This is a genomic window from Streptomyces sp. NPDC002602 (assembly GCF_042889445.1).
Lineage (GTDB): Bacteria > Actinomycetota > Actinomycetes > Streptomycetales > Streptomycetaceae > Streptomyces.
This window is the reverse complement of record NZ_JBIAQX010000001.1, coordinates 1,078,743-1,189,789: the sequence shown is the minus strand read 5'-3', so window position 1 is coordinate 1,189,789 and position 111,047 is coordinate 1,078,743. Positions and strand designations below refer to the sequence as shown.

Here is a 111,047-nt window from a genome sequence, read left to right as displayed (position 1 = left end):
TGCATCCGCGGCGTACGCACTGGTGGCACCGCTTCACCCGGCGGCACCCCGGGAGCGAGGCCGAGGTCGAGGTCGTGAAGCCGCGGCCGGCGCGCTGGTGGCACCGCTTCACCCGGCGGCACCCCGAGAGTGAGGGGGGTGCGGCCGGGTGAGGCGGCCCTGGCCGCGCGACGCGGACCGGGCCGGGGGTTCGGGCGTGCCGGAGCGAAGGTCAGGCGGCGTGCGCGGCCGAACCCTCGGAGTGGTCCGCGTCGGCCAGCATGGACTCGCGCAGGTGGGCCAGGAGTCGGGTCAGCAGACGCGAGACCTGCATCTGGGAGATGCCGAGCGCGGCACCGATCTGGGCCTGGGTCAGCTCCTCGCCGAAGCGCATCTGGAGCATCCGGCGCTCGCGGTCCGTGAGCTGTTCGAGGAGCGGGGCCAGGGACTGGATGTCCTCGACGAGTTCCATGGCCGGCTCGTCCTCGCCCATGACGTCGGCGAGGGTGTGGCCCTCGGTCGGGCCGTCGCTGTGCTCGGTGTGCGGGGCGTCGAGCGAGCCGGAGGTGTGACCGTTGGCGGCCACCAGGCCCTCGACGACCTCGTCGGCGCTGAGGTCGAGGTGCTCGGCGAGATCGGCGACGGTCGGGGAGCGGTCCAGGCGGACGGTCAGCTCCTCCTTGGCCTTCGCGATGTCGATGCGCAGCTCCTGGAGCCGGCGCGGCACGTGGACGGCCCAGCTGGTGTCACGGAAGTGCCGCTTGATCTCGCCGGTGATGTACGGCATGGCGAGGGTGGAGAACTCGTTCTCGCGGCTCGGGTCGAACCGGTCGATGGCCTTGATCAGGCCGATCGTGCCGACCTGGACGATGTCCTCCATGTCGCCGCCCTCGCCGCGGGTGCGGAAGCGGCGGACGGCGTACTGGACGAGTGAGGCGTTCATCTCGATCAGCGTGTTGCGGACGTACTGGTACTCCGGGGTGCCCTCGGTGAGCTCGCGGAGCCGCTTGAAGAAGACCCGCGACAGTTCGCGGGCGTCCGCGGGGGCCATCTCCCGGGGGTCGTCGATCCGCGGCAGACCTGCGGCGGTGCTCCGGCGGGGCCGGGGGACGGCGGCGGTGGCGGTGTCGTCGATCAGGGAGGACGGGGCAGGGACCGGCATGGGGGGTTCGCTCCTTGGGCTGGTCGGCTTGCGGCGCGTGACCTTGACTGCCGTAGATGCTGGACCTCTTCGGCTCATACGTCAAGAATTACAGGAAATCGCTTTCACGTATTGCATCACCTGAATCAAGTGACGCATCATGAGCATATGGGGACCGCGTCTCAGCGACACAATTGGACTTTCCTCACGAATCACGCACGCGTGCTCGTGACCATCGCGCGGGACCCCGCCGTGCGCCTGCGCGACGTGGCCGCCACCTGCGGACTCACCGAGCGCACCGTGCAGACGATCGTCACCGACCTGGAGGCCGACGGATACCTCCAGCGCGTGCGTGACGGACGTCGCAATCGGTACGAGATCTCCGCGGGCGCCGTCTTCCGGCACCCGGCGGAGGCGGGCGTGCAGGTGGCCGGGCTCCTCGCGCTCCTCACCGGCGCCCCCGCCGCCCCGGACCGGCGCGCGACCGGGCACGAGAGCGCTCGCGCGACCGCGGACGGCGACGCCCCGCCGCCCGGCCGGACGATGCCGGAGCGGCCGCCCTCGGAGCACTCTCGCCCCGAATGACGACGAACCGCTCCGGCCGAGGTGGGATGTGTCACAGGCCCCCGCCCCTCGGCGGCGCCGCCGTCAACTGACGCGGAACCCGCCCGCGGCCCGGTCCCGGTGGAAGGTCAGCCGGTCCCAGGTCGGGAAGGACAGGTCGGTGACGGCGAGCAGTCGGCCGGAACCGTCGTGGAGGGTGCGGCGGACGCTGAGCCCGCAGGCGGCGGAGGAGGTCGGCGGGTGGGTGGTGCGGGTCATGGTGATGGTCTCGGCGACCCGGCCGGTCGCCGTCGCGCGGTCGAGCCAGCGGTGCAGCGGCCCGAGATCCTCGTCGCGGACCGCGGTGAGGTGACACAGCGCGGACAGTTCGGGGGTGGCTGCCACCACGACGGGGCTGAGGTAGGTGACCGCGTGCTGGAGGGTCTCCCCCGCCGAGTGCCGTTCGCGGCGGTGGTGCACGAGGGTGCGCTCACCGCCCTTCATCCCGAGCAGCGCGGCGTGGGTCGGAGCGAGGCTGACGAACGCGACCCAACACCGGGCCGGCGCGGAGCCGGCGGGCGGGGCGGCGGCGGAGACGGGCGGGGCAGCGGCGGAGACGGGCAGGGCGGCGGCGGAGACGGGCGCCGCGACGGGTCGGGTGCCGCGCCGGCCGGTGACGATCAGCCCGTCCGCCCGCAGGCGTTGCAGGGCGGCTCGAATGGTCTGCCGGTTGACCTGGTAGCGGGCGGCGAGGCTGCGTTCGGAGGGCAGTCTGGCGCCGGGGGTCTGCGCGGTGCGGTCGATCTCGTGCCGCAGCGCTGCGGCGATCCGCTGGTACTTGGGCATGGCGGCCGGGGCGCCGCCCCGCGAAGGGGAGGGCATGGCTACTCCTCTGACGGGTGGTCAAGGACTGCGCGGTCTGCCCGACCAACGTAGCATTGGTCTATACCTTTCCACACCGGGGGAAGGGGCGCCCGGCACCACCTTGGCCGGAATGCCACGCCCGGTCCGCTACCCCCTCAGCGGGTTCGGCAGCGGCAGGTAGCGCGCGTCCGCGCCGTCCGCCCGGGTCCACCTCAGCAGCAGGTTCGTCTTGGCCGGCAGCGACGGGGCGTTCAACAGTTCGCCGATCTCCGCGAGCCCGGTCGCGGCCTCGCCGCGCCGGAACTCCTCCCGGACGGCGGGCCACACCTGGCCGACCACGGCCGGATGCGCCTCGGCCAGCGCCCCGCCCACCTCCGCCAGGTGGTTGACCACCAGGCAGTACAGGAGCCGCTGCCAGCCGGCCTCCCTCGGCAGGTCCCCCGGGAGTTTCACGCCCTCCGCGTCGCGGAAGAGGGCCTGCACCGGCATGCCCCGGCCGTCGACCGCCACCAGGCAGTTCTGGAGATGGGCCTCCAGCACGATCCCCCGCCGGGCGAACAGCTCCAGCACGGGGGGCACGACGTGGCGCAGATACGCCCGCCACCACCCCGCCGGGTCGGGCGTGGCCGCCAACGGGCTGCCCGGGAAGCCCTCCGCGAGCGCCGCGGCCAGCAGCGGATCGGCCCCCGGCAGCCCCTGTCGACGCAGTCCGTCGCGGACCAGGACGGCCAGCTCCTCGAACGCGAACCCCGCGGTGCGGTATCCCCGGTCGGCCAGCCAGACGGCCTGCGAGCCCTCGCGGCGCAGTTCGGCGAAGCCCGCCTCGACGGCGGAGTCCGTGCGCCTGAGCCTCAGCAGGTCGTGCCTCCACAGTCGGCGGACGTCGTTGGTCACGCGCACGTCGAGGCTGAACTTGACGAACACGTCGGCGCTCGGGTCGGGCGCGTACAGGGTCCGGATCGAGGCGGTCGGCCAGACCGGGCGCCGGGTCGGTCCGAGGCGCAGCAGCCGCCCGTCGGCGAAGGCCTCGCGCACCGCGGGGAGGCCTCCGACCAGGTCCAGCTGCCAGGGGTGCGCCGGCAGCAGCCGGTACCCGGCGGGCGGGCGCGGGCCGTCGAGGAGTTCCGCGAGGGAGTCGATCGCCTCGGAGGCGGCCTGCGAGCCGTCCTCGACCACCTGGTCCTCCCGCAGGCCGAGCAGGACCAGCGGGAACCGGGCGTGCGCCTCGGGCGCGTACGGCAGCCAGCTCGCGGCGGGCGCGCCGCCCCGCGACTTGGGGGCCGGGTGGTGCGGATGGCCCATCACCAGCGCCTGTTCGGAGCGGACGTAGGGGTCCTGCGGGGCCGGGGCCACGGCCCGGGCGGCCAGCAGCGCGGCGACGGCGTCCCGGCTGTCGGTGATCTCCGTCGGCAGGTCGTCGTTGGAGACGCCCGTGTACAGGCGCAGCTCGTCCGAGGCGAGCTTGACCAGTTCCGCGAGGCCGAGCGGATGCCGGCCGTTCCCGAGGAGCAGTTCCGGCCGCTCGGGCCTGCGTCCGCCCGCCACGCGCAGCAGCCGCCCGCTGCCGCGCAGCCGGTGGACACCCTCCTCACCTGTGGGATCCGCGGCCTCCCGCAGCAGGCAGTTCAGCAGCGGGGCGGCTGCGAGGGCGTCGGCTGCGGCGTTGAGGTCCACTGGTTCCATTCGATCCATTCGGTGATCATCACCGATCATCAGGTGAACCAATTATGAGAGAGGACCAGGACCCTGGACCGCAGCACGCACGTCCCCGTCCCTCCGGCCGAGGAGACCGTCGCCGCCGAGCTGGCCGACGTACGGCCCGATCTCGTGGCCGCGTACGCCGCCGAGCTGGAAGGCGCGCGGGCGGCCGTGCTGACCCGGCTCTGGCGGGCGCTGGCCTTCGAACCGCTGCCCTGGGTGGTGCGGCGGGAGTCCGGGCCGGATTCGCTGGTGCTCGTCACCGCCTCGGGTGGGCGGCTGGAGGGGCCGCTGCCCGATCCCTACGCCACCGGGTCCCACGTCACCGAGGTCCGGCTCGACGGCCGGGCGTACCGACACGCCGCACGTCTGGTGTCGGCGCTCGACGTGCCGCACGGGGCCGCGTTCGCCGCCGAGCTGGACGACAGCACGGCCTCGCTGGCGCTGTCCCGGGCGGGGCAGCCCGACCCCGCGACGGACCCCGCCCCGCGAGCGGGCTGGGAGTGGGAACAGCGCGTGGTCGACGGCCATCCCTACCACCCCAACTGTCGCTCCCGTCCCGGCTTCTCGGTGGCGGAGCAGTTGGCGTACGCACCCGAGCACCGGCCGCTGGTACCGCTCGGGACGGTCTCCGTCCGGGCCGAGGAGTGCCTGGTCACCGGGGACTGGCCGGCCGAGCTGCGGGACGGGGGGCACGTGCTGCTCCCGGTGCACCCGTGGCAGGTGGAGCACGTCCTGAAGCAGGGCGGCGCGCGGAGCGGGGGCGGGCCCTTCCCGACCGCGCATCCGCTGATGTCGCTGCGGACCCTCGCCCCGGTCGGGGGCGGACCCCATGTGAAGACCTCGCTGAGCACCCGGCTCACCTCATCGGTGCGGGACATCTCCGGCTATTCGATCGAGACGGCGGCCGCCGTGTCCGCCTTCGCGCACTCCCTGTCGCAGCGGCTCGGCGGCCGTCTCCACGTCACCCGCACCCTGGCCGCCGCGACCGCGCACAGCCCGGACCTGGCGACGGTCTTCCGCGAGCCCCCGGAGGCGTACGCGGGCCCGGGCGAGCGGGTCGTTCCGGTGGCGGCCCTCGCGGGCACCCCGCTCGCCGCCTCGCCGGCCTGGCGGGCGGACTTCGCCGGCCTGGCCCTGTCGGTGTGCCTGGAGGTGCTGGACCTCGGGGTGGCCCTGGAGGCCCACGGCCAGAACCTGCTGGTCGTCCTCTCCCCCACCGGGTCGCCGCTGCGGCTGGTCTACCGCGACCTCGCCGACATCCGGATCAGCCCGGCCCGGTTGGCCCGGCACGGGCTGGCGGCGCCGCCGGTGTCGGGACGGCTGGTCACCGACGACGAGACGGTGCTGCGGCGCAAGCTGTTCGGCTCGCTGGCGGCCGGGGCCCTCGCCGCCACGGCAGGTTCGGCCCCGGCCCTCGGCGAGGCCCTGGGGCGGCTGGCGGACCTCCCCGCCACGGCGGACACCGAGGCCCTGCGGTCCGGGCCGCTGCCCGTCAAGGCGCTCACGCTGATGCGGCTCAGCCCCGGCACGCCGGGCGACCGGTGGGCGGACCTCCCCAATCCGCTGTCCGGGGGGTGAGTCCGACCTCCGCGCGGGCTACTGTCCAGGGGCATGAACGCCACCTCGAACCTGCATTCGGTGCGGGTGTCCTATGACGCCGTCGCCGAGGACTACGCCCGGCTCCTGGAGTCGGAGTTGGCCCGCAGACCGCTGGACCGCGCGATGCTGGCCGCCTTCGCCGAATGCGTGCGCGACGAGGACGGAGGTCCCGGTCGCGCCGTCGCGGACCTCGGTTGCGGTCCGGGCCGGGTGACGGCGCACCTGACCGGTCTCGGCGTACGGGCCTTCGGCGTGGACCTGTCGCCCGCGATGGTGGCGGTGGCCCGTCGGACCCATCCGGGACTGCGGTTCGAGGTGGGTTCCATGGCGGCGCTGGACGTGGCCGACGGGGTCCTGGGCGGGGTGCTGCTCTGGTACTCCACCGTGCACACCCCGCCGCGGGACCTGCCGCCGACGTTCGCCGAGTGCGCGCGGGTGCTCGCACCGGGTGGCCACCTGCTGATCGCGTTCAAGGCCGGGGAGTACCGGACCCGGCTGGAGCGGGCGTACGGGCACCCCGTCGACCTCGACGTGTACGGGGTCCCGCCGGAGCGCGTGGCCGCGCTGCTGACCGGCGCCGGACTGACCGAGGTGGCGCGCCTGGTCCGCGAACCCGGCGACGGGGAACGCTCCCCCCAGGGTTTCCTGCTGGCCCGCAAACCCGATCCGGACGCCCCCGGATCCCCCTGATCCGGGGACTTCCGGCCGGGCGGGGGAACGGGAAGGAGCGGGTTCCTGGGCCGTTCGGGGGGCAACTCGGCCTTTGTGGTCCCGCCTTCGCCCCGAACCGGCCCGCCGATGGCAGGAAGGGGGCATGAGCCCGCACCGCCGTCTGGTCCTCACAAGCGCGGCCGCCGCAGTCCTGGCCACCGTCGGGGCGACCGCGCGGGGTCCCTCGGACCCCGTACGCCGTCCGTCCCGACGCCCTGGACGCGGCCCCGACTTCGCCGCGCTCGCCCGCACGTTGGACGGGCGGATCGTTGTGCCGGGCGACCGGGACTACCCCGAGGCGCGCCGGCTCTTCCAACCCCGTTACGACACCCTCGCGCCGGCCGCGGTGGCGTATCCCGCGCACGCCTCGGACGTGACCGCCTGCCTGGACTTCGCCCGTCGCTCCGCCGTGCCGGTGGTGCCGCGCGGTGGCGGCCACGGCTACGCGGGATGGTCCGGCGGCGACGGCGGGCTCGTGGTCGACGTCGGGGCGATGGCCGAGGTGGCGGTCGAGGGGGACGGGGCGCGGATCGGAGCCGGCGCCCGCCTCGGCGAGGTCAACGCCATGCTCGCCGCGCGCGGTCGGGGCATCCCGACCGGACTGTGTCCCTCGGTCGGGATCGCCGGGCTCACGCTGGGCGGGGGCATGGGACTCGCCTCGCGGGTGCACGGCACCACCTCGGACGCGTTGACCGGTGCCCGGGTGGTCACTCCCGACGGCGTGGTCCGCGAGGTCGACGCGGGACACGATCCCGATCTCTTCTGGGCGCTGCGCGGCGGTGGGGGCGGCAACTTCGGCGTGGTGACGGAGTTCCGGTTCCGCACCCACCCGGTCGGGGACGCGGCCTTCGCCGAACTGCACTGGGCGGGCGCGGAGTCCGCGGCGGTGCTGAGCGGCTGGCAGCGCTGGTCGGGCGGGCTGCCGGACCCCTTCTGGAGCCACGTGGAGTTCGTGATCGAGTCCGGTCCGGAGCCCGTTCCGTCCGTCAAGGTGCTGTGCTTCGACGGGCGGGACGAGCTGGAACGGCAGTTGACCCGGCTGTCCGACCTGGTCGGCCGGGAACCCCGGGATCGCCACCTCGTCGTACGGGGGTACGGGGACACCCTGCGGGCCATGGCCGGCTGCGAGGAGCGGGCCGCCGCCCGGTGTCGCCTGCCGGGCACCCTGCCCGGCCACGACCCGCGCGGGGTGATCGGCCGGACCTCGTACGCGGCGCGCTCGGACTTCTGGACCGGCGCCGGGCTGCCGGAGGCCGCCGTCCGGGCGGTGTTGGCCGCTGTGCGCGGCTACGCGCGGGCGGCGCCGGCCGGCGGGCTGGGAGTGGTCCAATTCCTCGGGGAGTGCGGCGGGGCCATGAACCGGCCGGGCCCCTCCGACACCGCCTTCGTCCACCGCGACAGCGCGTTCCTGTCCCAGTACCTCGCCTACTGGCCCGAGTCCGCGTCCGCCGACGAGGTGGCCCGGCACCAGGGCTGGCTCGACGGGCTCTGGCAGGACCTGCGCCCCTGGGCGAGTGGTCGCGCGTACCAGAACTACGTCGATCCGAAGCTCGTCGACTGGCGCGCGGCCTACTACGGGGCGAACCTCGCCCGCCTCCAGGAGGTCCGACGCGCCCATGACCCGAACCGGTTGTTCCGCTTCCCCCAAGCGATCTAGGGAGCCCCGCATGCGACGCACCTTGACCATGGCGGCGGCGGCGACCGCGCTGGCGCTGCTCGGCGGCCCGCTGCCGGTCGCCGAGGCCGGCACCGCACGCGTCGTCGGCCGATGGTCGGTCCGGGAGGCGCAGTCCTTCTGGACCGCCGAACGGATGGCCTCCGCGACCCCGGCGCCCCTCGCACCGGCCACCGCCCCGGCCTCGGCCCCGGCCTCCGGCGACACGGCCGTACCGTCCGGCGCCCCGAGCCCGGGCCGCGTCCCGGCCCCCGACCCGTCCGCCGCCGCCGTCACCCCGGTGACCGCACCCGCCGTCTCGGCCGGCCCCGTACCCGAACCGTCCGCCGAGTCCGACCGGGCCGGGGACACCATCGGCGCCGCTCTCGCGGGCCCGGGCACCGGCACGAACTTCGACGGCATCCCGGTCGTCGGCAGGATGTTCGTCATGAAGGGCGCCGGCGCGTACTTCTGCACGGCGAGCGTGGTCGCCTCGCCCGGCCGCGACCTGGTGCTCAGCGCGGCACACTGCCTGCTCGGCTCCGACACCCGGAAGGTGGCCTTCGTACCGCGCTACACGGCCCGCAACCCCCGGCCCTACGGCATGTTCCCCGTGCTGCGCGACGCCAAGGGCCGCTCGAAGGTGTGGATCCACCCGCGCTACCGCAGCCAGGGCGCCAACCGGGCGGCCACCCTCGACGTGGCCTTCGCGCAGGTCGGACCGGGCCCCAAGGGGCGCCGGGTGCAGGACGTGGTCGGCGGGAACCGGCTGCTCACCGGGGGCCCCTACGCACACCCCCGGGTCACGCTGATCGGCCATCCGTCGTCGGCCGCCCGCCCCCGGGTGTGCGTCAACCGGACCACGAAGTTCACCAGCGAGGACGCGCGCATCCCCGGGTCCTTCCTGCGCATCGCCTGCACCGGCTACCCCGGTGGGACCAGCGGCGGCCCGTTCCTGGCGCGTTACGACGCCAAGACCAGGACCGGGGACGTGATCGGGGTGATCGGCGGCTGGAAGACCGGCGGGGACACATCCGACGTCTCGTACAGCTCCTACTTCGGCAAGGAGGTCAGGGCCCTGTTCGACACCGCCGTCGCCGGCGCCCGCGTCGGGTGAGGCACCCGGGCCCAGCGGGTCCGGCGCGGGTTGCCGACCGTACGCGGCGTGGCCGGAACCCCCTCGGCGGTCAACGGGTCGGCGGGCGACAGATCCAGCCGGCGGCGCAGTTCCGCGAGGGCCGTGTGCACCGGTGCCAGGACGACGTCGGCGCCCGGACGGATGAACGCGAGGGCGTGCGCGGTGGTCTCGATGGCTTCGGCGGCGTCCTCGGCGGCTGTCCGGCTCCACCCGCCCGGTTCGCCGGCGCCCCGGGGCGCGACGGCGTCGTAGAGGTGGCAGGCGGCATCGGCCGCGGCGTCGGCGCGTTCAGCGACGCCCGGCGCCGCGGTGGTCGGCAGGGGCTCCATGCGGGGTGAACGATCGGCACCCGCCCGGGGGAACGAGCGCGGGACGCCGGATCAGCCGGGCCGCGGCGTGCGCGGCGGCGGTGGCCGCGGCGGCCAGACCGAGGCCGAGCACGGCGTCGCGGGCCCGGGTCGGCCGCAGCACACCGGCGCGGCGCAGCCGGCCGCGGGCCCAGAGGGTGAAGGGGACCACGATCAGCGGGGAGGTGACGACCCCGGGGGTGTAGCCGCGGGTGGCGGCGGAGTTGGCGAGGTGGACCAGCCCGTGCAGGCCGAACCCGTCCAGGGAGGCCTGGTAGAAGGCGGAGCGCCCGCCGGTGCGCAGACCGTCCGCGGCGGCCGCCGCGACGATCAGGCCCATGAATCCGACGGCCGTGGCGAACTCGCGTCCGTCCACGTCCGTGACGCTCCGCCAGAACCGTTCGGGCACCCGGGGGTGGCGCTCGCGCAGGGCGGGCACCCGGGTGCGGGACCAGCGGGCCATGGTGACGACCTCTTCCAGGTCGTGCGCGATCCAGGCGGCCAACAGTCCGAGGGTGGCCGCCTTCAGCGCGGGATCCGGCGGGTTCGCGGTGTTCGCACGTTGTTCGATCATGGGGCGACAGTCTGCAACCACAGGGGCAGCAGCAGGAGTGAAACCACCGAACTCTTGATCACGAGCGAGGCGGAGAGGTCGACGCCCACGTCGTAGCGCTGCGCGAAGATGAACAGGTTCTGCGGGGTCGGCATCGCCGCGATGAGGACGAGGTACGCCAACCAGTCGCCCCGTACACCGAACAGCCACGCGCACACCGCCCAGGCCAACAGCGGGAACGCCAGGCACTTGAAGCCGATCAGCAGCAGTTCCTCGCGCGTGGTGCCGCGGACGTCCAGGCCGGCTCCCCCGAGGTGCAGGCCCAACGCGAACAGGGCGACCGGGGAGGCGCTGTCGCCGACGAACGCGGCCCCCTCCAACACCACTCCCGGCACCCGCACCGACAGCAGGTTCAAGACGATTCCGGCGTTGCAGGCCAGCACCAGCGGAGTGGCGAGCGAGGCCGCGACGGCGCGCGCGAGCTTCGTCCCGGGACCGCCGGACCCCGGTCCGGAGCGGCCGAGTTCCATGATGGCGATGACGACGAGGGACAGCACGCAGACCTGGAAGAGCAGTACGGGGAAGATCGGCGCCGCGGTCCCGAACACGGTGATGAAGACGGGTACCGCGAAGTACGCCGTGTTCACCTGGACGCCGGCCATCACGCGCAGCGCCACGGCGCGCGGCTCCCGCGTCCCGCGGGCGACGGCGACGAGGGCCACGATCGCGACGGCGAGGGCGGCGGCGGTCGCGTAACCGCCGATGGCACGCCAGTCGAACAGGGCGCCGAGGTCGCTCGCGTAGATGTTGCCGAAGAGGTAGCAGGGCACCGCGAAGAGGAAGGCGTAGTCCGCGAAGGCCTTGGATGCCTCCGCGGGGACGGTCTTGCGCCGTGCGAGGAGCACCCCACCGCCGAAGGCGAGGAGCACCGGCAGCAGTTTCTCCAGCGCGGCCGCCGTCCCCATGCGTACCGACTCCCCCGTGCCGATGATCATCTGATCGGCGTCAGTCTATGCCTCCCCCGCGCGGCGCCCGAGGGGCCGGAACCGGCCGGTGTCCCCGGGGTCGGGCGTGGGCATCATGGCGCTACACGCGACAGGGGGTGGGGCATGAACGTACCCGCGGGGGGACGACCGTACGAGATCCACGAGGACGGCCCCGGGAGCATGATCCTCGCCTCGCTCCTCGCCGGGGCGTTGGGGGTGGGGACGTTCTGGGCCTGGACGCCGTGGGAACAGGAGTCCCTGTTCGCCACCGTCTTCTTCTGGGGCTGGGCGATCCTGTGTCTGCTGTTCGGTTCGGTGGGGCTGGTGTTCAGCGTGCGCGCCCTGTTCGTTCCGGCCTTCCGCGCGGACGGCGAGGGGGTTCGCTTCGGCCGGTTCCGGGCGTCCTGGCCGGAGATCCGCGAAATCGTGGTGGGGACCGTGACCATCCACGTGACGAACTGGGAGGACATGCGCAAGTCCGGGGACAAACAGCGGCGTGTGGTGTGGGTGGTACTGAACACGGACCTCCAGTACGAGTTCCAGCACCCGATGACCGACGAACAGCCCGCCCTGGACGACATGCGCCGCGCACTGGCCGCGCACGCCGGCGACACGCCCGTCTCCCGATCGGACACGGTGGTGCGGCGCACGACCTGGCAGCGCTGAGGGCGCGCTCCCGCCGAGCGCGCGCCTCCCCGGCCGCGGAGCTCGACCGCCTCACCCGCCCGCGCGACCGACTCACCCGCCCGCGCGAACGTCTCGCCCGCCCGCGCGAACGTCTCGCCCGTCGCGCCGGCGTCCGGGACGCGGATGCCACGGACCCGGGATCTTGGAGGCGGGTGCGTTGACCCGTGGGCCCGTAGGGTGGGGCGATCATGAGCGAGACGACGCCCGGGGCGACGGCCCCCGAACCGGTTCCCGAACCGTCCGGCCGTGCGGTGCCCCGATTCGCGGTGGTGCTGCGGACGCCCGCCCACGCGGGCGAACCGCTGTTCGCGCGGGCCCCCAGGGCCTGGCAGCGGATACTGCCCTTCGCCGTCGTGGCCGTCTTCGTGCTGACGTTGATGCCGGTGACGATCGCCGTGTCGACCAACGTCTACGGGGCCGGCGGCGGCTGGGCCGGCGCCCTCGGCGTCGCGCAGACCGTGCCGCTGTTGCTCGCCGTGACCCGGCCGTTGCCCGCCTGGGGCATCGTGTTGACCGCCGACGTCGTGGGTGCGGTGGTGCTGGCCCATGCCGACGGGGTGGCCGGGCACAGTTGGCCGTGGCCGCCGATGGTGATCGTCGGCTACCTCGTGTGCATGGTCTGTCTGGGGCTGCGCGAGCCCGTCCGCAACCTGGTCGCGGTGTGGCTGGTGACGGGCGCGGCCGGAGGGGCGCTCGAACTCCTGCGGCCCGACGGGGTGACGACCACCACCGCGCTCCTGTTCATCCTCGCCGGTGCCTTCCTCGCGCTGACGGGTGCGCTGCGCGGTCTCGGCGACGCGCAGCAGCGCATCGTCGAGCAGCAGGGCATCAGCGAGGCCGAACGTGCGCGCCGCACCCTGCTGGAGGAACGCGCGCGGATCGCCCGGGAGTTGCACGACGTGGTGGCCCACCACATGTCGGTGATCACCGTGCAGGCCGACTCCGCCCCGTACCGGCTGCCCGGCATGGCCGACCCGGTGCGCGAGGAGTTCGAGGCGATCGCGGCGAGCGCGCGCGAGTCGCTGGGCGAGATGCGCCGGCTGCTGACGGTGCTGCGTGGGAACGGTGACGGACCGGGCGGGGAGCGGGCCCCGCAGCCCGGCATCGACCGGCTCCAGCAGTTGGTGGAGGCGACCGTGCGGGCCGGGCAGCCGGTGCGGTTGTCCCTGGCCGCCGGGGCCGCCGCGGCGGCGCCCGCGGCGGTGGACCTGTCGGCGTACCGGATCGTGCAGGAGGCCTTGGCGAATGTGGTGCGGCATGCTCCGGGCGCGCGGACGCACGTCTCGGTGACCCTCCACGCCGACGAGTTGCTCGTCCTGGTGGTCAATGGGCCGGCACCCGACGCCGCACCGTTCCTGGAGACCTCGGGCACGGGGCACGGCCTGGTGGGCATGCGGGAGCGCGTACGGTTGACGGGCGGCACGCTGGACACCGGCCCGCTCCCGGACGGTGGCTTCCGGGTCGCCGCCCGTCTGCCCCTGAACGAAACAGTCGAGGAACCGAGTTGACCATCCGCGTGATCATCGTCGACGACCAGGCCATGGTGCGGGCGGGGTTCGCCGCGCTGCTCTCCGCGCAGGCCGACATCGACGTGGTGGGCGAGGCTCCCGACGGCCGGGAGGGGGTGCGCGTCTCCCGCACGGTGCACCCCGACGTGGTGCTGATGGACGTGCGGATGCCGGAAATGGACGGGCTGACGGCCGCCCGCGAACTCCTCGATCCCCCGCGGGGCGTGGTGCACCGCCCGAAGGTGCTGATGTTGACCACCTTCGACATCGACGACTACGTGTACGAGGCGCTGCGCGCCGGCGCGTCCGGGTTCCTGTTGAAGGACGCCCCGCCGGCCGACCTGATCGCGGCGGTCCGGGTGGTCGCCTCGGGCGAGGCGCTGCTCGCACCGTCGGTGACGCGGCGGCTGATCGCCGACTTCGTCCGGCAGCGGCCGGCGCCGCGCAAGGACCCGGCGCTGCGGCTGAAGGGGTTGACCCCGCGTGAGACCGAGGTGTTGGAGCTCATCGCGCGCGGCCTGTCGAACCAGGAGATCGCCGCGCATCTGGTGCTGGCCGAGCAGACGGTGAAGACGCACATCGGCAAGGTGCTGGCCAAACTGGACCTGCGGGACCGGGCCCAGGCGGTGATCTTCGCCTATGAGGCGGGTCTGGTGCGTCCCGGCGACGGCGCCTGATCGCGGGGTACCGCTCTCCTCCACCCCCTACCGGGGTATGACATCGAGGTTGGCTCCCCGGTCGGACGTGCCTGCCGGTACCCCCTTCCTACCTTCCTCCTCGTCACGAGGAGAGGAGAAGGGGCATGCGCCGCTTCGGAAGGACACTGGTCGCCGCCGCCGTCGCGGTGGCCGTGGTCGCGGGGACCGCGGGATGGGCCACGGCCGACAGCCGGCGGGCGATCACCGGGCCGCCGCCGGGCGCCGACGCCTGGCGGGCCGACAGCGTGTCCGGCCGCAGGCTGCCGGATCCGGCGAGCGCCACGCCCCGGGAGGTCGCGGCGTTCTTCGCCGGGCTGGAGGAGAGCGGGCGGCGCCGGCTCCTGGTCCGGCACCCCCTCGTGGTGGGCAATCTGGACGGGGCTCCGCTCCCTCTGAGGTACGAGGCCAACCGGCTGGCGGTCCTCGCGACGGGCGACGCCCGGTTCGAGTCCCTCGCGGCCCCCGGTCGCCGGATCCTGGCCTTCGATCCGCGCGACCGGGGTCAGGTCGCGGAGGTGTTCGGGGACCTGGAGCACGCGGCGCACGTGTCGGTGATCGTGCCCGGCTCCGACAACGACGCGACCGCGTACGACGCGCGCCGCACGCCGCACACCGGTCCCGGCGGGATGGCGCGGGCGCTGCGGTCGGCGGCGTCCGGGGACACGGCCGTCGTGGCGTGGACCGGGTACACGACCCCGGTGGGGGTGGGGTTGGACGCGGCCGACGGACGGCTGGCGCGGGCCGGTGCGGTCCGGCTGGCCCGGTTCACCGCCGGGTTGGACGCGGTGGGGGCGCCGGACCCGGTGTTGTTCTGTCACAGCTACGGCTCGGTGGTCTGCGGACTCGCGGCCCGGCACACGGACGCGAGCGACGTCGTCGTGTTCGGTTCCCCGGGGATGCGGGCGAGGACCGCCGCCGGGCTGGGCACGGCGGCCCGGGTGTGGGCGGCGCGCGGTCCCTCCGACTGGATCGCGGACGTACCGAACGTCGAGGTCGCCGGCATCGGGCACGGCGCCGATCCCACGTCCGCGGCGTTCGGTGCCCGCCGGATCCCCGCCGGCGACGTACAGGGCCACACCGGCTACTTCGCCCCGGGGACCCGGTCGTTGGCGGCCTTCGCGTCGATCGCGGACGGGGTGGCCCGATGAGCCTCACGACCTCGCTGCGGACGACGGCCGATCGGATCGAGGCGCGGACCCCCGCCCACCGCGATCGGGCGATCGACGGGCTGCGCGCCCTGGCACTGCTCGCGGTGCCGATCGGGCACTGGATGTTGGGCGGTCTCACCCTCGACGACGAGGGCGCGCTGCACAACGCGAGTCCGCTGGCGTCGTTCGGCGGCCTGGCCCCGGCCAGTTGGGTGCTGCAGATGCTCGGCGTGTTCTTCCTGGTGGGCGGGTACGCGTCGGTGCTGTCGTTCCGCCGACGCGGGGGCTCGACGGCGGCGTGGCTGAGGGGGCGGATCGCCCGGCTGGGGCGGCCGGTGCTCGGCGTCACCGCGGTGTGGGCGCTGGCCGCGCCGGTGGCGTACGCGGTCGGCGTGCCGGAGACGACCCTGCGGACCGGGGCCACGCTGGTGATCCAGCCGCTGTGGTTCGTGGGCGTGTACGTGGTGGTCACGGCGCTGACCCCGTACTGCGTGTGGGCGGCGCGCCGGCTCGGAGGCTGGGCGGCGGCCCCGTTGCTCGGGTCGGTGGCGGTGGTGGACTTCCTGCGCTACGGGCCCTTCGCGGACTCGGTGCCGTCCTGGTTGGCCCTGGTGAACGTCCTGCCGGGCTGGTTGTTCGCGTACCAGTTGGGTGTGTCCTGGGGCGAGCGGCGCGTCGACCGGCGCGGGGCGTGGCTGCTGCTCGTCGGCGGTTGCGTGTTGTTCGCGGCGCTGTTGGCGGTGTTCCACTACCCGGCGTCGATGGTGGGCGTACCGGGCGAGGCGCGGACCAACTCGCACCCGCCGTCGCTGCTCGTGCTCGCCTTGGCGGCGGCGCAGTCGGGGGCGGCGATCCTGTTGCGGGACCGGCTGGCGCGGCTCCTCGCGCGGCCGGCGCTGTGGGCCCCGGTGGTCGTCGTCAACCTGTGCGCGATGACGGTGCTGTGCTGGCACCAGACGGCGATGCTGGCGGCGGCCGTGCCCGGATCGCTCCTCGGCGGGGCCGCCGGTCTGACGACCGCTCCGGACAGCGTGGGGTGGCTCCTGGCCCGGGCGGCGTGGCTGCCGGTGTTCGCCGCGCTGTTGGTGGGGATCGCCCGGTACGCCCGGCGGTTCGAGGAGCCGCGGACCAGGGCGACGGCGGTGCGGCGGGCCGCGGCGGGGCTGCTGGCGGCGGGCTTCGCGGTGTTCGCGTTGGGCCTGGCCTGAGGGCCCTCCGGGACCGGGAGGACCGGCTCGGCCCTCCCGGTCCCGGAGGGAGGGAACCGGTGCCGTTCCCGGCACGTCCCTGTCGTGCCCGTCGTTCCGACCGGCATCGTGACGCGAGGGGGACCCCTGTGATGCGCCGAAGAGACACCGCCCGGCTCGTCCGCATCGGCGTGGCGGCGGTGAGCGCCGTCGCGCTGCTCACCGGGTGCGGCGCCACCGAACCCGCGCCGCCGAAGGCGCTGCCCGCCACCGGTGGCGGGGCGAAGGCCTGTCCGGCGGCGGGCCGGGACGAACCTCAGGCCCCGCCGACGTCGATCGGGGGCACTCCGGCCAACACCCCCGAGGGTCTGCGTCTCTCGCAGGCGGTGGGCGACCAGGGTCGGGGCGCGTTCGCGGACGTCTACGCGACGCAGGTCACCGATCGGCCCCCGGGGCGGGTGGCGCTGTGCGTCACGGACCTGGCCCGGGGCCGCCTGTTGGTGGAGGCGGCGCACCGGGCGGATCCCGGCTTCGATCCGGGCCGGGTCGATCTGTACCTGAGTCCGTACAGTGGGCGGGCGCTCGGCGCGGTGAGCGGGAAGCTCTGCCGGATCGAGGACGCGTTCCCGATCTACGCGTGCGCCGCCGCGCCGGGGGCGACCGGGGTGGAGGTGGACTCGGACGCCGCGGGCGCCGCCTCCGCCGCGTTCAGGGAGCGGCTTTCGAAGGCCGCGGGCGGCGTCCCGGTGACGGTCCGGGAGGGCCGGCAGGTGCTTCCGGCCGTCGGATAGCCGGGCGGCCCGACCCCGTGGGGGCCGGGCCGTGCGTGTGCTTGCGCTTGTGCGTCAGGCGATCGAGGCGGCGACGATCGCGGCCACCGCGAGGTTGCAGGAGGCCGTGACCCAGACGGCCGGGTGCGGCTCCGGGTCGACGACGATGGCGCCGAGCTTGCCCGGGGTCACCAGGTCCAGCACCAGGAAGGCCACGGCCATCAGGATCAGCCCGAGGAGGCCGAACGCGGCGGTGGACAGCAGGCCCTTGCCGAAGTCGTCGTACGTCGTCCAGATCGAGGTGAAGACGATTCCGCCGATGCCGAGGAGCGCGGAGCTGAGCAGGAGCGCGGCGTTGCGGTTGCGCTCCTCCCAGATCTGCTTGGGGAGCTTCCCGGGCGTCAGCACGTCCACCAGGACGATGCCGAGGATCAGCAGGACCAGGCCGAGGGCGCCGAACGCGCTGGTGCGACCAAGTCCATTGATGATGTCGCTCATTGAGAAGCCTGTCTCCGGGTGGGTAGGAAGGGAGGGCGTGTCCGCCGTGTGGGTGGCCGAATCTATCGCACGGCCTTGCGGCGGACCATGGGGAGGTCAGGAAATGGCAAAGCTCAGGGCCGCGCGGGCCGACGAGGCCGGGGAGCTGTCCGCGCTGGTGCTGCGGTCCAAGGCGCACTGGGGGTACGACGAGCGGTTCCTGGCCGGCTGCGTCGAGGAACTGCGGGTGCGGGCGGACGAGGTCGCGGACCGGCGGATCGTCGTCGCCGAGGACGCGGACGGGACGGTGCGGGGCCTCGCCTCGCTGGAGGGGGAACCCGCCGGATCCACGTCGAGGCTCGGCCTGCTCTTCGTGGACCCGGCGGCCATCGGCCGGGGACTGGGGCGGCTGTTGTACCGGGACGTGTTGCGCCGGGCCGCCGGGCTGGGTACGCGTCGGCTGCTGATCGACGCCGATCCGCACGCGGTGGGCTTCTACCTGGCGATGGGCGCGGTGGCCGGGCCGGGCGCCCCGGAGGGGCTGGTCCGCTTCGAGGTGGCGCCCGTCCCGCTCGCGCGGTGGGCGCGGGTGTGGACCGGTGGCGGGCCTTCGGTGCATGTGGGCAATGTCGCCGAGTTCAACGCGCAGTTCGCCGACCCCTCGCTGGACCGGGAGCAGCGGGCCGCGCACCACTACGCCTGCCTGGCCGCCTTCTACGGTCCGCAGCCGGCCGCGCTGGTGCTGCCGCTCGCGGTGTCGCCGGGCTGGACGCGCCTGGTCGCACGGCAGCTGGAGTGGGGTGAGGTGGAGGTGTACGACGGGCTCGCGGTGGGGCGGCCCGGCCTGTCGGACGCCGTACGGTCCCGGCCGGCGCTGGCCGCGCGGCTGACGGAGGGCGCGCCGACCCTCGTGCCGTGGGGGCTGACGGAACCCTTCGCGCGGCTGTCGGGACGGCCGTGGCGAGCGCGCGACCTGCGGTACGAGTCGAAGTCCGCGGCGCACGCCCTGTTCGGCCGGATCCTCGCGGCCGGGGGCCATCCGGGGATCAGGTTGCCCGGGCAGTGGCGGCCCGCGGGCCGCCGGCAGGCGGTGCGGCTGCTGTCGGCCCGGGTGGCGCGCGGCGAGAGCACCGTGCTCAAGTCGGAGCACGGGGTCGGTGGTTCGGGCACCACGCACGCGTCACCGGAGCGGGTCCGGGCCGCCGGCGGGGCCCGCGCGCTGGTCCGCGGACTGCCCCGCGGCCCAATGCTGGTGGAGGAGTACGTGTCCGGCCCGGCGGGAGCGGACGGCCCGGGTGATCTGACGTACGACGGGTTCGTGGACGGCTCGGGGCGGGTCCACACGGTCGGCGGGGCGGTGATGGACGTCGAGGGCGGGGGCTACCGGGGCGCGACGGTCGGCCCCGGGGTGGTGCCCGCCGCGGTTGAGGGGCCCCTGTCGCGTTTCGGGGCCGCGGTGGGGCGGGAGTTGGCCGCGGCCGGGTACCGGGGTTGGTTCGACGTGGACTTCGTCGTCGACGGGGCGGGGCTCCTGGCGCCGACCGAGACGAACCTGCGGCTGACCGGGCCGTCGATCGCCTTCATGGTGGCGGCCCGGCTCGACGCGCTGCGCGGCGCGGGTCACCTGGTGCGGATCGTGGACCGGGTGGAGTTGGGGGCGAGGCTGCCGCCGGCCCGGGCGGACGAGTGGTGCGCGGACCTGGCGCGGGGCTGCGCGGGCCTCGGGGCGGTGTTCGTTCCGGCGATCACGACCGGGGCCGACGATCCGGCGCCGTGGGTGGGCGTGTTGGTGGCGGCGCGCGGCCGGGAGGTGCTGGACGCGGCGGAGGCCCTGGTGCGGGCCGAGGCCCTGGGGGTCGGGAAGGCGATGGGGTTCGACGACCCCGACGAGCCGCCGTCCGGGCCGGGACCGGCGGCCGACGCGGACGCGGATCCGTCCGGGCCGGCCGTGCGGCCCCTGTCGGCGGGCCGGTGGATCAGTCGTCGAAGTCGAAGGCCGAGGCCGGTTTCCGGGTGACGTAGGCGGCCACGACGGCGCCGGCGATCATCAGGGGGATGTTGAAGGCGTAGACCAGGGCGGCCTGGCGCGGCCAGTCGTGTTTGGCCGCCAGACGGTACAGGTTGTCCTGGGGCCACCAGGCGACGAGCAGGTAGACCACGGCCAGGTGCGCGGCCGCGGTGAGTCCCGCACCGCGCCCCTGTTCCCGCATCCTCGGGCGGCCGGTGAACAGGAACATCAGGCCCGTGCCGAAGGCCAGGCACTCACAGAGGTAGAGGACGAAGAACAAGGGCGCCCAGGGGGCCGGTACGCCCGTGAGCTCGGTCGAGCCGGGCCAGAGCACGTCGGTGAAGACGAACGCCATGAAGCCGAAGACGATCGATCCGCAGCCGGTGGCGCAGCCGGTCGGGAACTCGGTGGCGCCTGCCGAGGCCGTGTACTTGCCGCCCGCCCTGCGGACCGGTGTCGCCGGGTCGGTCAGCCGGGGCGGTCGTGGCAGGGCGGCCCGGTCCTCCTGACCGGCCGCGTTGCGCGGCAGGGCCCGCAACGTGACCACCGTGCGCGGGATCCGCTCCTCGGGCACCTTCCCCCGCAGGTGGTCGCGGAGCCGGTCGGAGCCCGGCAGGTCGCCGCCCGGGGGCCAGGTGCCCCCGCCGGGCGGCGGGCAGATGTACGCGACGAGTCGCCGCGCCCCCCGGCCGACCTCGACCTCGGCGACGAGGGCGGCGCCGATGTGTGCGTGGGAGCGGATCAGGGCTTCGAGGGGGTGGGGGTCGAAGGGCCGGCCGTCGAGGGGGATGCGGTCCCGGATCCGGCCGCCGAACTCCCACGAACCGTCGGGGCGCGCGTGGGCGAGGTCGCCGGTGGGGATCGCGTCGCCGCCGTCGGGCGGGCCGAGGTGGAGCTGTCCGTCCCGGAGTTCCGCCCGGCATCCGGGGAACGGGGTGCCGATCAGGGAGAGTTCCTCGGGGGCGTCGAGCGGTCCGGGCAGTTGGGACAGTTCGAACCAGGTGCCGACGCCGGCGGTCTCGGTGGATCCGTAGACGTTGAGCACCCGGGCGCCGGTGCGCAACCGGGCCTGCAGGGCGGCCTGTTGGTCGAGGTGGAGTCGGTCGCCGGTGATGTGGAGCAGGCGCACCGACCGCACCGCGTCGTCGCCCTGGTGCGGTACCGGCGCTCCGGGACGGGCGTCGAGGGGGGTCTCGCGTTCGGGCAGGAGCAGGCGGGCCGCGCCCGCCGGGTCGGTGTGCACCACGGTGACCCGTTCGGTCGCGACGGCCGCGCGGACGGTTTCGGGCGTCCACGGGCCCCGGTCGGGGAGGACGAGGGTGCCGCCCGAGCACAGGGCCCGGGTCCAGCCGGTGGTGAAGGCGGTGATGTCGGACCCGAAGGTGATCAGGTGCCGGTCCTCGGGGGTCGGCCGGGCGACCGCCTCCCAGGCCTCCAGGGCGGCGAGCAGCAGGGCGTGGGTGACGGTCACGGCACGGGGCTCCGCCGCCCCGGTGAACTGGAGCAGCGCGTCCCGGGCGCCGGCGCGGGCGGGCGGCTCCCCGGGCCGCTCGCCGATCGCTCCGGCTTCCGCTCCGAGGCGGATGAACCGCAGGCCGCGGCCGTCGTCGAGACGGGCCTGGTGGGCGGCGTGGGTGAGGACGGCGAAGGGTTCCAGGGTCGCGAGCCGGCGCGGTCCGGTGCCCGAGGCCTCGACGTCGAGGACGACGTACGCACCGCCGGCCTTCAGGGTGGCGAGCACCGCGACGACGATCTCGGTCTGCCGGGCCGTGCCGATGGCCACGAGCCCGCCGTGAGGCAGGCCCGCGGCCAGGAGGTGGTGGGCCAACCGGTTGGCCCGGACGTCGAGTTCCCCGTAGGTGAGGCCGCCGGGGACGGCGGTGACGGCGCGGGCCTTCGGGGTGTCCCGGGCCCATCGTTCGAAGCGGTCGAGGACGCTGTCTGCTGCCGGACGGGAGGAGCGGGCGGACGGAACGGACTCTGATCCCTGCGTCATCCCCCGATGATGCCACCGGCCTCCGACAACGCACGAGGGTCTCCAATGTCCCTCGTGCGAGCGGGGGTTGGCCGCCATCCAGGGCACACGAAGGCCGATGCCTTGACCTCAAGTTTGGTTGAGGTCCTACTGTCCGGGTCATGGACATGGAAGTCACCGCCTGGACCTCGCTCCACAGCGCGATCAACGCACAGCAGGATCGTCGCCCGCTCTCCCGGGCGAGCCTGCACCGGGTCGCCGCCTTCGCCCGCCCGCACCGCCGCGGACTGACCCTCTTCCTGCTGCTCAGCGTCGTCACGGCGCTGCTCGCGGTCGCCACTCCCCTGCTCGCCAGCCGGGTCGTGGACACGATCGTCGGCGGTGGGGACAGTACCCGCGTCACCCGGCTCGCCCTGCTGATCGCGGTGATCGCGGTCGTCGAGGCGGGGCTCGGGCTGTTGACCCGCAAACTGTCCTCCACCCTCGGCGAGGGATTGATCCTGGACCTGCGGACGGCGGTCTTCGACCACGTGCAGCGCATGCCGGTCGCCTTCTTCACCCGCACGCGGACCGGGGCCCTGGTCAGCCGCCTCAACAACGACGTCATCGGGGCCCAGCGGGCCTTCAGCAACACCCTCTCCGGGGTGGTCTCCAACACCGTCACCCTGCTGCTGACCCTCGTCGTGATGCTGAGCATCTCCTGGCAGATCACGCTCCTGGCCCTGGTCCTGCTGCCGGTGTTCGTGCTGCCGGCCCGCCGGATGGGCACGCGGATGGCGGCGATGCAGCGGGAGGCATCGACGCTGAACGCCGCGATGGGCACGCAGATGACGGAACGGTTCTCCGCGCCCGGCGCCACCCTCGTCAAGCTGTTCGGCCGGCCCGCCGACGAATCCGCCGAGTTCGCCGCCCGCGCGGCCCGGGTGCGGGACATCGGCGTCCGCACGGCGATGGCGCAGTCCGCGTTCATCACCGCCCTCACGCTGGTCTCCGCCCTGGCCCTCGCGCTGGTGTACGGGCTCGGCGGGTACTACGCGCTGCGCGGGACCCTGGAGGCCGGCTCCGTCGTCGCCCTCGCCCTGCTGCTCACCCGGCTCTACTCCCCGCTGACGTCGCTGGCCGGTGCCCGCGTCGAGGTGATGAGCGCCATGGTCAGCTTCGAGCGGGTCTTCGAGATCCTCGACCTGAAGCCCCTCATCGCCCAGAAGCCCGACGCCGTGGACGTGCCGGAGGGCCCGGTCGCGGTGGAGTTCGACCGGGTGTCCTTCGGGTACCCCTCCGCCGAGCGGGTCTCGCTGGCCTCCCTCGAGGAGGTCGCCACGCTGGATCCCCGGGGTGGCACGGAGGTGCTGCACGAGGTGTCCTTCCGGGCCGAGCCCGGACAGATGGTCGCCCTGGTCGGTTCCTCCGGCGCCGGCAAGTCGACCATCGCGCAGTTGCTGCCGCGGCTGTACGACGCCGACGCGGGCGCCGTGCGGATCGCCGGCATCGACGTACGGGACCTCACGGCCGACTCGATCCGGGCGACGCTCGGCATGGTCACCCAGGACGGCCACCTCTTCCACGAGTCGGTACGGGCCAACCTGCTGCTGGCCCGGCCCGAGGCCGCGGAGGAGGAGATCTGGGAGGCGCTGCGCCGCTCCCGACTGGACGGTCTGGTCGCCTCGCTGCCCGACGGTCTCGACACCGTCGTGGGTGAACGCGGCTACCGGCTCTCGGGCGGCGAACGGCAGCGGCTGACGATCGCCCGGCTGCTGCTGGCCCGTCAGCGGGTGGTGATCCTGGACGAGGCCACCGCCCATCTGGACTCCACCTCGGAGGCGGCGGTCCAGGAGGCCCTGGCCGAGGCGTTGGCCGGGCGGACCGCCGTGGTGATCGCGCACCGGCTGTCGACCGTGCAGGCCGCCGATCAGATCCTGGTGGTGGAGGAGGGCCGGATCGTGGAGCGGGGCACGCACATCGAGCTGCTGGCGGCGGGCGGCCGGTACGAGGAGCTGTACCGGACCCAGTTCGCCTCCGAGGACGCGGGGGACGCCGAGGACACCGGGACCGGCGGGGCCGGCATGGCGGTCGGGGCCGACGTGGCGGTCGTGCCGGGCGGCGGGACGGCCGCCCCGGGCGCATGATGCCGAAAGGCCCGCACTCCGGAGCCGCTGCCGAACGTGGAGGTCGTGATGGACATCAAACTGGAGCTGGTCGCCGTCCCCGTCACCGATGTCGACCGGGCCAAGGCCTTCTACGAGAGGATCGGGTTCCACGCCGACCACGACGTCACGGTCAGCGAGGAGATCCGCTTCGTCCAGTTGACCCCGCCCGGATCGGCCTGCTCGATCGCGCTGGGCAGGGGACTCACCCGAATGACCCCCGGGTCCTTGGACAACATGCAGGTGGTGGTCACCGACATCGAGGCGGCCCACGCCGATCTGCGGGGGCGGGGCGTTGAGGTCACCGAGGTCCAGGACATGCCCTGGGGTTCCTTCGTGTACTTCTCGGACCCGGACGGGAACGGCTGGGCCGTCCAGCAGACGAAGCCCCGCACGGCCGCGTCCTGACCGCGCCGGCGACTCCCCGGTCGCCGGCGCGCCGGACGAGTTGACCTTCAAGTGGGATGAACGTCGATGATCTCGGTCATGGACGACAGCACCTCCGATCTGATGGGCATCGGCGCGTTCGGCCGCCGTGTCGGGCTCGCGCCGAGCGCCCTGCGCTTCTACGACGACTGCCGCGTACTGCTCCCCGCCCACGTCGACCCCGTCACCGGCTACCGCTCCTACTCCCCCGACCAGCAGCCGCGCGCCACGCTGCTGCGCGGGCTGCGGGAGGCGGGGTTGGCGTTGGCCGACGTGGTCGCCGTGCTCGACGGGACGCCCGAGGAGGCGCGGGCGGTGCTCGAACGCCACCACCGAGCCGTGCGGGAGGCCCGGCGCGCCGGCGACGCCGCGCTCGGGGCGGCGCTGGAAGGGCTGCCCCCCGGGCCGGGCGGCAGCGAGTTCACCCTGGGCGGGGCCGAGCTGGCGAGCGCCGCCCGGCAGGTGGCGCCGGCCGCCGGGCGGGACCCGGCCCATCCCGTGCTCGGCCTCGTGCTCGTCGAGTTCGACCGGGACGAGGTCCGCTTCGTGGCCACCGACCGCTACCGTCTCTCGCTGCGCACCCTGCGGTGCCGTGCCGCGGCCGGACCGCCGGGGCGGCTGCTGGTCGACGCCGACACGCTGGTCGAACTCGGGGCGTGGGCCGCCCGAGCCGCCGAGGTGACCCTGGTGGCGCGACCCGGCGGCGCACCCCTGACCGTCCGCCGTCCGGGCGGGACGCGCGAGGTGCCGGTGGCCGGGGGCACCTTCCCCGCCTATCGGGACGTGCTCGCGGGTCTCCCCGCCCCCGCGCACCGGGTGGTCGTGGACCGGGTCCGACTGATCGCCGCGCTCGACGCGTGCGGGGACTCCTCGGCCGTCGCCCTGGAACTCGGCCGCGACCGGCTCCTCGTCACCCTGCCGGACGGGACCCCGGCGCCGATCGAGCCGGCCGCCGTGCGGGAGGAGGCGGAGCCGGTGCGGATCGGTTTCGACCCCGCCGTACTGGGCGCGGCCCTGGAGGCCGGTGTGGGGCCCGACGTACTGCTGGAGTTCTCCGAGACCACCGGTCCGGTACTGGTCCGCTCCGCCGACCAGGGCAGCTTCACCACCCTGGTGATGCCGGTCGCCCTCCCGTCCACCGCCCCGACACCCCCGAGGACGTCCGCGTGAACCCCGAGAACACCGTCGTACGGCTCTGCGCCCAGGGCATGACCGCCGAGGGCGAGGGCCGGGACTCGGACGCCGAGGCCCTGTTCCGGCAGGCGTGGGAGGCGGCCACCGACGACTACGAGGCCTGTGTGGCCGCCCACTACCTGGCCCGCCGGCAGCCGACCCCCGAGGACACCCTGCGCTGGAACCTCACCTGCCTCGCGCGCGCAGACCGGGTGGGCGACGAGCGGGTCCGCGCCTTCTACCCGTCCCTGCACGGCGCGATCGGTCGCGCCCACCTGGAACTCGGCCGGCCGGACGAGGCCCGCCCCCACTTCGAGGCGGCCGCCGCACGGCTGTCCGACCTGCCGCCCGGGGCGTACGCGGACTGGCTCCGCCTGCGGATCGCGCGGGGCCTGCGCGCCACCGCCCCCGAGGTCCCCGACCCCCTGCGGCCCCTGTTGGGGCGTCTGTGTTCCCGCTCCGACCTGGAGTCGCTGGGCGTGCTGCTGCCGCCCTACCTCGCCTCCCTCGGCCGCCCGCAGGACGAGGAGCGCCTGACGCTCGCCCTGCGCATGCTGCACGCCGAACGGCGACTGCCGGCCGCCGATCAGGCGGCCCTGGGCGAGCTGATCGCGCTGCGCGCGGCGGCCTGACCGGAGGCCTGTCCGGGGGCCGAGCGGACCGCGCGGGCTCAGCCGTCGTACGGGTGCGACCGGGTCCGCAGGGCGTGGCCGTGACGGACGCCCTCCAGGAAGGCGGCCTCGTAGGCCTGGTCTCCCAGGGCGCTGCGGGCGGTGCGTTCGCATTCCTCGCGTACGGGGCCCAGTTCGGGGGTGCCGCGTTGCGGATGGCCTACCGCCTGCCAGTACGCGTGGCCCGTGCCGTACGCGTGCGCCGCGCCCGCCTCGTCGCCCGAGGCGGCGCGCGCGGCGGCGAGCAGGTCCAGGCCGAGGGCGGTGCCGAAGCTGTCGCCCAGTTCCCGCTTGCTCTCCAGCATGGCTCGGGCATGGCCGGCGGATTCGTCCGGTCGGCTCTCGAACAGGCAGATCAAGGCGAGTTGGTACTCGGCGTAGGCCCGCGTCCAGTGCTCGTCGCGGGCGACACAGCCGGACAGCAGCCGCTCGGCCTCCGCGCGGGCGTCCGCGAACAGGCCCAGTCCGGTGAGGGCGAACACCCGTACCAGGTGGCAGCGCAGTCGTGGCGCCGAGTCGAAGGGCCTGCCGGGGATGGCCTCCAGGACGTTGTCGGAGACGATGCGCGCGGCCAACGGCCTGCCGGCCAGCAGGTGGCTCAGCCCCAGCAGGTAGGCGGCGTCCAGGGCGGGGCCGGGCGTGTGCTCGAACTCTTCGGCCAATGCCTCGCAGGCGAGCGCGAGTTGATGAGCCTGATCCTTCTCGCCCTGGAGCAACAGGGTGACCCCGAGGGCCCACAGGGAGCGGACCCGCCCCTCCGCGGGCACGTCCTGGGGTCGCGCGGTGGACAGCGCGCGCTCCAGATAGCCGCGGGCCGCGTGCAGGTAGCCGCTGCAGGCCCAGAAGAAGCCGACACGGCCTGCCAGTTCCAGGGCCTGCTCGGGGGTGGTGGCCAGGGTGTGGTCGAGGGCGGCGCACACGTCTCCGTGCGCGGCGGCGATCCGCCGGTAGGCGTCGCGCTGGCCCGGCCCGAGCCAGTCCCGCTCGGCGGCGCGCACCAGGTCCAGGAAGTACCCCGCGTGCCGGGTCCGCAGGGCTTCGCGTTCCCCGACGGCGTCCAGCCACATGGCCCCGTACTCGCGGATCGTGTCGAGCATCCGGTACGTGGCGCCTTCGCCGTCCGGGTCGCCGGCGCCGGCGTCGGTGCGGCGTACGACGGACTTGGCGACCAGCGTCGCCAGCAGCGGCCCGGTGTCGGCCTCGGTGAGCGGGGCGGCGGAGCACACGGCGCGCACGGCCGGTGCGTCGAAGGCGCCGCCGAACACGGACAGCCGCAGCCACAGCAGCCGTTCGCGCGGCTCGCACCACTCGTGGCTCCAACCGATGGCGGTGCGCAGGGCGCGGTGGCGGGCCGGCCGGGCGGATCCATCGCCGGCGAGCGGGCCGATCCGACGGGCGAGCCGCTCGGCGAGCTCCTCGACGGTGTGGTCCGTCAACTGCGCGGCGGCGAGTTCCAACGCGAGGGGGACTCCTTCGAGGCGGGCGCAGATGGCCCGGGCGGCCTCGATCCGTTCCTGTCCCCACGGTGGGGCCTGGGAGGGGTCTGCCTCGCCGGCCCGGGCGGTGAACAGGGCCAGCGCCTCCACGGCGTTCGCGTCGTGCGGCAACGACCCCAGTTCCAGGACGTGTTCCCCGGCCGAGCCCAGTGATTGACGGCTGGTCAGGAGGATCACCAGGTGCGGGGCGGCGTCCAGGAGGTCCTGTACGAGGGAGCGCACGGCGACGATCAGGTGTTCGCAGCAGTCCAACACGAGGAGCAGTCGGCGCTCGCCGATCCACTGCCGGACCGCTTCGCCCAGGGTGCGGGGGGTGTGGTCGGCGAGGTCGAGCGCGTCGGCGACGATGTCCACCAGCAGTCGGTCGTCGGGCAGAGGCGAGAGGTCCGCCCAGTGGACGCCGTCGGGGAAGGAGTCGCCGACCCCCGTCTCCAGCGCCTGGTGGACCAGTCGGCTCTTCCCGACGCCACCCGGCCCGGTGAGGGTGATCAGTCGACCCTCGGCCAAGGCCGCTTCCAGCGCTGCCAGTTCGCCGTCCCGCCCCACGAACGAGGCGGGTTGGCCGTCACTTCTCTCGGTAAGTCCCCACACGCGCCCAGTGTGGCGCACGGTGCGTGCCTCTCGGGCCCGTCGGGGAAAAACGGCCGGACCTCGCGGGTGCGCGGCGGGCGCCCTGCGGTCGGTCAGGGGGCGAGTACGTCGAGCTCCCCCAGGGCGCCCACCGCGATCTGCCGGGTCAGCGCCTCGGCACGGGCCGCGTCGCCCTCCCGTACTGCCTCCGCGACCCGGACGTGCAGGGTGACCGCGGCCGGGTCCGGGTCGTGGAACATCACCGCGTGTTCGGTGCGGCCGGTCAGCACCTCGGCGACGACGTCGCCCAGCCGGGCGAACATCTCGTTGCCCGACGCGTTGAGGACGATCCGGTGGAAGGCGATGTCGTGCCGCAGATACCCCTCCAACTGGTGACCGCGCGAGGTGCGGACCATGCCCAGGGCGGCTTCGGTGAGCCGGGCACACTGTTCCGGGGTGGCCAGCGCCGCGGCCAGTCCGGCGGCGACCGGTTCGACGGCCGAGCGCAGCACGGTGAGGGAGCGCAGTTGGCGGGGTCGGTCGGTGCCGGCGAGTCGCCAGCGGATGACGCGCGGGTCGTAGACGTTCCACTGGTCCGCGGGACGCACGGTGACGCCGACCCTGCGACGTGACTCGACGAGCTGCATGGACTCCAGGACGCGGACGACTTCGCGGACCACGGTGCGGGAGGCGTCGAAGCGTTCGGCGATCTCGTCGGTGCGCAGGACGCTGCCCGGCGGGGACTCGCCGGCGGTGATCGCGAGACCGAGAGCGTCCAGGACACGGGAGTGAAGCCCCTGCACAGGACTGCCTTCAGTGGTCATGGCGTAAGCGTACGGTGACCGCCGATCGAACAATAGATGTGATGTATCCCCTCACCCCCTTGAATAAGTACTACTTAATGGGCTTCAGTGGTGCCGCACGAACCGATGTCGACGAGGACAGCGAGGTAGGACGTGAGCTCCCAGCGCGTCATTGTGGTGATGGGTGTGGCCGGCACGGGCAAGACGACCGTGGGCCGGCTGCTCGCGGAGGCCCTCCGTGTCCCCTATGCAGAGGGGGACGCCTTCCACCCGGAAGCCAACGTCGCCAAGATGTCGGCGGGCACCCCGCTGGACGACGCGGACCGATGGCCGTGGTTGGACGCCATCGGCGAGTGGATCCGTCGCGGCGCGGACCTGAAGGGCGGGATCGTCGCGGCCTCGTCCCTCAAACGCTCCTACCGCGACCGGTTGCGGAGCTTCGCCCCGGGGGTCGTCTTCGTCCACCTCACCGGTGAACGCCCCCTGATCGAGCGGCGGATGGCGGAGCGCAAGGGCCACTTCATGCCCACCACCCTGCTCGACTCGCAGTTCGCCACGCTCGAACGCCTCCAACCGGACGAACCCGGTGTCGCCGTCGACGTACACGGCACTCCCGAGGAGATCACCCACCGGGCACTGGAGTCCCTGCGCCGACTCTGATCCCGTGCGCCGACTCCGATCCCAAGGGCTACCGGAGCCGGCGCACCGCCCGCCCGTCCGCCGGCCCCGCACGCCCTCCCCGAGGCCGCCGCATGCCCGCGAGCCGGCCACGGGACACCCCGGGACACCCCGGGACATCGCCCCCGCGCCCCGGCGTACCCCGGGAACGCCACGACGACGTACCCCGACACCACTCAGCACCACTCAGCACCACTCACCGCCACCGAAGAGCCACGAGTTAAGGAACCGTCACCGTGACCGGTCTCACCGTCGAGACATTGGCAGCGGCCGCCCCCGGACCCATCACCTCGGCCGGGCACGCCCAGTTGGGCGTGGCCGTCCTCGCGGGCATCGCCGTCATCGTCCTGCTCATCACCCGCTTCAAGCTGCACGCCTTCCTGGCCCTCACCGTGGGCTCACTCGCCCTCGGTTCGTTCGCGGGCGCCCCGCCGGCGAAGACCATCGCCAGTTTCACCACCGGCCTCGGCACGACGGTCGCCGGTGTCGGCGTACTCATCGCGCTCGGGGCGATCCTCGGGAAACTGCTCGCCGACTCGGGCGGCGCCGACGAGATCGTGGACACGATCCTGGCGCGCGCCAAGGGGCGGGCGATGCCCTGGGCCATGGTGCTGATCGCCTCCGTGATCGGGCTCCCGCTCTTCTTCGAGGTCGGGATCGTGCTCCTGATCCCCGTGGTGCTGCTGGTCGCCAAACGTGGCAACCACTCCCTGATGCGGATCGGCATCCCGGCCCTCGCCGGACTGTCCGTGATGCACGGGCTGATACCCCCGCACCCGGGCCCGCTCGTCGCCATCGACGCGCTCCACGCGAACCTGGGCGTCACCCTCGCCCTCGGAGTGGTCGTCGCCATCCCGACGGTGATCATCGCCGGGCCGCTGTTCTCCCGGTACGCCGCCCGCTGGGTGGACATCCCCGCGCCGGAACACATGGTCCCGCAGCGCCCGTCGGCCGAGTTGGAACACCGCCCGCGGTTCGGGGCGACCGTGTTCACCGTGCTCCTTCCCGTGGCCCTGATGCTGGTCAAGGCGCTCGTCGACATCGTGGTCAACGACCCCGACAACGGTGTCCAGCGCATCACGGACGTGGCCGGTTCACCGCTGATCGCGCTCCTCGCGGCCGTACTGGTGGGCATGTTCACCCTCGGCAGGGCGGCCGGCTTCACCAGGGAGCGGCTCTCGTCCACGGTGGAGAGGTCCCTGGCCCCGATCGCCGGCATCCTGCTGATCGTGGGCGCGGGAGGCGGCTTCAAGCAGACCCTCATCGACGCCGGGGTCGGCCGGATGATCCTGGAACTCTCCGAGAACTGGGCCGTGCCCACGCTGCTCCTGGCCTGGCTCATCGCGGTGATCATCCGCCTCGCCACCGGCTCGGCGACGGTGGCCACGATCTCCGCGGCCGGTCTGGTGGCCCCGCTCGCCGCGGGCTCGTCGACCACGGAGACCGCCCTGCTGGTGCTGGCGATCGGGGCGGGCTCGCTGTTCTTCAGCCATGTCAACGACGCCGGATTCTGGTTGGTCAAGGAGTACTTCGGGATGACCGTCGGGCAGACCGTCAAGACCTGGTCGGTGATGGAGACCATCATCTCGGTGGTCGGCCTGGGCTTCGTCCTCCTGCTGTCCCTCGTCCTGTGAACCGGGCGGGCGGCGGGCCCGGCCGGTTCAGGCCGGTTCAGGCGTGGGGCCCGCCGTCGAGCTGGGCTGCGGCCAGGGCGAATCCGCCCGCGGCGGTGGCGCAGCGCTCCGCGAGGGCGGCGACCTCGACGCGGAAGGCCTCGGCCCGCGGTCCCTGGTCGCGCAGGTCCTCGGCGGCGGCCCGCAAGCGCTGCGCGTGTGCGCGCAGAACGGCGCAGTGCGAGCGCAGGGTGGTGGTGTCGGTCATCGGGACCACTCCTCGCCGTCGTGGATCCGGACCAGGCGGCTGTCCGTGATCCGGCTCCGGAAACGGGACGGCGAGGCGTACGCGGGGCGTCGTGAGCGCTGTCCGTACGCGCCGGTCAGGCGGAACACCCGGGTTCGGGGGTCCGCGGGGCGTCGTGCGGCGCCCCGGGAGTCCACGGCGAAGACGTGGGTGACCGGGTAGACGGTGGTGAAGTCCCGGCTCCCGGCGAGGTGCAGGGCGGTGCTCCCGCCCAGGCCCCGTCCGAACAGGGCGAGTTCGGTGCCGGAGGGCACGACGGCGCGGACGGCCCGGGCGACCGCGTGCGCGTACGGGATCTCCGGTCCGTCGGCCACCGCGTGGACATCGACACCGGCGGGCGTCGCGCCCGCCCCGGGCGCACCCGGCGGTTCGGCGAGGTGGATGACGTACCGGAGGACGCCGTCCGGCCCGACCGCCTGTTGGACGAGGAGGGTTCCGTCGGTGTCGAGCGAGGCGAGGTTGCGCACGCATCCGGCGACGGTGCCGCTGGTGTCGAGCCGGTCGAGGAGCCCGTGGGGGCGGTCGGGCGCCTCGGCGGGACGGGGGCCCCGGGCGCAGAAGGCGCGGGCGGCTGCGCCGAGACCGAGGAGGGGTTCGGCGGGCATCGCCCGTCCGGTGGCGATCTGCCAACCGGCGTGGTCGTTGAAGGGGTTCTCGTCGGTCAGCGCGTGCCAGGCGAGGATGTCCGCGAAGGACGGGGAGAGCAGCGCGAAGGCGCGTTCGGCGCCCCGGACCCGCATCACCTCGCGGAACAGTCGGACGGCCTCCGCCTGCCGTCCCTCCTCGACCGCCGCGAGGATCCCCGCCGTGTCCGGATCCGTGAGCAGCTCCGGGCGGCCCGCGCCGGCCGCTCGGATCCGGGCCTTGAGACCGCAGACGGCGAGGCTGACGGCGAGGCTCTCCCGGCCGGTGAGGATCCCGGCGAGCCACCCGGCCCGGGCGACGCCCCGGCCGCGCGGCGCCCAGCCGAGGCCCGCCGGATCTGTCAGGGTGCGCAGCAGGGTGCGCCAGCCGAGCCGGCGGGGGCCGCCCCGGCCGAGCGCACTGACCGGCAGGCGCCCGCCGAGGGCCAGTTCGGAGGCGTGGCGGGCGGCTTCGCCGACGGCGTCGGCGGCTTCCGCCAGCTCGCGGCACACGGCGTGGAGCAGCTCGGGATCCGGGTCGGTGGACGCGGTGGTCGCGGCGTCGGACATGGGTTCCTCGTGGGGTCGGTACGGCGGGCGGGCGGGCGACGGGGCGGGGCGGCCGCGGCACGGGTGGGCGTCGGCGGCGCGGGTCGGCGGCGGAGCACGTGCCGGGGGGCACGACCGGATCAGCGGCGGGTGATCGTGAGCCGGATCCGTCTCGGGTCCAGCGCGGCGGGCAGCGGTCCCACCGGATCCAGGGCCGGTCTGCCGTCCCGGACGCGGTGCCCGCGCAGCAGTTCGGCGCAGAACGCGGCCACGACGAGCAGAGCCAGCCGGTCTCCGGGGCAGCGGCCGGCCCCGTGGCCGAAGGGGGCCATCCGGAGGTCCTCGCGGGAGCCCGGGGAGGTCCACCTCCCGGGTACGAAGGCGTGTGCGGCGGGCACGTGGTCGGGGTCGCGCTGGTGGAACAGCGCGGGCAGGAGCACGGGGGTCCCCGCCGGGTGGCGCACGCCCCGCCACTCGGTCTCGGTCCGGGTGACCCGGACCAGGTCGGGGACGACCGGGTAGAGGCGCAGCGTCTCCTGTACGCAGGCCCGCAGCCGGGGCAGTTCTCCCTTGGCCGCGCCGCCGGACCGGGCCTCCGCGCAGGCCGCGTCCTGTTCGGCGGGGTGGGCGGCGAGGAGCAGCAGGGTGCGCAGCAGGGTCGCGGGGACGGCGTCCAGGGCCCGTAGCCAGTGGAGGGCCTGGCCGATGGGGTCGAGGGTGCCGGCGGGGTCGGGGTGTCGGCGGGCCCGTCCGACGAGGGTGTAGGGCTCGGCGGCGGCGGCGTACCGGGCGATGCGTGCGCCCGCCTTCTCGTACAGGGTTTCGGCGGCGCCGTGTTTCCTCGGCGCCCCGCGGTCGCCGCCGGCGTCGAGCCGGTCGAGCCAGCCGGCGAGTTCCTCGTCGCCGGCGGCCGTGTCGCCGAGCACCATGCGGCGGGCGGCCCGGGTCACGGTGTGCCGGGCGGGGGCGAGTCGGAGGGCGTGGGAGGCGCCCAGCCGGCCGGCCTCGTCGGCGATGACCGCGAGGAAGGGGCCGCAGGAGGGATGTACCGGGCTGCCCGAGGCCAGCACGATCTCGTTGACCTCGCGGCGGCGTGCGCGGAGGTCGTCGCGGTCCGGTTCGGGGGCTCGGCCCGGGTCCGCGTCGCGGGTGGGGCCGCCGGCCACGGGCGCGGCGCCGGGGGCCCGGCACTTGTCCGGTGGGCACGTGGCGAGTTCGCTCGGGGGCGCTTCGTGGAAGCGGGGCAGGTCGAGCGGGTCCAGCAGGACCAGCGTGGGGCCGGTCGGGCCGCGCAGCAGGACGGGTGCGCCGCCGTGCCGGGCCCGCAGGGCGCGCAGGGTGGCGGCGGGCCATCGGGGCCGGCCGGGCCCGGGGCGGAGCAGTCGCGCGTGCGGGCCCATCAGGTCGCGTACGAGCACGGGCAGGGTGTGGGTCGCGGCGAAGCGCACGGCCTCGGCCCGGCGGGCCCGTGCGGGGCGGCCGCCCTCGGTCGGGGCCGCCTGGCCCCGGGTCGTGGTCGACTGGGTCATGCCGGGACCACCTTGCCTGGGTTGGACAGGCGCTTCGGGTGGGGAAGCCGCCGAGGGGGCGGGCGGCTCGCCGTACCTCCGCACAGCCGGAAAGCAACGGTCGGTGACATCGGGATCACCGTACGTCGAGCGCGGGGGGTGCGCGCTCCGAGTGCTCTGCGGGAGTGGATCGAGGCCGTCGGGCCGGGCGGCGGCCTAGGGTGCGGCGGCGGAGTGGCGCGGCGGCGGAGTGGCGCGGCGGAGCGCGTCTCGTTCATCCGGGTCGGGGCGTGCGGCGCCGCCTCACTTCGTGGTGGGAGCGGTGGGCGCGGTGAACACGGCGTCCCGGAACGCGGTGCGCAGTGTTCCCGTGCCGTGTGCGGGCAGGAGGGCCGCCCAGCGGTGGTGCCGGGGCGAGACCCAGACGGACGGCCCGTCGCCGTGGGCCCAGACCCCGCCCGCGACGGGGTGCCAGAGCAGGCCCCGGGCGGGGGTGAGTTCCCCGGTGCGGATCCGCAGGGACTCGGCGGTCCAGGAGCGGCTGACGGGGTGGTCGGTGGTGGAGAGCAGATGGCCGAGGAAGCGGCCGAGGTCGCTCAGGGGTGCGTGCAGGGTGCCGCCGGTGAAGCGGGTACGGCTCATGCGCAGGGGTTGCCAGACCCGGGCGGCGGCGCATTCGGCGAGCGGGCCGCCACAGAGGTGTTCGGCGAGCCGGGTCAGTGCGGGCACCCCGTCCGGGTGGGTGAGCAACTGGTGTGCGGTGGTCCTGCCGGAGGCTCCGGCGGCGGCCGGGCCGTAGACGGCGAGCGGGGTGTGCAGCGCGAGTTCCCCGGCCGTGACGAGGCTTCCGATGACGGGCCACAGCGCCAGCACGGCGGCGAGCCGGCCGACGTCGGACTCGGTGTCCCCGTCCCCGCCGACGGCGTGGGTGCCGTCCGGCCCGCCGACCGCCCAGCGGGCCCCGGGGTCGGCGGCCCGTACGAGTTCGTGGATCCGCTGCTCTGCCTGGTCGTCCAGCACGGTCATGGTCGCCCACGCTAACCGCGCCGACTCCCGGTACCCCGTGCCCGCTCCGGCGCGGCCGTCGTCCGCCACCCGGATGCCGGTACGACAATCCGTGCGCGACGCCGCCGTGGGTGCGAAACGGGGGCGGGACACCCGGAGGTGTCCCGCCCCTTCACGCGTCCGGCCGGCGAGGTGCCGGCCGGTCGGGACGGGCCCGGGCCCGGACGTCGGACCCGGGCGCCGGCCCGTCAGGTCCGGTCGGGCCGGTCCGTGACGCGCAGGGTGTTCAGCAGGGGCTTCCCGTAGCCGTTGTGGGTGATGAAGCGGACGTTGAGCACGCCGTCCGTGACCGTCACCGTGTAGGAACGGTTCAGGGCCGTGTAGGTGCCGGCCTCCAGGGAGACGTCCAGGGACGGCAGGACCTGGGTGCCCTCGGCGATGACGTCGAAGACGCGCTTGTTCGGCTTGGTGTTGGAGAGCTCCGCGAAGCCCAGCTCCACCGTGTAGGTCCCGTTCGGGACGTTGTCGAAGCGGTACTCGTACATGCCCTCGCGGGCGTTGCGGTACAGCCGTTGGTCGTCCGTTCCGGCGATGGTGCGGCCGGTGGACTGGACGGTGGCGTTGCCCTGGTAGCCGTACGACCCGGGGGTGTACTTGCGGTCGGGCGACCAGCTGTCACCGATGGCGTCCGTGCCCGCGTAGTCGGATCCCGCGTCCAGGGCGACCTGGTAGCGGGGGACGACGACCTTGACCGGGACGGTCAGGACCGGTGCCCGGCCGCTGGCCGACGTGATCTTGAGGTCCGCGGTGAGGACCGTCCCGGCGGTCAGGCCGGCCGTGTCCACGGTGAGGGTGAGCGGGGCCTTGCCGCCGGTCGGGAGGGTGCCCGAACCGGGGGTCGCGGTCAGCCAGGGGGCGTCCTCGGTCACCGTGAACGCGGTGCCCAGGCCCGGGTTGGTCAGGTCGAGGGTGCGGGTCCGCTTCTGGTTGGCGGGGAGCACGACCTCCACGGCCGACTTGGCGGCGGTGACCTTGCCGGTGCGCAGGGACCGGGTGACGGCGGTGACGTCGGCCGGCTTGACGTCGACCGTCGCGGTGGCGGACTCGTACGACGGGGCCGACAGTGCGACGGTCCGTGCGCCCGAGGGGGTCTGGACGACGTAGCCGCCGTCCGCCGCCGTGGTGGCGGAGACCGCCGTGTCTCCGGTGCCGACGGTGACCGTGGCGCCCGCGACGCCGTTGCCGTCGTTGGCGTCGAGCACCCGACCGGCGACGACACCGCTCTTGGTGGTGCGGAAGGCGATGGACAGGCCGTCCGAGACGACCGCGGTGTTGAAGGAGTACGTGAAGGCGTCGGTGCCGGTGGCGTTCTCCACGCCGATCGTGGCGGTGGAGCCGCCCTTGATGCCGGTGCCGCCCGTCCCCTTGTAGGCGTAGGAGACGGTGCCGTCCTCGCCGATGGAAGCCGAGAACGAGAACGTGTCGGCCTGGGCCGACCAGTGGGACACGCCCCGCCACTCGATGACGTAGGCGCGGTGCGGAGCCGTGCCGGTCACGGCGGTGAAGACGCCGGATCCACTGCCGGCGGCGCCGACGACCAGGTCGTCCCAGAACGGGTAGAGGGCCGCGTTCGGGGTGGCCGTGCTCGGGAGGTCGCCGTTGATGTCGCCGGTGTTGTTGCCGCCGAAGCTGACGGTGCCGTTGGTGCCGATCCACGCCTGGCCGTACGTCTTGCCGTACAGCGGCAGCGGGAACGGCAGGTCGACGCGCTCGGTGGTGTTGTCACCGGTCAGCGCGAGCTGTCGGTCGCCGGCCGTGTAGGGGCGTCCGCTCGTGGTGGCGCAGGCGTAGCCGTAGGCGTCGGTCCGCTCGGGGAGGTTCACCGCGACGGTGGTGTCCCCGGTGACGGTGACGTGCGCGCTGCCGCCGGTGACACAGCGGGAGGAGTGGGTGGCGTTCACGTCGTACGTTCCGTGCGGCAGGGTGACCTCGAAGCGGCCCTGCGCGTCGGTGGTCGCGGTGACCGGGGTGTCGGCCACGGTGACGACGGCGCCCGCGGCCGGACCGCCGGCGGCGGAGACCGTGCCGGTGAGCTTGGCGGAGGCGGCCTGGGTGAGGGTGAAGTCACCGGTGGCGGTGGCGTTCTCGGTCACGGTGGCCGTCGCGGTCTGCTGTCCGTAGCCGAACTTCGACGCGGTCAGGGTGTACGCGCCCACCGAGAGGGAGCCGAAGCGGTAGGTTCCGTCGGCGGCGGTGGTCGTCGTACGGTCGATCGGGCCGTCGGCGGTGATCTTCACGCCGGCGACGGGCGCGTCACCGGAGCGGACGGTGCCGCCGAGGGCGCCGATCGCGCCGCGCGGGGCGCCGTTGACCGCGGCGAGGGCGTCCAGCTTGCCTTCGCCGAAGACGTTGTTGTCGGCGGCGGTGCCACCGCACTGGCTGCTGTCGGTGTCCGCGGCGGTGCCGTCCAGCAGGGCCTCGGTCTGGGCGATGTCCCCTTCGAGGGCGGGCGCGGCGGACCAGAGGAGGGCCACGGTGGCCGCGGTGTGCGGGGAGGCCATCGAGGTGCCGGAGAAGGCCTCGTACCCGCCGCCGGGCACGGAGGAGCGCACGTTCACGCCGGGGGCCGCGATGTTGGGCTTGATGATGCCGCCGGGGCCCGCGCCGCGCGAGGAGAAGGAGGCGATGGCGCCGTTGATGTCGAAGGCGCCGGAGCTGTAGGAGCTCGCGTAGTCGCCGGGCGATCCGCTGGTGGAGCAGCTCGGGCCGGCGTTCCCGTTGGAGAAGGCGGGGAAGATGCCGGCGGCCCGCCAGGTGTCGACGATCTGCTGGTACCAGTCGTCGTGCGCGGCGCTGCCCCAGGAGTTGTTGACGACGTGCGGGGCCAGGTCGGGCCGCGGGTTCTGACCGTTCAGGTCGGTCGGCGCGACGATCCACTGGCCGGAGGCGAGCAGGGAGGCCTCGGAGCAGGAGTTGGTCTCGCAGCCCTTGGCGGCGATCCACTTGGCGCCCGGGGCGACACCGATCTTGTTGGCACCGCCGTCGTCGCCGACCATGGTGCCCATGGTGTGGGTGCCGTGGTCGTTGTTGTCGCAGGGCGCGGCGCCGGCGCAGACGCCCGCCGGGTCGAACCAGTTGTAGTTGTGGTCGTACGACCCGTCGGCGCTCTTGCCGCGGTACTGGTTGTTGACGGCCGGGTGGGTGTAGTCCACGCCGCTGTCGATGTTGGCGACGACGATGCCTTCGCCGCGCACGCCGAGCTGGTCCCAGACCTGGGGGGCCTTGATCCGGTCGATGTTCCATTCGACCGCGTCGGCGGCGGTCTTCTCCCGGCTGCCCTCGGCGGGCTTGGGGAGGGAGACCTTGTCGTCGGCGTCGATCCGGGCGACCTCGGGGCGCTGCGCCAGGGTTCCGGCGAGCTTCTCGCTGCCGACGACCCGGACGGCGTTGACGATCCAGTACGAGGTGTACTCCGCCTTCGCGCCGTCCAGGGCCTTGATCACGGCGGCCTGGCTGCGCGCGGCATGGTCCTTCTTGACCCGCAGAACCGTTTCCGCCTTGGCGGCGCGGGTCTTCTGCTTCCCCGCGGCGGTCAGGTCGGCGGCGCTGTCGAGATACACCCAGAAGACGGCCTTCGCGGAGCCGTCGAGCTGGGTGCGGAGCTTCGGTTCGATCTTGCGCTCGGCGGCCCCGGGGGCGGGGCCGGGCTCCGGTGCGGCCGCGGCCACCCCCGCGCCGATGGGTAAGAGCAGGATCGAGGCGAGAGCGGCGAGCGCCGCGCGCAAGGATCGTCGTCTGTCGCGTTGTGCCACGTGTGGTCTCCTCGGACGCCGTGTGCAGGTTGTGCGGAAAGGGCGTGCGTGATGTGCGCGGGTCATGTTGATCGAGGGGTCATGTTCATTACAAGAGGGCCTATTGAGCCGAGTTTCGGGCCGGCCGGGTGGCCCATGTCGGTCGACCGCGCCAGCCTGGGGACATGACCACACCCGACCGACCGTCACCCGAGCCGCCCCGACCCGACGTCCCGCTCGCCTCGGCCCGGGGCAGGTGGATCCTGCTGACCACCGTCCTCGGATCGGGCATGGCCCTGCTCGACTCGACGGTGGTCAACGTGGCCCTCCCCGCCATCGGGCGGGATCTGGACGCCGACCTCGCGGTGCTCCAGTGGACGGTCAACGCCTACCTGCTGACCCTGGCCGGCCTGATCCTGGTCGGCGGGGCGCTCGGCGACCGGTTCGGACGGCGCCGGATCTTCGTCGTCGGCGTGGTGTGGTTCGCGCTGGGCTCACTGCTCTGCGGCATCGCGCCGAACGCCGGCGTGCTCATCGCCGCCCGCGCCCTCCAGGGCATCGGCGGCGCGCTGCTGACGCCCGGTTCACTCGCGCTGATCCAGGGGTCGATCCACGCCGACGACCGGTCCCGGGCCGTCGGCCTGTGGTCGGGATTCGGCGGGGTGGGCGCGGCCGTGGGTCCGTTCCTCGGCGGCTGGCTGGTGGACGGACCGGGATGGCGCTGGGTGTTCCTCATCAACATCCCGCTGGCCGCGCTGTGCGTGCCGGTGGCCCTGCGGCACGTACCGGAGTCCCGGGACCCGCAGGCGCACGGCACGTTCGACGTGGCCGGCGCCGCGCTCGGCGCCGGCTCGCTCGCGCTGGTCACCTACGCGCTGATCGAGGCCCGCAACGGCGGCGCGCTCGTCATCGCGGCGGCCGTGTGCGGAGTGCTGTTGGCCGGCGTGTTCGTGTACGTGGAGCGGCGGCGGGCCGATCCGATGGTGCCGCCGGACATCTTCGCCTCCCGCCAGTTCACGGCGGTCAACCTGGTCACCCTGTGCGTGTACGCGGCCTTCGGCGGCTTCTTCTTCCTGGCCGTGCTCCAGCTCCAGGTGGTGGCCGGGTACTCCGCGCTGGCCGCCGGGGCCGCCCTGCTGCCCACCACCGTGCTGATGCTGCTGCTGTCCGCCCGGTCGGGGGCGTTGGCCGAACGGATCGGGCCGCGGATCCCGCTGACGGTGGGGCCGCTGCTCTGCGCGGCCGGAATGCTGCTGATGACGCGGGTCGGGCCGCACGCCTCGTACGTACAGGACGTGCTGCCCGCCCTGATCGTGATGGGGATGGGAATGGTGGCCCTGGTGGCCCCGCTGACGGCGACGGTACTGGCCTCGGTGGACCCGGGCCGGGCGGGCCTGGCCAGCGGCATCAACAACGCCGCCGCCCGCGTCGCCGGACTCCTCGCGGTGGCGGCGCTGCCGCTGCTCGCGGGGATGGGGCCCGACGCCTACCTCTCCGCCGATCTCTTCGACGCGGCGTTCGACCGCGCCATGCCCTGGTGCGCCGGAATCCTCGTCGTCGGCGCGGCGCTGGCGTGGGCGACCGTGCGCAAGCCCGCGCCCGACGCCCTCCAGCCGCAGTGTCGCACCCAGTGCGGAGTCACGGCTCCGGCGCTCGAATCCCCGCGGGCCGCGCGACGGTGACACCGCATCGGCACTTCAGCAGGGGCCCGGCGCCGGCGGGGTGAGCATCGGCGGCCGGCCGGTCGTCACGGGTGAGGGCACGCGGTCGCGTTGTCGCGCCATCCGATGCGCTCGGGGCCCTGCGGGTGCGCGCCCAGCATCTTGACTGAAATTTCAGTTAGTGCCACAGTGCGGCTACCCCTCATCCCCCCTCCTCCGGAGGTTCGAATGAATCCAAGCCGTAGAACCCTGTTGCGCTCGGCGGGAGTCGGCGCCGTCGGACTGGCACTCGGCGGCCTCGTCCCGCAGTCGGCGCAGGCGGGCCAGGTGGCCCGGACCGGGGCGGCCGCCGGCCGGATGACCGTCCCGCTCGACGACGTCCGACACCTGCGCACCTGGATGGCCTGGCCCTCCAACCGCTCCATCTGGGGCTCCGACCTCGCCGGCGTGCAGCAGGACATCGCGCTCATCGCCCGTACCGTCGCCCGCTTCGAGCCCGTCGTGATGTGCGCGGCGGACGCGAGCGCGGCGGCGACCGCCCGGTCCCGCTGCGGTTCCACCGTCACCGTCATCTCCACCATCCCGGTCGACGACCTCTGGATGCGCGACACCGGCGCCGTCTTCCGCCGCGACGGCGCGGGCGCCGTGGACGCGATCGGGCTGGGCTTCAACGGGTGGGGCGACAAGCAGACCCACCGCAAGGACGAGAACGTGGCCCGGCTGATCGCCTCCCGCGAGTCACTGCCCTTCGGCACGGCGGCGTTCGTCGGCGAGGGCGGCTCGGTCGAGACCGACGGCGACGGCACCCTGATGGCGACCGAGAGCAGCCTCGTCAACAAGAACCGCAACCCGGGACTCGGCCGGGCCCAGGTGGAGGCCAGGGTCCTCGCCGCCTACGGCGCGGACAAGATGCTCTGGGTCCCGGGGATCAAGGGGCAGGACATCACCGACGACCACATCGACGTCACCTCCCGGTTCATCCGACCCGGCGTCGTGATGGTCCAGGTACCGCCCGCCGACCGCACCGACATCTGGGCCAAGGACGCCCGGCAGCAACTCGCGATCCTGTCCGCCGCCACCGACGCCAAGGGCCGCCGGCTCCAGGTCATCAAGGTCGACGGCCCGGACACCCTGCGCTCCGACAACCCCGACTTCGTCGACTCCTACCTGAACTTCCACGTGGCCAACGGAGCGGTGATCACCTCGCAGTTCGGGGACCGGGCCAAGGACGCCGGCGCCCGCCAGGCGCTCGCGGCGGCCTTCCCGGGCCGCGAGGTCGTCCAGCTCGACGTGGACCGGCTGATGGGCGGCGGCGGGGGCATCCACTGCTCCACGATGCAGCAACCCGCCGCGGGCTGAGCCCCCGCGGCGCGGCGGCGGATCCGACGGCGGGCGTGCGCGCCGCCCCCGTCGGAACCGTGCGCGACGCGCGTGCGGCGGATCCGTCGCCGCGCGGCGGGGGTCGAATCCGCGGGCCCTACTGGTTCTCGGCGCCCAGCACGAAGAGCAGGTAGACGAAGAAGGCGAAGAGGTGACCGACGAAGAGATAGGCGATCAGGCGGATGATCAGCCCGCGCGGGAACTTGGACTCGAAGCGCTTGAGCAGGGTGTCCGGCGCTGCCCCGGTCTCCTGCGGATCAGCCGGATCGGCCGGATCGGGCTGATGGGTCTGATCGGCCGGACCGGCCTGATCGGCGGGACCGGTCCGATCGGCGGGACCGGCCGGAACGTCGTGCGCGGGAACACCGGGCGCCTCGTTCGCGGTGGCGGTCACGTTCTCTCCCTGGGACATGGTGCGGCTCCTCGGCTAGTGGTGGTGCTGGGTCGCGCCGCCGAGACACACCCCGGCGAGGCCGCTCTGCAGCAGCGTGTGGACGAACAGCAGGTCCGCGCCGGCGGCGTCGGCCGCGCCGATCCGGTGGGGGGTGAGCGAGTCGAAGTGCGCGCTGTCCCCCGGTTCGAGCAGGTGCTCGGCCTCCCCCAGGTGCAGCCGCAGCCGCCCGGTGAGGACGTACAGCCACTCCTCGCCGGGGTGGACCCGAACCAGTTCGCCCCGGACCTGGCCCTGCGGAACGTGCACGCGCAGGGCCTGCATGCCCCGACCCGAACCGCCGGCCGGCCAATAGGTCCAGCCGTCGGCCTCGCGGGCCCCGGGTCCGCCGCCCCGTACGATGGGGTCGGCCGCGGCCGAGGTCTCGCCGAGCAGTTCGGAGACCGTCGTTCCATAGGTGCGGGCGAGTCCGAGCAGCAGCGGCAACGAGGGCGTGCGGCGGCCCGTCTCCAGGCGCGACAGGTGGGCGGGCGACAGCCGGGCGCGTGCGGCGGCCGCCTCCAGGGTGAGCCCGGCGCGGCGGCGCAGGTCGCGCAGGCGCGGGGCCACGGTGGGGAGTTCCCCCGACGGGTCGTCGGGGTCGGCCGCTTCTTCGGGGCCGGGGGCAGGACCGGTTGTCATGCCTCGATTGAGCCAGATTCTTACCCCACTGGCAAACACTCTTACCTCTGAGGCAAAAGCACCGATCGAAGCACCGATCGTCGCCTACGCGAGGGGTCCGCCGAGTACGGTCTCCACGGTATCCGCCTGCCCGGCGTCCTTGTCCGGGCGGTGCCGCAGGACCCGCGCGAACCGCAGCGCGACCCCGGCCGGGTAGCGCGAGGAGCGTTGCAGGCCGTCGTAGGCGATCTCCACCACCAGCTCCGGTCGGACCCGGACGGTGAAGCCGTCGTCCTCCACCGCCAGTTCCAACAGCCGCTCGGTCTGCCAGCGCAGCATCACGTCGGTGAGGCCCTTGAAGGTCTTGCCGAGCATGGCGTGGCCGCCCTCGGCGGCGCGGGCGCCCAGATGCAGGTTCGACAGGAGGCCGGTGCGCCTCCCGTGTCCCCATTCGGCGGCCAGGACCACCAGGTCGAGGGTGTGCACGGGCTTGACCTTGAGCCAGTGCCTGCCGCGCCGCCCCGCCGCGTAGAGCGAGTCGAGGCCCTTGATCACCACCCCTTCGTGGCCCCGGCGCAGGGACTCGGCCGCGAACTCCTCGGCCGCGGCCGTCGCGCCCTCGGCCGCCGGGTCCTCCACCGCCAGCCGCCGGACGCGGGAGGACTCCGGGACCAGCCCCGCGAGCACCGCGTACCTCTCGCGCACGGGCAGGTCGAGGAGCACCTCCTCCCCCGCGACCAGGACGTCGAAGAAGTGGACGCGGACGGGAAGGGTCTGCCGGGCGGCCGCCACGTCCACCCGGGAGCCCACACGGCTCGCGACCTCCTGGAAGGGGACCGGCCGCCCGTCGGGGCCCTGCCCCACGACCTCGCCGTCGAGGATGAACCGCTCGCCGGGCAGTGTCAGGGCCAGTTCGGCCACCTCCGGCAGCCGGTCGGTGATCTCGTCCAGGGAGCGCGTGTAGATCCGTACGTCCGGCCCGTCGCGGTGGACCTGGACGCGGATCCCGTCCAGCTTCTCCTCCACGGCGCAGGGTCCGAGCGTGTCCAGCGCCTGCGTCACCGACGCGGCGGTGCCCGCGAGCATCGGCTGGACCGGCCTGCCGACCCGCAGGGTCACCCCCTCCAGCGCCCCCGCGCCCTCGGCCAGCACCGCAGCGGCGACCCGGGACAGGGACCCGTCCAACATGACGGCGCGGCGCAGCGCGGCGGCCGGCACCCCGGTGGCCGCGGCCACCGCGTCCAGCGCGACGGCGTCGAGCGCGCCCTGTCGGACCTCGCCGAAGAGCAGACCGCGCAGGAAGCGTTGCTCGGCCTCGGTGGCCGCGCCGAACAGGGCGTCCACGATCCGGTGCCGCTCGGCCCGGGAACCGGGGCCCGCGACGGCGGCGAGTCCGGTCACGGCGGCGTCGACCTCGCCGACGGTGAGGGTCGGCCGGGGCGCGGGGGCGATCTCGCGGCCGAGGGTGCGCCATCCGACCCCGGGGCGGCCCTGGGGCAGCCGCCCGGCGAGGTAGGAGACGACGACGGCGGCCTCCTCCGCGGGCGCGGCGGCGAACACCTCGGCGAGCAGGGCGGTCTTCGCGGAGCGGGCGGAGGTCTCGGAGACCTCCCGGGACACGCGCGCGACCTCGGCGAGCAGCATGCGGACCATCCTGCCGCCGCTCGTGCCCGTGCGCAGGTCGGCCGCACGGATCGGCCTCACGGATCGGCCTCACGGATCGGCCTCATGGATCGGCCTCATGGATCGACCGCGCGGATCAGCCGCACGGATCAGCCGCACGGATCAGCCGCACGGATCGGCCGGGCACGACGGGCCCGCGTGTACGGCAGGCGCGGTACGGGGGGCCGCCCGGGTAGTCCTCGAGAAGGTGCCGGGCTCACCCTGCGGGCTCTCCGGCGACGGCTCCGGGACGTCTAGGCTTCCTGTATGAAGCTCCGACTGCCCCGGCGCCGCCGGGACCGCCTGTTGGCCGGCGGCGCCGCGCTGGTCGTCCTGGCGGGGGCCGGTACGTTGACGGCCACCGCCGCGGCGTCCGACCCGCCCGGCGTGCGACGCCAGGACCACGTATTGCAGATGCCCGACGCCGGGATCGACATCTCGTACTTCACGGCCGGCGAGGGCGGGGAGGCGACGCGGAAACGGCCCGCCGTGCTGCTCGGCCACGGCTTCGGCGGCAGCAAGGACGACGTCCGCGCGCAGGCGGAACGGCTGGCCCGGGACGGGTACGCGGTCCTGACCTGGTCGGCGCGCGGCTTCGGCCGCTCGGGCGGCCGGATCGGGCTGAACGATCCCGCGCTGGAGGGCAAGGACGTCTCCCGGCTCGTCGACTGGCTCGCGACCCGGCCCGAGGTGCGCCTCGACGCGGCCGGCGATCCGCGCGTGGGCGTGGCCGGGGCCTCGTACGGCGGTGCGGCGGCGCTCCTCGCGGCCGGGTACGACCACCGGGTGGACGCCATCGCCCCGCAGATCACGTACTGGAACCTCGCCGACTCCCTCTTCCCGAACGACGTGTTCAAGAAGCTGTGGACCGGCATCTTCTTCACCACAGGCGCCGCCGGCGGCGGTACGACCGGTGGGGGTGCGGCGGGCGGCGGCGCGGCCGCGCTCCGACCGTCGGCTCGGGCCGCCGACCCCGTGGCCGCGCCCGGCTGCGGACGGTTCCAACCGGAGCTGTGCGCGATGTACGAGCGGGTCGCGGTCGCCGGGAAGCCCGACGCCGAGGCCCGCGAGCTGCTGGCCGGACGCAGCCCCTCGGCGGTGGGCGACAAGATCAAGGTGCCCACCCTGATCGTGCAGGGGCAGGACGACTCGCTCTTCCCGCTGGACCAGGCCGACGCCATGGCCAAGGCCATCGCGGCGAACGGCGCGCCCGTGTCCGTGGACTGGGCGAGCGGCGGCCACGACGGCGGGATGCGCGAGTCCGGCCGTGTCGAGGCTCGGGTGACGGCCTGGTTCGACCGCTACCTCAAGGACGACGAACAGGTGGACACCGGTCCCGTGTTCCGGGTCTCGCGCACCGGCGGGATCGATTCCACGGACGGGACCGTGCAGGTGCGCGGCGCGAGTGACGACCGCTATCCCGGACTCACCTCGACGCCCCGGGAGTTCGCGCTCACCGGCCGCGAGCAGACCTTCGCCAATCCGGCGGGCGGCACCCCGCCGTCGCTGTCCTCGCTGCCCGGGATCGGCGGACAACTCGCCGCCTTCGGGGCCGGGATCTCGCTGGACTTCCCGGGGCAGAACGCCCGCTTCGAATCGCGGCCGATGACCGAGGAGGTGCGGATCACCGGCACCCCGACCGTCACCCTGAACGTGAGGTCGACGGCTACCGACGGTTCGGCCGTGTTGTTCGGCAAGGTGTACGACGTCGGGCCCGACGGACGCGGGCAGGTGTTGCCCGGCCAACTGGTCGCCCCGGTCCGGGTCACGGACGCCGGACAGGGGCGCACCGTCCAGGTGCGACTGCCGGCCGTCGACCACGCCGTCGAGGCCGGCCACCGGCTGCGCCTCGTGGTGGCGGCCACCGATCTCGGGTACGCGTCGCCCGCCGCGCCCGCCACGTACACCGTCTCGGCGCGGGGCCCGCTGTCGGTGCCCGTCGTCCCGGGGGTGCGCACCGCGGCGGCGAGCATGCCCAACTGGACGTGGGGGTTGCCCCTGGGCGCCCTGGCCCTGGCCGCGGGGCTGTTGGGGATCCGGCGCAACGGCAGGGGCCGCGCCGGGGAACGGTCCGGAGCGACACCGCCCGATCCCGCGTTGGCCGAGGTGCCTCTGGAGATCACCGGGCTGACGAAGCGCTACGCGAAGGCCCGGGACCGCTATGCCGTCCGGGACCTGTCGTTCCGGGTGGAGAAGGGTCAGGTGCTGGGTCTGCTCGGCCCCAACGGCGCGGGCAAGACCACCACCCTGCGGATGCTGATGGGGCTGATCTCGCCGGACGCCGGTGAGATCAGGGTGTTCGGGCACGCGGTACGGGCCGGGTCTCCGGTGCTGTCGCGGGTCGGCGCCTTCGTGGAGGGCGCGGGCTTCCTCCCGCACCTGACGGGCCGGGCGAACCTGGAGCTGTACTGGCAGGCCACGGGCCGCCCCGCGGCGGACTCCCACATGGCGGAGGCCCTGGAGATCGCCGGACTCGGCGACGCGCTGGAACGCGCCGTGCGGACCTACTCCCAGGGCATGCGGCAGCGGCTCGCCATCGCGCAGGCCATGCTCGGCATGCCGGACCTGCTGATCCTCGACGAGCCGACGAACGGCCTGGACCCGCCACAGATCCGGGAGATGCGTGACGTGATGATCCGGTACGCGGCGGCCGGGCGGACGGTCATCGTCTCCAGCCACCTGCTCTCCGAGGTGGAGCAGTCGTGCACGCACCTGGTCGTCATGGACCGCGGCCGGCTCGTTCAGGCGGGCGAGGTCGCGGCGATCACCGGCGGCGGGGACACCCTGCTGGTGACCCTGGCCGGGTCGGTGGACGAACCCCTCGTCGAGAAGGTGGCGGCGCTGGAGGGGGTCGGTTCGGTGGTGACCGCCGACGACGGGCTGCTCGTACGGCTGGAAGGCGCGACGGCCGCCGAGCTGATCGCGGAACTCGTACGGCTGGAGGTGCCGGTCTCCGCGGTGGGACCGCACCGTCGGCTGGAGGACGCGTTCCTCACCCTGATCGGAGGTTCGGCGTGAGTGCCGTGACAGAGGTGGCCGGGACAGAGGTGGCCGGCTCCGAGGTGGCCGACGGCTACCGCGCGGGCCGTACGCTGCCGCTGCGCGTGGAGGCGCTGCGCCAGTGGCGCCGGCGGCGGACGCTGGTGATGGGCGGGATCCTCGCGGCACTGCCCTTCATCATGATCATCGCTTTCGCGGTGGGCGGGACGCCGGACGAACGGGGCGGCGGCAACGGTCGGATCACCCTGATCGACACGGCGACGGCCTCGGGCGCGAACTTCGCGGCCACCTGCCTGTTCGTGTCGGCCGGCTTCCTCCTGGTGGTGCCGGTCGCGCTGTTCTGCGGGGACACCGTCGCCTCGGAGGCGAGTTGGTCCTCGCTCCGCTACCTGCTGGCCTCGCCGGTGCCCCGGGCCCGGTTGCTGTGGAGCAAGCTGGTGGTGGCCCTCGGGTTCAGTCTCGCGGCGATGGTGCTGTTGCCGGTGGTGGCGTTGGCGGCGGGCACGGTCGCGTACGGCTGGGGGCCGCTGAAGCTGCCCACCGGCGGGACGTTGGCGGCCGGTGACACGCTGCCGAGGCTGGCGATCGCCGTCGCCTTCGTCTTCGTGTCGCAGCTGGTCACGGCCGGGCTGGCGTTCTGGCTGTCGACGCGCACGGACGCGCCGCTCGGCGCGGTGGGCGGCGCGGTCGGGCTGACCATCGTCGGGAACGTCCTGGACGCGGTGACCGCGCTCGGCTCGTGGCGCGAGTTCCTGCCCGCGCACTGGCAGTTCGCGTGGGCGGACGCCCTCCAGCCGCATCTGGAGTGGGGCGGGATGATCAAGGGCACGGTGGTGTCGGTGTCGTACGCGGTGGTGCTGTTCGCCCTCGCGTTCCGGGGCTTCTCCCGCAAGGACATCGTGTCCTGAGCCCGCCGCCGTCGGGGCGGACCGGCGGACCGAACGGCCGGGGCGGGCCCGCGAGGAGCGGGCCCGCCCCGGCCGTTCGCACGTGAGCGCACCGGCGGACAGGTGCCGGCCCCGGGCGGCCGAACGCGACGTCGACGCCGGGATCCGATCGACGCCGGGATCCGGTCGATGCCGGGATCCGGTCGATGCCGGGGCCTACCCGAGCACTCGGACGGGCGCGCCGTCGAGGTACGCGCGGATGTCCTCGACGGCCTCGCCGTAGTACTTCGCGTAGTTGTCCCGCGTGACGTAGCCCAGGTGGGGCGTGGCCAACAGGTTCGGCGCCGTGCGCACGGGGTGGTCCCGCGGCAGCGGTTCGATGTCGAAGACGTCGAGACCGGCGCCCGCGATCCGCCCCTCGCGCAGGGCCTCGATCAGCGCGTCCTGGTCGACGATGGCCGCCCGCGAGGTGTTGACGAGGTACGCGGACGGGCGCATCAGTGCCAGTTCCGGCGCCCCGATCAGGCCGCGGGTGCGGTCGCCCAGCGCGAGGTGGACGGACACGAAGTCGCTCTCCGCGAGGAGTTCCTCCCGGGACGCGGCCAGGGTCACCCCCACCTCGTCGGCGCGTTCCCTCGTGAGGTTCCGGCTCCAGGCCGTGACCTCCATGCCGAAGGCGAGGCCGATCCGGGCCACCCGGCCGCCGATCTTGCCGAGGCCGAGCAGGCCGAGCCGGCGCCCGTGCAGGTCGGCGCCGAGGGTCTGCTGCCAGGGTCCTCCGGTGCGCAGGGCGGTGCTCTCGGGGACGATGCCGCGGGCCAGGCCCAGCAGCAGGGCCCAGGTGAGTTCGACGGGCGGGGTGGAGGAACTGCCCGTGCCGCACACGGTCACGCCGCCCCGCGCGGCGGCGGCGTGGTCGATGACCGAGTTCCTCATGCCGCTCGCGACGAGCAGGGCGAGGCGGGGCAGCCGATCGAGCAACGAGGCGGGGAAACGGACGCGTTCGCGCAGGGTGACGACGATGTCGAAGTCGGCCAGGCGCGCCGCGAGCCGGTCCTCGTCGTCCAGGTGGTCCCGGAAGGTGACCACCTCCACCCGGTCCGCGATCGGTGACCAGTCGGCGGAGGCGATCGCCACGTTCTGGTGGTCGTCGAGAACGGCGCAGCGGAGCGCGGCGAAGGTCACCGCGCACCCGTGCCGGTGGCGCCGACGGCGTCGATCTCGGCGAGCAGCGCGGCCTCCAGGGGCCGGTCGGCGACGGCGGCGTTGGCCCGTACCTGTTCGGCGGAGGTGGCGCCGGCGATCACGGAGGCGCAGCCCGGCTGGGCGCAGAGCCATCCGATGGCGAGTTCCAGGACCGTGCGGTCGTACTTCTCGGCGAGGGCGGCCAGCGCCTCGACGGTGTCCAGGCGCTCGTCGGTGAGGTAGCCGTCCCGGCCTTCCAGGCGTGAACCGGGCGGGACGGGCGCGCCGCGTCGGATCTTGCCGGTGAGCAGGCCGTTGGCCAGGGGGAAGTACGGGAGCACGCCGACGCCGTGGTGCAGGGCGGCCGGGACGAGTTCCCGTTCGGCGGACCGCTGGAGCAGCGACCACTCGTTCTGCGCCGACACGAAGGGCGCGGCGCCGATCTCCCGGGCGACGTGCGCGGCTTCGGTGAGCTGCCAACCGCTGAGGTTGGAGTGCCCGATGTAGCGGACCTTGCCCTCGGTGACGAGTTCGGTGAGCGCGGCGAGGGTTTCGGCGATGGGGACGTCCGGGTCGGGACTGTGCAACTGGTAGAGGTCGATGTGGTCGGTCTCCAGCCGGCGCAGGGACTCCTCGACGGCGCGGCGGATGTAGGCGCGGCCACCGCGGGACCCGGCCGCGGGCCCGTAGCCCATGTCGACGCCGTCGTAGCCGAACTTGGTGGCCAGCACGACCTGGTCGCGGCGGCCCTTGAGGGCCTGGCCGAGGTGGCTCTCGGAGCCGCCCTGGCCTCCGTAGATGTCCGCGGTGTCGAGGAGGGTGATGCCCGCGTCGAGGGCGGCGTCGACGACGGCGCGGGTGGCGCGGGCGTCGAGGCGGCCGCCGAAGTTGTTGCAGCCGAGGCCGACCGCGGAGACCCGCAGACCTGAACTGCCCAGGGAGACGTGACGCATGGATCCTTCTCCACTCTCGCGATTGCACGTGATCCACAGGAAGTTACCCCAGGCCCGCCACGATCCGTGTGGCGGACCCGGGTCGGTCCAACCCGACCGAAGGAGGGGGTAGAGCGTGACATAACGTGCCCCTCATGGATGAGGAGCAGAGCGCCGGGGGAACCGGTTCCGCGGGCAGGCGGCGGTTCATCGCCATCGCGGCGACGGGCGCGGCCACGGCCGTCGGGATCGGTGCCGCCGCCGGTTGCTCGGGCGGTGGCGGGGACGCGAAGGGGGCCGGTGCGGGCGGGGATCCGAAGTCGGGAGGCTCCCCGTCGGGGTCGCCGAACGCGTCGGACCCGTCTGCCGGGTCCGGGTCCCGGGTGTTCGACGTCAAGGCCGAGAACGCCCGCCCCGGGAACGCCGACTGGCAGGTGATCAAGGCGGGATCCGCCCGCGCCATCGAGGGTTTCGCCGACCGGGTCAGCGTCCTTCCGGGTGAGTCGTTCGGGCTGCACGTGTCCACCGCGGCGCCCCGGTTCACGGTCTCCGCGTACCGCATCGGGTGGTACGGCGGCGCGCGGGCCCGGCTGGTGTGGCGGTCGCAGGCGCTGCCCGGAGTCCGGCAGCCCGAGCACACGGTGGACGCGGGAACCAGGATGGTCCGCACCCGGTGGTCCCGTACCACCACGGTCGACACCGCCGGCTGGCCGGAGGGTTGCTACCTGCTCCGGCTCGACGCGCAGGGCGCCGAGGGGCAGCGTTTCGTCCCGCTCACCGTCCGCTCGGCGGCCACGAAGGGGCGGACCGTCATCGTGAACGCGGTGGCGACCTGGCAGGCGTACAACAGGTGGGGCGGCCACGGCAGCTACGACGGGCCCACCGGCGGCTACGCCTCGCGTTCGCTCGCCGTGACCTTCGACCGGCCGTACGAGTACGACGACGGGGCGGGCCTGTTCCTGGTGTACGAGGCGCCGCTGATCGCCCTCGCCGAGCGGCTCGGCATTCCGCTCGCGTACACGACGACCACCGACGTGGCGCGGGAGAAGCGACTGTTGGAGGGGGCGGCCGCCGTGCTCTCACTGGGACACGACGAGTACTGGTCCCCGGAGCAGCGGGCCCACGTCACCGCGGCCAGGGACGCCGGCACCAACATCGCGATACTCGGCGCGAACTGCTGCTACCGCCGGATCCGCCTGGAGCCGTCGGACCTGGGGCCGGACCGGACGGTGGTCTGTTACAAGTCGTCCTACGCCCAGGACCCGGGGTTCAAACGGGGTCACCCCGCGACGGTCGACTTCCGCTCGGCTCCCGCCGCCGACCCGGAGAGTTCCCTGCTCGGTGTCATCTACGACGGCTACCCGGTGGACGCCCCCTATGTGGTGACGCGGCCCGGGCACTGGCTGTTCGAGGGCACGGGGGTGAAGGCCGGTGACGGGTTCGCGCACCTGGTCGGGGTCGAGTACGACAAGGTGAACACCGGCTTCCCGACACCCCGCCCGATCGAGATCATCGCCCACTCCCCCGTGGTCTGCGAGGGCAGGCCCAGCCATCAGGACACGGCGTACCACACCGTGGAGAGCGGCGCCGGGGTGTTCGCGACGGGGACGATGCGCTGGGTCGAGGCGCTCGACGCGAAGGGCGACGGACGCGGTGGCGGCAACCACGGTCTGGACGCGCGCAGCGGGGCGCTGACCACACGGGTGACGGAGAACCTGCTGCGGGTCTTCGCGGCGGGCCCGGCGGGTCGAACACATCCCGCGCGGGACAACGTCGATGCGGTGTACGGGCGTTCCTGATGAGGGCGCCGACAATGTCGCCGGCACTTCGTGCACCGGCACCGGTGCACGAAGTGCCGGCACCGGCACCCCGCTCCGCGGCGCCTCATTCGACCGAATACCGATGGACCCGGCCCGATCGGTGTGCTTAGGCTCGTGCGGACGGCATCGCGTGTCGGTCACCGACCGGGTGAGGCATGGAGGCGCCGTGACATGCCTTTCGGAGGCATCCACCCATGTCAGTAGAGCTGAACCACACGATCGTCCACAGCCGTGACAACCGGCGGTCCGCCGAGTACCTCGCCGACATCCTCGGTCTGGAGGTCGGGGCCGAGTGGGGACCCTTCATCCCCGTCGAGACCGGAAACGGGGTCACCCTGGACTTCGCGACCGCCGCCCCCGGCGAGTCCATCACCCCCCAGCACTACGCGTTCCTCGTCTCCCAGGACGTGTTCGACGCGGCCTACGAGAAGATCAAGGCGGCGGGAACCGAGTACTACGCGGATCCGCACCGCAAGCACCCGGGCGAGATCAACCACAACGACGGGGGCAGCGGCGTCTACTTCCCCGACCCGTCCGGCCACTGGTTGGAACTGATCACCCGCCCGTACGGCTTCCAGGGCTGAGCCCGGTCGGGCAGGCGGGTCGGGTCGGTGGGGTCGGGTCACACCCGTCTCCCCCGACCCGCCTCGTCCGATCGGCGCGCCTTGCCTCAGCGACAGCCGAGCGACCTGCCGTGCTACGTCCGGGGCGCGTCCGGCGGCAGGTACACGATGCTCGGGCCGCCCGTCGTGGGGTGCGGGCCGACCCGGGTCCGTACGCCGTACACCTGCGACAGCAGTTCCTCGGTGAGCACCTCGCCGGGGGGTCCCGAGGCGACCACCCGGCCGGCCGCCAGCACGTACAGCCGGTCGCAGAACGACGCGGCCAGGTTGAGGTCGTGCAGGACCAGCAGGGCGGTCGCCGGCAGGGCGCGGACCAGCGTCAGGATCTCCAGTTGGTAGCGGATGTCGAGGTGATTGGTGGGCTCGTCGAGGGCCAGCAGGCCGGGGTCCTGTACGAGCGCGCGGGCCACCAGGGCGCGTTGGCGTTCGCCGCCGGAGAGTTCCTCGAACCGGCGGGCGGCGAAGCCGGCCGCTCCGACGGTCTCCAGGGCCTCGGCGACGCGTCGGGCGTCGTCGGGGCCGTCCTGCTCCCAGAACCGCTTGTGGGGGCTGCGGCCCATGGCGACGACCTCGCGGACCGTCAACCCGAAGGTTCCGGCGACGTCCTGTGGCACCACCGCCACCCGTCGGGCCCGGTCCTTGACGCCCATGGACCCCGCGTCGGCGCCGTCCAGCAGCACCCGGCCGGAGGTGGGCCGCAGGGTGCCGTAGACGCAGCGCAGCAGTGTGGTCTTGCCGCTGCCGTTGGGTCCGACCACGCCGACGGTCTCGCCGGGTCGGGCGGTGAGGTCGACTCCGTGCAGCAGGGTCCGGCCGTCGATCTCGTGGCCCACGTCCTCGACGGCGAGATCCACCGGGCGTCCTGTCGACGGGTTCATCCGGTCACCCCTTCGGTCCGGGTGGACCTGCGGAGCATCCACAGGAAGAACGGGCCGCCGACCAGCGCGGTGACCACGCCGACCGGTATCTCCTCGGGCGCCGCGGCGGTCCGCGCGACCAGGTCCGCCAGGGTCAGGAACACGGCCCCGCCCAGCGCGGCCACCGGCAGCAGCGCCCGGTGTCCGGCGCCCACCACCATGCGGGCGGCGTGCGGGACCATCAGGCCGACGAAGCCGATGGCGCCGCTGTAGGCGACCAGCACACCGATGACGAGGGAGACGAGGACGAAGACCGCCGCCCGGAACCGCGCCGTGTCGAGGCCGAGGGTGTGCGCGCCCTCCTCCCCCGCGAGCAGCAGGTCCAGGGGGCGTGCGAGGGCGATCAGCAGGCCGGTACCGAGGAGCAGCGCGGTCGAGGGCAGGGCCAACTCGTCCCAGCGTGCCCCGCCGAGACCGCCGAGAGTCCAGAAGAGGACGGTACGGAGCTGCTCGGGGTGCGCGGCCAGGACCAGGACCAGGCTGGTGAGGGCGGACAGGACGTACTGGACGGCGACCCCGGCCAGGATCAGCCGACCGGTGGTCATGGTGCCGCCGCGCCGGGCCATCGCGTAGACGGCGACGAGCGCGCCCATGGATCCCGCGAACGCGGCGACGGGTACCGCCGCCCCGCCCGCGAAGTCGAGGACCCCGGCGCCGAGGACGATGACCAGTACGGCTCCCGCCGACGCGCCGGAGGAGGCACCGAGCAGGAAGGGGTCGGCGAGTTGGTTGCGCACGAGGGCCTGCAGCACGGTTCCGGCCACGGCGAGCCCGGCGCCGACGACCGCGCCGAGCAGGAGTCGGGGCATCCGTACGTCCCACACGATGGCACCGGCGGCGCCGGCCCCGGGTCCGGCGAGGAGGACGTCGATCACCTGGCCGGGGGCCATGCGTACCGCGCCCAGCGCGAGGCCCGCGACGGCGGAGACCACCAGGGCGGCGGCGAGCAGGACGAGGACGACCGGGGTACGGCGCGGGCTCACGCGGCGTCGGGGTGCAGTTGGCGCCCCAGGGACTCGGTGGCGTCGGCGACGCGCACGCCGAGGACGGCCGTGGACAGCGGGAGCACCACGAACCGCTTGTTCTTGATCGCGGGAACCTGCGCGAGAGCCGGGTCGTTCAACAGGCGCTGCTTCTTGGCCTCGACCGTGGTGCCCGCGTAGTCGTAGATCAGGATGACCTCGGGCTTGCGTTCGATGACCTTCTCCCAGGACACGTCGCCGAAGGTGTCGTCGAGGTCGGCGAACACGTTCGTCCCGCCGGCCAGGGAGACGATCTCGTTGCCGATGCCGGTGCCCCCCGAGGTCGAGGCGGAGGCCTCGCCCGAGTCGTAGGCGAAGACGGCCGGCCTGGGCTTGTCCTTGACCCGTGCGGTGACGGCGGCGATGCGCCGCTGCTGATCCTCGATCAGCGCCGCACCGCGCTCCGGTACGCCGAAGGTGCGTGCCACTTCGGTGATCTCGGTCTTGAGCTGCTCCAGTCCCACCGGGCCGGTGCCGCAGTACTCCACGTTGAGGCGGGAGTTGATGCCTGACGCGGCCAGTGCCCCGCGGTCGCGTCCCTGCGCCTTGTCGAAGGCGCTGGAATAGCCGCCGTACACGAAGTCGGGGTTGGCGTTGAGGAGGACCTCCTTGGAGGGGTACTCCTTGGCCAGCACCTTGATCCGGTCGTAGGCGGGTCGGTAGGCGGGCAGGATCGCGTCGTCCAGGTAGGCGGTGCCGACGATCCTCTGCTCCAGTCCCAGCGCCAGCATGATCTCGGTGGCGTGCTGGTTCATGGTGACCGCGCGACGGGGCGGGGCCTGGTAGGTGGTGCCGACACCACAGTTGGTGACGGTGTACGGGAACCCGGGCGTCTTCCCGGAGGCCGTGTCCGGCCCCGCGCCCTTCCCGTCCGGCGAACCCCCGCAGGCGGCCAGGGGCGCCAGCAGCGCGAGGGGTATGAGGGAGCGCAGAACGGTGCGCGAGCGCGACATGGCGAAGCCTCTCCGGGGGATCCGCGTCCCCGGTCGAAGTGAAGAGGCGGTGCGTCAGTGTCTGACTCCCGGATCCCGCGGACGGGTTCCGGTCACAGTGGCGGGACCGCACCGGATTCGCACCGGTTTCCTGTCCTGCACCGCCTGGGAGAACCTTGCCCAGTCTGCCAGACGCCCGGCGGCGGGCCGGCCCGCGAGAACCCCGCACCCGACGTCCCCACACGGGCTACCCTCCGCAGATGGAGCGCGCGGAAATCATGAAGCGAGTCATCGGGATCCTGACGGAGTCCCAGGAGATCCGCAGGTCTCACGAGGCCGGCGGCGAAGCCGGTCCCCTCTCGGAGCCGGGCGTCGTCACCCTGTTGTTGAGCGAGATGATGCCGCACTTCAGCGTGCCGGCCGACGCTACTCCCCTCCAGGTGGGTCGCATCGTCGGGGAGACGCTGGCTCCCGCCATGCACACGATCGTCGGAGCCTTCGCCGCGGCGTTCAACTCGCTGGCGGCCGTCCACGACTCCGGTCGGACCGACGTCACCTCGATGGACGTCCTGCGCGAGCTGGCGCTGCGCGTCGAGGCGGGAGCCCACGACCACGGTCTCGACCACGACCGGCCGGACGACAACGGCCCCGACGACGGCCGCGACCAGGGGCTCGACGAGGGTGGCCCCGACGTCGTCCGGTAGGGCTTTGGCCGGAAAGGTGTGCCGGGTCGCGGTGTCGGGTCATCCGGAACTCCCCTTGTCATATGCCTACCCGCGCCCGCGTACCCGGGCATACGGTGTGCTCCCGGACCATCCCGGGCGCGCGTCCCTCCCGCCCTCCCCACGGGAGGGCCGCCGCGCGCCCGTGCGTACGAGGGCCCGGCCACTGAGCCCGCCATCCCGACCGTCGTACTCCGGATCCGTGAGTCCGTGCATGCCAGACTGGGGCAACACGGACGAAGGGACGACATGGCGGACGGCACGGCATTGGGCGATCGGATGAAGCGGTACGAGGCGGTGCACCGGGCGGTCCTGCCGCGTCGCACCTACACATTGCTCCGGGTCGACGGCCGCGCGTTCCGCACCTACATACGGGGAGCGACCCGCCCCTTCGACCAGGCCTTCATGGCCGACATGGACGCGGTCGCCGAGGCATTGTGCGCGGAGATCGCCGGAGCCCGGTTCTCGTACACGCAGTCCGACGAGATCAGCGTCCTGTACACCGACTTCGACAGCGCGGGCACCGAGCCGTGGTTCGGCGGTGTGGTGGCGAAACAGTTGTCCGTCGCGGCCTCGCTGGCCACGGCGGTGCTCAACGAGCGCCGGCCGGGCCGACGGGCCCTGTTCGACGCCCGCCTGTTCACCCTCTCGGATCGCGTCGAGGTCGCCAACTACTTCCGGTGGCGACAGCGGGACGCCGTGCGCAACAGCATCGGCATGGCGGCGCAGACCCACTTCCCCCACGAGCGGCTGCACGGCGTGTCGTCCGGCGGCATGAGGCAGTTGCTGCGGTCGGAGGCCGGGGTGAACTGGAACGACTACCCCGACGGCTGCAAGCGGGGGCGGATCGCGGTACGCAGGAGCGGTGAACGGGAGACGACGTACGTGGACCCGCGCACCGGGGCGGAGCACCTGACCGCGACCATCCGCTCCTGGTGGGAAACCGTGCCCGCTCCGCACTTCACCACCGACGTCGACGGTTGGCCGGTCGGCACGATCCCGGCGTTGCCGAGCTTCGGCGACCGTCCCTCCTGACCGTTGCCCGCTCTCACGCCCGGCCGTTGTCAGTGGTCGGCCCTAGGCTGACCTGACACATTCGAGCGATTGACCGCGGGCTGCGGTGCTACTCGGATGCCGCCCGTCGGACCCCCCGGGGACAGCGACCGACGGGCGGACCCATGTCCGTCCCACATCGGGAGAACGCGTGCCTCCGCGGCCGCGCCGGGGACGTCGTGAGCCCCGCCGGAGTTCCGGCGGGGCTCACGACGTCCTCCCGGCACGCGAGGGTCATCCCTCCGTGCGGACGTGCAGGGGCGGCAGGACTTGAACCTGCAGCCTACGGTTTTGGAGACCGTTGCTCTGGCCAGTTGAGCTACGCCCCTTCGGCAGGACCAACCTTGACACGGCGCGGCCGGAGAGGGCCATCGAATTAGGTGGTCGACCGCGCGGTGACGATCGGCGCGCGTCGCGTCCACGTACGGGCGTCCACGCGCGGCCGGCGTCCACGGACCGGCGGCGTCCAAGGACGGGCGGCGTCCACGTACCGGCGCCCCCGGACGCGCGCGCCGGCCCTGTCCGTCGACCGCCTGGCGCCCGAACCGTGGGGCCACCGATGCGGAACCAGCCACAAATTACCTCGGCGTATGTAGTGACTTACCACGCAGGCGACAGTAGAACTTGTTCTCACTCCGTCGAGAGTGAGGAACGTCACGTGAACGACAAGTCCCTGCACAGCAAGGTTGCCAAGGGCGTCTCGCGGCGCGGTTTCATCGCTGGAACTGGTTCCATTCTGGGAGCCATGACCCTCTCGGTCAACGCCGTTCCGGCCCATGCGAAAGCCGCCACCGCGGCAGCGCCCATCGACAACGGGGCTCATGTCCCGGCCCTCGTCATCGGCACCGGGTACGGCGGCTCCGTCGCCGCGCTGCGCCTCGCCCAGGCCGGTGTCGACGTACACATGATCGAGATGGGCATGGCCTGGGACACCCCGGGTCCGGACGGGAAGATCTTCTGCAACACGCTGAACCCGGACAAGCGTTCGTACTGGTTGCGCACCCGGACGAAGGCGCCGCTGAACTACTTCCTCGGCTTCCCCATCGACAAGGACATCCCGAAGTACACCGGCATCCTGGACGCCGAGGACTTCGCGGGGATCACCGTCTACCAGGGTCGCGGTGTCGGCGGCGGTTCGCTCGTCAACGGCGGCATGGCCGTCACGCCGAAACGGGAGAACTTCAGCGCGATCCTGCCCACGGTCAACGCCGACGAGATGTACGACACCTACTACCCGCGCGCCAACTCCGGCCTCGGGGTGGGTCTCATCGACCCGGCCTGGTTCGACACGGTGAGCTGCTACCAGTTCGCCCGCGTGGGTCGCAAGCACGCGCAGCGCTCCAACTTCCCCTTCGTCTTCGTGCCGGACGTGTACGACTGGGACTACATGAAGCGGGAGGCGGCCGGCACGGCCACCAAGTCGGCGTTGGACGGCGAGATCCTCTACGGCAACAACAACGGCAAGAAGTCGCTCCAGCAGACCTACCTCGCGGCCGCCAGGGCGACCGGGAGGGTCAGCATCTCGCCGCTGCACAAGGTCACCACGGTCACCCCCACGACCGGCGGCGGCTACACGGTGGTCATCGAGCAGCTCAACACGACCGGTGACGCAGTGGCCACCAAGACCGTCACGGCCGACAAGGTGTTCTTCGCGGCCGGCAGCGTCGGCACGAGCAAGCTGCTCGTCCGGTTGAAGGCGACGGGCGCGCTGCCCGACTTGAACGGCGAGATCGGCAAGGGTTGGGGGGACAACGGCAACGTCATGTGCGGGCGGGCCAACCACATGTGGGACCCCACGGGAAAGCTCCAGGCGACGATTCCCTGCGGTGGCATCGACAACTGGAACGCGGGCGGGGCCTTCGCCGAGGTGGCGCCGCTGCCGACCGGGATCGAGACGTACGCGTCGTTCTACCTGTCCATCACCAAGAACCCCCACCGCGCCGAGTTCACCTGGAACGCGGCGACGGGGAAGGTCGACCTGAACTGGCAGACGGCCTGGAAGCAGCCGGCCATCGACATGGCCAAGACCATCTTCGACAGGATCAACTCGAAGGAGGGGACGATCTACCGGACCGATCTCTTCGGGACGTACAAGATCTGGGGCGACCACCTCACCTACCACCCGCTCGGCGGCGCGATCCTGGACAAGGCCACCGACAACCACGGCCGGCTGCACGGGTACTCGGGCCTGTACGTGATCGACGGGGCCCTGATCCCCGGCAACGTCAGCGTCAATCCGTTCGTCACCATCACGGCGCTCGCGGAACGGAACATAGAGCGGATCATCGCGACCGACCTGTAGCGATGACGACGACCGGGACCCGGGGCCGATCGGATCCTCCGACCGGCCCCGGACCATGTCAACTCCCCGGCAGCATGCAGACGCTGTCGAGGCCGAGCACGTGATTGAGTCGGCCGAAGGCCAGCCAGGAGCCGATGCTCATGCTCAGCTCCACGATCTCGACCTGGCTGTAGAGCGCGGTCATCCGCTCCCAGAACTCCTCGTCGAGGCCGTGGTGGTCCAGCGCGTACCGCTCGGCGTACTCGGCGGCGATCCGTGTGCGGTCGTCGAAGGCCTTGGTGGTCCGCCACTCGGTGACCGCGTCCGCGAACTCGTCCTCGACCTTCTCCCCGTCGCGGTCGGTGCGCCAGTCGAGGCAGAAGACGCACCCGTTGATCTGCGCGACGCGCAGCCGGGCGGCCTCGAACTCGCGCAGACCCAGGGTGGTGTGGGCGTACACGGACAGGGAGAAGTTCGCCGCCGCCATCCCGATGCCGGGGACCATGTCGCCCCAGACGTACTCGATGGGGTGTTGGCCCTCGGGGATGTCGATTCTCATGGCTGCTTCCTTCCGAGTTTGCCGACTGCGGGTCGCAGCGGGACGTCGAGCGCGTCGTAGATTCCCGGTTCGGCGGCCACGAGCCAGTCGATGGCGCCCACCAGTCGGCCGACCGCGGTGGCGTTGCCACCGGCGGAACGGTTCTCGCCCTCGTCGGTGGCCTCGATGGTGACCTCGATGCGGGGGCGGCCCTCGATGATCACCCGGTGGGCGCCGGCCCCGTCGGGGGGCGTCGGCCAGTCGGGGGCGCAGGAGGGGTGGATGCGGGTGACGTGTTCGATGACGATGCGGGGTTCGCCCTCGACGATGCCCTGGACCTCGAACCGGATGGCGCCCTGGGTGCCGGCCTCGAACTCGCCCATGGTGCGGGTGGTCACCGTGGTGTCGAGGGCGCGGCGCTCGGAGGTCTCGCGGATCTCGTCGAGTTCGACGCCCAGGGCCCGGGCCATCAGCCGGATCTGCCCGCCCCACACCATGGTGGGGACGGAGGGCATCAGCATCATCGGTTCGTGGTCCATCGGCTGTCCCATGCCGACCAGGAGGCGGACCGAGTCCGGTTGGTCGTAGGTGGAGTAGTCGAAGATCTCCTGGCAGCGGATCGCGTCCACGGTCGTGCCGAGGCCGCTGATCAGGAGGGGGAGGACGTCGTTGCCCCAGCCCGGGTCGACGCCGGAGGCGAACAGTGAGCCGCCGCCCTCGGATATCGCGGCCGACACCGGGTCGATGAACTCGGGTGGGGCGTTGCGGGGGTCGTAGAGCGGGTACAGGGCGGGGCTGACGACCGCCGCTCCGGCGGTGATCGCCCGGGTGATGTCGGCGAGGGCGTCGTCGGGTCGGATGTCGCCGGAGGCCGCGTAGACGAGGGCCGCGGGCCGGTCGGCCAGCACCGCGTCGATGTCGTCGGTCGCGGAGACCCCCAACACCCTGTCGAGTCCGGCCAGTTCGCCGGCGTCGCGGCCGACCTTCGCCGGGTCGTGGACGATCACTGCCGTGAGTGCGAGCGCCGGGTGGGCCTCGACGGCGCGGATCGCCGCGCGGCCGACGTTGCCGGTACCCCAGACCACCGTGGGAATCATGCGCGGAGGGTAGCGACGGCGCGCGAAGGTGCCCAGTGTCGTGAAGGATGTTTTTCGGACGGCCCGGTGACGGCGGAGAACCCGAGGTGGACGCCCCCTTGACCGAGATGGTCCAGACCAATAGTTTCCGAGGTGCACAGCACAGCGCACGCGAATCCGCTCCCGCATCCGCAAAGGAAGCCCATGCGCTTCAGCACGCTCGGCAGGCTGACCGTCGCCGCCTGCTCCCTCTCCCTGCTGGCCGCCTTCGCGCCGTCCGCCGCCGCGCAGGCCGATGGCGGCGGTCACGACCGCTCGTACCGGAAAGTCGGGTACTTCACCCAATGGGGCGTCTACGGGCGGGACTTCCAGGTCCAGGACCTGGAGGCCAACGGCACGGCCGGCAAGCTCACCCACATCAACTACGCCTTCGGCAACATCAGCCCCGAGGGCAAGTGCTTCACGGGCAACGTCCCCGGTGAGGCCGACGCGTGGGCCGACTACGCGCGCCCGCTCGACGCCGCGAACTCCGTCGACGGGGTGGCCGACGACGACCGCCAGCCCCTGGCCGGCAACTTCAACCAACTGCGCGAGCTGAAGGCCAGGCACCCGGGACTCAAGGTGCTGATCTCCCTGGGCGGTTGGAGCTGGTCGACGAACTTCTCGGACGCCGCTCTCACCCCCGCCTCGCGCGAGGCGCTCGTCCGGTCCTGCATCGACCTCTACATCAAGGGGAACCTGCCGCAGGACGGCGTCCGAGGCGGTCAGGGCGCGGCCGCCGGGGTCTTCGACGGGATCGACCTCGACTGGGAGTGGCCCGGCTCGGCCGGTGACACGGACACGAAGTACCGGCCGCAGGACAAGCGCAACTTCACCGAGCTGGTCAAGGAGTTCCGCACGCAGCTCGACGCGTACGGCCGGGAGCGGAAACAGAAGCGGACGTACGAGCTGACGGCCTTCGTCCCGACCGCGCCCGCCAAGATCGACGCGGGCTTCGACGTTCCCCGGATCATGCGCGACCTCGACTTCGTCACCCTCCAGGGCTACGACTTCCACGTGTCGGGCGAGAAGAACACCGCCCAGCAGTCCGCGCTGTACGCGCGGGACGACTTCAGCGTGGACGGCACCGTGGACGCCTGGCTGCGCCGCAGCGCGCCGGCCCGGAAGCTCGTGATGGGCATGCCGTTCTACGGGCAGGGCTGGACCGGCGTCAGCGGTGGCGGGGACGGCATGGGGCAGCCCGCGACGGGCCCCGCGCCGGCCGCCTGGGCGGCGGGGTACGCGGACTACAAGGAGCTGCGGCGGCTGGCCGACTCGGGGACGTACGAGCTCCACCGCGACCGACGCGGCGGCCACGCCTGGCTGTTCGACGGCACCACCCTGTGGACGTACGACGACCCGCAGGTGCTGCGCACCAAGACCCGGTACGTACGGGCCAACGGCCTGGGCGGCGCGATGTTCTGGTCGCTGGACGCGGACACCGCCGACGGCGAGCTGATCACGGCCGTCGACCGGGGTCTGCGCGGCCGCTGATCCCCGCGCTGACGGACCCCTCCTGACCGGCGCCGCCGGGCCGCGAACATCGACCCGGCCCGGCGGCGCCTCCATGCGCGGGGCGGCCGGCGCGGCCCGGGCCCGCGGTGCGCCGGGAGCAGCGCACCGCAGGCGGGAGGCCCGCGGGGGGATGTGCGAGAGTGCCGCATGACCTCTGAAACGATCAATGCCGCCGCGGCCGGGACCTGGCGGCTGGGCGATCTGACCGTCAACCGGATCGGCTTCGGCGCGATGCGCCTCACCCACCTCGCCGACGGTTCCCCGAGCGACCGCGACCGGGTCACGGGGGTGCTCCGCAAGGCAGTGGAGCTCGGGGTGAACCACATCGACACCGCGGCCTTCTACTTCTCCCCGCTGCGTTCCGCGAACGAGCTCATCAACCGGGCGCTCGCCCCGTACGGCGACGAACTCGTCATCACCACCAAGGTGGGCCCCGGCCGCGACGTCGCCGGGAACTGGTGGTGGGCGGAGCCCGACCAGTTGCGCGGCCAGGTCGAGGAGAACCTGCGCCAGTTGGGCCGCGACCACCTCGACGTGGTCAATCTCCGCGTGCCCCGGCGCGAGAGCACCGGTTCGATCGCCGAGCACTTCGGGGCCCTCGCCGAACTCCGCACGGCCGGGTTGATCCGTCACCTCGGGATCTCCAACGCGCGCCCCGACCACCTCGCGCAGGCGCGGGCCATCGCGCCCGTGGTCTGCGTACAGAACCCGTACGGGATCGGCTCCCCGGCCGAGGACCACGCCTTCCTCGACGCGTGCGGCGAGCAGGGCGTGGCCTTCGTGCCCTTCTTCGCGATCGCCGGCGCGGGCCGGGAGGCGGGGGTCGTGGAGACCGACGGGCCGCGGGTGCGCGCGCTCGCCGCGGAGCACGGGGTGTCCACGGCCCAGCTCCGCCTGGCCTGGACGCTGAGCCGGGGCGCCCACGTGCTGGCGATCCCGGGTACCGGTAACCCGGATCACCTGGTCGAGAACGTCGCCGTGGGGTCGCTGCGGCTGTCGCCGGCGGAGATCGCCCTGCTCGAGGCACCGTAGCGGGCTTCCGCGACCGGCCGCCCGGGGTTCACCGGCGGTGGGTCGGGGCGAGCCCCCTCCCCCGGTGGGCCGCGGCCAGGGCCGCCGTCTCGGCGAAGGTCGGAACGCGGCCGGTGCCGCCGCGGCCGGACACGGACAGGGAGGCGGCGGCCAGGCCGTAGGACACGGCGTCCGCGAGGGTGTCGCCCAGCGCGAGCCGGGCGGTGACGGTACCGGTGAAGCAGTCGCCCGCGCCGGTCGCGTCGACGGCGGCGGCATTGACGGGCACCGGGTGGAACACGGCCCCCGACCCGTCGTCCAGCAGCAGCCGGTCGGCGCCCGCGGTGACGGCGACGGCTCGGGCACCGAGTGCGCGGTAGCGGGCCGCCGCGAGGAGCGGTTCGTCGGTGTCCACCAGCGCGAGCGCGTCGGCCGGGCAGGAGGTCTTGAGCAGCCCGGTCAGCGGGGCGATCAGGGCCAGCAGGGAGCGCGCCGCGTCCCGACCGGTCAGACGGGGGCGGTGGTTGGGGTCGTACGAGAGGTGTCCGCCGGCCTCGTGCACGATCCGGGCGGCGGCCACCACCGCCGCCCGGCTGCTCGGTGACAGGGCGCCGGTGATACCACTGGTGATCAGGGTCGGGGAGCCGGTCAGCAGCCCCCGCCAGGAGGCGACGTGCCGGGGCGAGAGGGTGGAGCCGGCGCTGCCGGTGCGCCAGTAGACGAACTCCCGGTCGCCCTCGGTGTCCGCGGAGAGCAGGTAGGCGCCGTTGGGGCGCGGGGCGCGACGCACGTGGGAGACGTCCACGCCGAGGGCGGTGGCGCGGGCCAGCAGGGGCACGCTCAGCTCGTCCTCGCCGACCACGGCCAGCAGCGCGGTCCGGGCTCCGGCGGCGGCCGCCGCGGCGGCCGCGTTGAGTGCGTCGCCCGAGTAGGAGAGGCGGGCCGGGGTTCCGTCGGCGGCCTCCCGCAGGGCGGCGTCGGCGTGGATCTCGACGAGGACCTCGCCGAGGACGAGTACGTCGTGACTCGCGGGGTGCGGCCGTCCGGGCACGGTCAGCGCTCCGGGGTGCAGCGCGGGCAGCACGGCAGGGCCAGTTCGGCGAAGACGGCGGCCAGTTCGTCGGGGTCGGCCGGCAGCCCGTCGCCGATGCCGACGGCGCCGGCCCCGGCGGCGAGCCAGTCGCGCACCTCGTCCGGCCGGATGCCGCCGGTCGCGATGAGCAGTGCCTCGGGGAGGACGGCCTTGAGGGAGCGGATGAACCGGGGGCCGCCCACGTGGGCGGGGAAGACCTTCGCGGCGCCCGCGGCCCGGGCGGCTCCGGCTATCTCGCCGGGGGTGAATCCGCCTTCGATGAAGACCGCCGGGCGCAGGCGGGCGAACTCGCGGACCTCGGGGGCCGGGTAGGGGGAGATCAGGAACGCGGCGCCGGCGTCGAGGGCCTGTTCGGCCTGGGCGGTGGTGGTGACGGTGCCGACGCCGATCAGCGCGGAGCGGCCGCCGGCGTCGGCGAGCGGCGCGGTCCGGGCCACGGCTTCGGCCCAACCGGGGGTGGAGGTGGTGAGTTCCACGGCGCGGCAGCCCGCGGCGAGGAGGGTGGTGGTCCGACGGACGGCCTCGTCGGCGTCGGCGTCGCGCAGCACCGGCAGCAGGCGCTGCGCCGCCATCACCGCGTAGGGATGACAGGTCGACAAGGAACCCCCAGTTGTTCCGCGTAGTGGAACGCCGTATCGTGTACCGGCACTTGCTGTTTCGAACCTTACCCACGTCGGGAGACCTCGTGTCAACGGATGCAGCACCTGGAGCCGACGGCGGCGCGCGCGGCGGGCGGGCCTCGGCGGCGGGTTCCGCGTTGGAGAAGTCGCTGCGGATCCTGGAGGCGGTGGCCGCCCCGGGCGGCCCGCACCGGCTGGCCGACCTGACGATCGCGGCGGCCGTGCCCAAGTCGAGCACCTTCCGGATCCTGGCCTCGCTGATCGAGCAGGGCTTCGTACGCGCCGAGGAGGGAAGCCGCTACGGCGTGGGACCTCGGCTGCGGGGGCTGTCGGCGCTGGTCGGCGGTGGGGAGCCGGCGAGCGTCGAGGAGATCCTGCGGGAGCTCCGGCGGGCCACGGGCCAAACGGTGCATCTCGCCCTGCGCAGCGGGGAGACGATCACCTACATCCGCAAGCTGGAGAGCGACCAGCCCTTCCGGACGGCGTCCCGGGTGGGCACGCGGATGCCGTTGCACACCACGGCGATCGGCAAGAGCGTTCTGGCCGCTCTGCCGCCCGGGGAGGTGCGGGAGCTGATCGCCACGACCGGCCTGCCGGGCCGCACTCCCCGGACGCTGACCACCGAGCGGGCGCTGCTGGCGGAGTTGGACGTCGTCCGCGCCCGGGGTTTCGCCGTGGACGACGAGGAGAACGAGCCGACCATCCGCTGCGTCGGTGCGGCGATCGAGGGCCCGGACGGTCGCCCGATCGGCGGGGTCTCGGTCACCACCGTCACCTTCCTCGTCTCCCGCGAGGAGATCGAGGCGTACGCGCCCGCCCTGCGCGCGGCCACGGCGGCGCTGGCCCCGCTGCTGTGAGGGCCGCGTTCGACCCCCGCCCGAGTGGCCGATGACACGGCCGCGGGGGTGGCGGCGGAATCTTCTTCCGGATAAGTGTTATCGGGGCCCCTCTCGACGGTCTCCCAGGTATTGGGCATCATCGACCGCCGGTACGGACAGGGAACATCACATGAGTACAGAGCACACGGCAGCGCTGGTGGCAGCGGCCCGCGCGGGCGATCCCCGCGCGCAGGACGAGCTCGTCGGCACCTGGTTGCCGCTCGTCTACAACATCGTCGGCCGGGCCCTGAACGGGTCCTGTGACGTGGACGACGTGGTGCAGGACACCATGCTGCGGGCGCTGGACGGGCTGGGCGGTCTGCGTACGGACGACAGCTTCCGGTCCTGGCTGGTCGCGATCGCGATGAACCGGATACGGGCCCACTGGGCGGCTCGGCAGAGCGGCCCGGGCGAGAGCGGCCTGGACGCCGCCTGGGACGTCGCGGACCCCGGCGCCGACTTCGTGGACCTGACCGTCGTACGGCTCAACCTGGAGGGGCAGCGCCGGGAGACGGCCCGGGCGACGCGCTGGTTGGAGCCCGACGACCGGGCGTTGCTGTCGTTGTGGTGGCTGGAGTGCGCCGGTGAACTGACGCGCGGCGAGATGGCGTCCGCCCTGGAACTCTCCCCCCAGCACACGGCGGTCCGGGTCCAACGGATGAAGGCCCAGTTGGAATCGGCCCGCGTGGTCGAGCGGGCGCTGGACGCCCAACCTCCGTGCGAGGGACTGCGGACGCTCGCGGCGGGCTGGGACGGGCTCCCCTCGACACTGTGGCGCAAGCGAATAGCCCGGCACGCGCGGGAGTGCGTGCGCTGTTCCGGACTGTGGAGCGGCCTGATGCCGGCGGAGGGCCTGTTGGCCGGGCTGGCACTGGTGCCGGTCGGTGCGGCGCTGCTGGCCGGCGTCCGGTCGGCCGCGGCCGGCGCGGGCGGCATGACCCCGGTGGGCGCGGCCTTCGCCGGCTCCGGCTCCGGCTCCGGATCCGCGTACGACGCGGGCACCCCGTACGGCTCGGGTACCGCGTACGGCTCGGGAGCGCCGTACGGCTCGGGAGCCTCGCCCGATGCGGGTGCCCCGTTCGCCGACGCGGCGACGCAGTTGTCCCCGGTGGTGTCCGGCCCGGGTCGCGCGGCCCGCCGCAAGGCGGCCGAACAGGGCGAGGGCGCCGATGGACACGGCACCGACGCCGCCGGCCGCGGCGCCTTGCGCAGGCGGCGCCAGAACCGCCGCCGGGCCATCGGCGGCGCGGTCATCGCGGCGTGCGTCGCGGGCGGCGGCCTGGTGTACCTCGGCTCGCTCCCCGGCTCCGGCGAACCCGAGGCCACCGGCAGCGCCCCCGCGTCCCCGCTGGCGGCCCTCTCCGCACCCGACGCGAGCACGGCCATCCCGTCGACCTCCGTCTCCCCCTCCGCCTCGCCCTCTCCGTCCGCCAGCGCCTCCGCCTCGCCCTCCGCCTCGCCCTCCGCATCGCCGTCGCCGAGCCAGACCCCGAAGCCGAAGCCGACCCCGAAGCGGACCAAGAGCGACCCGCCGGCCCCGCGCCCGCCCGCGCCGGCGCCCGCCCCGCCGCAGGGTGTGGCCGGCCAGGTGGTGGCGCTGGTCAACTCCGAGCGTTCGAAGGCAGGTTGCGGGCCACTCAAGGAGGACTCGCAACTGCGGTCGGCCGCCCAGGGGCACTCGGACGACATGGCCCGGCGTGACTTCTTCGCGCACACCAACCCCGACGGGGCCGACCCGGGCAAGCGGACCACCGCCGCCGGCTACGACTGGTCGACGTACGGGGAGAACATCGCGAGGGGGCAGCAGTCGGCCCAGTCCGTGATGGACTCCTGGATGAAGAGCCCGGGCCACCGCGCCAACATCCTCAACTGCTCCTTCAAGGACATCGGCGTGGGCATACACAACGGCTCCGGCGGCCCCTGGTGGACGCAGAACTTCGGAGCCCGCTGAGCGACACCGGACGCGGGGGCCGACGTGCGTCGAGAGCGTCCGAACGGCCCCCCGGCGCGCGCCACCCCATGACCCGTCCGCCGCTCGCGACCACGGCGGTGGCCGGCGCGCACGAGGTCGCGACGGGCGCCGCCGTCAGTGGTGGAATCCGGACCTGGGCTCGGTGGCCGGAACGGGCTGAGGGTGCTTGATCAGGTGCTCGACGGCCGTCTTCAGGTCGGCGACCAGAAGGGCGATCTGATCGCGGGTCACGCCGTGCCGGATCAGTACGCGCTGGATCACGGTGTCGTCGCGGTCGGCCGGCAGCGGGTACGAGGGCACCTGCCAGCCGCGCATCCGCAGCCGGTCGGAGAGGTCGTAGAGGGTGAAGCCCGCCCCGGCCGGATCGGCGAGGGTGTAGGAGACGGCGGGCAGCGCGCCGCGCCCGTCGTAGAGCAGGGTGAAGGGACCCATCCGGGCGATCTCGCCGGCCAGGTACCCGGCGGTGTCGGCGCAGGCTTGTTGGACGCGCCGGTAGCCGCCCTTGCCCAGGCGCAGGAAGAGGTAGTACTGGGCGATGATCTCGCCTCCCGGGCGGGAGAAGTTGAGGGCGAAGGTCGGCATGTCGCCGCCGAGGTAGTCCACGTCGAAGACGAGGTCGGCGGGGAGCAGGTCGGCGGTGCGCCAGACGATCCAGCCGACGCCGAGGGGTGCGAGCCCGTACTTGTGGCCCGAGGTGTTGATCGAGGCCACGCGCGGAAGCCGGAAGTCCCACACCACGTCGGTGTGGAGGAAGGGCGCGACGAAGCCGCCGCTGGCGGCGTCCACGTGGATGGGTACGTCCCAGCCGCTGATCCGCTGGATCCGGTCGAGTTCGGCGGCGATCTCGGCGACGGGTTCGTAGTCACAGGTGTAGGTGACGCCGAGGATGGCGACGACACCGATGGTGTTCTCGTCGACGTGGTCGGCGAGTTGGTGCGGCCGCAGGCCGGTGGCGCCCGGCTCCAGGGGGATCTGGCGGAGTTCGACGTCGAAGTAGCGGGCGAACTTGTCCCAGCAGATCTGCACCGGTCCGCAGACGAGGTTGGGTCGGTCGGTGGGCAGTCCGGCGGCCTTGCGGGCCGCGCGCCAACGCCATTTGAGGGCGAGTCCGCCGAGCATGGCGGCCTCGCTGGAGCCGGTGGTGGAGCAGCCGGTGCCGGTGGTCCCCTGCGGGGCGTTCCACAGGTCGGCGAGGATGTTGACGCAGCGGGCCTCGATCTCCGCCGTCTGCGGGTACTCGTCCTTGTCGATCATGTTCTTGTCGAGGCACTGGTTCATCAGGCGGTGGACGCCGTCGTCGGACCAGGTGGTGCAGAAGGTGGCCAGGTTCTGGGCCGCGTTGCCGTCGAGGAGAAGCTCGTTGCCGATCAGCTCGTAGACCACTTCGGTGGGTGAGTGGTCTTCGGGCATCCGGTACTTGGGGAGAACCTGCCCGCTCAGGACGGACGCGAACACGTCCGTGTCGGAGTCGGCGGCGGATGCGTCTTTCGTCTTATGCAGGGCCATGTCGTGACTATATGGCGATATCGGACATTTCCCTCTCAAGGCGGCTTCGAACGAAGCGGAGGGCGGCGTTTCGCCACACCTTCCAGCCGACTCTCCGATGTGATCCCGCTCATGAGAACCGCGAGACACCGAAAGAATTACTGGCGAGTAGACTTACTGACGCAGATCTTCCCGTTCAGCCCATCGGGCTCGATCAAAACGGGAAGATCCCCCCAATCGTTCGATGTGAAACTTATCGTTCGATGTCCGGATAGCGGTCAACTGGCCCCGCTCGCCTGATAGTTCTTCGGCCATGAACAAGATCACCCGCAGGCAGGCCTTGGGCACCACTGCCGGCGCACTCTCCGTCATCGGCCTCGCGGGCGCCACCGCGTACGCGGCCGGCACCGACTCCCGCGCCGCGATACCCGCCGGCACGGTCGACGAGGTCTACATGGGACGCCGCATACAGATCACCGCCGCCACCGGCGGCGGTCACCACGGCGGCCACCACTCTCCCGGCCTTCCCACGGTCCGCATAGACGGCCGCGAACTCCACGTGATGCAGAACGCCGACGGCAGCTGGATCAGCGTGGTCAACCACTACGAGACCTTCGCCACCCCGATCTCGCTCGCCCGCGCCGCCGTGCGCGAGCTCCAGGGCGCGACCCTCGTCCCGATGGGCGGCATGTGATGACCGTGCGCAAGAACCAGGCCTCGCTCACCTCCGCCGAGAAGCGCGCCTTCACCAACGCGCTGCTCGAACTGAAGCGCACCGGTCGCTACGACCGCTTCGTGACCACGCACAACGGCTTCATCATGAGCGACACCGACTCCGGTGACCGGGTCGGCCACCGGTCCCCGTCCTTCCTCCCCTGGCACCGCCGCTTTCTCCTGGAGTTCGAAGCGGCTCTCCAGGCCGTGGACAAGAACGTCACCCTTCCCTACTGGGACTGGACGACGGACCGCACCACCCGCTCCTCCCTCTGGGCCGCCGACTTCCTCGGCGGCACCGGTCGGGCCCGCGACGGCCAGGTCCTCGACGGGCCGTTCGCGTACGCGACGGGCAAGTGGAACATCGACGTCCGAGTGGACGGCCGCAACTACCTGAGGCGCGCCCTCGGCACCGGTGTCGCCGAACTGCCCACCAAGGCCGAGGTGGAGGCCGTACTGGCCATGCCGGTGTACGACATGGCTCCCTGGAACAGCGCCTCGAACGGCTTCCGCAACAACCTGGAGGGCTGGCGCGGCGCCAACCTCCACAACCGGGTTCACGTGTGGGTCGGCGGGCAGATGTCCACCGGCGTCTCCCCGAACGACCCGGTGTTCTGGATGCACCACGCCTACATCGACAAGCTGTGGGCCGACTGGCAGGCCAGGCACCCGCAGTCGCCGTACCTGCCGGCCGCCGGCACCACCAACGTCGTGGACCTCAACGACACGATGCGGCCGTGGAACGACGTGACCCCGGCCGACATGCTGGACCACCGGAAGTTCTACACCTTCGACACCGAGCCGGTCTCCGCGAGCCAGCGGTAACGCAGTTCGGGGCGGCCCACCTGGCCGTACCGGGGCGTCCGGTCCGCGCGACCGGTGTCCACCAGGTGCTCCAGGTAACGGCGGGCGGTGATCCGGGAGATCCCGGCCGCCTCGGCCGCCCCCGCGGCGGTCAGCCCGTCGTCGGCCGCCCGCAGCAGCGCCGCGACCCTGTCCAGGGTCGGGGCGCTGAGGCCTTTGGGGAGCTCCGCCGGGCGGGGCGCGCGCAGGGCGGCCATGGCCCGATCGACGTCGTCCTGACCGGCCGCCTCCCCCGCCGTCGCACGGAACTCGGCGTAGCGCAGCAGTCGTTCGCGCAGGGTCGGGAACGCGAAGGGCTTCAGCACGTACTGCACGACACCCAGCGAGACGCTCTCGCGGACCACGGCCAGGTCCCGCGCCGAGGTCACCACGATCACGTCCACGGGGTGTCCCGCCGCCCGCAGGCCGCGCGCGAAGCGCAGTCCGTGGCCGTCGGGGAGGGTGAGGTCGAGCAGCAGCAGGTCGATCCGGGTCCGCTCCAGCACGCGGGTGGCCTCGGCCAGTGAGTGGACGGCGGCGACGGCGGTGAAGCCGGGCACCCGCCCGACGTACAGCGCGTGCGCGTCGGCGGCCACCGGATCGTCCTCGACCACCAGGACCCGTACCCCGGGGGCGCTCATGCCCGCGCCTCGCGGCGCACGGGCAGCCGTACGGTGAACTCCGCGCCGCCGTGCGCGCCGCCTGCGGCGTCCGCGCTGCCGCCGTGCCGGTGGGCCACCTGACGGACCAGCGCGAGGCCGAGCCCGCGCCCCTCCCCCTTGCCGGACCAACCGCGTCGGAAGACGTCGGCGCCGGCGCCCTCGGGCAGCCCGGGGCCGTTGTCCGCGACCCGGATCAGGATCTGGTCGCCGTCGGGCCGGACCGTGACGGCGACCCGCCCGCCCGGGGTGCCCGTGAGCGCCTCGACGGCGTTGTCGACGAGGTTGCCGAGCACCGTGACGAGGTCCCGCGCGGGCGGCGTCCCGGGGCCCGTGTCGACGGCGCTGCTGTCCCGGGTGACGATCAGCTCGACCCCCCGCTCGTGCGCCTGCGCGGCCTTGCCGAGCAGCAGGGCCACCAGCACCGGTTCGCCGACGGCGGTGACCACCTCGTCGGTGAGGGCCTGGGCCAGCTCCAGTTCGGCGGTGGCGAACTCCACCGCCTCGTCCGCGCGGCCGAGTTCGATGAGGGAGACCACGGTGTGCAGCCGGTTGGCCGCCTCGTGGGCCTGCGAACGCAGGGCCTCGGTGAATCCCCGCTCGTTGTCCAACTCACCTGCCAGTGACTGGAGTTCGGTGTGGTCCCGCAGGGTGACCACGGTACCCCGGCGGCCACCGCCGGCCACGGGAGAGCTGTTGACCACCAGGACCCGGTCGGCGGTCAGGTGCACCTCGTCCACCCGGGGCCGGTCCGCGAGCAGGGCTCCGGTGAGGGGCGCGGGCAGCGCGAGGTCGGCGACCCCGGTGCCCCTGACCTCGCCGGACAGGCCGAGCAGTTCGCGGCCCGCGTCGTTGATCAGGGTGATCCGGCGTCGGCCGTCGAGCATCAGCAGTCCCTCCCGCACCCCGTGCAGGGCCGCCTGGTGGTAGTCGTACACACGACTCAGCTCGGCGGCGTTCATGCCGTGGGTGTGCCGGCGCAGTCGGGCGTTGACGACGTACGTCCCCACGCCGCCGAGGGCGAGGGCGCCGGCCGCGACCCACACGAGGGCCGAGAGCTGCCCGGCCAGCCGGTCGCTGATCGCGCGGACCGTGATGCCCGCGCTGACCATGCCCACGACGCGCCCGTCGTCCAGCAGCGGGGTGACCACGCGGATCGAGGGGCCGAGGGTGCCGGTGTAGGTCTCGCCGAAGGTCTCGCCCCGCAGCGCCGGGGCGGTGTTCCCGAGGAAGGGTTCCCCGATGCGGCGCGGGTCGCGGTGGGTCCAGCGCAGCCCCTCCGGGGACATGATCGTCACGAAGTCCACGCCCGAGTCGACCCGCACCCGCTCCGCGTAGGGCTGGAGCGCCGCCGACGGGTCGGTCCCGCGTCCGGCGTCCCGTACCGCCTCGACCACCGAGGGCGAGTCCGCGACCGCGCGGGCGACGGCCCCGGCCTGGAGCCGGGCGGCCTCCTCGGCCTGGCCGCGGGCGGTCGCGTAGGCGAAGACCGCGCAGCCGGCGAGGACGACGGCGACCAGCAACACCTGCATGGCGAAGAGCTGGCCGGCGAGGCTGCGCGGCGGTCGGGGGAAGCGGAACATGGCGCTCAGTCTGCACCCGGCCGTGAACTCAATGAACGCAAGGGTGACCGGGGTCACAGGCTGGGCGATGGTCTCCCGGAACGCAATCACCACCAGGAGGCATCGTGGCCGCCAGGCGCGACAAGACCCACTATCTCTACATCGCGGTGATCGCCGCGGTGCTGCTCGGCATCGCCGTGGGCTTCGCCGCCCCCGGCGTGGCCGTCGAGCTGAAGCCGCTGGGCACCGGCTTCGTCAACCTCATCAAGATGATGATCTCGCCCGTGATCTTCTGCACGATCGTGCTGGGCATCGGCTCGGTGCGCAAGGCCGCGAAGGTGGGCGCGGTCGGCGGTCTGGCCCTCGGCTACTTCATGGTCATGTCCACGGTGGCGTTGGCCATCGGCCTGCTGGTGGGAAACCTGCTGGAGCCGGGCAGCGGACTGCACCTGACCGAGGCGGCGCGCAGCGCCGGCGAGGCGCAGGCCAAGGCGGGCGGGGCGGAGAGCACCCAGGAGTTCCTGCTGGGGATCATCCCGACCACGATGGTGTCCGCCTTCACCGGGGGCGAGGTGCTCCAGACGCTGCTGGTGGCACTGCTCTGCGGTTTCGCCCTCCAGGCCATGGGGCGCTCGGGCGAGCCGGTGCTGCGCGGGATCGGGTACATCCAGAAGCTGGTCTTCCGGGTGCTGGCGATGATCATGTGGGCGGCGCCCGTGGGTGCCTTCGGGGCGATCGCGGCGGTGGTCGGGGCGACCGGCGTCGACGCGCTGAAGTCCCTGGCCGTGATCATGATCGGCTTCTACACGACCTGCCTGCTGTTCGTGTTCGTGGTGCTGGGCACGCTGCTGCGGGTGTGTACGGGGATCAACGTGTTCTCCCTGCTGCGCTACCTCGGTCGGGAGTTCCTGCTGATCCTGTCGACGTCCTCGTCCGAGTCGGCGCTGCCGAGGCTGATCGCGAAGATGGAGCACGTCGGGGTGTCGCGACCGGTGGTCGGCATCACGGTGCCGACGGGCTACTCCTTCAACCTGGACGGGACCGCGATCTACCTGACGATGTCCTCGCTGTTCGTCGCGGAGGCGATGGGCAAGCCCCTCGCGCTGGGCGAGCAGATCTCGCTGCTGCTGTTCATGATCATCGCCTCGAAGGGTGCGGCCGGGGTGACCGGCGCGGGTCTGGCCACCCTGGCCGGCGGCCTCCAGTCCCACCGGCCGGAGCTGGTGGACGGGGTCGGACTGATCGTGGGCATCGACCGGTTCATGAGCGAGGCGCGGGCGCTCACGAACTTCGCCGGCAACGCGGTGGCGACGGTGCTGATCGGGACGTGGACCAAGGAGTTCGACCGTGAGCGCGCGACCGAAGTCCTCGCGGGCCGCCTCCCCTTCGACGAGACCACGCTGGTCGACGAGGTGCACTCGACGGATCCCGCCGGGGAACCGACCGCCGTGCCCGTCCAGTCGGCCGGCGACAAGGACGGCGTCCCGGTCTGACCGGAACGCCCGTGAGGGGGTGGGCCCGGCGCGACGCCGGCCCTCCCCCGGGGCCGGCCGGGCGGGGCTCGCCCCCACGGTGCCCGGCCCGGCCGGCCCGCACCCCCGCCGTTCTCCCGCACCGGGCCCCGACCCGCACCTCACGCCCCCGCCCCGGCCCCGCGCCCCTCGTACGAGGGGACCCGCTGGTGTGCAGGGGCGAACCCGTGGCCCCGTTGACCGGATCCGCCCCGGCCCCCGGTCCGCCGGCGCACCGCCGCGGGGGCCGCCGTACGGTGCGTCGACGACCCGGTCCGCCCGCCGGACGGGGCGAGATCCGGCCGCTCGCGGCGGAGTTCGCGGTTCGCTCCCGCACCGGACGCCGAAAACCGGTACGGTACGGCGATTTTCAGCCACACCATCATCAACTTGCCTGCGGTAAAAGGTACTTCCCTACCGGGCCAGGCGTCTGACATCTTGCGTCCACCACTCGTTTCGTACGACCCGGTAGGTGCCACCCGCACCACCGGGTCATCGGAGGACGCATTGATACCCCACATATCCGGCCGACCTCGACGTGCCCTGGTGCTGGCGGCCGCCCTCGGCGCCGCTCTCACCTTCGGGGCCCCCGCCGCGCTCGCCGGCACGGCCCCCGTCTCTCCGTCCGCCCCGGCCGCCAAGGCCGTGGCCCCGGCGGCGGCGCCGACTTCCCAGAGTGCGAACTGGGTTGCCGGCACCCGCGCCTACCTCGTGATCACCGCTCCCGGTGACACCTCGGCGGTCCGGTCGGCCGTCGCCTCCAACGGCGGCACGGTCTTCCAGTCCTACGACGCCATCGGCGTGATCGTCGCCCACTCCGCGTCCGGTTCCTTCGCCTCGACGATGCGCGGCGTGAGCGGGGTCCAGCAGGTCGGCGCGACCCGCACGTCCGACGTGCCGGCCGACGCCTACAACCCGGCGCTGCCCGCCAACCCGGCGCAGTCCACGACCCCGGCCGGCGAGCCGGTCCGCGCGGACATGACGCAGATCAAGGCCGACCAGGCCTGGGCCGTCACCACCGGCTCCGCCTCGGTCAAGGTCGGCATCCTGGACACCGGTGTGGACGACCAGCACCAGGACCTGGCGCCGAACTTCAACGCGGCGGACTCCGCCTCCTGCGCCTACGGCAAGCCGGACACCCGTACCGGGGCCTGGCGTGACGTCGGCACCCACGGCACGCACGTGGCCGGCACCGTCGCGGCGGCCAAGAACGGCAAGGGTGTCATCGGTGTGGCCCCGGGCGTGAAGATCTCCTCGGTGCGCATCGCCGAGCCCGGTTCCTCGCTGTTCTTCGCCGAGAACACCGTCTGCGGGTTCATGTGGGCCGGTGACCACGGCTTCAAGGTCACCAACAACAGCTACTACACGGACCCCTGGCAGTTCAACTGCCCGGACAACGCCGACCAGGCCGCGATCATCGAGGGCGTCAAGCGCGCCCAGGAGTACGCGGAGGGCAAGGGTTCGCTCCAGGTCGCGGCCGCGGGCAACTCCAACATCGACCTGGCCAACAAGAAGACCGACACCGAGAGCCCGAACGACTCGACGCCGGTCACCCGCACCATCACCAACGCGTGCCTGGACATCCCGACCGAACTCCCCGGCGTGGTCACGGTGTCGGCGATGGGCACCACCGCGAAGGCCTCGTACTCCAACTACGGCCTGAACGTCATCGACGTCACGGCCCCGGGCGGCGACACCACCGGCATCTACAGCACCCAGCCGGGCGGCAAGTACGGCACCATGAGCGGCACCTCGATGGCCTCCCCGCACGTCGCGGGCGTGGCCGCGCTCCTCGCGAGCGCCAACCCGGGCATCACCCCGGCGCAGATCCGCGACAAGCTGGCCACCCAGGCCAACGACGTCACCTGCCCCTCGGACAGCCGCTGCACCGGCACCACCGCCAGGAACGGCTTCTTCGGCGAGGGTCAGGTCGACGCGCTGAAGGCGGTCGGCGGCTCCACTCCGCCCGCCGGCAAGTACTTCGAGAACCAGGCCGACTTCACGATCGCGGACAACGCGACCGTCGAGAGCCCGATCACCGTCAGCGGGGTCACGGGCAACGCCCCGGCCACCCTCAAGGTGGGCGTGGACGTCAAGCACACCTACATCGGTGACCTCAAGGTCGACCTGATCGCCCCGGACGGCACGGTCTACACCGTGCACAACCGGGCCGGCGGCAGCGCCGACAACATCGCGCAGACCTACACCGTCAACGCCTCCTCCGAGGTCGCGAACGGCACCTGGAAGCTGCGCGTGAACGACAACGCCGGGGGCGACACCGGCAAGATCGACGCCTGGAACCTGACCTTCTAGTCGGAATCCGGGTGACCGACGCCGGTCACCCACGACGGGCGGGTTGTCGCCGGGGCCATCGGGGAGCGGTACGTCTACTCCCCGGTGGCCCCGGTCCGTTTCGGGCCCCGCGAGCGCAGCACGCAGTCCCCGCAGAGGCCGCCGCCCGGCACCTTGTAGTAGAGGCAGCAACTGCGGCGCAGGAAGGCCGCCCCGAGCCCCTCCTCGTACACGAAGGTGCCCGTCCCGCCGAGCGCCCCGTCCTCGGACAACAGCTCGTCGACCAGGGCCACGGCCGGGCCGCCGGGCACCCGGTCGAGCAATACCCTCAGCGCCCCGACCAGCCCGGAGGCGGTGTTGCCCCGGAGCACCTTGGCGGACACCCCGAACCGGGCCCGCAGCGGGGCGTCCAGTGCCGCCAGGTTCCCGAGCACGGTGTCGCCGAGCGCCTCGGCGGGCAGTGCGCCCTCGCCGGGGCCGGGCAGCCACAGTTCCAGCGAGCCGGCCTCGGGCAGCCGCCACCACACACGGTCGGGCGCCAGGTCCGGCACCCGACCGGCCAGGGCGGCGCAGCCGAGGCCGAGCGACCAGAGCCGGGAGGCGATCCCGAACTGCGCCGTGGAGGCCGCCACCCGGCCGGGCCCGCTGCGGACGCGTCGCCCCACCTCGGCCACGTACGGGTCGAGGTGGTCGGTGTACAACGCGTCGAGCGGCCGGAAACCGGGGCCGAGCGGCTCCTTCCCGTACGGCACGGTGAAGAAGGGCCCGACGGAGGTCAACCGCCGCAGTACGTCGTCCATGCCCCGATGATCCCAGGCGGCGCGCCGCCCTCCGCACGAGGCCTCAGGCGGGCTCCGAGCCCTCCGTGATCTCCACGTAGTGCGGGTTGTACATGACGCCGAGCACATTGCCGAAGGGATCGATCACCGAGGCGGTCGCGAAGCCGGCCTCGCCCCACTCCGTGATCGGCTGGTACTCCTTGGCCCCCAGTTCCAGGAGCCTGCGGCGGGCCGCCGGCAGATCGTCCACGTGCCAGTACGCGACGACCCCGGAGGGGGTCCCGATGACGGCGCCGGGCGGGGCGTACCGGGCGTCGATGATCCCCAGTTCGTCCTGCCGGTCACCGATCCGGAACTCCACGTATCCGGGGCGCTCGAAGTACGGCTCGATCCCCAGCAGCTCGGTGTACCAGTGCTTCGCGGCGTCCAGGTCGTGCGCCCAGAAACTGAGCGTGGCGAGACCTCGCAGCATGGGGTCCTCCCGATCTCCGACAGCGGTTGCCCCCACGACGTTACGGCGGCCCGGGCGGTCCCGCTCCCCTTCGCGCGGACGCGCTCGCCCGGCGACCACTCACCTCGCCGAGGGGTGGGTCCGAGAGCGACGGAGGGCGTGATCGGGCCCGCGTGCGACCCGGGTGGCGCAACGGCGCGCCCTCGCGATCCGCCCGCCCGCGGACACTCCGCCGACGACCGCCTGTTCGATGCCCTGAGGTGTCGGGGCGCGCGGCGTGATCGTCCGCGGAGCCGGCCTCCCGAGTCTTCCCCGAGGGCGCCAGACTTCCCTCGCGTCTTCGCAGGTCAGGAGCCCTGTCGGGACCTCGGGTCGGGGCCGGTGCGGCCGGGCGGGCGGTCCGTGTCGAGCGGTGGAACGGTTGTCCGTGGATCAGGATTGCGGGCTCCGCGCCCCGGGGACGGAAGTGATCGAAAAACATGGCCGCGACGTTGCCATTCAGGGGGTTCATGAGAGGACTTCGAGGAGCTACATTGAGCCACTCGCGTTCACCTGACAGCCCGTTGCCTTTCACTCGCGTTTTGCGCGGGGGGTGACGTCAGGAGCGCAGACTGTGCAACCACCCCACCGCCCAGAAGGACCGAAGGCTCCGTGCCCGTACCCGTACTCCTCGCCGGCCGCAGCGTGCGGCTTGAGCCCCTCGCCCCCCACCACACCGAGGCCTTGGCCATGGCCGGGGCCGAGGATCGTACGACTTACGCCTTCACTCCCGTACCGCACGGGTTGCAGGCGTCCCACGAGTACATCGACCGTGCCCTCGCCGATCAGGCGGCGGGTCGATCCCTCCCGTTCGCCGTGGTCAGAGCCACGGACGGGCGGGTCGTCGGTTCGACCCGGTTCCTGGAACTCGACTACTGGCAGGGTCCGCTCGTGTGGCCCGCGGTGCCCGGGGTCCCCTTCGGTGACCCGGCGACCGCGATCCCCGACGCCGCCGAGATCGGCAACACCTGGCTGTCGCCGGGCGCCCAGGGCACCGGCATCAACACCGAGGCAAAGCTGCTCATGCTCCGCCACGCCTTCGAGACCTGGGGCGTGCGCCGCGTCTCCCTGCGCGCGGACGCCCGCAACGGCCGCTCGCGGGCGGCGATGGAACGTCTCGGATTCACTTCCGAGGGGGTCCGTCGGGCCCACTCACGGGGGCTCGACGGCGCGGTGCGCAGTACGGCCTTCTACTCGATCCTCGACGAGGAGTGGCCGGCCGTGCGGTCGATCATCGAGCTCAGGGTCTCGGGCGGCGCGCCCCGCAAGCGACGCCGCAAGACGCTGATCCCGGCGTAGCGCTCCCGCGTTCGCCTCCGCTCCACGCCCTCGGCCCTCGTTCCCGGCCCCCTCGACCAGTCAGCCGAGGAAGGCCGGGGCGAGGGCCGAGGCCATGAGGCGGGCCGGGGTTCCGGTGCCGTCGGCCGGCAATGTGTACAGGTCGGCCCCGAAGTCCCCGGGCAGGGAGTAGACGACGGTCCGCCCGTCCCTCCACACCACCTGGTCGTCCACGCTGCGGTCCTCGGCGAGCGGGGTCTCCCGCATCGACGCGAGGTCCAGGACGTACAGCCGCCAGGGCGCGTCGGCCGACAGGCCGGGCACCCGCTTCTTGAACACGAGCCGGGTCCCGTCGGGCGACAGGGACGGACACTCCACGTTCTCCCGGAGCGTGGTCACGGTGCGCTCGGCCGCGTCCCCGCGGACCAGGTGGGTCCGTCCCCCCGTCGCGAGCGTCGCGTAGAAGGTCCGTTCGTCGGCGGCGAAGGTGACGCCCCAGAAGTTGACGTCGGCGTTGCGGTAGGTCTTCCCGTCCTTGCGGATGGCGAAGTCCTCCAGCGAGGCGTCGAACCTGCCGGTGCGCAGGTCGAGCAGCGAGGTCCGGGTGGAGAAGTTCGTACCGGCGTACGAGTCACCGCCGACGAAGACCGTCCAGGCGGCGAGCCGGCCGCCGGGCGAGACCCGCGCCCGGGTGGGGATGCCCGCCAACGGGCGGGCGGACACCTCGTGGAGTGCGGCATCGAGGACGACGGCCCTGTAGGTGTCCTGGACCCCGCCCTTGACGGCCTGGAGGCAGATTCCGGTGCCCGCCGCGGAGTGGAAGCGCAGGCAGCTCACGCCGGACGCGGTGCGGGGGCCGTCGGGTGCGCCGGCCGCGGCGGTGGCGAGCTCGTCGCGGTGCGGGCCCCAGGCCATGTTCCGAAAGACGATCCGCGCCCCGCCGCGGCCCCGGTCGAGCGAGACCTCTCCCCGACTGACCGGGGGGCCGCTCGCCTGCGTCCGGTTCTTCTCCTCGGCGCGCGAGGAGGCCCGTACGACGGCGAGCGCCCCCACGGCGGCGAGGAGCACGACGGCGGAGACGAGGATCAGGATCCGGCGCTGGAGGGTCATGGAAGCCTGGGGCCTTTCGGGTGGGGGGTCAGCCGTTCCAGGGCCGCGGTCGGACGCAGCCGACGACGACCGCGGCCAGCAGGGCGGACGCGACGAGGAGAGCCGGGCGGGCGCCCCAGACGGTCCAGGCCGCGCCGAAGCCGAACGAGGCGGCGAACCGGGCCAGGGCCTGTCCGGTCTGGACGAGGGCGAGTCCGCCGCCTCGGTGTTCCTCGGGGACCGCGTCGGCGGCGGCCGCCATCAGCACCCCGTCGGTCGCGGCGTAGAAGCCGCCGTGCAGCAGGAGCACCGCGTAGGGCAGGGCGGGGTGTCCGCCGCCGGTCAGCAGGAGCCCGTACACGGCGAGGAGCGCGAGGTGGCCGCCGAGGAAGACGCGCCGGCGGCCGATGCGGTCGGCGAGCCGGCCGAGCGGCAGCGCCAGCAGGAAGAACGCGGCGGCGGTGCCGAGCGGCAGCAGCGCGAACCAGCGGTCCGCGAGTCCGGTGGCCCGCTGGAGCAGCAGGAACACGAAGGCGTCGCTGACCGTGCACAGTCCGAGGAGCACGGCGCAGAGGCCGATCCGGCGCAGGTCGCGGCGGCGCAGCAGGCCGAGGGCGGCGCGCAGCGAGACGGGTTCGGCGGCCGGGGTCGGGGTGGTGCGCCGGCCGGGGACGAAGAGCACCAGGACGAGTACGCCGAGCGCGGCCACGCAGGCGCTGACGGTGAACACGGCGTCGTAGCCCTCGGCGGCGCCGCGCAGGACGAGGAAGGCGAGGATCGGTCCGATCAACGCGCCGGCGGTGTCCATGGCCCGGTGGACGCCGAAGGCCCGGCCGCGTTCGCCGGGCGCCGCCGAGAGGGAGATCAACGCGTCGCGCGGGGCGGTGCGCAGGCCCTTGCCGGTGCGGTCGAGCGCGAGCACGGCCCCGATGGCGGGCAGGGTGTGTGCGAGCGGCAGCAGCGGTTTGCAGAGGGCGGAGAGTCCGTAGCCGAGCCCCGCGAGGAGCTTGTGGCGGCCGAAGCGGTCGCCGAGGTGGCCCCCGACGAGCCGGACCAGGGCGCTGACGCCGTTGTAGAGGCCGTCGAGCAGTCCGAAGCCGAGCGGGGAGAGGCCGAGTCCGGCGACGAGGTAGAGCGGCAGCACGGCCGTGACCATCTCGGAGGAGACGTCGGTGATCAGGCTGACCGTGCCGAGGGCGAGGACCGTGGGGGCGAGCGCGGCGCGCCGCCCCGGGCGGGTGCCCGGGGCGACGGCCGGCGACTCGGGGGGCACGGCGGGCGCGGGGGTTCCGCGACTGTCCGCGACGTACATGGTCAGGAGGCCCAGATCCCGGTGATGTCCTGGGCGCCGGCGGCGTTCCCGGCGTGTGTGGTCAGCCCGGCCAGGCCCTCCAGGGTGCGCAGCACGTCGTAGTGGTTGTAGGTGGTGGCGGAGGTGCTGCCCGGGGTGACGGGTTGGCCGTAGAGCACGGTCGGGATCTTGTTGCCGGCGAGCCTGTTGTCCTCGTCGAAGGTGACGACGAGGAGGCTGTTGTGGGTCTTGGCCCAGTCCGCGTACGGCTTGAGCTTGTTCTTGAGCCAGGTGTCGCCGGTGCCGACGGAGCAGTCGTGCATGTCGTTGCAGAGGTTCGGGACGACGAAGGACACCTTGGGCAGGGTGGTGAAGTCCGTCGGGAACCGGGTCATGGTCTTGGCGGTGGCGGTCGGCACGTTGGAGAACGCGAACCAGGGGTTGTGCTTGCGGGCGTAGTCGCCGCTGCTGCAGGTGGTGGAGCCCTGGCTGGGGAGGGTCTCGTTGTAGCTGGCCCAGCTCTTGCCGGCGGCGATCAGTTCGGAGGCCAGGTTGGGTGCGGAGCTGAAGCCGGGGGTGTAGCAGCTGTCGCCGGTGACTCCCTGGTTCGAGCCCGAGAAGAGCTGGAGGTAGTTCGGTTGGCTGGGGTGGGTGATGCCGTAGGACTGGGTGAGGTTGGCGCCTCCTGTCTTCAGCGAGTTGAGGTAGGGGGCGCTGGAGCTGCCGATGACCTGGCTGTAGGCGTGGTTCTCGAAGACCACGACGACGACGTGGTCGGGGGCGGGGAGGGCGGCCGCGTGCGCGGGCTGGGCGGCTGCGATGCCCGCCCATGCGGCGGCGCCCGCGACGGTCACGCCGAAGGCGGAGGCCAGGGCGGTCTTGCGGCGAGTACGTGAAAGGGACATGCCAAACACGGGGCATACCTCCGGGCATGGGGGGGTGGCGGCGGCGCGGACGCACCATACCCAGCGGCATGTGCATGGGCCAGGGATGGCCGGCGAACAGAACGGGAACTCCGCGCGCCTTCCTGGGGAAGGGCAATGCCCGTCTCTGTGGAATATCAAGAGAAGTTAAAATGAGGAACCTTGGAGCCATTTCGTTCATCATTCGAACGGAAGAAGTCGAACTTGCCCCGACGGGGCAGCAGCAGCCGGAGAGCCACCGCACATGTCGTACGCACCCGACGGGCCGCAGTACCAGCCGCCGTATCGGCCTGAAGGGCAGCCGTCGCAGCAGCCCCGGCCGTCCCACGGCCAGCAACAGGGCGGCGGTCCCGACCGGCAGCCGCAGTACGGACAGCCGTACGGGCAGCCGCAGTACGACGCCCAGGGCCGGCCTCAGGGCGGGCGGGGCGGCCCCTACGGCGGCCAGGGTGGACAGGGCGGTCAGGGCGGCGGCCCGTACGGGCAGCAGGCCGGTCCGTACGGGGACCAGGGCGGCGCCCCGTACGACGGCCGGTACGGCGCCCAGCAGCCTCCGTACGGCGGTCCCGATCCGCAGTACGGGCAGCAGTACGACGAACCCCCGTACGACGAGCCGCCCCGGCGCAAGTCCAAGGTCAAGCGCTGGTTGATCGCGGGGACCACGGTCCTCGCGCTCGGTGGCGTCGCGGCGCTCGTGATGAGCCACTTCGAGATACCGCCCTTCAGCGACAAGGGCAAGGACGTCTCCTTCGGTGGTGCTCCCGACGGCAAGAACGAGGAAGCCGCCAAGCCGCCGGCGTCCTCGAAGATGTCGATGCCCACGGGCCCGAAGGCGCAGTTCAAGAACTCCATGACGCTGGACGACGGCACTCACGTGGCCGTCACCACGCTGGACGGCAAGAAGTCCGGCTTCAAGGGCAAGGTGTGGGTCTGGGCTCCGAAGGAGTACAACGACCCCAAGTTCGCCAAGAGCGGCTTCCCCGTCATGATCGCCCTGCCCGGTGGCGCCGGCTACCCGACCAACTACTGGATGGGCACCGACCTCGGCCTCCAGAAGAGCATCGGCAAGTGGTACAGCGAGGGGAAGAGCAAGCCCTTCATCCTCGCCATGCCCGTGCTGAACCCGGGCCCCGACGACAAGGGCATCTACTGGGACGGCTCGGACATCCCCGCCCAGCCCAAGATGGGCACCTGGCTCACCGATGACGTCCCGGACCTGATGCGGCAGAACTTCCGCACCGTCAAGTCGAGGGACGGCTGGGCCTACATGGGCTCCTCCACCGGCGGCTTCGCCAGCCTCAAGGCCGTGCTGAAGTACCCGGAGAAGTTCAAGGCCGCGATCTGCTCCGGACCGGACATCGTTCCCGACTCCTCGCTGTGGAGGGGCCACGAGAAGGAGAAGGCGGAGAACAACCCGGAGCTGCTCGCCAAGCAGCTCATGGAGAAGAAGGGCCCGGACGTCTACCTGGCGTTCCAGGTCGGCGACAACGAGAACAACAAGAAGACCCTGCCGGACGTGAAGAAGTTCATCGCCACCTACGGCAAGGGGCCCATCCACACCAGCCTGAGGGTCATCCCCAACGGTCAGCACAACGCCAAGACGTACGTCCCGAACATGGGCGAGGGCCCGATCCAGTTCATCAGCAAGGTGATGGAGGGACCGGTCGAGTAACGACCGTCCTACGGAGCGACGCCCAGGGCCCGCTCCGACGCCCGCTCCTCGCGCTCCGGCCCGCCGAACACCTTCGGCGGGCCGTCGCCGTCCCACGGCGCCCAGCCCGGATCTCCCGAGACGGCGAAACGGACCCAGGCCGCGTGCATCTCGTCCGCGAGGGCCTGGGGCGCGTCGGGCCCGGCCAGCCAGGAGGACTCCGGCTTGTGGAGGGTGTCGAACACGAAGCCCAGCTCCAGGGCGTGGCAGGCGCCGAGCCCGGGAACGCCGCTGGCCCACCGGAACTCGTAGAGGTGGCTCGGAGCCGTCCGGCGGGATCCGGCGAGGCGCCGCAGCGGGTCCCGCAGGAGCCGGTCCGTGAGCAGGTGCCCCGCGAGGTCGGCGGGGCCGGCGTCGGGGCGTTCCGCGCGCAGCGCCCGCACCGCGCCCCGGCTCTTGCCGGCGCGGACGCGCGCCAGCTCCACGGCGAGCGGGCCCATCCGGTCCAGGGCCCGCATGGCCCCGGTGGGCGCCAGCCAGAGCCGGTGTTCCTCGGCGGTCCAGCCCAGCAGCAGCGGCACGTCGGGGGCGACGGCGGCGAGGGGGTCCTCGGGGAGTGTGTCCGGGTCGGCGACGAGCCCGAAGGCGGGACCGCCGGTGACCGGGCTCGAACGGCGCGACACCGCCTCCTGGGCGGTGAGCAGGTCGGGCAGGGCGACGTCGGTGAAGGCCCGGGCGGTGGCGGGCACCTTGAGCAGCGAGGCCATTCTGCGGACCATCGGGCGGACCCGGTCACGGGGCATCACCTCGGGTGCGCCGCTCTGCAGGACGGCCCGGGCGAACAGCCCCGCCGCCCGGGGCGCGGCGAGCAGGGCTCCGATGCTGATCGCCCCGGCGGACTCGCCGAACACCGTGACCCGGTCGGGGTCCCCGCCGAAGGCCTCGATGTTGTCCCGGACCCAGGTGAGGGCGGCGATCTGGTCGAGCAGGCCGCGGTTGGCGGGGGCGTCGGGGAAGAGCCCGTACCCGAGGACACCGAGCCGGTAGTTGACCGAGACGAGCACGACGCCGTCCCGGGCGAAGGCCGCGCCGTCGTAGACGGGTACCGCGGTGGATCCCCGGGTGAGGGCGCCGCCGTGGATCCACACCATCACCGGCAGCCGGGCCCCGACCGCCGGCTCGGGCGTCCACACGTTGAGGTTCAGGCAGTCGTCGCCGGGGACGTCCGGGTCGGGGAGCAGGGCCGCGAACCGGTCCGGGTACGGGACCTTCGGCGCGGTGGGTCCGTACGCGCCCGCGTCGCGGACGCCGGCCCAGCCGGCCGCAGGCGCGGGCGCCGCGAAGCGCAGGGATCCCACCGGCGGCGCGGCGTACGGGATGCCCCGGAAGACGGCGATCCCCTCCCCCTCCACGCGACCTTCGATCACACCGCTCCCGATCGCGACCCGGGGTCGGGCGCCGCCCGCTGAGCTCATCGTGTCCTCCTGGGGTGACGTGCGCCGGCCACCTGAACGCGTCCTCCGGGGCACGGTCGCACAGCCTCGCGACGGGTGACAAGGCGTGACCCGGCCGGCGCGGCCCGGCTCCACCGGCCGGCCGAACGGGTGCGCGCGCGGGGAGTGCGCGGGCGGCTGCGCGGGCGTGCGGACCGGGGCGAGGTCGAGTCGGTTCGCCCCGGCCGCGAACGGCACCCACGGGTGTGTCCGTGCGATGTTCCGCCACCGGGTGGGTGCCACGCCCGTGACCCCGCGGCCCTCTCCGCGTTGTACGCCATGTCAAAGGCCACGGATTGCGTGGCACCCCCATTTCCCACGAGGAGATCTTGATGTCGCGTATCGCGAAGGCATTCGCCATCACCGTTGTCGCCGGTGGCACCATCGCTGCCGGTGCGGGTCTGGCGGTCGCCGATGCCGGAGCGCAGGGTGCGGCTGTCGGCTCCCCCGGTGTCCTGTCGGGCAACCTGGTCCAGGTCCCGGTGCACGTCCCCGTGAACGTCTGCGGCAACACGATCAACGTGGTCGGTCTGCTGAACCCGGCGTTCGGCAACACCTGCATCAACCAGTCGGGTGGCGGCGCCACCACCACGCAGCACCACACCGACGGCTACGGCGGCTGATCGCCCGTCCTGACGGCCGAGTGACGAAGGGCCCCCGCCGTGTGGCGGGGGCCCTTCCCCGTGGGCCGATGGGGTCCGGCGGGCCCGGGGGCCGAGGGGTCCGGGGGCCGAGGGAATCCGGAGGCGCCGGGCGGGTCATTCGTAGCGGTACAGGCCCTGGTGGCCGAGCATCTCGCGCGGGGTGACGTCCCACGGGGGCATCGGCTCGTCGAGGGCGATCACCCGGCCGCGTTGGAGGTCGCCCAGGGCGAGCGGGGCGGCGGGCAGGTAGCCGGAGTTCGGGTGCCGCTGCTGCCAGCGGTCCCAGACGAGGTCCACGAAGGCGTGGTGGAGCCAGAACGCCGGGTCGTTGGGCGCCGTGCCGCCGGTCATGTGGCCGCCGATCCACTGGTGGACCTTGTTGTGGTTGCGCCAGCGTTCGCTCTTCGGGGCGGCCCAGCCCTCCAGCTTGTTGCGGAAGCCGCCCGCGCTCGCCGTGGAGTCCCAGGGCGAGGTGTCGTAGGTGGGGTCGTCGATCGCCCACCGCAGTTCGGCGGGGGTGGGCAGGGCGATCGGGTTCTGTGGGCGCCCGAGGTTGCGGGTGAGGTAGGCGGCTTCGGTGATGCCGACGCTGACCGTCCAGTTCCCCTTGCCGTGGGCGAAGGGGCCGGTCATCACCTGCCGGTCGCCCTCGCGCCCGGTACCGCCGAGGAAGTCGTCGGCCCAGAGGGAGGACACGGGGCTGGTGTCGGTGGTCCAGTCCCAGTACGGGACGGACACGCCCGGGTCGACGGCCCGCAACTGCCGCTCGAATTCGAGGAGGTAGCGGCGGTGCCAGGGGAAGAACGACGGGGACATGTGACCGACGCGGAGCTTTCGGTCCCGGTCGGGCACGAAGTACTTGTCGTGGGTCCGCACGAACCGGTCGTAGGTGCCGTCGCGCTTGAGCTCCAGCACGGCCGCCGTGAACCGCTTCTTCTGGGCGCTGGTCAGGTTCTTCTGGTTCTGCCGGGTGTACAACGCGGTGCTCCTGCCGTCAGCCGTGGTGGGGGGCGGCCATCGCCAGTTGATTGGTGCCCAGTTCGTCGACGGCCGCGCGGGCCAGTTCCATGGGGGTCCCGTACGACTGGAAGTGGTTGACGCCGCTGAGGTAGCTGCCGTCAGCGCGGCGCATGACGTGCAGCGGGCGCCCGTCGATGCGGACGCCGGCGAGGTCCACGGCGATGTGCCGCCCCCGGTAGGTCTCCTCCGCGAGCGGGGCCGGGGTCACCGTCTGCCGGGGACGCCGGGCGCGCAGTACGGGGGCCAGGGCCGCGGCGGTGCCGGCGAGCACGGCCGCCGTGAAGGCCGAACGCAGGAGCGCGCGCCGGGTGAGTGGTGCGGGCGGTGCGGCGTACATACGGTCTCCCTCGCTCGGTGGTCCCGGGGCTACGGGGACTAACGCGGCGCGAGGGGCGAGGTCACCCCGGATCCCCCGGCGACGACCGCGACGAGCGGAACGGTGGGCTCGTCGCGGTACGCGGCCGGGGAGACGGGGGTGGGCGGGGAGACGGCTCCGATCATGCCGAGAGGACGGGGATCACCTCACGGGGTCGGGCCGGCGACCGCCGTCCCGGGGCGGGTGCCGGGGGCCGGGAGTTCCGCGAACTCCGCGACCAGGCCGCGGTGGTGGCCCGCCGTGCCCAGGGCCAGTGAGTCCGCCTTGGCGCGCTTGAGGTAGAGGTGCGCGGGGTGCTCCCAGGTCATGCCGATGCCGCCGTGCAGTTGTACGCACTCCTCGGCCGCCCGGACGGCGACGCCCGAGCAGTACGCCTGGGCGACGGCCACGGTCAGCGGCGCGTCCGGGGCGCCGGTGGCGAGGGCGTCGGCGGCGGCTCGGGCCGCCGCGCGGGCGGAGGCCACGTCGAGCCAGAGCCGGGCGAGCCGGTGCTTGAGGGCCTGGAAGGACCCGATGGGGCGGTTGAACTGGTGCCGGCCGCGCACATGGGCGACGGTCTCCGTCAGGCACCACTCCGCGAGGCCGAGTTGCTCGGAGGCCAGCAGTCCGGCGCCGCTGAGCAGGGCTCCCGCGACGGCGGCCCGCGCGGTGGCGGCATCGGCCAGGCGGGTGCCCGCGGCCCCGTCGAGGGTGACGCCGGCGAGTGGGCGGGTCAGGTCGAGCGGGACCAGCGGGGTCAGCGCGACCTCGGCGGCGGGGACGGCGTACAGCCCGGTGTCGGCGAGGACGAGCAGCACGTCGGCGGCGGCCGCGTCGGCGACGGAGGTGACGGAGCCGGTCAGGGTCCCCGCTCCGGTGTCACGCACGCCGGTGGGCAGGGGCGCCCCGGGGGCCAGGGTCAGCGGCACGGCGGGGACGCAGAGCCGCTCGCCGGAGGCCACCTGGCGCAGCAGGGCGGACACCGCGTCCGAGGAGGGGTCGCAGCCGAGCAGGATCTCCGCGGCGAGGACCCCGGCGGTCAGGTAGGGGACGGGGGCGACGGCCCGGCCGAGTTCCTCCAGGACCACGGCCGCCTCGCGGTGGCTCGCGCCCTGGCCGCCGAGCTTCTCCGGGACCAGCAGTCCGGCCGCGCCGATGCCGGCGGCGAGGGTCTGCCAGGTCCGCGGGTCGTGGGGGTGGTCCGTCTCGACGCGCGCGAGGACGCTCGCGGGGGCGCAGCGGTCGGCGAGCAGGGAGCGTACGGCGGACCTCAGTTCTTCCTCGGTCTCGGAGTAGAGCAGGTCGAAGGGGGCGCGCGGGCTGGTCATCGGGCCAGGTCCTTCCAGGCGAGGTCCTTGTCGTCGCGCGGTTCGGCGGGCAGGCCGAGGACGCGTTCGGCGACGATGTTGAGGAGGATTTCGCTGGTGCCGCCCTCGATGCTGTTGCCCTTGGCGCGCAGGTAGCGGTATCCGGCGTCGCGGCCGGTGAAGTCGACGATCTCGGGCCGGCGCATGGTCCAGTCCTCGTACAACAGGCCTTCCTCGCCGAGGAGTTCCACTTCCAGGGCGCTGATCTCCTGGTTGAGGCGGGCGAAGGTGAGCTTCATGCCGCTGCCCTCGGGGCCGGGTTGGCCGGCGACGAGTTGTTGGCGTAGTCGCTCGCCGGTGAGGCGGGCCACCTCGGCCTCGACCCACAGCTCCAGGAGCCGCTGGTGGAGGTCGTGGGTGCGCAGGTCGGGGCGTTCGCGCCAGGTGGCGGCGACCGGGGCGATCATGCCGCCCTCGCGCGGGATCCGCATGCCGCCGATGGAGACGCGTTCGTTCATGAGGGTGGTGCGGGCGACGGCCCACCCCTGACCGACGGCTCCGAGGCGGTGGCCGTCGGGGATGCGGACGCCGGTCAGGAACACCTCGTTGAACTCGGCCTCGCCGGTGATCTGGCGCAGGGGGCGGACCTCGACGCCCGGGGCGTGCATGTCGCAGAGGAAGTAGGTGATGCCCTGATGTTTGGGCAGGTCGGGGTCGGTGCGGGCGATCAGGATGGCCCAGCGGGCGGTGTGGGCGCTGGAGGTCCACACCTTCTGGCCGTCGACCACCCACTCGCCGGCGGCCTCGTCGAGGACGGCCCGGGTCCCGAGCGCGGCGAGGTCGGAGCCGGCGCCGGGTTCGCTGAAGAGTTGGCACCAGACCTCCTCGCCCACCCACAGGGGGCGCAGGAAGCGGCGCTTCTGCTCCTCGGTGCCGTACGCGAGGATCGTGGGCGCGGCCATGCCGAGGCCGATGCCGATCCGACGGGGGTCGTTGTCGGGGGCTCCGGCGGCTTCGAGTTCGCTGTCGACGAGCACCTGGAGGGAGCGGGGCGCGCCGAGGCCTCCGAGGCCTTCGGGGTAGTGGACCCAGGCCAGCCCGGCGTCGAAGCGGGCGCGCAGGAAGTCGCCCCGGGGGGTGTCGGCGGGCGGGTGGGCGGCGAGCAGCTCGGCCACGCGTACGCGCAGTTCGTCGGCGGTGGTCATCGGGAGGTGCCTCCGTCCAGGGCGGGCAGCACGACGATGCGGCCGGTGGTGGCGCCGTCGGCGAGGCGCTGCACGGCGTCGGCGGCGTCGGCGAGGGGGACGCGTTCGCTGACGAGCGGGGCGATGGCGCCCTCGGTGGCCAGTCGGGTGAGTTCGGTGTGGCAGGCGACGATGGAGGCGGGTTCCTTGACGGCGTAGAGCCCCCAGTGCAGGCCGAGGACCGCGTAGTTCTTCACCAGGGCGTGGTTGAGGGCGGGGGTGGGGATCGTTCCGCTCGCGAAGCCGACGACGACGATCCTGCCCTCGAAGGCCACGCACTTGGTGGAGGCGGTGTAGGCGTCGCCGCCGACCGGGTCGTAGACGACGTCGGCGCCGCGTCCGCCGGTGAACTCCTTGACGCGGGAGACGAGGTCCTCGGCCGTGCGGTCGATCACGAGGTCACAGCCGAGTTCCTCGGCGGTGCGGACCTTGGCCTTGCCTCCGACCACGCCGATGACGGTGGCCCCGGCGGCCTTGCCGAGTTGTACGGCGGCGCTGCCGACGCCACCGGCGGCGGCGTGGACGAGCAGGGTCTCGCCCGCCTGGAGGCGGGCCCTGCGGTGCAGGCCGAACCAGCCGGTCTGATAGCCGATGTGCAGGGCGGCGGCCTCGGCGTCGTCGAGGGTCTCCGGGGCGGGCAGCAGGGCGCGGACCGGGGCGGTGACGTACTCGGCGAAGCCTCCGTGGGGCAGGCTCGGGTTGGCGATGACGCGGCGCCCGTCCTCGGTCTCGCCGCAGATCTCCACGCCCGGGGTGAAGGGCAGCGGCGGTGTGATCTGGTACTGCCCGCGGACGAGCAGGGCGTCGGGGAAGTTGACGTTGGCGGCGAGCACCCTGAGGCGCACCTCGCCCTCGCCCGGAATCGGTTCGGGAACCTCTTCGAGGCGCATGGCCTCGCGGGGCTCGCCGGGGGTATGTACTCGCCATGCCTGCATCCGGGGCCTCCAGCCGCCGTCGAGGAACCACGCTCCGCGGGCATACTAAGCGGTCGCTTGTGGATCTGGGAACCACTTCCGCCGGTCTCCCCCCGGGGACCCGGGTCCCGCGCGGTCCGCGTCCCCGGATCCGTACGCGCGAGGCCGGCCGACAAACCGACCCTCGGGGATAACATCAACAAGCAGGTGTCACAGGGGACATGACACCTGTCGCCGCCGTGTGCGCGGCGGCGCCACACCGTCATCACCAGGGGGATTCCACCGATGAACACCGTGCGCATCAGACGAGGTACGGCGGCAGCGACTGCGGCCATGGTCGTGGCCGGCCTCGTGACGGCCGCCGGACCCGCCGTCGCGGCCGCCCCCTGCACGCCGAGGATCCAGGTCCTGGGCGCGCTGACGCCCGACACCCACCACCCGGATTCCCTTCAGACGCAGGGGGTGCTGGACCTCGGCGCGGGGAACCTCAGCGTCGGCGTGTCCGGCGGCAAGCCCGTGTACTGGACGGGCACCACCCTCCACAAGGTCCCGCTCACCGATCCGAACGCCGGCGGACGGGTGCTCGCCGTCAACCGGCACGGCCTGATGGTGGGCGTGCTCCACGACGCGGCGGGAACCTCGCTGTTCTCGTACAGGAAGGGCGCCGCGGCGGTCACCACACTGCCAGGCGGCCACGGGTACGACATGGAGGCCGATGTCAACGACGCCGGGTACATCGTCTCGCGGGGCACGCCGGGCGGCGTCGTGTGGAAGGACGGCGTGAAGGTGCGGGACCTTCCCGTGCCGGCGGACGCGGGCCCGGGCACGCGCATCGAGATGGTCACCGGCATCAACGGCCGCGGGGACGTCCTCGGCATGTCCGAGCAGGACTACGAGGTGCCCGAGACCGGGCAGCACCTCCAGGGCAGCCACCCCGTGCTGTGGCCGGGGGACGGGAGCCCGGCGCGCACCCTGGCGCCCAGCGGCGGCGGCACGCCGGAGTCGAGCCACGTCCAGGACATCGACGAGAGCGGTCGGATCGTCGGCTACGACTGGCGGGGACCCTGGCACGAGTACAAGCCGTTCGTCTGGACGCCCCCGCACACCGGCCCCGGCTCCTCACCCGGCGTCCTGAGCACGCACCCGTACGGCACCTTCGAGGCGATCAGTGCGACGACGAACGTGAGCGTCGGCACGGCCAAGTTCCACCCGGAGTCGATGACCCTCCAGGACCAGGCGCAGTGGTGGCCCGGCTCCGGCCCGGTCCTCGCGCTGCCCCGACTCGCCAAGGACGCGCCGAGCATGGCCGACGCGGTCGCCGACGACGACCGGGTCGGCGGTGCGGCCGTGAACGCGAAGGGCAGGCTCAAGCCGGTCATCTGGACCTGTGCGAGCAAGCAGGCGTACGCCCCGGCGCGGTAGGCCTGTCCCGGGCATGGTGATCTGGGCGTCCACGCGCTATCGATGGGCGCATGGAGAACCCTCTGCGCGGTCTGCCCGCGCCGCCGCCGCTCGGCGCAGCCGCCCTGCCTTCCGGGACCTACGAGGGGCAGGTGGTCCTGGTGACCGGCGGCGGCACCGGGCTGGGCAAGGCCATCGCCGCCGAGTTCGCCCGGCTCGGCGCGGATGTGGTGATCGCCGGTCGGCGGGCCGCGCAACTCGACTCGGCGTGCGCCGAGTTGGCGGCCGTCCCGGGCGCGGGCCGGGTGGCGGCCGCCGTCTGTGACATCCGGGACCCGGAGCGGGTCTCGGATGTCTTCGACGCGGCCGAGGCCGCGTTCGGCCCGCCGGACGTCCTGGTCAACAACGCCGCCGCCAACTTCCCCTGTCCGGCGGAGGACCTGTCGCCGAACGCGTGGCGGGCGGTGGTCGACATCACCCTGACGGGCACCTGGTTCATGACCCGCGAGTTCGGGCGCCGACACCTCGCGGCGGGGACCCCCGGCTCGATCGTGAACATCGGCGCCTCGTACGCCTGGACCGGCGGCCCGGGTTTCGCCCACAGCGCCGCCGCCAAGGCCGGTGTGAAGAACCTCGTGGAGACGCTGGCCGTCGAGTGGGGCCCGTACGGCATCCAGATCAACGGCCTGGTCCCCGGGCTGGTCCCGCACGCGGACATGACCGGGGACATCCGGGGCGGCCTGGACGGCGCCGCTCCGGACACCAAGGACGGCCGGCAGCCCGCGCTGCGGGTCGGCGCGCCGCGCGAGTTGGGCTGGGCGGCGACCTTCCTGGCCTCGCCCTACGCCCGCTTCGTCACCGGGCACACCCTGGTGGTCGACGGCGCGAACTGGCAGCGGCGCTCACTGGTGAACCCCGAAGTGGTCTCGATCCGCACCCAGTTGGGGCGCGGACCGTTCAGGCCGTGACCCGATCGGCAGGCGGTGGTCCCGGCCGGTCGGGTCGCCTGCGCCCGCAGGCCCGTGCACCCGTCATCCTCCCGTGAAGCGCGGCGGGCGTCGGGCGGCCTTGGCGGCGTACCCCTCCCGGGCGTCCTGTGAGGTGAGGGTGAGTGCGGCGGTCATCGCGACACCGTCGAGGGCGGCCTGGAGGGCGGCGTCCGCATAGGCGTCGATCCCGCGCTTGATGCCCTGGACGGCGAGCGGCGCGTTGGCGGCGATCTCGGCCGCCAACGCGCGAGCGCCCTCCTCCAACTCACCTGTTGGAAGCACTTGTTGGACCAGGTTGAGGCGTTCCGCCGTAAGGGCGTCGATGCGCCGCCCGGTCAGGGCCAGGTACTTCGCCCAGCCGGCGCCGGCCTCGCGGGCGATGCGCAGGTCCCCGCCGGCATCCACCGCCACGCCCAGCCGGGCTTCCGGCAGGGCGAAGACGGCGTCCTCGGCCGCCAACCGGACGTCCGCCATCAGCGCGAGCTCGAAGCCGAAGCCGAGGCAGTAGCCCTGGACGGCGGCCACGACGGGTTGCGGGAGCCGGGCGAGGACCGCGAAGCGCTCGTGCACCCAACGGATGCCCTCGTGGTAGTTCCGGGTCCGCTCGGCGGGCGTGCGTCCGGTGATCGCGCCGCCGGGGGCCGTGACGTCGATCCCGGCGCAGAAGGCCCGCCCGTCGGCCCTCAGCAGGACCACCCGGACCGTCGGGTCGAAGCGGATCCTGTCGGCCAGCAGCCCCAGTTGACGGGTGGACTCCCAACTCCAGCCGTTGAGCTTGTCCGGACGGCAGAGGGTGAGGATCGCGATTCCGTCCTCGACTTCGAGGCGGATGCGCTCCTCCCCCTCCGCGACCTGCGTGGTGATGGTGTCGATCACCCGATGCCCCCTCGCCGCTGACGAGTCGTCAGCTTAAGGGGGTCCGATCAGCGCGGGAAGAGCTCGAACGGAATCGCCGGGCGGCCCCCGAAGCGGGACGAGGCCTGCTGGGCGTTGCCCGTGAGGAAGGTCCGCACGTACTCCTCGGGGTCCTGGTCGGTGAGCACCTCGATGTAGGCCTTGTGCTCCAGCAGGGACGCGATGGACCGCTCCAGACCGGCGGTGGCGTCGACGGCGTGCGTCGGTGTGGCGGAACCGGCCACCGCGACCCAGCGCACCCCGTCCCAGGGCTCCAGGCCCTGCACGGAGATCAGCTCGGGAAAGATCCAACGGTTGCCCGCGTCGCCTGCCGCGTCCAGTACGGCGCGGCCGACGGCCTTGTGGTCGGGGGTGTTCCAGAAGCCGCCGCCGTCCGCGCCGCCCCAGGTGTCCCGGTGGTTGAGGGTGACGATCAACTCGGGGCGGTGCCTGCGGATGGCCGCGGCGATGTCCCGGCGCAGGTCGAGGCCGTACTCCACGACCCCGTCGCGGTGGTCGAGGAACTCCACCGCGGACACTCCGACGACGGCCGCGCTCGCGCGCTGCTCCGCCTCGCGCAGTGGTGCGCACTCGGCGGGGGCGAGGGTGTCGATGCCCGCCTCGCCGCGGGTGGCCAGCACGTAGACGACCTCCCGGCCGCCGTCGGTCCATTCCGCGATGGCGGCGGCGCAGCCGTACTCCAGGTCGTCGGGGTGGGCGACCACCGCGAGGGCGCGCCGCCAATCGGTGGGCATCGGCTGCAACGGGGCGGGCCGTGTTGGTTGTTCGGTCATGCCTCGCACCCTAGGCCCTGTCGTCGACGTGTTGCCGGTACGGCCCGCGGCCGTGCGGGTGCGGGTGCTCGGAGTTCATCGCGTACGAGGGCCGGCAGCCGGTCCAGGACCCGGGGCCCGCCGGCGCGGAGGCCGTCGTGCTCGAACTCGTCCGTGAGCGTTTTCAGCGTCGCCACCCCAGGGACGCCGTGACCCTCGCTTGAGTCCTGGAAGCTCCTCGGCTGGGTTCGCCGGGCACAGTGGGTTGTCTGTGAAGAGTCGCGGGCGGTCACTTCGCTGAGGTGCCGACCCTGCGCTTCGGGGCGGAAGACGATCGCGAGGAGGGAGGGAGCACACGCTCGAAGTACCATCCCTGCACGGTTGTCCGGCCGATACTTCCCAACCTCCGCAGTGTCGTAGCCGGACGGAGACAACCTGTAGAGGACAGAGGGCAGAGGGCAGAGGGCGATGAGTGTGACTGAGAGTTGGTCGCGTGTGATGAGTCTTCTTCGGGAGCACGCGCCGGCCGATCACGCGGATCTGCCGGGGCCCGCTACGGAGCAGATGCTCGCGGCAGCCGAGGAACGGATGGGGATCTCCCTGCATGGGGACCTGCGGACGTGGCTGTTGCGGAACAATCTGGATCTGCCGGAGGAAGACGTCGACGACGAAGTGGCATGCTGCGGCTTCGACGGGTTCCCTGACGAGGGAAACTTCTTTCTGGGCATCCGGGCAATGGAGAGGCTCTACGCGAACCGCTCCAGGTCGTGTGGATTCGACCCTCCGGACCAGCCGGACCACCCGTTCTGGCGTAACGAGTGGATCCCGTTCCTGTCGGACCAGGACGGCTGGATGGGAAAGTTCGTCGATGTGCGGGACGGGCGCGTCGGCAGGTGGTTCGTGGGTGACCCCACGGTTACGGGCGAGTACGAATCGATGGCCCAGTATTTCGACTCCTTGGCGAAGACGCTGACGAGGATCGCCGATGGAAGCTACCCGGTCTGTCGGATCACCGAAGGTCGACTTGTCTGGTCGTGAGACGGTTCCCGGCTGGATGACGGTCATTGCCAATGCGTCCTCACCCTGGAACGGCAATGAGATTCATCAGCGTTGACGTTCCGGCGTGAGGATGGCTGCGGCGATGACGGTCATCCGGTTGGGGCTGCAGCGGACCCGGGCGGGCACACCGACGCCCCGGACGGGCCGCGGAGCTGCCCCGGACCGGCCGCGGCGCGGCGCGGTGGACGGGCCCGCCTCCGTGCCCGGTCCCGCCGCGGGCCCGCGCCCCGATCACCGGGTGTGGCCGGAGAGATCGGGGCGCGGGGGGGGGCGGAGCGGGATCAGAACTCGACCACCGACCGCAGCACCTCGCCGCGCTCCATGCGACCGAAGGCCTCCTCGACCCCGTCGAGCGCGATGGTCTCCGAGACGAAGGCGTCCAGGTCCAACCGGCCCTGGAGGTAGAGGTCGACGAGCAGCGGGAAGTCGCGTTCGGGCAGACAGTCCCCGTACCAGGAGGACTTGAGGGCGCCGCCGCGTCCGAACACGTCGATGAGCGGGAGTTCCAGCTTCATGTCCGGGGTCGGCACGCCGACCAGGACGACCGTCCCGGCGAGGTCGCGGGCGTAGAAGGCCTGCCGGTACGTCTCGGGGCGGCCGACGGCCTCGATGACCACGTCCGCGCCGTTGCCGTCGGTCAGGGCCCGGATGGCCTCGACCACGTCGTCCTTGCCCCCGTTGACGGTGTGGGTGGCGCCCAGGCCCCGCGCCCACTCCAGCTTCCGGTCGTCCAGGTCCACGGCGATGATCTTCGAGGCGCCGGCCAACCGGGCGCCCGCGACGGCCGCGTTGCCCACTCCCCCGCAGCCGATGACCGCGACGGAGTCCCCCCGTCCGACGTTGCCCGTGTTCAGGGCCGCGCCGAGGCCGGCCATCACGCCGCAGCCCAGCAGGCCGGCGGCGGCGGGCGAGGCGGCCGGGTCCACCTTCGTGCACTGGCCGGCGGCGACCAGCGTCTTCTCGGCGAACGCGCCGATGCCCAGGGCCGGGGAGAGCGGCGTGCCGTCCTCCAGGGTCATGGGCTGGGTGGCGTTGTGCGTGGCGAAGCAGTACCAGGGGCGGCCGCGCCTGCAGGCCCGACATGTCCCGCACACCGCACGCCAGTTGAGGACGACGAAGTCACCGGGCGCGACGGACGTCACGTCCGGTCCGACCGACTCGACGACGCCCGCCGCCTCGTGCCCGAGGAGGAAGGGGAACTCGTCGTTGATGCCGCCCTCGCGGTAGTGCAGGTCGGTGTGGCAGACCCCGCAGGCCTGGACCTTGACCAGGGCCTCGCCGGGCCCCGGGTCGGGCACGAGGATCGTCGTCGTCTCCACCGGTGCGCCCTTGCTCCGGGCGATGACCCCTCGTACGCGATGTGTCACGTCATACCCCGCTCTGATCGGATCCGTCTGGATCATCGAACGTACACGGGCGGCACGCGGTGCGGGAGCCGTGTCACCCTTCGGCGCGCGGACTGGCCAGTTCCGGTGGACCGGCCAGTTCGGGTGGCACGGCGGCCCGCAACGCCGAGCCGAACGCGGCGACCGCGGGGTGCCCGGCCGCGCCGTCCCGAAAGGCGATCTTGGTTCGGCGCTGCATGAGGAGCCGGGTGAGGGAGACCCCCGGTTCGGCGTCGCGGATCCCGAGCCGGGGCACGACGGCCACCCCCTGGCCCGCCGCGACCAGGGCGAGGACGGTGGCGAACTCGTCCACCTGGTGCCGCACCCGGGGGGTGAACCCGGCCGCCTGGCAGGCCCGGACCGTCATGGCGTGGCAGAGGGTGCCCGGCGTGGCGGTGATCCAGGGGGCGGCGGCCCTCGTCCGCAGGACCGCTCCCTGGTCGGGGCCGGCGTCCACCTCGGCGCCCTCGGGGACGGCCAGGAACATCGCCTCATCGAACAGGGGCTCGGTGGTGAGGCCCGGTTCCTCGGGCGTGGGGACGAAGTCGTACTCGTGGACCAGCGCCACGTCCAGGTCGCCGGCGCGCAGCGCGTGCGCGACCGCCGCCGGGTCGGTCTCGCAGACCATCGGCTCCAGGCGCGGGTGGCTGCGGGCGAGGGTGACCAGGGCGGCCGGGACGATGGCGCGGGTCGCGGTGGGGAAGGACCCGACGCGCAGGACGCCGGCGAGGCCGCCGCGGGCCTCGGCGAGGTCGGCTTCGGCCCGCTCCAGCCGTTCCAGGACGGCCTCGGCATGGCGGACGAGGTCCTCGCCGGCGGGGGTGAGGCGGACCCGGCGGCCGGTGCGCTCCAGCAGGGGCAGGCCCGCCTCGCGTTCCAGGACGCCGAGCTGTTGGGAGACCGCCGAAGGGCTGAAGGCGAGGGCTTCGGCCACGGCGGCGATGGTGCCGCGGCGGGCCAGTTCGCGCAGCAGGCGCAGGCGTCGTACATCGAGCATCGGCTCAGCTTACGCTTCGAGTAAGGAATGCGAACTGGATTCGATGATCGGGGCGGGGCAGGCTGGTCGCCATGACACAGGACGCCTCGCAGGGCACGGCCACGCCGCCGAACGCGGCTTCGAACCGGAATCGGGACACGAGTCCCTTCCCGGGCGGGATCCACGTCCCGCTCGTCACCCCCTTCACCGCTGCCGGGGAGGTCGCCGTCGACGCCCTGGAGGCCCTGGCCCACGAGGTGCTCGACGCCGGAGCCCGCGGGATCGTCGCCCTCGGCACCACGGGCGAGAGCGCCGGCCTCGACGAGGCGGAGCGGGATCTGGTCACCGACGTCTGCGCCCGGGTCTGTCGGGAGCGCGGGGCGTCGCTCACCGTCGGAGCGGGGGCGAGCGGGACCCGGGCGAGCGAGGCCGCGCTGGCCCGGCTCGCGCGGTGGCGGCCGGTGCGGGCGGCCCTGGTGACGGTCCCGTCCTTCGTGAGGCCCTCGGCGGCGGGGGTGCTGGCACACTTCGAGCGCCTGGTCGAGGTGAGCCCCGTACCACTGATCGTCTATCACGTCCCCCATCGGACCGGTCGCCCCCTCGACGCCGCCGTGCTCCGCTCGCTCGGGGAACTGCCCGGGGTGGTCGGGGTCAAGTACGCGACCGGCGGCATCGACCAGGACGTCGTGGCGCTGCTCGGTGACCGGCCGGACGGGTTCGCGGTGCTGGCGGGCGACGACGCCTACGCGTCACCCCTGTTGGCCGTCGGCGCGCAGGGCGCGATCCTCGCCTCGGCCCACCTGGCGACGGGGCGCTTCGTGGAGCTGGCGGCGGCCTGGGAGGCGGGTGAGGTGTCGCGCGCCCGGGCGCTGGGCCACGTGCTGGCCCGACTGTCGGCGGCGGTCTTCGCGGAGCCGAACCCGGCGGTGGTCAAGGGGGTGCTGCACGCCCTGGGTCGGATTCCGACCGCCGATGTACGGCTCCCCCTGCTGCCCGCGTCCGAGGAGTCGGTGGCCGTCGCCCTGAAGGCGCTGGCGGAACTCGCGACCGGCCCGGTGGGGGCCGGCGGGGCGTGATCCCGGGAGACTGCGGGGACGCGTTCCCGGTGGACGGCGAGCCGGGGCGCGGCGTCGTCCGGAGGGCCGGGGTCGGGCCGGAATTCACGCCGGAAAAGAACCGTGATGGGCGATTCGCCACCAAGGGGTGGGTCGCCCGAATTCGGTAGACGGAGGGGCGACTTGCCCTGCTTTCCGCTCGAGGCCGCCCGCCCGTGATGTGAGTCACGCGGGGCCCTTCAACATCAATTCCGCGAAAGAGCCGGATCCCCTTTCCCTGGAAAGGGAATCGACATTCCCCGCTTCCCATTCTCAAGGTCATTAACCGGACCGAATGCGGGATGTCGATCACCCGACACAATTCCAGGCTTGTTCGGCCCCCACAGGCTGTCTTACGGTCACCTCGTTCCCGGTGGCCCGGCGTTCATTCCCCTCACCGCCAGGGACGCTCCCCGCACCCCCACGTGAGGAATTCCGCCATGCCCGCAAAGGGAAAGCACCGCCGCCCGAAGCAGCACTCGATCGTCCGCAGGCTGGCCGTCGCCGGCACGGGCGGCATCGCCCTGGCCCTCCCGCTGATCGGCGCGGGCACCGCCGGAGCCGCCGAGAGCATCGCTCCCACCACGTACTCCGTGGTCGCGGGCGACACGCTGGCCACGATCGCGACCAAGCACGCGCTGAGCGGCGGGTGGGCGCAGCTCTACGAGGCGAACCGCGGGGTCGTCGGCGCGAACCCGGCGGTCATCCGGCCCGGGCTCAAGCTGTCCCTCGGCACGGCGGCGAAGACCGCGGCGGCGAGACCGGCGACCGCGTACACGAACAACCTGGACGGCTGGATACGCGAGTCGCTGGACGTGATGGCCCTTCACGGCATTCCCGGAACCTACGAGGGAATTCACCGCAATGTGATGCGGGAGTCCTCGGGCAATCCGCTGGCGATCAACAACTGGGACTCCAACGCCGCCGCCGGCATTCCCTCCAAGGGTCTGCTCCAGGTCATCGACCCGACATTCCGCGCCTACCACGTGCCGGGCACGTCCGAGGACTCCTACGACCCGGTCGCGAACATCACCGCCGCCTGCAACTACGCGGCCGCCCGCTACGGTTCGATCGACAACGTCAACGGGGCCTACTGAGCGCCTGACGCCCGCCACCGATCAGGCACGCGCACGGGCCCCGCGGGCTCGGAGCAGAGTGCGCATCGGGGCCACGAGACCGTACCCGATGTCCTCGCGCAGAGCCTTGACGCCGGCCCGCTCCACCGCGGCGAGTTGGTGCGTCATCAACTCGGTCATCGTGGCGATCATCGGGCGCAGGCCGGGAACCGCGAGGTCGACGAGTCCGTCGGTGGCGTCGAGGGCGGTGCGGGCGAGGCCGCGTTCCGAGTCGAGGAGCGCCCGTACCGCCGGGGTGTCGCGGGCCTGTTCGAGGTCGGCCCGGGTCACGCCGTGTTCGGCGAGGCGGGCACGCGGGATGCAGAGCCGGCCCTCGGCGAGGTCCGAGGCGAGGTCGGCCAGGAAGTCCACGCGCTGCGCGGCTTCCACGAACCTCCGCCAGCCGGCGGCTTGTTCCTCGTCCGGGCCGCCCTGGTACTGGAGGCCGACAAAGGCCAGTACCGCGGGCCAGGCGTACGCGTCGAGGTAGTCCTGGAAGTCCGCCTCGGTGGCGAAGCCGTCGAAGGCGGCCTCGAACGTGACCGCGCCCTCGATGAAGCGGGACACCCAACGGACCGGCAGACCACGGGTGTTCACGGCGTGGGCGTAGGCGCGCACCAGCGGATCGGCGCCGGCACCGGTCCGTACCGCGGCCTCGAAGTCCTCCTCCAGCGCGGCGAGCCCGGCGGTGCGCCGCCGCGCGGTTCCGGTCTCGGCCACGTCGTCGACCCGGTTCATGAAGGCGAGGCCCGCCGCCAGCCAGGGCTGGAGCGGCGGGGCGGCGAGCAGGCGCAGCGCCGCGTAGGGGGCCGGTTCGCGGCGTGCCACCCGGCGGGCCGCGTGGGTGAAGTCGGCTCGTTGCCGGGATCCGGAGATCCCCGCCGCCGTGAGTGTGGTGCGCCAGCCGGGCATGGTGGGGTCGGGCCCTTCTCCGTGGTCGGCGCGCGCTGCCGCGCACGCGCCTGCGGGGTACAGCATGTCAGCCGCCGACCACCTTCTTGATCGTGCCGTCGACGCCCGCCAGGACGTAGCCGCCTTGGCCGTACGGGTCGCTGATGTAGGAGCGGATGGCCGGGGTGTCGTCCGACCACACGTCGAGGATCAGGTAGCGCCCGCTGGGCACGGCGACCCCGAGGCGTTCCCTGGATTGGCTCAGCAGGGTCGGCAGCACGTCCCACTTGACCGCGGACATGTCCATCAGCCGCCCGCCGGCGGGGATCGTCCCTCCCGGGGCGAGGCGCCGGGCGGTGCCGTCGCGGTACTGCCAGTTGTCGTACGTCTTCGCCCCGGGCGCGGTGGGCACGCCGGCCAGCATGTACTCCGGGTAGACGACCAGCCTCACGAACGTGGTGGTTCCGGTGCCCTGCTTCAGCGCCTCCAGGCCGGCGCGGGCCCCGTCCGGGGTGAGCAGGTCGACGCGGGAGGCGGCGGGCGGGGCGGAGTCGGTCCGCCCGGCCGGGGTGGAGGCGGACGGCTTGGCGGTGGCGGGCTTCGCACCCGCCGGGCTCCCGCCGGTCGAGGGATCGGCGGAACGGGAGACCGTCGGGCCTTCCTTCGCGTCGTCGCGGGTGCCGTCGTCGCCGTCGCCCAGCAGGTTCACGGCCAGGGTCGCGCCACCCGCGAGGAGCAGCGCGACCAGTGCGGCGAGCAGTGCGGGCCGGCGGCGCGGGGTCCGGGCGGTGGGCACCGGTGTGGTCACCGCGTACGGGTTGCCGCCCGGTGGGCCGAAGGACGCCCCGGGCGGGTTCACGGCCGTGGGAGGCGGCCCGTAGGGCCCGAATCCGGGCGAGGGCGGCGTTGCGGGGGCGGGTGGGGGCGGTGTGCCCCGGAGAGCACTGCTCGCGTCACGGAGCAGTTGTCCCAACTGCTCGGCGTCGGGCCTCGCGGCCGGGTCCCGTACCAACAGCCGTTCCAGTACGGGCCCCAGCGGTCCGGAGCGCGTCGGCGCCGGGATCGGGTCCTCCAGCGTGGCGACCATCGTGGCCATGGTCGTGGCGCGGCGCAGCGGGTGGACCCCCTCGGCGGCGACGTACAGCATCATGCCGAGCGACCACAGGTCGGAGGCGGCCAGCCCTTCGGCGCCGCGCACCCGCTCGGGCGCGATGTACTCGGGCGAGCCGATCAGCGCGCCCGTCGAGGTGAGCGCGGTCGATCCGTGCAGCGCGGCGATGCCGAAGTCGGTGAGCACGGCCGAGCCCTCCGGCCGCAGCAGGACGTTGGCCGGTTTCACGTCACGGTGGAGCACCCCTTCGGCGTGTGCGGCCCGCAGCGCCGACAACACGTCGAGCCCGATGCGCAGGACGTCCGCGACGGGCATCGGGCCGGACTCCAGTCGGTCGTGCAGCGAGCCGCCCTTGACCAGCTCCATCACGATCCACGGATGTCCCTCGCCGTCCGGTGCGGGCTCCACGATGTGGTGGATCGTCACGACGTTCGGGTGGGTGAGCCGGGCGAGCGCCCGGGCCTCGCGGACGGCCCGTTCGCGCAGTTGGACGACGAGTCCGGGCTGTGCGGCGGCGGTCGCCGGGTCCGGCGGGCGCACCTCTTTCAGGGCGACGTCGCGGTGCAAAGCGATGTCGCGGGCGCGCCACACCGTGCCCATGCCTCCGGCGCCCAGGGGGCCGATCAGTTCGAAGCGGCCGTCGACCAGCCGTCTGCCGGCCTCACTCGTGTCCATGGGCGGTCATCGTAGGCGGCGCCGGTGTCAGCAGCCCCGCCGGTCCACCGTCAGCACGCCCTGCACGGTCGTGAGCGTGCGGTCGTGACATCCCCCGGGCGCCTGCGATCCGTACAGCCGGTGGCGCGCCGTGGTGGTGGCCACCGCGTGGCGCTCCTCGCGCGGGACGTTCGCGGTGTAGCTCGCGTCGCCCGTGTACCGGTCGTCGAGCCGTGAACGGTCGATCTCCCGGCCGGCGCGCAGCACGACGGTGTCGGCGCGGTCGCCGAGGGAGAGGACGGTGCGCAACCGGTCTCCGGCGCCCAGGGTGGTCTCGCCCTCCATCGTGTAGGCGCGTGCCGTGCGGGTGGTCGTCGGGCCGCGGGTCACGCTCTCCCGGTCGGTCCACTCGGCGCTGAGGGCGTCACGGCTCTCCCCTTCGGTCCAGCGGTGCGTGGAGCTGTGCCGGACCATGCGGGTGACGGTGGTGACGACCCGGCCGTGGGAGGTGTCGAGGTGCCCCGCGACGGTCAGGCCGTGGCCGCCGGTGGTGTCCAGTCGGTGTTCGGAGCCGGGGGTCCAGCGGGAGGAGCCCGTCGGGGCGACCTCCTCGTGCCGGGTGAGGGCGCCCGTGACGACGGCCCGGCCGGCGTCCTGCCAGAGCAGCAGGTTGGTGGGGGTGCTCCAGCCGGCCTGCCCGGCCGGGACGCCCGCCACGGACACCTCGATCCGGTGCGGGCGGCCGTCGTTGAGGAGCGCCGCGTAGGGCGTCAGGTCGTAGCGGATCGGCTGCACGTCGAAGGCGCGGGGGCCGGGGATCACGTACCAGAGGAAGGGGTTGGACCAGCCGCCGGTCCAGACGGTCGGGAAGGGGGCGGCGAGGCCGGCGAGCTGTCCGTCGACCAGGACGCGGACCTCGCGGTAGGGGCCGTCGGCGGCCTTGCAGGAGTAGGGGGCCGCGTCCGGGACGGTCAGGTACCAGTACTCCTCGCAGCCGCCGCCCGAGCCGGTCGCGTACACCTCCGCCAGCAGGCGTTCGGTGTTGCGCGGGGTGGTGACGGTGGGGGTGGTGAGCGGGAGGACGCGGTCCGGGGTGTCCGCGGCGGGCCGGGTGCGTTCGTCGGAGGCGAAGAAGGTGAGGGTGACCTCGACGTCGATGACGCCGGTGTAGGTGTCGTTGACGACGTTGCCGATCAGCATCTCGACGGGCTGCGGACGGCTGAGGGTGTCCCGGTAGTGGGAGACGTCCTTCTCCACGGACCAGGTGATGCCGTCGGGCGAGGGCTCGGGAGTGGAGGTGCGCAGGATCTCCACGCCGCCGACGGTGAGGTTGCCCAGGCGGTCGTACTGACGGCCCTTGACCTTGCCGTCGAGGCGGAGCACCACCTTGGCCCAGTCGCCGCGGCCACAGCCGTTCGGGGGCGCGTAGTCGCCCCGGTAGGGGGTGAAGTCGACGAACCGGGCCTGGGCCAGGGTCACCCGGCAGGACCGGGTGGAGGGCCGGGTGACGGGCGGGCCGGGCGTGAGCGGGTCGTGCCAGTCGGTCCCGAACTCGGCGGGCGGCTCGGCCCCGGCGACCACGGGCGCGGCGGCGACCACGGCCGGGGATGCGGGTGCGCCGAGGGACGCGGGTGCCGCCGGCGGGGCCGCGGCCGCCGGTGTCCCGGCGCCGGCCAGGCCGGCCGCGGCGAGCGCGAACGCGCCGAGCAGGCCCGTGATCCTGTGTCGTCTCATGGGCCCGTAGTGAAGCCCGGCCCGACCGGGCGCCGCCAGGGCCGCCGGCCCGACGGTGGCCGGATCTCGCCCCTGTCGGGCACCGTGCGGGGACCGGCCCCGGCCGGGTGGCGTCAGGCCTCTCGGGGACCGGCCCCGGCCGGGCGGGGTCAGGCCTCTCGGGGGCCGGCGGGCAGGAGGACCACGCCGTCGTCGTCGGCGTGGACGAGGTCGCCGGGGCGGAAGGTGACCCGCCGATGGTGACCGGCTCGCGCGGAGAACCGTTTCGGCCGGCGGCGCGTCCTCCCTCGTGAGAACGCGCACCCACACCTCATCGCGCGACCGGAGCGGAGTGAACGACCATGGGCATCATCGGCTGGATCATCCTGGGGCTGCTCGCCGGAGGCATTGCCAAGCTGCTGCTGCCCGGACGTGACCCCGGTGGCCTCATCATCACCACCCTGATCGGCATCGCGGGCGCCTTCACCGGTGGCTGGCTCTCCGCGAGGTTCCTGGACCGGCCTATCCAGAACGAGTTCTTCGACGCGGCCACCTGGGGCTCCGCCATCGCGGGCTCGTTCGTGCTGCTCGTCGCCTACCGGATCCTCTTCGGGCACTCCCGCCGCTGACTCCCGTCCGGCCGCCGCCCACGCCGGCCGCCGCGGGTCAGCCGCGCCGCACCCGGGCCGCGCACGCGACGGTGACCACGGCGGCCGCGGCGGCGCCCAGCGTCATGAGGCCGCCGCGGGATCGGTAGGAGAGGACGGAGAAGGTCGAGCACGCGGAGAGCGCCGAGCCGACGCTGAGCCAGGATCCCGACGAACCCAGTGACAGGGCCGAGCCGATCGACACGGCCGAGAGCGCCGAGCCGATCGAGGCGACCGACAGCACGCTGCCGACGGAGCCGACGGAGAGCACCGAGTCGACCGAACCGATGGACAGCACCGAGTCCTTGGACCACAGGGAGAGGAACGACCGCTCGATCATGCCGGTCATGCTGCCACATGCCGGCTCGGCAGGGCGGTGGGCGCGGAAGCCTGTTTGCCCGGCGTCGTCCTGGTGAGCAGCATCACCCCGCGGCCCGCCGCGAAGGCGCCGGCCACGGCGAGGACGATGCCCGCGACCCCGCCCTGGAGGCGCTCGCCGAGCAGGACCATGCCGATCGCGGCGGCGGCGAGCGGGTTGGCGAGGTTGACCACGGCCAGCGGCGCCCCGAGCCCGCCCCGATAGGCGCGTTGGGACAGGAGCATCCCGCCGACCGCGAACACCACGACGAGCAGGGCGACCGCGATCACCCGGACGCTGAGCAGGGCTCCACCGCGGCCTCCCGCGACGGTGACGGTCTGGGTCAGGGCCGAGGCGGCGGCGGAGGCCAGTCCGGACGCCGTGGCGTGCCGCAGCCCGGAGCGCACGTCGCCGCGGACCGTCAGCAGCATGATCACGGCGGCGGTGGCGCCCGAGACGGCCAGCGCCTCGGTCAAGGTGAGGGTGTCGTCGGGGGCCGGGCCGGAGGCCGGGAGGAGGAGCAGGCCGAGTCCCGCGACGGTGGCGAGGGTGCCCCGCCATTCGGTGGCCGCCACCCGCCGTCCGGCACCGCGCGCCCCGAGCGGTACGGCGGCGACGAGGGTGAGGGCGCCGAGCGGCTGGACGAGGGTCAGCGGCCCGTACCGCAGCGCGGCGGCGTGCAGCAGCGCCGCGGCGGCGTTGAGTCCGGCCGACCACCACCAGGCACCGTTGCCGAGGAGCGCGCCGGCGCTGCGGGCGACGGCGGCGCGGGCGAGGCGCTCCTGGGCGACCGCGGCGGCCGCGTAGGTCACGGCCGAGGCCAGGCAGAGCGCGACGGCGAGGGCGGTGGCGTTCATCGCCCCGCTCCCGCGGTCGCGGGGACGTGCGCGGCCGGATCCACGTCCGCGCGTACGGGGAGGTCCGGGCCGGAGGCGGCCGGGGCTCCCGGCGCGGGACGCCGGACGGGTCGCGGGACCGACGGGCCCGCCGGCACCGGCGCGGACTCCCGCGCCGACCGCGCGTGCGGCTCGGGGACGGGTCGCGGGACGAGCAGCAGCGCGGCCCCCAGCAGCACGGTGGCGACGATCGCGTCGAGCCAGTAGTGGTTGGCGGTGCCGACGACCACGAGCAGGGTCACCAGGGGGTGCAGCAGCCACAGGGCCCGCCACCGCGACCGGGTGGCGGCGATCATCCCGAGGGCGAGCATCAGCGCCCAGCCGAAGTGCAGCGAGGGCATGGCCGCGAACTGGTTGGCCATGGTGTCGGCGGCGGGGGCGGCCCGGTAGACGGTGGGCCCGTACACCTGCCCGGTGTCCACGAGGTGCGCGGCGTCGAGCATCCGCGGTGGCGCCAGCGGGAAGCTCAGGTGGATCGCGAGGGCGGCCCCGGTGAGAACCGCGAGCACCCGTCGGGTCCACAGGTAGTGGCCGGGGCGGCGGAGGTAGAGCCAGCCGAGGAAGAGCGCGGTCGCCGGGAAGTGCACGGCGGCGTAGTAGGTGTTCGCGACGTGTATCAGGGCGTCGCCGTGCAGGAGCAGCCGCTGTATCGCGCCCTCACCGGGCAGGCGCAGGACGCGTTCGGCGTCCCAGATCCACGCGGCGTTGCGGAAGGCCTCGTCGGTGCGGCCCGTCGCGAGGGTCCGGCCCGCCTTGTAGACGGCGAAGAGGCCCGCGACGAGCAGCAGCTCGCGTACGAGTCTGCGGCGTGCCGCTCTCGAACCTGCCGGTGGTGGGTCCGCGGGTGTGGTGTGGGAGGTCATCCCCCGGTCTCGCTTCCTGTCCTCGGCGCACGGCTGGTTCGGGGCTCGTCCGGTCAGGGCCTCGCCGTACATCGACACGCCAGTGTATCGATACATTCGCGTATCGATACGCCGGTGTAGCGATACGCTGGCGTAGCCGTACACTCGAACCACGCCGGACGGCAGAGCGAGCCGCCGGGCCCGCAGCACGCCGCCGAGGAGGGCCGCATCCCATGACGTCGACCCCGTCGACCAGCGCGCGTCGTTCCAAGATCAGCCCGGAGCGGGTGCAGGAGTTCTACGACGCCGTGCTGGACCAGTTGCGCGAGCACGGGTACGAGGCCCTGACCATGGAGGGCGTCGCCGCCCGCGCCTGCTGCGGCAAGTCCACGCTCTACCGGCAGTGGAAGACCAAGCCGCAGCTCGTCGCCGCCGCGCTGCGCGCGAACCGGCAGGGCACCCTGGCGGCCGTGGACACCGGGACCCTCGCGGGCGACCTGCGCGAGGCGGCCCGGATCGCGGCCGGGACCTCCGGCCGGGACACCAGGCTCTCCCAGGCGCTCGGCCACGCCGTGCTCGGCGACGAGGAACTCCAGGCCGCGCTGCGCGAGGCACTGGTGGAACCCGAACTCGCGGCGTTCGACGCGATGGTGGCGCGGGCGGTGGCGCGGGGCGAGGTCACCGCGAACCATCCGGCCGTGGAGTTCCTGCCGGCGCAGCTGATGGGCGTCTCGCGGATCCGGCCGGTGCTGGAGGGGCGGTACGCCGACGCGGACTATCTGGTGCGGTTCGTCGACGCGGCCCTGCTGCCCGCGCTCGGCGTCACCCCCGCGGACGCGGCGACCGCACCCGGCACCACCCCCTGAGACAGGCGGGCCGCCGTCCCCGATGACCGGGCGGCGACCCGCCCGCGCTGCCACGTGGGGACGGCGGCAGCGCGCCGGCCGGACCGGGCGGCGGGCACTCGCACGACGAGTGACCGCCGCCCGGTCTGAGCGGCCGATTCACGTCAGGACCGGGCGGCGCCCATGACGCGGGTGAACTCCTCCGGCTCGGTGTCGAACCCGCGCTCGCGGGCATCCAGCGACCAGCCGCCCGAGGTGTCCCGGACGAACTCCGCGACCGTGGCCGCGGTGGCCCCGGCGACACCCTCGAAGTCGGACTCGGCGAGTTCGGTGTAGCCCTCGCGGATCCGCAGTCCGGTACCGGCCACGGAGGCGAAGGTCTTCGTACGGGCGCCCTGCGGGCCGGGGTCCTGGATCACGACCCCGACCACCACCCGGACCAACTCGGTCGACATGCGGTTCAGTTCGACGGTCATCACCTCGTCGAAGCCGAAGCCCTGCCCGGTGTCGCTGTCCCGGTCGAGGGTGATGGTGCCGTCGGGTGCGCGGCTGCCGAAGTGGACGAGGTAGACGGGGTCGCCGTACGGATCCGCCGCCCCGTAGACCGCGGCCAGTATGTCGAGGTCGTGCGCGGGCGCACCGGTCGGGCTGGGGTCCCACCGCAACGCGATCTCCACCTTGGCCAGGCTCTTGCGTATTCCGCTCATCGAACTCCCCCTCCGCGCACCGGGCATTGCCCGGCCATGCTGTCACGCGACCGCGATCACCGCGTCGACGAGCGAACGTTCCAGGCCAGTCGGGCTCCGCCGCGTCCGCCGGGCGGGGGGGGGGGGGGGGGGCCCCCCCCCCCCCCCCCCGCGGGGGCGGCCCCCCCCCCCCCCCCCCGCGGGGGGGGGGCCCCCGCCGGCCCCGCCCCCCCCCCACGCCCCCGCCGCGCCCCCCCCCCGCAGGGGGTGGAA

At 73.3% G+C, this 111,047-nt stretch carries 99 protein-coding genes, 1 tRNA gene and 1 riboswitch (1 of these 101 only partly in view); of the genes, 46 read left to right on the top strand and 54 right to left on the bottom strand.

Annotated features, from left to right (window positions below):
• Nucleotides 1–152, top strand: partial view of a VanZ family protein gene (locus ACFYW3_RS04880; RefSeq protein ID WP_351756680.1) — the 3' end only. Its footprint begins 469 nt before the window's first position; only the last 152 of its 621 coding nucleotides appear in the window; the start codon falls outside the window, past its left edge; the stop codon is at nucleotides 150–152.
• A 59-nt stretch (nucleotides 153–211) separates the two neighbouring features.
• On the opposite strand, the gene ACFYW3_RS04875 is transcribed toward ACFYW3_RS04880, so the two are convergent.
• Nucleotides 212–1,141: a SigB/SigF/SigG family RNA polymerase sigma factor gene (locus ACFYW3_RS04875; protein ID WP_351756683.1), complete on the bottom strand. Its 930-nt coding sequence runs from the start codon at nucleotides 1,139–1,141 to the stop codon at nucleotides 212–214.
• Nucleotides 1,142–1,342: 201 nt separating this feature from the next.
• Between ACFYW3_RS04875 and ACFYW3_RS04870 the strand changes: the two genes are divergently transcribed.
• Entirely contained in the window at nucleotides 1,343–1,705 is a 363-nt protein-coding gene (locus ACFYW3_RS04870) for a helix-turn-helix transcriptional regulator (protein WP_389385547.1), read from the top strand.
• 63 nt (nucleotides 1,706–1,768) lie between these two features.
• Here ACFYW3_RS04870 and ACFYW3_RS04865 read toward each other — a convergent pair whose 3' ends face one another.
• Both ACFYW3_RS04865 and ACFYW3_RS04860 read right to left on the bottom strand, forming a co-directional pair.
• Nucleotides 1,769–2,545: a GntR family transcriptional regulator gene (locus ACFYW3_RS04865; protein ID WP_389385546.1), complete on the bottom strand. Its 777-nt coding sequence runs from the start codon at nucleotides 2,543–2,545 to the stop codon at nucleotides 1,769–1,771.
• 129 nt (nucleotides 2,546–2,674) lie between these two features.
• Nucleotides 2,675–4,219, bottom strand: a complete 1,545-nt coding sequence (locus tag ACFYW3_RS04860) for an IucA/IucC family protein (protein WP_351756691.1) — start codon at nucleotides 4,217–4,219, stop codon at nucleotides 2,675–2,677.
• Nucleotides 4,220–4,354: 135 nt separating this feature from the next.
• Here ACFYW3_RS04860 and ACFYW3_RS04855 point away from each other — a divergent pair, with 135 nt between their 5' ends.
• From ACFYW3_RS04855 to ACFYW3_RS04840, 4 genes are all read left to right on the top strand, one after another.
• Nucleotides 4,355–5,806 carry an IucA/IucC family protein gene (locus tag ACFYW3_RS04855; RefSeq protein WP_389385545.1) on the top strand — a complete coding sequence of 484 codons (1,452 nt, stop codon included), beginning with the start codon at nucleotides 4,355–4,357 and terminating at the stop codon, nucleotides 5,804–5,806.
• Nucleotides 5,807–5,839: 33 nt separating this feature from the next.
• Entirely contained in the window at nucleotides 5,840–6,517 is a 678-nt protein-coding gene (locus tag ACFYW3_RS04850) for a class I SAM-dependent DNA methyltransferase (protein WP_389385544.1), read from the top strand.
• A gap of 124 nt (nucleotides 6,518–6,641) precedes the next feature.
• On the top strand, nucleotides 6,642–8,195 hold the full coding sequence (locus ACFYW3_RS04845; protein WP_389385543.1) for an FAD-binding oxidoreductase: 1,554 nt from the start codon (nucleotides 6,642–6,644) through the stop codon (nucleotides 8,193–8,195).
• A gap of 10 nt (nucleotides 8,196–8,205) precedes the next feature.
• Nucleotides 8,206–9,309 (top strand): hypothetical protein, encoded by a 1,104-nt coding sequence (locus ACFYW3_RS04840; protein WP_389385542.1) that lies wholly within the window; start codon nucleotides 8,206–8,208, stop codon nucleotides 9,307–9,309.
• Here ACFYW3_RS04840 and ACFYW3_RS04835 read toward each other — a convergent pair.
• Genes ACFYW3_RS04835 through ACFYW3_RS04825 form a run of 3 tightly spaced genes read right to left on the bottom strand, consistent with a single transcriptional unit; the run spans nucleotide 9,246 to nucleotide 11,225 of the window.
• Nucleotides 9,246–9,659, bottom strand: coding sequence for a hypothetical protein (locus ACFYW3_RS04835; RefSeq protein WP_351756705.1), 414 nt, complete (start codon nucleotides 9,657–9,659; stop codon nucleotides 9,246–9,248). The two genes, ACFYW3_RS04840 and ACFYW3_RS04835, sit on opposite strands and share 64 nt — an antisense overlap.
• Complete coding sequence (locus tag ACFYW3_RS04830) at nucleotides 9,619–10,251, bottom strand: HXXEE domain-containing protein (RefSeq protein ID WP_389385541.1); 633 nt, start codon at nucleotides 10,249–10,251, stop codon at nucleotides 9,619–9,621. Before ACFYW3_RS04830 ends, ACFYW3_RS04835 begins: the two co-directional genes overlap by 41 nt.
• On the bottom strand, nucleotides 10,248–11,225 hold the full coding sequence (locus tag ACFYW3_RS04825; RefSeq protein WP_351756710.1) for an AEC family transporter: 978 nt from the start codon (nucleotides 11,223–11,225) through the stop codon (nucleotides 10,248–10,250). Before ACFYW3_RS04825 ends, ACFYW3_RS04830 begins: the two co-directional genes overlap by 4 nt.
• Before the next feature lie 114 nt (nucleotides 11,226–11,339).
• Here ACFYW3_RS04825 and ACFYW3_RS04820 point away from each other — a divergent pair, with 114 nt between their 5' ends.
• The 6 genes from ACFYW3_RS04820 (at nucleotide 11,340) to ACFYW3_RS04795 (ending at nucleotide 17,235) form a co-directional block, all read left to right on the top strand.
• Complete coding sequence (locus ACFYW3_RS04820) at nucleotides 11,340–11,882, top strand: hypothetical protein (protein WP_389385540.1); 543 nt, start codon at nucleotides 11,340–11,342, stop codon at nucleotides 11,880–11,882.
• Nucleotides 11,883–12,091: 209 nt separating this feature from the next.
• Entirely contained in the window at nucleotides 12,092–13,411 is a 1,320-nt protein-coding gene (locus ACFYW3_RS04815; RefSeq protein WP_389385539.1) for a sensor histidine kinase, read from the top strand.
• Complete coding sequence (locus ACFYW3_RS04810) at nucleotides 13,408–14,088, top strand: response regulator transcription factor (protein ID WP_267799820.1); 681 nt, start codon at nucleotides 13,408–13,410, stop codon at nucleotides 14,086–14,088. The genes ACFYW3_RS04815 and ACFYW3_RS04810 overlap by 4 nt, the downstream gene beginning before the upstream one ends.
• 125 nt (nucleotides 14,089–14,213) lie before the next feature.
• Nucleotides 14,214–15,257, top strand: a complete 1,044-nt coding sequence (locus ACFYW3_RS04805; protein WP_389385538.1) for an alpha/beta hydrolase — start codon at nucleotides 14,214–14,216, stop codon at nucleotides 15,255–15,257.
• Nucleotides 15,254–16,465, top strand: coding sequence for an acyltransferase (locus ACFYW3_RS04800; protein ID WP_389385537.1), 1,212 nt, complete (start codon nucleotides 15,254–15,256; stop codon nucleotides 16,463–16,465). Before ACFYW3_RS04805 ends, ACFYW3_RS04800 begins: the two co-directional genes overlap by 4 nt.
• A gap of 131 nt (nucleotides 16,466–16,596) precedes the next feature.
• A complete protein-coding gene (locus tag ACFYW3_RS04795) occupies nucleotides 16,597–17,235 on the top strand; it encodes a hypothetical protein (RefSeq protein ID WP_351756722.1) in 639 nt (212 codons plus the stop codon).
• Between the two features lie 54 nt (nucleotides 17,236–17,289).
• Here the strand turns inward: ACFYW3_RS04795 and ACFYW3_RS04790 are convergent, their stop codons facing one another.
• Nucleotides 17,290–17,712 (bottom strand): DUF350 domain-containing protein, encoded by a 423-nt coding sequence (locus ACFYW3_RS04790; RefSeq protein ID WP_267799824.1) that lies wholly within the window; start codon nucleotides 17,710–17,712, stop codon nucleotides 17,290–17,292.
• A 103-nt stretch (nucleotides 17,713–17,815) separates the two neighbouring features.
• Between ACFYW3_RS04790 and ACFYW3_RS04785 the strand changes: the two genes are divergently transcribed.
• Nucleotides 17,816–19,708: a GNAT family N-acetyltransferase gene (locus ACFYW3_RS04785; RefSeq protein ID WP_389385536.1), complete on the top strand. Its 1,893-nt coding sequence runs from the start codon at nucleotides 17,816–17,818 to the stop codon at nucleotides 19,706–19,708.
• Here the strand turns inward: ACFYW3_RS04785 and ACFYW3_RS04780 are convergent.
• Complete coding sequence (locus ACFYW3_RS04780) at nucleotides 19,668–21,695, bottom strand: AMP-binding protein (RefSeq protein ID WP_389385535.1); 2,028 nt, start codon at nucleotides 21,693–21,695, stop codon at nucleotides 19,668–19,670. The two genes, ACFYW3_RS04785 and ACFYW3_RS04780, sit on opposite strands and share 41 nt — an antisense overlap.
• A gap of 140 nt (nucleotides 21,696–21,835) precedes the next feature.
• Between ACFYW3_RS04780 and ACFYW3_RS04775 the strand changes: the two genes are divergently transcribed.
• The 4 genes from ACFYW3_RS04775 to ACFYW3_RS04760 all read left to right on the top strand — a co-directional run bounded on the left by ACFYW3_RS04775 (nucleotide 21,836) and on the right by ACFYW3_RS04760 (nucleotide 26,049).
• The gene (locus tag ACFYW3_RS04775) at nucleotides 21,836–23,800 is read left to right on the top strand and encodes an ABC transporter ATP-binding protein (RefSeq protein WP_389385534.1); all 1,965 of its coding nucleotides are present in this window, start codon (nucleotides 21,836–21,838) and stop codon (nucleotides 23,798–23,800) included.
• Between the two features lie 48 nt (nucleotides 23,801–23,848).
• Complete coding sequence (locus tag ACFYW3_RS04770; RefSeq protein WP_351756732.1) at nucleotides 23,849–24,226, top strand: VOC family protein; 378 nt, start codon at nucleotides 23,849–23,851, stop codon at nucleotides 24,224–24,226.
• A gap of 78 nt (nucleotides 24,227–24,304) precedes the next feature.
• Nucleotides 24,305–25,414, top strand: a complete 1,110-nt coding sequence (locus ACFYW3_RS04765; RefSeq protein WP_389385533.1) for a MerR family transcriptional regulator — start codon at nucleotides 24,305–24,307, stop codon at nucleotides 25,412–25,414.
• Nucleotides 25,411–26,049, top strand: a complete 639-nt coding sequence (locus ACFYW3_RS04760; RefSeq protein WP_351756738.1) for a hypothetical protein — start codon at nucleotides 25,411–25,413, stop codon at nucleotides 26,047–26,049. The genes ACFYW3_RS04765 and ACFYW3_RS04760 overlap by 4 nt, the downstream gene beginning before the upstream one ends.
• Before the next feature lie 38 nt (nucleotides 26,050–26,087).
• Here ACFYW3_RS04760 and ACFYW3_RS04755 read toward each other — a convergent pair whose 3' ends face one another.
• Both ACFYW3_RS04755 and ACFYW3_RS04750 read right to left on the bottom strand, forming a co-directional pair.
• Nucleotides 26,088–28,175 carry an ATP-binding protein gene (locus tag ACFYW3_RS04755; protein WP_389385532.1) on the bottom strand — a complete coding sequence of 696 codons (2,088 nt, stop codon included), beginning with the start codon at nucleotides 28,173–28,175 and terminating at the stop codon, nucleotides 26,088–26,090.
• A gap of 92 nt (nucleotides 28,176–28,267) precedes the next feature.
• Complete coding sequence (locus ACFYW3_RS04750) at nucleotides 28,268–28,978, bottom strand: FCD domain-containing protein (RefSeq protein WP_351756744.1); 711 nt, start codon at nucleotides 28,976–28,978, stop codon at nucleotides 28,268–28,270.
• A gap of 159 nt (nucleotides 28,979–29,137) precedes the next feature.
• Here ACFYW3_RS04750 and ACFYW3_RS04745 point away from each other — a divergent pair, with 159 nt between their 5' ends.
• Entirely contained in the window at nucleotides 29,138–29,617 is a 480-nt protein-coding gene (locus ACFYW3_RS04745; protein ID WP_389385630.1) for a gluconokinase, read from the top strand.
• Between the two features lie 254 nt (nucleotides 29,618–29,871).
• Entirely contained in the window at nucleotides 29,872–31,269 is a 1,398-nt protein-coding gene (locus tag ACFYW3_RS04740) for a gluconate:H+ symporter (RefSeq protein ID WP_389385531.1), read from the top strand.
• Nucleotides 31,270–31,306: 37 nt separating this feature from the next.
• Here ACFYW3_RS04740 and ACFYW3_RS04735 read toward each other — a convergent pair whose 3' ends face one another.
• The 5 genes from ACFYW3_RS04735 to ACFYW3_RS04715 all read right to left on the bottom strand — a co-directional run bounded on the left by ACFYW3_RS04735 (nucleotide 31,307) and on the right by ACFYW3_RS04715 (nucleotide 39,052).
• Entirely contained in the window at nucleotides 31,307–31,516 is a 210-nt protein-coding gene (locus ACFYW3_RS04735; protein WP_351756752.1) for a hypothetical protein, read from the bottom strand.
• Nucleotides 31,513–32,748, bottom strand: a complete 1,236-nt coding sequence (locus tag ACFYW3_RS04730) for a hypothetical protein (protein WP_351756754.1) — start codon at nucleotides 32,746–32,748, stop codon at nucleotides 31,513–31,515. The genes ACFYW3_RS04735 and ACFYW3_RS04730 overlap by 4 nt, the downstream gene beginning before the upstream one ends.
• Before the next feature lie 119 nt (nucleotides 32,749–32,867).
• Nucleotides 32,868–34,256 carry a cytochrome P450 gene (locus ACFYW3_RS04725; RefSeq protein WP_351756757.1) on the bottom strand — a complete coding sequence of 463 codons (1,389 nt, stop codon included), beginning with the start codon at nucleotides 34,254–34,256 and terminating at the stop codon, nucleotides 32,868–32,870.
• Nucleotides 34,257–34,538: 282 nt separating this feature from the next.
• Nucleotides 34,539–35,261, bottom strand: coding sequence for a hypothetical protein (locus ACFYW3_RS04720; protein WP_351756759.1), 723 nt, complete (start codon nucleotides 35,259–35,261; stop codon nucleotides 34,539–34,541).
• Between the two features lie 227 nt (nucleotides 35,262–35,488).
• Complete coding sequence (locus ACFYW3_RS04715) at nucleotides 35,489–39,052, bottom strand: S8 family serine peptidase (protein ID WP_389385530.1); 3,564 nt, start codon at nucleotides 39,050–39,052, stop codon at nucleotides 35,489–35,491.
• Between the two features lie 164 nt (nucleotides 39,053–39,216).
• Here ACFYW3_RS04715 and ACFYW3_RS04710 point away from each other — a divergent pair, with 164 nt between their 5' ends.
• Nucleotides 39,217–40,713, top strand: coding sequence for an MFS transporter (locus tag ACFYW3_RS04710; RefSeq protein WP_389385529.1), 1,497 nt, complete (start codon nucleotides 39,217–39,219; stop codon nucleotides 40,711–40,713).
• Nucleotides 40,714–40,920: 207 nt separating this feature from the next.
• Entirely contained in the window at nucleotides 40,921–42,051 is a 1,131-nt protein-coding gene (locus tag ACFYW3_RS04705) for an agmatine/peptidylarginine deiminase (protein ID WP_389385528.1), read from the top strand.
• A gap of 118 nt (nucleotides 42,052–42,169) precedes the next feature.
• Here ACFYW3_RS04705 and ACFYW3_RS04700 read toward each other — a convergent pair whose 3' ends face one another.
• From ACFYW3_RS04700 to ACFYW3_RS04690, 3 genes are all read right to left on the bottom strand, one after another.
• Nucleotides 42,170–42,484, bottom strand: a complete 315-nt coding sequence (locus ACFYW3_RS04700) for a DUF6126 family protein (RefSeq protein ID WP_389385527.1) — start codon at nucleotides 42,482–42,484, stop codon at nucleotides 42,170–42,172.
• Nucleotides 42,485–42,499: 15 nt separating this feature from the next.
• A complete protein-coding gene (locus tag ACFYW3_RS04695) occupies nucleotides 42,500–43,144 on the bottom strand; it encodes an XRE family transcriptional regulator (protein ID WP_351756771.1) in 645 nt (214 codons plus the stop codon).
• Between the two features lie 84 nt (nucleotides 43,145–43,228).
• The gene (locus ACFYW3_RS04690) at nucleotides 43,229–44,767 is read right to left on the bottom strand and encodes an ATP-dependent DNA ligase (RefSeq protein ID WP_389385629.1); all 1,539 of its coding nucleotides are present in this window, start codon (nucleotides 44,765–44,767) and stop codon (nucleotides 43,229–43,231) included.
• A gap of 285 nt (nucleotides 44,768–45,052) precedes the next feature.
• On the opposite strand from ACFYW3_RS04690, the gene ACFYW3_RS04685 reads away from it, so the two are divergent.
• Nucleotides 45,053–47,803, top strand: a complete 2,751-nt coding sequence (locus tag ACFYW3_RS04685) for an alpha/beta fold hydrolase (protein WP_389385526.1) — start codon at nucleotides 45,053–45,055, stop codon at nucleotides 47,801–47,803.
• The gene (locus ACFYW3_RS04680; RefSeq protein WP_389385525.1) at nucleotides 47,800–48,693 is read left to right on the top strand and encodes an ABC transporter permease; all 894 of its coding nucleotides are present in this window, start codon (nucleotides 47,800–47,802) and stop codon (nucleotides 48,691–48,693) included. The genes ACFYW3_RS04685 and ACFYW3_RS04680 overlap by 4 nt, the downstream gene beginning before the upstream one ends.
• A gap of 195 nt (nucleotides 48,694–48,888) precedes the next feature.
• Here the strand turns inward: ACFYW3_RS04680 and ACFYW3_RS04675 are convergent, their stop codons facing one another.
• Both ACFYW3_RS04675 and ACFYW3_RS04670 read right to left on the bottom strand, forming a co-directional pair.
• A complete protein-coding gene (locus tag ACFYW3_RS04675) occupies nucleotides 48,889–49,857 on the bottom strand; it encodes a D-2-hydroxyacid dehydrogenase family protein (RefSeq protein WP_351756779.1) in 969 nt (322 codons plus the stop codon).
• Nucleotides 49,854–50,810, bottom strand: coding sequence for an aldo/keto reductase (locus ACFYW3_RS04670; protein ID WP_389385524.1), 957 nt, complete (start codon nucleotides 50,808–50,810; stop codon nucleotides 49,854–49,856). The genes ACFYW3_RS04675 and ACFYW3_RS04670 overlap by 4 nt, the downstream gene beginning before the upstream one ends.
• A 134-nt stretch (nucleotides 50,811–50,944) precedes the next feature.
• Here ACFYW3_RS04670 and ACFYW3_RS04665 point away from each other — a divergent pair, with 134 nt between their 5' ends.
• Both ACFYW3_RS04665 and ACFYW3_RS04660 read left to right on the top strand, forming a co-directional pair.
• Nucleotides 50,945–52,588: a N,N-dimethylformamidase beta subunit family domain-containing protein gene (locus ACFYW3_RS04665; protein WP_351756785.1), complete on the top strand. Its 1,644-nt coding sequence runs from the start codon at nucleotides 50,945–50,947 to the stop codon at nucleotides 52,586–52,588.
• A 215-nt stretch (nucleotides 52,589–52,803) separates the two neighbouring features.
• On the top strand, nucleotides 52,804–53,193 hold the full coding sequence (locus ACFYW3_RS04660) for a VOC family protein (RefSeq protein ID WP_389385523.1): 390 nt from the start codon (nucleotides 52,804–52,806) through the stop codon (nucleotides 53,191–53,193).
• Nucleotides 53,194–53,306: 113 nt separating this feature from the next.
• On the opposite strand, the gene ACFYW3_RS04655 is transcribed toward ACFYW3_RS04660, so the two are convergent.
• From ACFYW3_RS04655 to ACFYW3_RS04645, 3 genes are read right to left on the bottom strand one after another with little or no spacing between them, the layout of a single operon-like run.
• Nucleotides 53,307–54,110 carry an ABC transporter ATP-binding protein gene (locus tag ACFYW3_RS04655; protein ID WP_389385522.1) on the bottom strand — a complete coding sequence of 268 codons (804 nt, stop codon included), beginning with the start codon at nucleotides 54,108–54,110 and terminating at the stop codon, nucleotides 53,307–53,309.
• Nucleotides 54,107–55,132, bottom strand: coding sequence for a FecCD family ABC transporter permease (locus ACFYW3_RS04650; protein WP_389385521.1), 1,026 nt, complete (start codon nucleotides 55,130–55,132; stop codon nucleotides 54,107–54,109). Before ACFYW3_RS04650 ends, ACFYW3_RS04655 begins: the two co-directional genes overlap by 4 nt.
• Nucleotides 55,129–56,124 carry an ABC transporter substrate-binding protein gene (locus ACFYW3_RS04645; RefSeq protein ID WP_389385520.1) on the bottom strand — a complete coding sequence of 332 codons (996 nt, stop codon included), beginning with the start codon at nucleotides 56,122–56,124 and terminating at the stop codon, nucleotides 55,129–55,131. The genes ACFYW3_RS04650 and ACFYW3_RS04645 overlap by 4 nt, the downstream gene beginning before the upstream one ends.
• A gap of 55 nt (nucleotides 56,125–56,179) precedes the next feature.
• Nucleotides 56,180–56,258: riboswitch (cobalamin riboswitch) on the bottom strand.
• A 105-nt stretch (nucleotides 56,259–56,363) separates the two neighbouring features.
• Here ACFYW3_RS04645 and ACFYW3_RS04640 point away from each other — a divergent pair.
• Together ACFYW3_RS04640 and ACFYW3_RS04635 are read left to right on the top strand one after the other, a co-directional pair.
• Nucleotides 56,364–56,807 carry a hypothetical protein gene (locus ACFYW3_RS04640; RefSeq protein ID WP_389385519.1) on the top strand — a complete coding sequence of 148 codons (444 nt, stop codon included), beginning with the start codon at nucleotides 56,364–56,366 and terminating at the stop codon, nucleotides 56,805–56,807.
• Between the two features lie 267 nt (nucleotides 56,808–57,074).
• Nucleotides 57,075–57,860: a tRNA(His) guanylyltransferase Thg1 family protein gene (locus ACFYW3_RS04635; RefSeq protein ID WP_389385518.1), complete on the top strand. Its 786-nt coding sequence runs from the start codon at nucleotides 57,075–57,077 to the stop codon at nucleotides 57,858–57,860.
• A 273-nt stretch (nucleotides 57,861–58,133) separates the two neighbouring features.
• Here the strand turns inward: ACFYW3_RS04635 and ACFYW3_RS04630 are convergent.
• Nucleotides 58,134–58,207 (bottom strand) — tRNA-Trp (locus ACFYW3_RS04630).
• Nucleotides 58,208–58,623: 416 nt separating this feature from the next.
• Here ACFYW3_RS04630 and ACFYW3_RS04625 point away from each other — a divergent pair.
• On the top strand, nucleotides 58,624–60,180 hold the full coding sequence (locus tag ACFYW3_RS04625; RefSeq protein ID WP_389385628.1) for a GMC oxidoreductase: 1,557 nt from the start codon (nucleotides 58,624–58,626) through the stop codon (nucleotides 60,178–60,180).
• A gap of 58 nt (nucleotides 60,181–60,238) precedes the next feature.
• Here ACFYW3_RS04625 and ACFYW3_RS04620 read toward each other — a convergent pair whose 3' ends face one another.
• Nucleotides 60,239–60,718, bottom strand: coding sequence for a carboxymuconolactone decarboxylase family protein (locus ACFYW3_RS04620; protein WP_351756808.1), 480 nt, complete (start codon nucleotides 60,716–60,718; stop codon nucleotides 60,239–60,241).
• Nucleotides 60,715–61,794, bottom strand: coding sequence for a dihydrodipicolinate reductase (locus ACFYW3_RS04615; protein ID WP_389385517.1), 1,080 nt, complete (start codon nucleotides 61,792–61,794; stop codon nucleotides 60,715–60,717). The genes ACFYW3_RS04620 and ACFYW3_RS04615 overlap by 4 nt, the downstream gene beginning before the upstream one ends.
• A 183-nt stretch (nucleotides 61,795–61,977) precedes the next feature.
• Between ACFYW3_RS04615 and ACFYW3_RS04610 the strand changes: the two genes are divergently transcribed.
• Nucleotides 61,978–63,306, top strand: a complete 1,329-nt coding sequence (locus ACFYW3_RS04610) for a glycoside hydrolase family 18 protein (RefSeq protein WP_389385516.1) — start codon at nucleotides 61,978–61,980, stop codon at nucleotides 63,304–63,306.
• 168 nt (nucleotides 63,307–63,474) lie between these two features.
• Nucleotides 63,475–64,359, top strand: coding sequence for an aldo/keto reductase (locus ACFYW3_RS04605; protein ID WP_351761038.1), 885 nt, complete (start codon nucleotides 63,475–63,477; stop codon nucleotides 64,357–64,359).
• A 28-nt stretch (nucleotides 64,360–64,387) separates the two neighbouring features.
• Here ACFYW3_RS04605 and ACFYW3_RS04600 read toward each other — a convergent pair whose 3' ends face one another.
• Together ACFYW3_RS04600 and ACFYW3_RS04595 are read right to left on the bottom strand one after the other, a co-directional pair.
• Nucleotides 64,388–65,422: a PfkB family carbohydrate kinase gene (locus ACFYW3_RS04600; protein ID WP_389385515.1), complete on the bottom strand. Its 1,035-nt coding sequence runs from the start codon at nucleotides 65,420–65,422 to the stop codon at nucleotides 64,388–64,390.
• Entirely contained in the window at nucleotides 65,392–66,030 is a 639-nt protein-coding gene (locus tag ACFYW3_RS04595; protein ID WP_389385514.1) for a bifunctional 4-hydroxy-2-oxoglutarate aldolase/2-dehydro-3-deoxy-phosphogluconate aldolase, read from the bottom strand. Before ACFYW3_RS04595 ends, ACFYW3_RS04600 begins: the two co-directional genes overlap by 31 nt.
• Nucleotides 66,031–66,116: 86 nt before the next feature.
• Here ACFYW3_RS04595 and ACFYW3_RS04590 point away from each other — a divergent pair, with 86 nt between their 5' ends.
• A complete protein-coding gene (locus tag ACFYW3_RS04590; RefSeq protein WP_389385513.1) occupies nucleotides 66,117–66,908 on the top strand; it encodes an IclR family transcriptional regulator in 792 nt (263 codons plus the stop codon).
• Nucleotides 66,909–67,059: 151 nt separating this feature from the next.
• Nucleotides 67,060–68,880 carry a sigma-70 family RNA polymerase sigma factor gene (locus tag ACFYW3_RS04585; RefSeq protein WP_389385512.1) on the top strand — a complete coding sequence of 607 codons (1,821 nt, stop codon included), beginning with the start codon at nucleotides 67,060–67,062 and terminating at the stop codon, nucleotides 68,878–68,880.
• A 135-nt stretch (nucleotides 68,881–69,015) separates the two neighbouring features.
• Here the strand turns inward: ACFYW3_RS04585 and ACFYW3_RS04580 are convergent, their stop codons facing one another.
• A complete protein-coding gene (locus tag ACFYW3_RS04580; RefSeq protein ID WP_389385511.1) occupies nucleotides 69,016–70,407 on the bottom strand; it encodes a glutamate decarboxylase in 1,392 nt (463 codons plus the stop codon).
• A 292-nt stretch (nucleotides 70,408–70,699) separates the two neighbouring features.
• Between ACFYW3_RS04580 and ACFYW3_RS04575 the strand changes: the two genes are divergently transcribed.
• Together ACFYW3_RS04575 and ACFYW3_RS04570 are read left to right on the top strand one after the other, a co-directional pair.
• Nucleotides 70,700–71,080 carry a tyrosinase cofactor gene (locus ACFYW3_RS04575; RefSeq protein ID WP_351377711.1) on the top strand — a complete coding sequence of 127 codons (381 nt, stop codon included), beginning with the start codon at nucleotides 70,700–70,702 and terminating at the stop codon, nucleotides 71,078–71,080.
• Nucleotides 71,080–71,925, top strand: a complete 846-nt coding sequence (locus ACFYW3_RS04570) for a tyrosinase family protein (protein ID WP_351761053.1) — start codon at nucleotides 71,080–71,082, stop codon at nucleotides 71,923–71,925. The genes ACFYW3_RS04575 and ACFYW3_RS04570 overlap by 1 nt, the downstream gene beginning before the upstream one ends.
• On the opposite strand, the gene ACFYW3_RS04565 is transcribed toward ACFYW3_RS04570, so the two are convergent.
• Together ACFYW3_RS04565 and ACFYW3_RS04560 are read right to left on the bottom strand one after the other, a co-directional pair.
• A complete protein-coding gene (locus ACFYW3_RS04565) occupies nucleotides 71,883–72,584 on the bottom strand; it encodes a response regulator (protein WP_351761055.1) in 702 nt (233 codons plus the stop codon). The genes ACFYW3_RS04570 and ACFYW3_RS04565 overlap by 43 nt on opposite strands.
• A complete protein-coding gene (locus tag ACFYW3_RS04560) occupies nucleotides 72,581–74,185 on the bottom strand; it encodes a sensor histidine kinase (protein ID WP_351761058.1) in 1,605 nt (534 codons plus the stop codon). The genes ACFYW3_RS04565 and ACFYW3_RS04560 overlap by 4 nt, the downstream gene beginning before the upstream one ends.
• Before the next feature lie 104 nt (nucleotides 74,186–74,289).
• Between ACFYW3_RS04560 and ACFYW3_RS04555 the strand changes: the two genes are divergently transcribed.
• Nucleotides 74,290–75,657: a cation:dicarboxylate symporter family transporter gene (locus tag ACFYW3_RS04555; protein WP_389385510.1), complete on the top strand. Its 1,368-nt coding sequence runs from the start codon at nucleotides 74,290–74,292 to the stop codon at nucleotides 75,655–75,657.
• A gap of 564 nt (nucleotides 75,658–76,221) precedes the next feature.
• Nucleotides 76,222–77,988, top strand: coding sequence for a S8 family serine peptidase (locus ACFYW3_RS04550; RefSeq protein WP_389385627.1), 1,767 nt, complete (start codon nucleotides 76,222–76,224; stop codon nucleotides 77,986–77,988).
• A 74-nt stretch (nucleotides 77,989–78,062) separates the two neighbouring features.
• Here the strand turns inward: ACFYW3_RS04550 and ACFYW3_RS04545 are convergent, their stop codons facing one another.
• Nucleotides 78,063–78,767, bottom strand: coding sequence for a (2Fe-2S)-binding protein (locus ACFYW3_RS04545; RefSeq protein WP_389385509.1), 705 nt, complete (start codon nucleotides 78,765–78,767; stop codon nucleotides 78,063–78,065).
• A gap of 43 nt (nucleotides 78,768–78,810) precedes the next feature.
• Nucleotides 78,811–79,218 carry a VOC family protein gene (locus ACFYW3_RS04540; RefSeq protein WP_351761066.1) on the bottom strand — a complete coding sequence of 136 codons (408 nt, stop codon included), beginning with the start codon at nucleotides 79,216–79,218 and terminating at the stop codon, nucleotides 78,811–78,813.
• Nucleotides 79,219–79,848: 630 nt separating this feature from the next.
• Between ACFYW3_RS04540 and ACFYW3_RS04535 the strand changes: the two genes are divergently transcribed.
• A complete protein-coding gene (locus ACFYW3_RS04535) occupies nucleotides 79,849–80,535 on the top strand; it encodes a GNAT family protein (protein ID WP_351761069.1) in 687 nt (228 codons plus the stop codon).
• 60 nt (nucleotides 80,536–80,595) lie between these two features.
• Here the strand turns inward: ACFYW3_RS04535 and ACFYW3_RS04530 are convergent, their stop codons facing one another.
• Genes ACFYW3_RS04530 through ACFYW3_RS04520 form a run of 3 tightly spaced genes read right to left on the bottom strand, consistent with a single transcriptional unit; the run spans nucleotide 80,596 to nucleotide 83,799 of the window.
• Complete coding sequence (locus tag ACFYW3_RS04530) at nucleotides 80,596–81,624, bottom strand: TolB-like translocation protein (RefSeq protein WP_351761071.1); 1,029 nt, start codon at nucleotides 81,622–81,624, stop codon at nucleotides 80,596–80,598.
• A gap of 28 nt (nucleotides 81,625–81,652) precedes the next feature.
• Nucleotides 81,653–82,915, bottom strand: coding sequence for an MFS transporter (locus ACFYW3_RS04525; protein WP_389385508.1), 1,263 nt, complete (start codon nucleotides 82,913–82,915; stop codon nucleotides 81,653–81,655).
• A gap of 2 nt (nucleotides 82,916–82,917) precedes the next feature.
• A complete protein-coding gene (locus tag ACFYW3_RS04520; RefSeq protein WP_389385507.1) occupies nucleotides 82,918–83,799 on the bottom strand; it encodes an alkaline phosphatase family protein in 882 nt (293 codons plus the stop codon).
• A gap of 262 nt (nucleotides 83,800–84,061) precedes the next feature.
• Here ACFYW3_RS04520 and ACFYW3_RS04515 point away from each other — a divergent pair, with 262 nt between their 5' ends.
• On the top strand, nucleotides 84,062–85,489 hold the full coding sequence (locus tag ACFYW3_RS04515; RefSeq protein WP_389385506.1) for an alpha/beta hydrolase-fold protein: 1,428 nt from the start codon (nucleotides 84,062–84,064) through the stop codon (nucleotides 85,487–85,489).
• 8 nt (nucleotides 85,490–85,497) lie between these two features.
• Here ACFYW3_RS04515 and ACFYW3_RS04510 read toward each other — a convergent pair whose 3' ends face one another.
• Entirely contained in the window at nucleotides 85,498–86,943 is a 1,446-nt protein-coding gene (locus tag ACFYW3_RS04510) for a carboxylesterase family protein (protein WP_351761080.1), read from the bottom strand.
• Nucleotides 86,944–87,293: 350 nt separating this feature from the next.
• Between ACFYW3_RS04510 and ACFYW3_RS04505 the strand changes: the two genes are divergently transcribed.
• Nucleotides 87,294–87,584 carry a chaplin gene (locus tag ACFYW3_RS04505; protein WP_351761082.1) on the top strand — a complete coding sequence of 97 codons (291 nt, stop codon included), beginning with the start codon at nucleotides 87,294–87,296 and terminating at the stop codon, nucleotides 87,582–87,584.
• Between the two features lie 135 nt (nucleotides 87,585–87,719).
• Here the strand turns inward: ACFYW3_RS04505 and ACFYW3_RS04500 are convergent, their stop codons facing one another.
• From ACFYW3_RS04500 to ACFYW3_RS04475, 6 genes are read right to left on the bottom strand one after another with little or no spacing between them, the layout of a single operon-like run.
• A complete protein-coding gene (locus ACFYW3_RS04500) occupies nucleotides 87,720–88,583 on the bottom strand; it encodes a tyrosinase family protein (RefSeq protein WP_351761084.1) in 864 nt (287 codons plus the stop codon).
• A 16-nt stretch (nucleotides 88,584–88,599) separates the two neighbouring features.
• A complete protein-coding gene (locus tag ACFYW3_RS04495) occupies nucleotides 88,600–88,962 on the bottom strand; it encodes a tyrosinase family oxidase copper chaperone (RefSeq protein ID WP_329440624.1) in 363 nt (120 codons plus the stop codon).
• A 38-nt stretch (nucleotides 88,963–89,000) separates the two neighbouring features.
• Nucleotides 89,001–89,126: a hypothetical protein gene (locus ACFYW3_RS04490; RefSeq protein WP_389385505.1), complete on the bottom strand. Its 126-nt coding sequence runs from the start codon at nucleotides 89,124–89,126 to the stop codon at nucleotides 89,001–89,003.
• A gap of 21 nt (nucleotides 89,127–89,147) precedes the next feature.
• Nucleotides 89,148–90,308: an acyl-CoA dehydrogenase family protein gene (locus ACFYW3_RS04485; protein ID WP_351761088.1), complete on the bottom strand. Its 1,161-nt coding sequence runs from the start codon at nucleotides 90,306–90,308 to the stop codon at nucleotides 89,148–89,150.
• Nucleotides 90,305–91,492 (bottom strand): acyl-CoA dehydrogenase family protein, encoded by a 1,188-nt coding sequence (locus ACFYW3_RS04480; protein ID WP_351761091.1) that lies wholly within the window; start codon nucleotides 91,490–91,492, stop codon nucleotides 90,305–90,307. Before ACFYW3_RS04480 ends, ACFYW3_RS04485 begins: the two co-directional genes overlap by 4 nt.
• Entirely contained in the window at nucleotides 91,489–92,466 is a 978-nt protein-coding gene (locus tag ACFYW3_RS04475) for an NADPH:quinone oxidoreductase family protein (RefSeq protein WP_389385504.1), read from the bottom strand. The genes ACFYW3_RS04480 and ACFYW3_RS04475 overlap by 4 nt, the downstream gene beginning before the upstream one ends.
• A 264-nt stretch (nucleotides 92,467–92,730) precedes the next feature.
• Here ACFYW3_RS04475 and ACFYW3_RS04470 point away from each other — a divergent pair, with 264 nt between their 5' ends.
• Entirely contained in the window at nucleotides 92,731–93,867 is a 1,137-nt protein-coding gene (locus tag ACFYW3_RS04470) for a hypothetical protein (protein ID WP_389385503.1), read from the top strand.
• 50 nt (nucleotides 93,868–93,917) lie between these two features.
• Nucleotides 93,918–94,814: an SDR family oxidoreductase gene (locus ACFYW3_RS04465; RefSeq protein WP_389385502.1), complete on the top strand. Its 897-nt coding sequence runs from the start codon at nucleotides 93,918–93,920 to the stop codon at nucleotides 94,812–94,814.
• Nucleotides 94,815–94,877: 63 nt separating this feature from the next.
• Here ACFYW3_RS04465 and ACFYW3_RS04460 read toward each other — a convergent pair whose 3' ends face one another.
• Together ACFYW3_RS04460 and ACFYW3_RS04455 are read right to left on the bottom strand one after the other, a co-directional pair.
• Nucleotides 94,878–95,711: an enoyl-CoA hydratase/isomerase family protein gene (locus ACFYW3_RS04460; RefSeq protein WP_351761103.1), complete on the bottom strand. Its 834-nt coding sequence runs from the start codon at nucleotides 95,709–95,711 to the stop codon at nucleotides 94,878–94,880.
• Between the two features lie 47 nt (nucleotides 95,712–95,758).
• Nucleotides 95,759–96,523 carry a PIG-L deacetylase family protein gene (locus ACFYW3_RS04455; RefSeq protein ID WP_389385501.1) on the bottom strand — a complete coding sequence of 255 codons (765 nt, stop codon included), beginning with the start codon at nucleotides 96,521–96,523 and terminating at the stop codon, nucleotides 95,759–95,761.
• 447 nt (nucleotides 96,524–96,970) lie between these two features.
• Here ACFYW3_RS04455 and ACFYW3_RS04450 point away from each other — a divergent pair, with 447 nt between their 5' ends.
• Nucleotides 96,971–97,540 carry an SMI1/KNR4 family protein gene (locus ACFYW3_RS04450; RefSeq protein WP_389385500.1) on the top strand — a complete coding sequence of 190 codons (570 nt, stop codon included), beginning with the start codon at nucleotides 96,971–96,973 and terminating at the stop codon, nucleotides 97,538–97,540.
• Between the two features lie 302 nt (nucleotides 97,541–97,842).
• Here the strand turns inward: ACFYW3_RS04450 and ACFYW3_RS04445 are convergent, their stop codons facing one another.
• Together ACFYW3_RS04445 and ACFYW3_RS04440 are read right to left on the bottom strand one after the other, a co-directional pair.
• Nucleotides 97,843–98,928: an S-(hydroxymethyl)mycothiol dehydrogenase gene (locus tag ACFYW3_RS04445; RefSeq protein WP_389385499.1), complete on the bottom strand. Its 1,086-nt coding sequence runs from the start codon at nucleotides 98,926–98,928 to the stop codon at nucleotides 97,843–97,845.
• Nucleotides 98,929–99,001: 73 nt separating this feature from the next.
• Complete coding sequence (locus tag ACFYW3_RS04440; protein WP_389385498.1) at nucleotides 99,002–99,943, bottom strand: LysR family transcriptional regulator; 942 nt, start codon at nucleotides 99,941–99,943, stop codon at nucleotides 99,002–99,004.
• 71 nt (nucleotides 99,944–100,014) lie between these two features.
• On the opposite strand from ACFYW3_RS04440, the gene ACFYW3_RS04435 reads away from it, so the two are divergent.
• Entirely contained in the window at nucleotides 100,015–100,998 is a 984-nt protein-coding gene (locus ACFYW3_RS04435; protein ID WP_351762530.1) for a dihydrodipicolinate synthase family protein, read from the top strand.
• A gap of 458 nt (nucleotides 100,999–101,456) precedes the next feature.
• Complete coding sequence (locus tag ACFYW3_RS04430) at nucleotides 101,457–102,113, top strand: LysM peptidoglycan-binding domain-containing protein (RefSeq protein ID WP_351762527.1); 657 nt, start codon at nucleotides 101,457–101,459, stop codon at nucleotides 102,111–102,113.
• A gap of 21 nt (nucleotides 102,114–102,134) precedes the next feature.
• On the opposite strand, the gene ACFYW3_RS04425 is transcribed toward ACFYW3_RS04430, so the two are convergent.
• From ACFYW3_RS04425 to ACFYW3_RS04415, 3 genes are read right to left on the bottom strand one after another with little or no spacing between them, the layout of a single operon-like run.
• On the bottom strand, nucleotides 102,135–103,109 hold the full coding sequence (locus ACFYW3_RS04425; RefSeq protein ID WP_389385497.1) for a phytoene/squalene synthase family protein: 975 nt from the start codon (nucleotides 103,107–103,109) through the stop codon (nucleotides 102,135–102,137).
• Nucleotide 103,110: 1 nt separating this feature from the next.
• Nucleotides 103,111–104,808: a serine/threonine-protein kinase gene (locus ACFYW3_RS04420; RefSeq protein WP_389385496.1), complete on the bottom strand. Its 1,698-nt coding sequence runs from the start codon at nucleotides 104,806–104,808 to the stop codon at nucleotides 103,111–103,113.
• A 27-nt stretch (nucleotides 104,809–104,835) separates the two neighbouring features.
• Nucleotides 104,836–106,521: a peptide-N4-asparagine amidase gene (locus ACFYW3_RS04415; RefSeq protein WP_389385495.1), complete on the bottom strand. Its 1,686-nt coding sequence runs from the start codon at nucleotides 106,519–106,521 to the stop codon at nucleotides 104,836–104,838.
• A 341-nt stretch (nucleotides 106,522–106,862) separates the two neighbouring features.
• On the opposite strand from ACFYW3_RS04415, the gene ACFYW3_RS04410 reads away from it, so the two are divergent.
• Nucleotides 106,863–107,129 carry a GlsB/YeaQ/YmgE family stress response membrane protein gene (locus ACFYW3_RS04410; protein ID WP_351762516.1) on the top strand — a complete coding sequence of 89 codons (267 nt, stop codon included), beginning with the start codon at nucleotides 106,863–106,865 and terminating at the stop codon, nucleotides 107,127–107,129.
• Nucleotides 107,130–107,166: 37 nt separating this feature from the next.
• Here the strand turns inward: ACFYW3_RS04410 and ACFYW3_RS04405 are convergent, their stop codons facing one another.
• Genes ACFYW3_RS04405 through ACFYW3_RS04395 form a run of 3 tightly spaced genes read right to left on the bottom strand, consistent with a single transcriptional unit; the run spans nucleotide 107,167 to nucleotide 109,264 of the window.
• Entirely contained in the window at nucleotides 107,167–107,496 is a 330-nt protein-coding gene (locus ACFYW3_RS04405; protein WP_389385494.1) for a hypothetical protein, read from the bottom strand.
• Nucleotides 107,493–108,362, bottom strand: a complete 870-nt coding sequence (locus ACFYW3_RS04400; RefSeq protein WP_351762513.1) for a hypothetical protein — start codon at nucleotides 108,360–108,362, stop codon at nucleotides 107,493–107,495. Before ACFYW3_RS04400 ends, ACFYW3_RS04405 begins: the two co-directional genes overlap by 4 nt.
• Nucleotides 108,359–109,264 (bottom strand): phosphatase PAP2 family protein, encoded by a 906-nt coding sequence (locus ACFYW3_RS04395; RefSeq protein ID WP_389385626.1) that lies wholly within the window; start codon nucleotides 109,262–109,264, stop codon nucleotides 108,359–108,361. The genes ACFYW3_RS04400 and ACFYW3_RS04395 overlap by 4 nt, the downstream gene beginning before the upstream one ends.
• Nucleotides 109,265–109,476: 212 nt before the next feature.
• Here ACFYW3_RS04395 and ACFYW3_RS04390 point away from each other — a divergent pair, with 212 nt between their 5' ends.
• The gene (locus tag ACFYW3_RS04390; RefSeq protein ID WP_351762510.1) at nucleotides 109,477–110,109 is read left to right on the top strand and encodes a TetR/AcrR family transcriptional regulator; all 633 of its coding nucleotides are present in this window, start codon (nucleotides 109,477–109,479) and stop codon (nucleotides 110,107–110,109) included.
• A 143-nt stretch (nucleotides 110,110–110,252) separates the two neighbouring features.
• On the opposite strand, the gene ACFYW3_RS04385 is transcribed toward ACFYW3_RS04390, so the two are convergent.
• Nucleotides 110,253–110,795, bottom strand: coding sequence for a TerD family protein (locus tag ACFYW3_RS04385; RefSeq protein ID WP_351762507.1), 543 nt, complete (start codon nucleotides 110,793–110,795; stop codon nucleotides 110,253–110,255).
• Nucleotides 110,796–111,047 lie beyond the last annotated feature (252 nt).

Coding starts and splice junctions, on each gene's coding strand:
- ACFYW3_RS04540 (WP_351761066.1), bottom strand. CDS start 79,218: ATGCTGCGAGGTCTCGCCACGCTCAGTTTCTGGGCGCACGACCTGGAC.
- ACFYW3_RS04400 (WP_351762513.1), bottom strand. CDS start 108,362: ATGAACGCCACCGCCCTCGCCGTCGCGCTCTGCCTGGCCTCGGCCGTG.
- ACFYW3_RS04430 (WP_351762527.1), top strand. CDS start 101,457: ATGCCCGCAAAGGGAAAGCACCGCCGCCCGAAGCAGCACTCGATCGTC.
- ACFYW3_RS04440 (WP_389385498.1), bottom strand. CDS start 99,943: ATGCTCGATGTACGACGCCTGCGCCTGCTGCGCGAACTGGCCCGCCGC.
- ACFYW3_RS04865 (WP_389385546.1), bottom strand. CDS start 2,545: ATGCCCTCCCCTTCGCGGGGCGGCGCCCCGGCCGCCATGCCCAAGTAC.
- ACFYW3_RS04705 (WP_389385528.1), top strand. CDS start 40,921: ATGAATCCAAGCCGTAGAACCCTGTTGCGCTCGGCGGGAGTCGGCGCC.
- ACFYW3_RS04805 (WP_389385538.1), top strand. CDS start 14,214: ATGCGCCGCTTCGGAAGGACACTGGTCGCCGCCGCCGTCGCGGTGGCC.
- ACFYW3_RS04780 (WP_389385535.1), bottom strand. CDS start 21,695: ATGACGCAGGGATCAGAGTCCGTTCCGTCCGCCCGCTCCTCCCGTCCG.
- ACFYW3_RS04825 (WP_351756710.1), bottom strand. CDS start 11,225: ATGATCATCGGCACGGGGGAGTCGGTACGCATGGGGACGGCGGCCGCG.
- ACFYW3_RS04655 (WP_389385522.1), bottom strand. CDS start 54,110: ATGAACCCGTCGACAGGACGCCCGGTGGATCTCGCCGTCGAGGACGTG.
- ACFYW3_RS04625 (WP_389385628.1), top strand. CDS start 58,624: ATGACCCTCTCGGTCAACGCCGTTCCGGCCCATGCGAAAGCCGCCACC.
- ACFYW3_RS04695 (WP_351756771.1), bottom strand. CDS start 43,144: ATGACAACCGGTCCTGCCCCCGGCCCCGAAGAAGCGGCCGACCCCGAC.
- ACFYW3_RS04830 (WP_389385541.1), bottom strand. CDS start 10,251: ATGATCGAACAACGTGCGAACACCGCGAACCCGCCGGATCCCGCGCTG.
- ACFYW3_RS04860 (WP_351756691.1), bottom strand. CDS start 4,219: ATGGATCGAATGGAACCAGTGGACCTCAACGCCGCAGCCGACGCCCTC.
- ACFYW3_RS04465 (WP_389385502.1), top strand. CDS start 93,918: ATGGAGAACCCTCTGCGCGGTCTGCCCGCGCCGCCGCCGCTCGGCGCA.
- ACFYW3_RS04605 (WP_351761038.1), top strand. CDS start 63,475: ATGACCTCTGAAACGATCAATGCCGCCGCGGCCGGGACCTGGCGGCTG.
- ACFYW3_RS04775 (WP_389385534.1), top strand. CDS start 21,836: ATGGACATGGAAGTCACCGCCTGGACCTCGCTCCACAGCGCGATCAAC.
- ACFYW3_RS04505 (WP_351761082.1), top strand. CDS start 87,294: ATGTCGCGTATCGCGAAGGCATTCGCCATCACCGTTGTCGCCGGTGGC.
- ACFYW3_RS04745 (WP_389385630.1), top strand. CDS start 29,138: ATGGGTGTGGCCGGCACGGGCAAGACGACCGTGGGCCGGCTGCTCGCG.
- ACFYW3_RS04840 (WP_389385542.1), top strand. CDS start 8,206: ATGCGACGCACCTTGACCATGGCGGCGGCGGCGACCGCGCTGGCGCTG.
- ACFYW3_RS04820 (WP_389385540.1), top strand. CDS start 11,340: ATGAACGTACCCGCGGGGGGACGACCGTACGAGATCCACGAGGACGGC.
- ACFYW3_RS04645 (WP_389385520.1), bottom strand. CDS start 56,124: ATGTCGCGCTCGCGCACCGTTCTGCGCTCCCTCATACCCCTCGCGCTG.
- ACFYW3_RS04710 (WP_389385529.1), top strand. CDS start 39,217: ATGACCACACCCGACCGACCGTCACCCGAGCCGCCCCGACCCGACGTC.
- ACFYW3_RS04660 (WP_389385523.1), top strand. CDS start 52,804: ATGTCAGTAGAGCTGAACCACACGATCGTCCACAGCCGTGACAACCGG.
- ACFYW3_RS04515 (WP_389385506.1), top strand. CDS start 84,062: ATGTCGTACGCACCCGACGGGCCGCAGTACCAGCCGCCGTATCGGCCT.
- ACFYW3_RS04700 (WP_389385527.1), bottom strand. CDS start 42,484: ATGTCCCAGGGAGAGAACGTGACCGCCACCGCGAACGAGGCGCCCGGT.
- ACFYW3_RS04725 (WP_351756757.1), bottom strand. CDS start 34,256: ATGACCCAGTCGACCACGACCCGGGGCCAGGCGGCCCCGACCGAGGGC.
- ACFYW3_RS04425 (WP_389385497.1), bottom strand. CDS start 103,109: ATGCTGTACCCCGCAGGCGCGTGCGCGGCAGCGCGCGCCGACCACGGA.
- ACFYW3_RS04525 (WP_389385508.1), bottom strand. CDS start 82,915: ATGTACGTCGCGGACAGTCGCGGAACCCCCGCGCCCGCCGTGCCCCCC.
- ACFYW3_RS04490 (WP_389385505.1), bottom strand. CDS start 89,126: ATGATCGGAGCCGTCTCCCCGCCCACCCCCGTCTCCCCGGCCGCGTAC.
- ACFYW3_RS04510 (WP_351761080.1), bottom strand. CDS start 86,943: ATGAGCTCAGCGGGCGGCGCCCGACCCCGGGTCGCGATCGGGAGCGGT.
- ACFYW3_RS04470 (WP_389385503.1), top strand. CDS start 92,731: ATGAACACCGTGCGCATCAGACGAGGTACGGCGGCAGCGACTGCGGCC.
- ACFYW3_RS04545 (WP_389385509.1), bottom strand. CDS start 78,767: ATGGACGACGTACTGCGGCGGTTGACCTCCGTCGGGCCCTTCTTCACC.
- ACFYW3_RS04580 (WP_389385511.1), bottom strand. CDS start 70,407: ATGGCCCTGCATAAGACGAAAGACGCATCCGCCGCCGACTCCGACACG.
- ACFYW3_RS04570 (WP_351761053.1), top strand. CDS start 71,080: ATGACCGTGCGCAAGAACCAGGCCTCGCTCACCTCCGCCGAGAAGCGC.
- ACFYW3_RS04685 (WP_389385526.1), top strand. CDS start 45,053: ATGAAGCTCCGACTGCCCCGGCGCCGCCGGGACCGCCTGTTGGCCGGC.
- ACFYW3_RS04390 (WP_351762510.1), top strand. CDS start 109,477: ATGACGTCGACCCCGTCGACCAGCGCGCGTCGTTCCAAGATCAGCCCG.
- ACFYW3_RS04420 (WP_389385496.1), bottom strand. CDS start 104,808: ATGGACACGAGTGAGGCCGGCAGACGGCTGGTCGACGGCCGCTTCGAA.
- ACFYW3_RS04405 (WP_389385494.1), bottom strand. CDS start 107,496: ATGACCGGCATGATCGAGCGGTCGTTCCTCTCCCTGTGGTCCAAGGAC.
- ACFYW3_RS04815 (WP_389385539.1), top strand. CDS start 12,092: ATGAGCGAGACGACGCCCGGGGCGACGGCCCCCGAACCGGTTCCCGAA.
- ACFYW3_RS04450 (WP_389385500.1), top strand. CDS start 96,971: ATGAGTGTGACTGAGAGTTGGTCGCGTGTGATGAGTCTTCTTCGGGAG.
- ACFYW3_RS04735 (WP_351756752.1), bottom strand. CDS start 31,516: ATGACCGACACCACCACCCTGCGCTCGCACTGCGCCGTTCTGCGCGCA.
- ACFYW3_RS04455 (WP_389385501.1), bottom strand. CDS start 96,523: ATGACCGAACAACCAACACGGCCCGCCCCGTTGCAGCCGATGCCCACC.
- ACFYW3_RS04770 (WP_351756732.1), top strand. CDS start 23,849: ATGGACATCAAACTGGAGCTGGTCGCCGTCCCCGTCACCGATGTCGAC.
- ACFYW3_RS04720 (WP_351756759.1), bottom strand. CDS start 35,261: ATGACCGTGCTGGACGACCAGGCAGAGCAGCGGATCCACGAACTCGTA.
- ACFYW3_RS04640 (WP_389385519.1), top strand. CDS start 56,364: ATGGAGCGCGCGGAAATCATGAAGCGAGTCATCGGGATCCTGACGGAG.
- ACFYW3_RS04495 (WP_329440624.1), bottom strand. CDS start 88,962: ATGTACGCCGCACCGCCCGCACCACTCACCCGGCGCGCGCTCCTGCGT.
- ACFYW3_RS04635 (WP_389385518.1), top strand. CDS start 57,075: ATGGCGGACGGCACGGCATTGGGCGATCGGATGAAGCGGTACGAGGCG.
- ACFYW3_RS04800 (WP_389385537.1), top strand. CDS start 15,254: ATGAGCCTCACGACCTCGCTGCGGACGACGGCCGATCGGATCGAGGCG.
- ACFYW3_RS04845 (WP_389385543.1), top strand. CDS start 6,642: ATGAGCCCGCACCGCCGTCTGGTCCTCACAAGCGCGGCCGCCGCAGTC.
- ACFYW3_RS04415 (WP_389385495.1), bottom strand. CDS start 106,521: ATGAGACGACACAGGATCACGGGCCTGCTCGGCGCGTTCGCGCTCGCC.
- ACFYW3_RS04850 (WP_389385544.1), top strand. CDS start 5,840: ATGAACGCCACCTCGAACCTGCATTCGGTGCGGGTGTCCTATGACGCC.
- ACFYW3_RS04785 (WP_389385536.1), top strand. CDS start 17,816: ATGGCAAAGCTCAGGGCCGCGCGGGCCGACGAGGCCGGGGAGCTGTCC.
- ACFYW3_RS04585 (WP_389385512.1), top strand. CDS start 67,060: ATGAGTACAGAGCACACGGCAGCGCTGGTGGCAGCGGCCCGCGCGGGC.
- ACFYW3_RS04750 (WP_351756744.1), bottom strand. CDS start 28,978: ATGACCACTGAAGGCAGTCCTGTGCAGGGGCTTCACTCCCGTGTCCTG.
- ACFYW3_RS04530 (WP_351761071.1), bottom strand. CDS start 81,624: ATGACCCTCCAGCGCCGGATCCTGATCCTCGTCTCCGCCGTCGTGCTC.
- ACFYW3_RS04480 (WP_351761091.1), bottom strand. CDS start 91,492: ATGACCACCGCCGACGAACTGCGCGTACGCGTGGCCGAGCTGCTCGCC.
- ACFYW3_RS04690 (WP_389385629.1), bottom strand. CDS start 44,767: ATGCTGCTCGCCGAGGTCGCGCGCGTGTCCCGGGAGGTCTCCGAGACC.
- ACFYW3_RS04730 (WP_351756754.1), bottom strand. CDS start 32,748: ATGTCCGACGCCGCGACCACCGCGTCCACCGACCCGGATCCCGAGCTG.
- ACFYW3_RS04670 (WP_389385524.1), bottom strand. CDS start 50,810: ATGCGTCACGTCTCCCTGGGCAGTTCAGGTCTGCGGGTCTCCGCGGTC.
- ACFYW3_RS04485 (WP_351761088.1), bottom strand. CDS start 90,308: ATGACCAGCCCGCGCGCCCCCTTCGACCTGCTCTACTCCGAGACCGAG.
- ACFYW3_RS04475 (WP_389385504.1), bottom strand. CDS start 92,466: ATGCAGGCATGGCGAGTACATACCCCCGGCGAGCCCCGCGAGGCCATG.
- ACFYW3_RS04610 (WP_389385516.1), top strand. CDS start 61,978: ATGCGCTTCAGCACGCTCGGCAGGCTGACCGTCGCCGCCTGCTCCCTC.
- ACFYW3_RS04615 (WP_389385517.1), bottom strand. CDS start 61,794: ATGATTCCCACGGTGGTCTGGGGTACCGGCAACGTCGGCCGCGCGGCG.
- ACFYW3_RS04835 (WP_351756705.1), bottom strand. CDS start 9,659: ATGGAGCCCCTGCCGACCACCGCGGCGCCGGGCGTCGCTGAACGCGCC.
- ACFYW3_RS04795 (WP_351756722.1), top strand. CDS start 16,597: ATGCGCCGAAGAGACACCGCCCGGCTCGTCCGCATCGGCGTGGCGGCG.
- ACFYW3_RS04560 (WP_351761058.1), bottom strand. CDS start 74,185: ATGTTCCGCTTCCCCCGACCGCCGCGCAGCCTCGCCGGCCAGCTCTTC.
- ACFYW3_RS04620 (WP_351756808.1), bottom strand. CDS start 60,718: ATGAGAATCGACATCCCCGAGGGCCAACACCCCATCGAGTACGTCTGG.
- ACFYW3_RS04385 (WP_351762507.1), bottom strand. CDS start 110,795: ATGAGCGGAATACGCAAGAGCCTGGCCAAGGTGGAGATCGCGTTGCGG.
- ACFYW3_RS04575 (WP_351377711.1), top strand. CDS start 70,700: ATGAACAAGATCACCCGCAGGCAGGCCTTGGGCACCACTGCCGGCGCA.
- ACFYW3_RS04435 (WP_351762530.1), top strand. CDS start 100,015: ATGACACAGGACGCCTCGCAGGGCACGGCCACGCCGCCGAACGCGGCT.
- ACFYW3_RS04410 (WP_351762516.1), top strand. CDS start 106,863: ATGGGCATCATCGGCTGGATCATCCTGGGGCTGCTCGCCGGAGGCATT.
- ACFYW3_RS04520 (WP_389385507.1), bottom strand. CDS start 83,799: ATGTCCCTTTCACGTACTCGCCGCAAGACCGCCCTGGCCTCCGCCTTC.
- ACFYW3_RS04395 (WP_389385626.1), bottom strand. CDS start 109,264: ATGACCTCCCACACCACACCCGCGGACCCACCACCGGCAGGTTCGAGA.
- ACFYW3_RS04665 (WP_351756785.1), top strand. CDS start 50,945: ATGGATGAGGAGCAGAGCGCCGGGGGAACCGGTTCCGCGGGCAGGCGG.
- ACFYW3_RS04765 (WP_389385533.1), top strand. CDS start 24,305: ATGGACGACAGCACCTCCGATCTGATGGGCATCGGCGCGTTCGGCCGC.
- ACFYW3_RS04790 (WP_267799824.1), bottom strand. CDS start 17,712: ATGAGCGACATCATCAATGGACTTGGTCGCACCAGCGCGTTCGGCGCC.
- ACFYW3_RS04875 (WP_351756683.1), bottom strand. CDS start 1,141: ATGCCGGTCCCTGCCCCGTCCTCCCTGATCGACGACACCGCCACCGCC.
- ACFYW3_RS04565 (WP_351761055.1), bottom strand. CDS start 72,584: ATGAGCGCCCCCGGGGTACGGGTCCTGGTGGTCGAGGACGATCCGGTG.